This is a genomic window from Gillisia sp. CAL575 (genome assembly GCF_000403785.1).
Taxonomy (GTDB): Bacteria; Bacteroidota; Bacteroidia; order Flavobacteriales; family Flavobacteriaceae; genus Gillisia.
Genome location: NZ_APHJ01000030.1, coordinates 1 through 83,934 on the forward strand (window position 1 = coordinate 1; position 83,934 = coordinate 83,934).

Below are 83,934 nucleotides of genomic sequence, written 5' to 3' on the forward strand. Positions count from 1 at the left end.
TTGTGGCAGCCACAATTTTAGGATTTTTAGTAAAAGAATTTTTTGGGAATGAACCTATTTACGCATTGTTAATAGGAGGTTTCTCAATGATCTTAGCGGGAATCTTAACCCTAAGAGTTCAAACACAACGAAAAATTAATATTAGTGAGCAAAATTAAAGGAGTAATATTCGATTTAGATGGAGTGATTGTAGATACTGCGAAATTCCACTTCTTAGCCTGGAAAAAATTGGCTAATGACTTAGGTTTCGATTTTACAGAACTTCAAAATGAAGAATTAAAAGGGGTTAGCCGAGTGCGATCTCTTGAGAAAATATTAAAATGGGGAAATACGAGTTTATCTGAAGATGAATTCAAGGAAAAAATGGCAGCAAAAAATGACCATTATCTTTCTTATATCACCAATCTTACCAGTAAGGATATCTTGCCTGGAGTTTCTAGAATTATAGATTTTCTTACTGAACAAAATATTCCAATCTCATTAGGATCTGCAAGTAAAAATGCAAGACCAATCTTGAAGAAAACAGGACTGATGGATAAATTCCATGCGATTGTGGATGGGAATGATGTAAGTAAAGCTAAGCCAGATCCTGAAGTTTTTATTATTGCTGCTGAAAAAATTGGAGTAGCTAAGGAAAATTGCTTGGTCTTCGAGGATTCTGTAGCCGGAGTACAAGCTGCAAATATTGCAGGAATGACAAGTATTGGAATTGGTGAGAAAGATGTTTTGCATGAAGCAGATCATATTTTCAACAGTTTTGAAGAAATTGAAATAGACTTTATAAAAAATTTATTGACTACGTAAGTATGAATCAAGATTATATAAAACCAGACAATTGGTCTATCATAGAAGAAGGTTTCGATAAGGATCGAGTAGAATCTTCAGAAAGTTTATTCAGTATTGGAAACGGGAAAATGGGCCAGCGCGCTAATTTTGAAGAACAATATTCAGGAGAGACATTTCAAGGGAGTTATATCGCAGGGGTTTATTACCCAGATAAAACTAAAGTTGGATGGTGGAAGAATGGCTATCCAGAATATTTTGCAAAAGTATTAAATGCTCCTAGCTGGATTGGGATCAATGTTTTTGTGAATGAAGAAGCTCTAGATCTAAATACCTGTACAAAGGTAATAGATTATCGCAGAGAGTTGAATATGAAGGAAGGTTGGTACCAACGTAGTTTCGTTGCCACCTTGCCCAATGATATTACAATAAAAGTTTGTGCTACCAGATTTTTGTCTTTAGAACTAGATGAAATTGGAGCTATAGATTATCAAATAGAATTAATTTCTGGAGACGCAAAGATCACTTTCCAACCCTACTTGGATAGTGGTGTTTCCAATATAGATGCTAACTGGGAAGAGAAGTTCTGGAAAACTTTGGAAGTTAGTTCTTCCGACAATCAAGGTTTTATAGTTTCAAAAACATTGAAGACAGAATTTCATGCTTGCACTTTTATGCAATCTGAAGTTTTAATGAATGGTGAAAAAGTTGAGTTAACTCATAAAGAAGAAAAAGAGCAGGATAAGATTGTCTTTACCTATGAGATTTCAGCAGAAAAAGGAGATGTAGTGAGCTTGCAAAAATTTGCAGGCTACGTTACAGATATGAATCATGATAGAAATGATTTAGTCGTTGCTGCCAAAAAGGTGTTATCTACAGCAGTTAGTACAGGATATAACGGCATGCTTCAGGATCAAAAAGATGCTTGGGCAAGGACTTGGGAAATGGCAGATATCTCTATTTCTGGAGATGTGAAAGCACAGCAAGGAATCCGTTTTAATATTTTTCAGTTAAATCAAACCTATTCAGGTAAAGATGAGCGATTGAATATTGGACCAAAAGGATTTACCGGTGAGAAATATGGAGGAAGCACCTATTGGGATACCGAGGCTTACTGTATTCCATTTTATATGGCTACTAAAGATCAGCAAGTTGCAAGAAATTTACTGACTTATAGATATAACCATTTAGATAAGGCTATAGAAAATGCTGAAAAGTTAGGTTTTACCAATGGAGCGGCTTTGTATCCTATGGTGACTATGAATGGTGAAGAAAGTCATAATGAATGGGAGATCACTTTTGAAGAGATCCACAGGAATGGAGCAATGATTTTTGCTATCTATAATTATGTGCGTTATACTGGAGATTTCGATTATATACCTGAAAAAGGACTAGAAGTAATGATCGCTATTGCACGTTTTTGGCAACAGAGAGCGACTTTTAGTAAGGATAAAAAAAAGTTTGTGATTCTTGGAGTTACAGGACCTAATGAATATGAGAACAATGTGAATAACAACTGGTACACTAATTATTTAGCTAAATGGTGTATTGAGTATTGTTTAGAAACATTAAACAAAGTTAAAGACGGACATGCAGAGGATTATGACCGAATTTACGGTCTAACCAATCTTTCTGAAGCTGAATTGATGAAATGGAAAGAAGTTGCAGAAAACATGTATTTCCCTTATTCAGAAGAGTTTGGCGTTTTTCTCCAACAGGATGGATTCCTGGATAAGGAATTAATTCCCGTTGAAGATTTAGCAAAAACCAGTAGACCGATTAATCAGAAATGGAGCTGGGATAGAATTTTAAGATCATGCTACATTAAGCAAGCAGATGTTTTACAAGGATTCTACTTTTTTGAAGACAGGTTTAATGATGAAGATCTTGCTAAGCACTTCGATTTTTATGAACCGCTAACAGTACATGAATCTTCGCTTTCTCCTTGTGTACACAGTATTCAAGCTGCCAAGTTAGGTAGAATGGAACAAGCCTATGAGTTTTACGTGAGAACTTCTAGATTGGACCTAGATGATTATAATAATGAGGTAAAAGAAGGCTGTCATATTACTAGTATGGCTGGTACTTGGATGAGTATTGTAGAAGGTTTTGGAGGAATGCGCGTGGTGAACGATCAATTATCTTTTGATACAAGAATTCCAGACCAATGGGATGCATATTCTTTTAAGGTGAACTTTAGAAACCAGATCTTAAAGGTTAATGTAACTAAAGAGAAAACTACTTTTAATTTAGAAGGAACAGAACCAATTAGTATTTTAGTAAAAGGAAAATCTATAGAAGTGCATCCAAATGATGCAGTAGAAGTTTAGTCACAGCCACACATTTTGTGGTGCATATTAAATTATAAAAATGAAGCAGTTAGTTTTTCTTATTCCGGTATTTTTTAGTCTTTCTACATTTGCACAAATAGATCGTGTGGAGCCCCCTTTTTGGTGGAGCGATATGCATGAGTCCAGTCTTCAGATCATGTTCTACGGAAAGGATATTGCTTTATACGAGGTGTCTGCTTCAAAAGAAGTGGTAGTAGAAAATGTACTTAGAACAGAAAATTCTAATTATGTATTTATAACCATCCAAACTAAAGATCTTTCTGCAGGTTCTTACACTTTTAATTTCAGTAAGAAAGGATCAAAAGGATTTACCAAGGCCTATGATTTGAAAGAAAGAAGAGCAGGTTCTGCTTTTAGAAAAGGTTTTGATGCCAGCGACGCGATGTATCTTATTATGCCGGATCGTTTTGCGAATGGAAATCCGGATAACGATTCTTCAGAAAAAATGGTGGAAAAAGCAGATCGCACAAATTTAGGTGGTCGCCATGGTGGAGATTTACAAGGAGTGATCAATAATTTAGATTATTTAGAAGATCTTGGAATTACAACGCTTTGGAGTACGCCGTTATTAGAAGATAACGACAAGGCTTATTCTTACCATACTTATGCACAAAGTGACGTTTATAATATAGATCCTAGATATGGATCTAACGAAGATTATAAAAGGTTGGCTGCAGAAATGCACTCGAGAGATATGAAATTGGTGATGGATTATGTTACCAATCATTGGGGAGCAGAGCATTGGATGATCAAGGATCTACCTACTTACGACTGGATCCACCAGTTTCCGGGTTATGCCAATTCAAATTACAGAATGACCACTCAGTACGATCCTAACAGGTCTCAAAGGGATTGGAAATACTGTGTAGAAGGATGGTTTGTGAGTACTATGCCAGATCTTAATCAGAGTAATCCTTTAGTATTGAATTATCTTACTCAAAATGCGATTTGGTGGATAGAATATGCCGATTTAGATGGATACCGTGTAGATACGTATTCTTATAATGATAAAGAGGGAATTGCCAAATGGACAAAATCTATCATGGACGAATACCCAAATTTCAATATTGTTGGTGAGGTTTGGATGCATGACCAATCACAGATATCTTATTGGCAAAAAGATAGTCCAATCGGGGCGATTCAAAGCTATAATTCCAATTTGCCATCTGTAATGGATTTCACCTTGCATGATGCTATTACCAGCATATTTAATGAAGACAATGCGAGCTGGGACAAGGGGATGGTGAAGGCTTACGAGAATTTTGTGAATGATTTCTTGTATGCAGATATCGATAATTTGTTGGTCTTTGCAGGAAATCATGATACAGATAGGATCAATCATATTTACAACGGAGATGTAGAAAAATATAAGATGGCTATGACACTTGTTCTTACCACGAGAGGGATTCCGCAGTTGTATTATGGAGATGAAATAGGAATGCAAGGCAATAAAGCTGAAAAAGGAGATGGCGATATTCGTAGAGATTTTCCGGGAGGCTGGAAAGGAGATGAGAATAATGCATTTACTGAAGCCGGAAGAACTCAAGATCAGGAAGCTTACCATTCTTTTACAAAGAAATTACTCAATTATAGAAAAGATAAGGAAGTACTTCACTTTGGGAAATTGCTTCAGTTTTTACCAGAAAATAACGTGTATGTTTATTTTAGATATAATGAGAATGAACGTGTGATGGTGGTGATCAATAATAATCCTGAAGCTCAGGAATTAGAACTCTCTCGTTTTTCTGAAGGTTTAGACGGAAGCACTTCAGGAAAAGATATTATAACAGGAGAGCAAGTTAATTTGAACAATAGCTTAAATATTAAGGGTAAATCCTCTTTAATTGTTGAATTAAAATAGGTTTTGTCACCTTGAGCGGAGTCGAAAGGTCAAACAAAAACGTCTCGACTTTAGCCTGTCTTGAGCGTAGACGAAAGGCTCGACGTGACAATTAAATGTATGTAAATTAAAACTGAAATAGCAATTATGAAGATCCTTCCAAATAATATAAAACGTCTTTTGCTTTTAATTTTCTTCGGAATGAATTCTTTCTTCATTTCAGCTCAAAACGCAAATAGAACTTTTAAAAGCTTCGTACAACAGGCTGGTATTGTTTCGGTATCTACCAACGATGGGAAATACCGTTTCCAAGCATTCACGCCCGAGATTATGGAAACCAGTTTTATTCCGACAGAGGAGACTTACAATGCAGAGTCTTATTCTGTAGTTCTAAAGCCTTCAGAAATAACACCAACAGTTACAGAAGATGCTAATTCATTAAAAATCGCTACTTCCGGAATTACGGTACTTATCACCAAAAAGCCATTTCAGGTGAAGTATTTCTATGAAGGAGAAGAAGTGATTTCAGAAAAAATGGGATATTCAAGATCTGAGACTCATGAAAAACTAGATTTCAATATCTCAGAATACGAAATGCTTATGGGTGGAGGAGCCCGTGCTTTAGGAATGAACAGAAGAGGAAATAGATTAGAATTATATAATCGTGCAGATTATGGGTATGGTACAAAATCCTCTTTATTGAATTATACTTTACCAATGGTCTTGTCTTCAGAAAAATATATGCTGCATTTCGATAATGCTCCTATTGGATTTTTAGATCTGGACAGTGACCATTCTAACACTTTAAGTTACGAGACAATTAGTGGAAGGAAGACCTATCAGCTAATTGTAGGGAAAACCTGGGAGAAGATTACAGAGAATTTCACACTTTTAACCGGGCGTCAACCATTACCTCCAAGATGGGCTTTCGGGAATTTCTCTAGTAGATTTGGATATCATTCACAAAAAGAAGTTGAAAACACCATTGCTAAATTCAAAAAGGACAGTATTCCGGTGGACGCTGTTATTCTTGATCTTTATTGGTTTGGACACGACATAAAAGGCACTATGGGAAATCTGGAATTTGTGAGAGATTCTTTCCCGGAGCCAAAACAAATGATTGCAAAACTGGCAGATCAAGGGGTGAAAACTGTTTTAGTTACAGAACCATTTATTCTTACTACTTCCAAAAAGTGGGATGATGCTGTGGAGCAAAAGGTTTTAGCAACAGATTCCTTAGGAAATCCATTCAAATTTGATTTTTACTTCGGAAACACAGGATTGGTAGATATTTTTGATCCAAAAGGAAAAGAGTGGTTTTGGAATATCTATAAAGATCTTAAGTCATTCGGTGTTGCAGGATGGTGGGGAGATCTTGGGGAACCAGAAGTGCATCCAACAAAATTGAAGCATAGTATTGGATCTGCAGATGAGGTTCATAATATATATGGACATTATTGGGCGAAAATGCTAAAAGAAGGATATGAATCTGATTTTCCTGAAGTGCGTCCTTTTATTTTAATGAGAGCGGGAGCAGCGGGATCCCAACGTTTTGGATTAATTCCTTGGTCTGGAGATGTTAATAGAGGTTGGAGCGGATTAAAACCACAACCCGAGATAAGTTTACAGATGGGATTACAAGGCCTGGCTTATATGCATTCCGATCTGGGTGGATTTGCTGGAGATCTGGAAGATGATGAGTTGTATACTAGATGGTTGCAATATGGAGTTTTTCAGCCAATATTCCGCCCACATGCGCAGGAGGATGTAGCATCGGAACCGGTATTTAAAAATGAAAAGACCAAAGGATTGGCTAAAAAAGCCATTGAATTGAGATATAAATTATTGCCATATAACTATAGCTTGGCCTTCGAAAATCATATTTCTGGGAATCCGTTAATGAGACCTTTATTTTTTGAAGAGCCAGACAATTATAAAATGTACGCAATTTCCAACACCTATTTATGGGGAGACAGTTTCTTGGTTTCACCAATATTAAATCCGGGAGTTATATCTAAAGAAGTGACATTTCCTTCTACAAGTAACTGGTTCGATTTCTACACCGGTAAGAAATATTCAAAAGGAACAGAAGCATTGGTAGAAGTGTTAGAAGATCACATTCCAGTATTTGTTAGAGGTGGTGCATTTATCCCAATGGCAAGACCAATGCAAACCACAGATAATTATGATGCTTCAGCTCTGGATGTATATTTCTATTTTGATGAGCAAGCAAAAAAGAGTATTTCAATTATTTACAATGATGACGGAAAAACTCCTAATGCTTTCGAAAAAGGAATGTTTGAAAAGGTGAAAATGGAATCTGAGGTAACCTTGGATTCAATAACTCTTACAATTTCTAAGGAAGTTGGGGAGAATGCAAATTCAGAAATAAAGCTAATAGACTTACATATTGAGAATCTTAAGAAGGAAGTAAAGTTTGTATGGGTGAAGGGAATAAAGTTTACAGGTAAGAATTATATGCACCAAGGGAAATTAAATATCCCAGTAAGATTCGATCAAAATGAAACGATTATAAAAATAGAATTCAATTAATTTAAACCTAATATCCTATGATTAAAAAAATGGCATTGTCATTTTGCATGGTAGCTGTAATGGCGTCTTGTAAAGATGAAAATAAAGAGAAAACCAATTCTGAAACTCCAAAGGAGGAGCAAAAAGTGAGTATTGAAGACAGCGACCTAGAAAATGCTGTGATCTATGAAGCTAATATCCGTCAGTATTCCCCAGAAGGAACTTTTAATGAATTTACTAAGGATATTCCTCAGTTAAAAGAATTAGGAGTAAAAGTGATCTGGGTAATGCCAGTATATCCTATTTCTATGAAGAATAGAAAAGCTACTGGTGGAAAAATGGTTAGTGAAATTGAAGATGAAAAAGAACGAGAAAAATATTTAGGAAGTTATTATGCGGTTGCAGATTATACTAAAGTGAATCCTGAGTTTGGAACTATCGAGGATTTTCAAAACATGGTAGACGTAGCCCATGAGAATGGAATGTTCGTGATCTTAGATTGGGTAGCAAACCATACAGGATGGGATCACCCATGGATTGCAGAGCACCCAGAATATTATACTCAAAATGAAGCAGGGGAAATTGTAGATCCATTAAACCCAGCAACCGGTGAATCTTGGGGATGGACAGACACTGCAGATCTTAATTATGAAAATAAAGAGCTTTGGACAGCAATGACCAATGATATGAAGTATTGGGTAGAGAATCATGATATAGATGGATTTAGAGCAGATGTTGCTGGAGAAGTTCCAACTGAATTTTGGAAACAAGCGGTATCTTCTATTAAGGGAGTAAAGCCAGTATTTATGTTGGCAGAATCTGAAGATAAGGATCTATTTCATGATGCTTTCGATATGGGATATAATTGGGAAGGTCATCATATCATGAATGAGATCTCACAAGGAAAAAAGGGAGTGAAGGCTTGGGATGAATATATGATTAAGATCGATACTTTATATCAAAAAGACGATTTCTTAATGAATTTTGTAACTAATCACGATGAAAATTCATGGAATGGTACCGTACAAGAAAGAATGGGTGATGCCGGAGAAGCTATGTTAGCCTTTACCTATACCTTACCTGGAATGCCATTGATATACAGTGGGCAGGAGTATGACATGGATCGCAGATTGTTATTCTTTGAGAAAGATAGTATTCCTAAAACCAAAGGAAAAGTTTGGCCAGTTTTAGTTAAGTTAGGAGAACTGAAAAATAATAAGAAAGCATTAGCAGGTGGTAAAAAAGCGGCTACTTATAATAGATTAAAAACTACAAAAGATAATCAAGTTTTAGCTTTCTCTAGAGGAAGTGGAGATGATATGCTTGTCTACGTTGCAAACCTTACAAAAGAACCAGTAAAATTCAAGATGGAATTAGATGGTAAATTTGAGGATTTTATGAACTCTGGAGAGGTGGATCTTAAAAAGGATATGGAGATGGAATTTAAGCCTTGGGAATACAAAATATTGATAAACAACTAAGTATTTTTCTAAATTCTTTAAAAAAGCCTCATTATTGAGGCTTTTTTTATGAGTTATTAACCGAAAACGTTTTAGTGAATGAAGCGATTAGGAAATAAGGAACAAATCAAATAGCTTTACAGTAATGCAAGTAAAAATTAACAAAATTGGAGTGCTTACTTCAGGGGGTGATGCTCCCGGAATGAATGCCGCAATCCGCGCGGTGGTGAGAGGTTGTGCCTTTCAAGAGATTGAATGCGTTGGGATTTATAGAGGATATCAAGGCTTAATAGAAAATGATTTTGAGGAACTCAATGCGAGATCTGTTAGAAATATTATAAGTCGGGGAGGTACCTTTTTAAAATCTGCGAGATCAAAGGAATTTCAAACCGTAGAAGGAAGAAAGAAGGCTTACGAGAATTTAATAAATGCTGATATTGATGCCTTGGTAGTTATTGGAGGAGATGGAACATTTACAGGTGCTCTTATTTTTAATGAAGAACACGATTTCCCAATAATAGGAATTCCTGCAACTATAGATAATGATATTAATGGTACAGATTTTACCATTGGGTACGACACTGCCCTGAACACGGTTGTAGAAGCAATAGACAAAATTAGAGATACTGCAAGCTCCCATAACAGGTTGTTCTTAGTAGAAGTAATGGGAAGAGATGCTGGAGATATTGCTTTAAATAGTGGTATTGGAGCAGGTGCAGAGGAAATATTAATTCCTGAGGAAGATCGAGGAATAGAGCGTTTAGTAGAATCGCTTAAGAAAAGTAGAAAGTCTGGAAAAACTTCAAGCATCATAGTTGTTGCTGAAGGAGACAAAAGTGGAAAGAATATTTTTGAACTAGCCGAATATATTGAAGAACATCTAGAAGATTATGAAATTAGAGTTTCTGTATTAGGACATATTCAACGCGGAGGGTCTCCAAGTTGTTATGATAGAGTTTTGGCAAGTAAACTAGGAATTGGTGCTGTAGATGCACTTATAAATGGAGAGCGAACCATTATGGTTGGAATCCATCATCAAAAAGTAGTTTCAGTTCCATTGGAGACGGCAATTAAAAATGGTGCTAAATACGATAAGAATTTAAGAAGAGTCGCTGATATTACTTCAGTATAATAATTGAAAATACATATTATGAGTACTAAAATTGGAATAAACGGCTTTGGCCGAATTGGACGAATAGCTTTTAGAAATGCTATTTTAAATGATGCAGTAGATGTAGTAGCTGTTAACGATCTTTTAGATGTAGATCAATTGGCTTACCTCTTAAAATACGATTCTGTTCATGGAAAATTTGACGGAACTGTTGAGGTTAAGGATGGTCATTTAATAGTTAATGGAAACACTATTAGAGTAACTGGAGAGCGTAACCCTGAAAATCTTAAATGGGATGAAGCAAAAGTAGATGTGGTTTTAGATTGTACTGGAATATTTACAACTAAAGAATCTGCTGGAGCTCATTTAAAAGCTGGAGCTAAAAAAGTAGTTATTTCTGCACCATCTAAAGATGCTCCAATGTTTGTAATGGGAGTAAACCATATGGATGTAAAAGCAGAAGATACTATTGTGTCTAATGCATCATGTACAACCAACTGTTTAGCACCCTTAGCTAAAATTATAGATGACGAGTTTGGTTTGGTAGAAGGTTTAATGACCACTGTTCATGCAACTACAGCATCAGAGTATACTGTAGATTCTCCAGATAAAAAGAATCATAGATTAGGAAGAAGTGCTTTAAATAACATTATTCCAACTTCTACAGGTGCTGCAGTAGCGGTAACTAAAGTGATCCCTTCATTAAAAGGAAAACTTACAGGTATGGCTTTTAGAGTACCAACTGTAGACGTTTCTGTTGTAGATCTTACAGTGAGAACTGAAAAAGCTGCTACCTATGAAGAAATAAAAGCAGTATTTAAAAAGGCTTCAGAAGGCGCATACAAAGGAGTGGTTTCTTACACTGAAGACATGGTAGTTTCTCAAGATTTTGTCTCTAACCCATATACTTGTAATTTTGATGCTGAAGCAGGAATAGCTTTAAACGATAATTTCTTTAAATTAATAGCTTGGTACGATAATGAATATGCATATTCTGCTAAATTAGTTGAGCTTGCAGCACACGTTGCTTCAATTTAAATTATAAATTGCCATTTATTTACGCGATAAGTTGAAAATAAATGGCGTATTTTATCTTATAAAGAAACTACAATGATATTAATTGCTGATGGTGGTTCCACCAAATGTGACTGGATTCTTCTAAATAGGAAAGGGGAACAGGTATTCCAAACTCGTACAAAAGGTTTGAATCCTGCAGTTTTTCCTGAAGCTATGCTGGAACAACGTATAGAAGAAAATTCCGACTTATTTGAGGTTAGGAATGAAATTGAAAAAGTTCATTTTTTTGGAGCAGGCTGCGGAACTGAAATTCCGCGAAAACTTTTAGAAGATATAATTGCAAATTTCTTTACGAATGCTTCAGAAGTTATGGTGAAGGAAGATATGGTTGCTGCTGCTTATGCCGCTACCACAGAACCTGGAATAGTATGTATTTTGGGTACTGGTTCTAATAGCTGTTATTTTGACGGTAAAGATGTTCACATGGCTGTAGAATCTTTAGGATATATTCTTATGGATGAAGCCAGTGGAAATTACTTCGGAAAGAGATTGATTAGAGATTATTACTATAAAAGAATGCCACCAGATATCGCAGCTAAATTTGAAAAAGATTTCAATTTGAATAGCGATGAGATTAAGAAGAATCTTTACAAGAAAGAAAATCCGAATACTTATTTAGCTTCTTTTGCTGAATTCATTTTTACAAATGAGAGAAATGGATATTTCTATAAATTAGTGCATGAGGGACTTAAAGAATTTATGCATACTCGCGTACTTTCTTTTAAACAAGCTCAAACTGTACCAATTCATTTCATAGGCAGCATCGCCTACTTTAGTCAGGATATTATTAGGGCGGTTGCGCAACCTTATAATCTTGAGATAGGTAATATTATTCGAAGACCCATAGATGCTCTTATTGAGCATTACAGGAAAAATGTGCTAAATAACTAACAGTCAATCTACCATAAATTTTTACTACATTTAATTAAAATGATAATTAGATGCTGGTAAAAGTTTATGGTAGCGCTGTTTTTGGAGTAGAAGCTACTACGATCACTGTAGAAGTAAATGTAGCAACCGGAATCGGTTACCATTTGGTAGGACTCCCAGACAATGCAATAAAGGAAAGCAGTTTTAGAATAGCTGCTGCTCTTCAAAACAATTCTTATAAATTTCCCGGCAAGAAGATCACTATTAATATGGCTCCAGCCGACCTTCGCAAAGAAGGTTCTGCTTACGATCTTACGTTAGCCATTGGAATCCTCGCAGCATCCAATCAAATTAAAGCAGAAGATATAGGAGATTTTCTTATCATGGGAGAACTTTCTTTAGATGGAAGTCTTCAACCTATTAGAGGAGCCTTGCCAATTGCCATAAAAGCAAAAGAAGAAGGCTACAAGGGATTTATTTTGCCAATTCAAAACGTGAAGGAAGCTGCAATTGTTAGCGGACTAGAAGTATATGGGGTTTCCAATATTTTGGAGGTGATCAATTATTTTGATAAAGGAACTCCGCTGGAAAGAACAATTATAGACACGAAGAAAGAATTTTATGATAACCTAGAACACTTAGAGCATGATTTTGCCGATGTGAAAGGTCAAGAAAGTATAAAACGCTGTATGGAGATCGCGGCCGCTGGAGGTCACAACATTATACTTATTGGCCCGCCAGGAGCAGGAAAAACTATGCTGGCTAAGAGATTGCCTAGTATTTTACCGCCTATGACGCTTCATGAGGCATTGGAAACCACAAAGATCCATAGTGTTGTTGGAAAGATTAACAATCACGTAGGATTAATGTCTCAGCGACCATTTAGAAGTCCTCATCATACCATTTCAGATGTTGCACTTGTTGGTGGTGGGGCATACCCGCAACCCGGTGAAATCTCCTTATCTCATAACGGAGTTTTATTTCTAGATGAATTACCAGAATTTAAAAGAGGTGTTCTGGAAGTTATGAGACAACCTTTGGAAGATAGGGAAGTGACAATTTCTAGAGCAAAATTTACTGTTACCTATCCTTCAAGCTTTATGCTGGTTGCGAGTATGAATCCTAGTCCTAGTGGATTTTTTAATGATCCAGATTCCCCCATGTCCTCTTCTCCGGGAGAAATGCAGCGCTATCTTAGTAAAATTAGCGGCCCATTGTTGGACAGAATAGACATCCATATTGAAGTAACACCCGTTCCCTTTGAAAAATTAAGTGAGGAGCGCACAGGAGAAAAAAGCGTAGATATAAGAAAAAGAGTTACAAATGCTAGACAGCTTCAAACAGAACGTTTCAAAGAGGATGAGAAGGTGCATTATAATGCCCAAATGAGCGTGAGGCAGATTTCAGAATTTTGTAAACTGGAGGATTCTTCAAAAGCTCTTCTGAAATCTGCAATGGAACGATTAAATCTTTCAGCAAGAGCTTATGATAGAATTCTTAAAGTTTCCCGCACCATTGCCGATCTTTCAGAATGTGAAAATATTCAAGGCAGCCATATTTCCGAAGCAATTCAATATAGAAGTTTGGATAGAGAAGGTTGGTTAGGTTAAAATTTTCTAACATAACTATCGCTTAAATAAGATTTTAATACATTTGAGAAATTTACTTAAAGACATACCTACTTGAAAACAAAAATATCATTGTTGAGTGTTTTGCTTATTTTTTTAATGGGCTGCAAAGGAGATGAACGAAATAAGACAAATTTGACCAAAGATGTGGATTCTGATACCATTTCTGAAAAGGATATTTCTATAGATACGATCTTAGGTACAGAGTACATCGAGTTGAATCTTGATCAGGCAAACAAACTTGCGGCTTTACCATTAGCCTGTATAAATACCGAGTATCCTAATAAGTTAGGTCAAACTTTAGGTGGAAAACAAGATCTTAAAGCGCCAATTGAATTACATCCTGCTTTTTATGGTTGTTTTGATTGGCATTCTTCCGTCCATGCTCAGTGGACCTTAGTAAAATTGTTGAAACAATTCCCAAAGCTGGAAAATGCAGAGGAGATTAAGGCGAAATTAGAAGACTTGCTCTCTAAAGAAAATATAGCTGCAGAAGTGGCCTATTTTAAAACTGAAAATAATAAAGATTACGAGCGAACCTACGGCTGGGCTTGGTTACTTAAATTAGCTCAAGAGCTTCAAACTTGGGATTCTGATCTAGGAGAAGAATTGGCGGCAAATTTGAAGCCATTATCAGATCTTATGGTTGCTAATTTTACTGAGTTTCTACCTAAATTAATTTACCCAATACGAGTTGGAGAACATACTAATACGGCATTCGCTTTAAGTTTTGCATATGATTATGCTGATGCTGTTGGGAACTCTGAATTTCAGGAATTAATAGAGGTTAGAGCAAAGCAATTTTACTTAAAAGATGATAATTGCCCTGTAAGTTATGAACCTAGCGGATTCGACTTTTTATCCCCTTGTTTACAAGAAGTTGATATTATGCGAAAAGTATTACCTAAGGCAGCATTCCCTTTGTGGATTCAGGATTTTATGCCAGAATTAATAAATAAAGAATTTGATATGGCTGTAGGAAAAGTTTCTGATAGAACTGATGGAAAGTTAGTCCACTTGGATGGACTTAATTTTAGCAGAGCTTGGGTTTTATACGGATTGGCCAATACATACCCAGATAAATATTCCCATTTAAGAGCTGTGGCAGATCGCCATGTCACAAAATCCTTCCCCAATTTAGTGGGAGATAGTTATGAAGGTGGTCATTGGTTAGGTAGTTTTGCATTATACGCCCTGCAGGAATCTAAGGTGCAAAAGTGAGAAACTGGTTTAAAAATGTAGGTCCGGGAATTTTAGTGTCGGCTGCATTTATTGGTCCGGGAACAGTGACAGTTTGTACTTTGGCTGGTGTGAATTTTCAATTCGCTTTATTATGGGCTTTATTATTATCGATCATCTCTTGTATAGTGCTCCAAGAAATGGCAGCAAGATTAGGGATTGTTTCTCAAACTGGTTTAAGCGAAAGTATTAGAAAAGAAATTAAGCACCCAGTTTTTCGAGGTTTAGCAATTATTTTAATCCTTTCTGCAATTGTAATTGGGAATGCGGCTTATGAAGCTGGAAATATTACCGGTGCGGTATTAGGTATTACGGCAGTGCTCTCCCCTTTAGAAGTTCAGCTTGGATCTTCATTTAATCTTAATATTTGGAGCGTTGTTATTGGAGCAATTGCTTTTTCCTTACTCTACATAGGTAATTACAAAGTTTTAGAACGAGTTTTTATTGGTTTGGTGGCCTTAATGAGTATTTCCTTCATAATTACTGCTTTTCTCACCAAGCCAGATTTCTCAGCTATTTTAGAAGGTATGTTTATACCAAAAATGGGATCCGATGGAGTTTTAACTGTGATCGCTCTAGTTGGAACTACTGTAGTGCCATATAACCTATTTTTACATGCATCTTTGGTCAGTGAGAAATGGAAAGATACTTCTAAGCTTAAAATAGCAAGAAGGGAACTTACAGCTGCAATAATTTTGGGAGGAACTGTTTCTATAGCAATTGTGATCTGTGCGGCGGCTCCAAATTTGGCAAATGTTTCCTCAGCAACAGATTTGGCGTTAGGCTTAAATCCTCTTTTTGGAAAATATGCCACTTGGTTTACAGCAGTAGGTTTATTAGCAGCCGGAATTACATCTGCCATTACTGCACCTTTAGCCTCCGCTTATGTGGTTAAAGGATGTTTTGGTTGGGAGAACGGAATGAAATCTTTTAAATTTAGAGCTGTTTGGATAACTATTTTAGGTTTGGGTGTGATTTTCTCCTCCCTGCGGTTTAGTCCTATAGAGATAATTCGGTTTGCGCAAATAGCTAATGGTTTATTATTACCTATAATTGCATTATTCCTTTTTTGGATAGTTAACAAAACTTCTGTAATGGGAAAATATAAGAACTCCTTAATTCAAAATGTTTTAGGACTTATAATTATTGTGATTTCTATATTCTTGGGTGCAAAGTCTATATATTCGGTGCTTCAAAACTTCTAAAATCAATTCTATGCAAATAATTCATCTTAACTGTGATCTAGGAGAGGGTGGAAAGTTCGATGCTCAATTAATGCCACATATCTCGGCATGTAATGTCGCCTGTGGAGGACACGCTGGAGATGCAGATACAATGCATAAAACAGTTATGATGGCTATGGAATATAATGTTGAAATTGGAGCGCATCCTTCTTATCCTGATATCGAAAATTTTGGAAGACAGTCTTTAGATATTTCAGAAAATGAACTTAAAAAATCCATCCAAGAACAGCTTTTTTCTCTTGATGCAATAGCAAAAAATCAAGGAGGAAAATTAACTCATTTCAAAGCGCACGGAGCACTTTATAATGATGCCGTAAAAGACCAAAAAATAGCAAAAATAATTTTAAATTCAATAGCTGAATCTAACTTAAATCTGAAGCTTTATGCACCTCAGAATTCTATTATTTCTGAACTTGCAAACGGTAAAATGGAAGTAGTTTTTGAAGCCTTTGCAGACCGTAATTACAACCCAGATCTTAGCCTCGTTTCTAGAACAAAAAACAATGCATTGATCATTCAAAAAGAAGATGTTTTTAAGCATCTTTTTTCCATGTTTTCAACAGGTAAAATTGTGTGTGAAAATGATATCAAAATACCCTCTGTAGCAGCTACCTATTGTCTTCATAGTGACACTCCAAATTCCGTAGAAATCATCAAATTTCTGGATCAGGAATTCAGTAAAATGAATATCAAAATAGCAAAGAGATGAGCCACGAATATCCACAAATAAAACCGATGGGGGACAAGGCTATTCTTATAGATTTTGAACCAAAGATCAATGAAAATCTGCTCGAAAAGCTTTTAAATATCAAAGAATTTATAGAAAACGAATTAGTTAAAGAAAAGGTTGAAATAATAAACACATATTGTTCATTACTAATTATTTACCCTAACACTATAGAAAACCTCTATAATGAAGTTTTAACAATTAAAGCACTTATTTCCAATCCTAATATAGGTAAAAATATCTCCCCAAATATTTTTAATATCCCGGTGTGTTATGATGAAGAATTCGGACTGGATTTGGTTCATATTTCCAAAGATAAAAACCTTAAAATTTCAGAGATCATTGAGATTCATACGATTCCTATATACACAGTTTATTTCATAGGATTTTTACCCGGTTTTTTATACTTAGGTGGCTTGGATAAAAAGTTGAAAATTTCGAGAAAAGAAACCCCTAGATTAAAGGTAGAAAAAGGGGCTGTTGGAATAGGTGAAAATCAGACTGGAATTTATCCAAAAACCAGTCCGGGTGGATGGCAAATTGTTGGAAATTCTCCACTCATTTTTTTCGATAAAAATAACGAACCTCCATCAGTTATTTTACCTGGAGATAAAGTGAAATTTTATTCGATTTCAAAAAAGGAATATTTAGATATTTCAGAAGAAATAAAGTGCGGTAATTTTCAATTAAAAAGCGAAAAATATCATGGCTGAGATTGAAGTTTTACATCCGGGATTATATTCTTCTATTCAAGACTTGGGAAGATTTAATTTTAGAAAATTTGGTGTACCTCTAAGTGGTGCTATGGATTCTTATTCTGCAAAAATTGCCAATCTCATTTTAGGTAATTCTATAGATAAACCTGTATTGGAAATCACTCAGCTGGGACCTAAATTAAAGTTTTTAGAAGCTAGTTTTATTTCTATATGCGGAGCACAATTAAGCCCAAAGATTAACGATCGTGTTGTGCTAAATAATAAGCTGCTTCAAATAAATAAAAATGATGTCTTATCTTTTGGGAAGAGAAATCTAGGTTGTAGAGGATATATTGGAATTGAGGGAGGATTTATTTCAGAAAAAAATATGGAGAGCTATAGTTGGTATAGGTATATAACTAATTTTGAAACTTTGCAGAAGGGAATGAGATTAGAATATTTTTCAACTAAAAGGCAATCTTTTTCTATCAATGCGAGTGCCAAAATTGATTCGGGATATCTTGAAGATCTAAGCATAGAGGTTTATGAAGGACCAGAATTGAATTTGCTTTCACTTTCCCAGCAAAAAAAAATACTAAGTATGCGTTTTAAGGTAGATAATAATAACAATAGAATGGCAATACAACTTCAGGAACCTCTCGTAAACTCACTTAAACCTATTATTACAGGGCCTGTGTTGCCGGGTACGGTACAGCTAACTCCTTCTGGCAAATTAATTGTTTTAATGAGAGACTGCCAAACAACAGGAGGCTATCCAAGAGTTTTGCAGCTTTCTGAGGAAGGAATAAATACGATGGCTCAAAAAGTTATTGGAGATGAAGTCTCATTTGCCTTAATTGAAATAAAATAACAAATATTACGTTTTAAAGTTAATACGAAAAAGTGTCGGTTAAAATGTTTTAAAGATTTAAAGCCCTACCTAAAAATCGATTTGCATTTCTAACGACACTTTTTTAACCTTAACATATAAAAGCTAATTAATTGAATACTCAAAAATAAGCTTGACTCTAATTTCTCGCAAGGGTATTTTTCCCCTTTTTATGTTCTAGAAATTAAGGTTTAATATCTAGAACATAAATTATCTTAAAATCTTCTTTCTTTTAATAAAAAGGTGTCGTCTTTTGTGTTATTAGATCTATTATTAGCCCCACCTAGTAATACATCACACATTAAACGACACTTCTTTTTTTGAAACATTCAACATTTATTTCAAACCAAAAATACGCTACACTTTAATCTACTACAAGGGGGTTTTTCCCTTTTTTTATTTTATTCGCTTTTCTGAGGTTATTCTTTTTCTGAAGAAATTACTATAAACGAAAAAGTGCCGGGAATGCATTTTTCAATAATTAGAAGCCCTACCTAATAATTATTCACACATTTCGACACTTTATTTTGTTTCATCCTAACTTTTATATCAAGTAGAATGATAAATCAAATTTATATAATAGGTTAATTGTAATAAAGGGGATTTTTCCCCTTTTTTCGGATTTAGAAAAATATGTTAAAGAAAAATTTTACTTTTAACAAAATTTGAATTATCAAGTATGGCAAAACCTAGTAAAAGCATATCAGTAGAAGCGGCGAAAGCACTTCAGAATAAATGGAAAGAATCACGAGCTTTAGAAATTGAACAAGCCCAAGGTTACCAAGACACACGTGAGTTTTGGTATAGTTTGGAAGAGTTACAAGATTACCTAGATTATGTAAAAGAACAATCTATCGCACAGGGAATAAGTAAACCTGGGATAAGGATATATTTTGGGGCTTATGCGAAAACTCCTACTAAAAAAAGTTATGCTACAATTTTTTTAGCTCCCACCAAAGAGAAATCTAATCCTATTTTAGAAGATGGAGAAGCTGTGAATAATGAAAATAATTATGATATAGATCCTATGAATATAGGCTCTAATGGTTATCCTCCAATAAATTATTAATGCAATTCTTATTTTTGTTTATTGCAATTTTTTTAGAAGGTTTTAGTGTTATTGCAGGGATTTATTATTTAAAAAAAATGCCAAATGATTTAAGTAACAAGCTGCTTACGTATTTTTTGCTTATTACTTTCACAGTAGAAATTACAGGGCTTATTCCTGCAATTATTTACCATAATGAAGCATTACATCATTTAAAAGACACTGTTTGGTACACCAATTTTTGGTTATTTAATCCTTATTTAGTTGTTAGTTTTGCATTTTACTGTTATTACTTCGGAAGGAGCCTTCAAAGCAGAATTCTAAAGAATATTTTAAACTATTCAGTAATTGTTTTTGTGATTTCAAGTTTCTTGATTCTTATTTTTTCTGATGTTTTGTTTGTTTCTCATTCTTACTTTACATTATTTTTTGGTGTTGCATTATTATTTTTAGCAATTAGTTTTTATTATTATGAGTTACTTCGAGATGAAAAATTATTGGATATAAAAAGAAGTGTTAAATTTTATGTCTCTGTAGCATTTCTTCTCTTTAATTTAATTTCGTTGCCACTCTGGATTTACTTTAAATATTTTAGCAATACTATAAGCCCGGAATTTGTGAAATTATACCAATCAATTTTTTATTTATCTAATGTGTTGCTATATAGCACCTATATTTTTGCTTTTATCTATTGTGCGCAGCAAAAACAATTTCCTGTGATAAATCAAAACAAGAGTGTTCCATAAAATGAGTGGAGAAGAGGAGTTACTTACTTTTTTCTGTTGCTAAAATTTAATGTAAATGGAGAAAGAATACGAAGATGTTGTAAATGATGATATAGAACCGTTTAATGGAACTGGCAGATTATGGCCTCCATTAGGATACTAATAGTGATAAAAGACATATGCTGGATTTTATAATAGAAAATAAAATTTATGTTACTTATATTTTTGAATTTATTGCAGCTATAAGTGGCAGTTACTATTTAAATAAAACTCCAAAAGTTCGAAAGGAAATTATATATTTCTCATGGTTTATATGGTTTGTGTTTTTGATAGATCTTAGTGGTTTATATTCTTTATGGGCTTTTTTTGATGATTATAAAACATTCCCTTTTTTAAAAGATTCATTATTTACTCGTAATGTCTGGTTATATAATTGGTTACATTTAATAAGTCTTTCTTTTTACAGCTTTTTATATATTAAACAGATTGAAAGAATTAAGTACAAAAGAATTTTAAATTATGCCTTACTTATTTTTATCGGATTCGGAATAATTAAATTATCAAGTACAAATCAGATTTTCTTTACTTATGATATGTCAATTCTTATTGCAGGAGTTGTATTGCTAATAATTGCTATTTCTACCTATTATTTTGAGCTAATACTTAGTGATAGAATTCTATACCTTAAAAATAATTTACTCTTTTATGTTTCTATAGGTCTTCTAATTTGGCATTTATGTGTACCTCCAATTCAAATATATAGTGCTTATTTTTCTATTGAAAATGTTGAATTTATTAACATGTATACAACTGTTTTGATGTATAGTAATATTTTCATGTATGGCATGTTTTCCCTTGCATTTATTTATTGCGCAAAAAGAAATTCCGATTTAGGTTTGAAAACTATTTCTCAGTAAAAATTATGCGAATCATCGGATTCTCTTTTTGTTAAAATTCTTAATTTCAATTAATTTCTCGTAAACTTGTGTTAAATTAATTGGATTGCATGCTAGCTAAGGAAGAACTTCTACTTATTGTTTATTTTATTGTGGTCATTCTATTATTGACCAGTTTTGCTATAATCTTCTTTATTACTTTCCACAAACGAAAGAACACACTACTTTATGAGAAATTTGAAGCTGAAAAACGTTTCGAAAATGAATTGGCACAGTCTAAAATTGAAATTCAAGAACAAACTTTAAAAAATGTTAGCTGGGAATTGCACGATAATATTGGGCAATTACTGTCGGTTGCTAATATGCAACTAAATATTCTAACAGGGACAGTGGACGAGGAGGTCAAACAATCTGTTAAAGATATTAAAGAAGTTGTTTCTAATTCCTTGCAAGAGGTACGTTCCCTTTCCAAATCCTTAAATAATGAAGTGATAAGTTACACCGGGATTGAGGCATCAATAAAAAATGAATTATCTAGATTTGAGAGACTTAATAATATAAAAACCGAAATTTTTACCGAAGGTGAAACTTTTGATATTATTGAAAAAGATTCTATAATTCTATTTAGAATAATTCAGGAATTTTTCTCTAACATTATAAAGCATGCAAGCGCTTCCAAGATAGAGGTGCATATTAAGTATCATATAGATGAGATGAATATCAGTATAAAAGACAATGGAAAAGGTTTTAATATTGATGAAGTTATCAAAAGTTCTGGTTTAATTAATATGGAAAGTCGCGCTGCGCTTATAAATACTAAAATAGAAATTCAGTCCATTCCAGATAAAGGAACTTCTTTGTCTTTAAATTATCCTAAAAAAGTCTCTTCCCTATGAAAAAGACGATAGTCATCGTTGACGATCACACATTGTTTGCACAATCTCTTCAAGGTCTTGTAAATTCTTTTCAAGAATATGAGGTATTAAAAGTCCTAAAGAACGGACAGGAATTACTAGATTATTTTAAAGCTAATCACAAACGTCCGGATATTATTTTGTTAGATATTAGAATGCCAATAATGGATGGGGTTTCCACAATGTCCTGGTTAAAAGAGCATTTTCCCGAGCAAAAAACATTGGCCCTTACTATGGAACATGACGAGGAAATCATTATTAAAATGATTAGAATGGGTAGTAGAGGTTATTTATTAAAAGATATAGAGCCAGAAGAATTTCTATATGCATTAGAATCTGTTAATTCCAGTGGCTATTATTTTAGCGAAGAAATTGTAGAAGTAATGGATCTGCATACTTCAAAAAACTATGGTGATCTTACCAATAGAGAAATGGAATTTTTAAACCATGCTTGTTCAGAAAAGACATATAAAGAGGTTGCGGAAGAAATGCATTTAAGTCCAAAAACTATAGATGGCTATCGTGAAAGCTTGTTCTCTAAACTACAAGTTAAAAGTAGAGTTGGAATGGTGCTCTTTGCAGTAAAGAATAATATTGTCAGGATTTAAGTTTTTTATTATTTCGACCCCGATTACTATTTGAACAAAATGCAATTTAACTTTTTTGTCATTCCGACGGAGGAGAAATCTCTAATATAAGAATCTTTCTTTGCAGAGATTCTTCAATCCACTATGCTTCTTTCAGAATGACAGATACATTTTTGTCATTCCGACGGTAGGAGGAATCTCTTATTAATGAGATTCTGTTTCATTGAGATTTTTCACTTCGCTGCTCTCCGTTCAAAATGACAGTCTTTTATTTCCTTATTGTTTGTCATTCCGACGGTAGGAGGAATCTTTTATTAATGAGATTCTGCTTCATTGAAATTCTTCAATTCACTATGCTTCTTTCAGAATGACAGATACATTTTTGTCATTTCGACGGTAGGAGGAATCTCTTATTAATGAGATTCTGCTTCATTGAGATTTTTCACTTCGCTGCTCTCCGTTCAAAATGACAGATACGTTTTTGTCATTCCGGCGGAGGAGGAATCTCTAACATGAGAATCTTTCTTTGCAGAGATTCTTCCCTTTACCCTGAATGGCAGTAAATCTTCTTATTTTTTACTCACTGCTAAATTGATGTTATTCATTTTTGAATAAATGTAAACTACTGTATCTTCGTGTAAAATTAAATTTAGATCCTGTGTTAGATTCAGCTACAATAGAATTAAGAAATTTACGAGTTAAAGATTATGTAGAGTTTAAAAAATCCATGGTTCAGGTATATAGTGCATTATCCAATTCTTATTGGAGCAAAGCAGATATTTCTACTTTGGTAAGCAAGTTTCCCGACGGGCAATTTTGTATTGTTATAGATGGGAAAATTGCAGGTTGTGCCTTATCTATGATCGTAGATTATGATAAGTATGATGATGATCATAAGTACAATGATATAATTGGAGGTCATGAATTTGCCAATCATACGGAAGATGGGAATGTACTTTATGGGATAGATGTTTTTATTCTTCCAGATTATCGCGGAATGAGGCTTGGACGTAGATTATATGAAGCAAGAAAAGAACTCTGCGAACAACTTAATCTGAAATCTATCATCTTCGGTGGTAGAATTCCAAATTATGGGGAATATGCTGAAACTTTAACTCCAAAAAAATATATAGATAAAGTGAAGTTGAAGGAGATTCATGATCCTGTTCTTTCATTTCAGTTATCTAATGATTTTCACGTTAAAAAAGTGATTAAAGGATATTTGCCTGGTGATCATGAAAGTTTAGAATTTGCAACTCTAATGGAATGGCATAATATATATTACACTAAACCAGAGAAGTTAATTAATACTAAGAAGAAGGTAGTAAGGCTAGGTTTAGTGCAATGGCAAATGCGTTTATTCAAAGATTATGATTCCTTAGTAGAACAAATTGAATTCTTTGTAGATGCAGTAAGTGATTACCAAAGTGATTTCATATTGTTTCCAGAATTATTTAACGCCCCCCTGATGGCGCAATTCAATCATTTAAATGAAGCTGAAGCAATTCGAGGATTATCCAGTTATACCGATAGGTTGTTGGAAACGTTTAAAAAATTCGCGATAAATTATAACATCAATATCATCACCGGAAGTATGCCACAAGCTGTGGGAGAACACATGCATAATGTTGGCTTTTTATGCCGAAGAGATGGAAGTGTAGAACGATATGAGAAATTACATATCACTCCAGCTGAAGAATCTGCCTGGGGAATAAAAGGTGGGACACAACTTAAAACTTTTGATACTGATTGTGGTAAGATTGGAGTGCTTATTTGTTATGATGTAGAATTCCCGGAATTGCCTAGATTATTGGCAGAAGATGGAATGAAGATCCTTTTTGTTCCGTTTATGACCGATACCCAGAATGGATATTCCAGAGTGAGGATATGTGCTCAGGCCAGAGCCGTAGAAAATGAATGTTATGTTGCTGTTGCAGGTTCTGTTGGAAACTTACCTAAGGTAAATAACATGGATATTCAGTATTCACAGTCAGCGGTATTCACACCATCTGACTTTGCCTTTCCCGTTAACGGAATTAAAGCAGAGGCTACACCTAACACAGAAAGTACTTTATTAGTAGATGTAGATCTGGATCTGCTAAAAGAACTGCACAGTTTTGGAAGTGTAAGAAACATGAAGGATAGAAGATTGGATCTTTATTCTCTAAAAAGGAAGAATATTAAAATCTCTAATTAAAGATAGTAGTTAAATATACTTTAATCGGGGAGGGTATATAGGAAGGGGGATATCTAACGATGTTCCCTTTTTTTTGTTATATTTTTTTATGCGAGAAAGTATCAATTTAATGTTTGATACAATAACTTCAATTTCCACTTTTTCTAACTGCCTTAATAGGTGATTCTTTATTTTATAATTTCTTCAGAAGAAAAGCATAATCCCCAAAGAAACCTTCTTCATTTTTATTTCCAATATTTAATTATCTCTTTCAATAATATGGGCATTGCTCATTTTTAAGCTAATCACTAAAAAATATTAGCTGCTTTTTACAAACCGTGATTTTATTGTTTTGAAAATATAACCTCTTATAAAAAGGGAATATTCAGTTTTAGGACTAATAAATTAAGGATAATTAAAAAATTGTTGTCCAATCAAGTTGAGAGTCTTCAGTATGGTTGGTTTCGCAGAATTTTTGTGTTATAAAAACTTGATTCCTTCAGCTATCGTAACATGAACAATGATAAAGTATTGATAATCAGTATATTAAAATTTTAATTCTTCTTTTGGAATTAATTTTCATATAGAGCTATATATATGCTTCTACTACTAAGAAACTACTTTTAATTAATATTTTGATTGATAAATAACGATGGATAATAAATATAGTCAGATTTTAACACAAAACGATTCCAACCCTGCAGCCCAAGCCATGCTACATGCCATCGGCTTAACGAAGGAAGATTTTAAAAAGCCTTTTGTTGGTATTGCCAGTACAGGTTATGAGGGGAATCCATGTAATATGCATCTCAACGACCTGGCCAAATTGGTTAAAGAAGGTTGTAATTCCAATAAAATGGTGGGTCTTATCTTCAATACCATTGGGGTAAGTGATGGGATTTCTATGGGTACTCCGGGAATGAGATATTCCTTGCCTTCCCGAGATCTTATTGCCGACTCTATGGAAACTGTGGTACAAGCAATGTCTTATGACGCGATGATTACGGTGGTAGGATGTGATAAGAATATGCCAGGAGCCTTGATGGCGATGTTGAGAGTAAACCGTCCCGCAATTTTAGTATATGGCGGCACTATAGCTTCCGGATGTCATAAAGGTGAAAAACTGGATGTTGTCTCAGCTTTTGAAGCATGGGGAGCAAAGGTAGCTGGAGAAATTAGTGACGAGGATTATGATGGCGTTATAGAGAAAGCATGTCCGGGAGCTGGAGCTTGTGGAGGGATGTATACAGCAAATACAATGGCTTCTACTATTGAAGCTTTGGGAATGGCCCTGCCTTACAACTCATCTAACCCAGCTATTGGTAATGAAAAGAAAAGTGAGAGTATAGAGGCCGGAAAGGCAATCCGATTATTAATAGAAAAAGATATAAAACCAAAGGATATAGTAACTAGAAAATCGATGGAAAATGCCATAAGATTACTTACCGTACTTGGAGGTTCAACCAATGCCGTGCTGCATTATTTAGCAATAGCTAAAGCAGCTGAAGTAGAATTTGGAATGGACGATTTTGGAAAAATATGTGATTCCACTCCTTTTTTAGCCGATCTAAAACCAAGTGGGAAATATCTTATGGAAGATGTACACAGGGTTGGAGGAATTCCTGCCGTTCTTAAATATATGCTGAAAGAAGGAATGCTTCATGGGGATTGTTTAACGGTAACTGGAAAGACATTGGCAGAAAATCTTGAGGATGTTCCAGATCTAGAGGAGGGACAAGATGTAATCCACCCACTAAATAATCCTATTAAGAAAACAGGACACATCCGCATTCTATACGGGAATTTAGCAACAGAAGGTTCTGTAGCTAAGATCACAGGGAAAGAAGGTTTAAAATTTAAGGGGAAAGCAAAGGTTTATAATTCGGAATATGAAGCTAATGACGGAATTTCAGAAGGGAAAGTAAGCAAAGGAGATGTAATAGTGATACGATTTGAAGGCCCAAAGGGTGGACCTGGAATGCCTGAAATGCTGAAACCTACTGCTGCAATTATGGGAGCTAAATTAGGTAAAGACGTTGCCCTTATTACCGATGGGAGATTTTCCGGAGGAACTCATGGGTTTGTGGTAGGCCACATTACTCCTGAAGCTCAAGAAGGTGGTTTAATCGCATTCCTAAAGGATGGAGATGAGATCACTATAAATGCCGAAAACAATACTATAAGTGTTGCCTTAAGTGATTCAGAAATAGAGGGCCGAAGAAAAAATTGGGTGGCACCACCACTTAAATTCAATAAAGGAGTGCTTTATAAATATGCAAAAACAGTTTCCTCTGCCTCGCAGGGATGTGTTACAGATGAATTTTAATTAGTTGAATTATGGAAGTTAAAACAGCCAAAAAGGAGAAGATTATCAAACAAGCTCCAACAACGGTTTCAGGAGCAGAAGCTGTGATAAAATGTTTGTTGGAAGAAGGGATAGATACTATTTATGGGTATCCTGGAGGGGCCATCATGCCTGTCTATGACGAATTGTATAAGTATCAGGATAAACTTCATCACGTCCTTACAAGACATGAACAAGGTGCTACCCATGCCGCACAAGGTTATGCTAGAGTAACTGGTAAAGTAGGTGTATGTATCGCCACTTCTGGTCCTGGAGCTACAAATTTGGTAACAGGGATCGCCGATGCGCAGATAGATTCTACACCTATGGTATGTATTACTGGGCAGGTAGGTTCACATTTATTAGGAAGTGATGCTTTTCAAGAGACGGATATCGTAGGAATCTCGACCCCGGTAACTAAATGGAATTATCAAGTAACAAAAGCAGAAGAGATTCCTGAAGTATTGGCAAAAGCCTTTTACATTGCCAGATCTGGACGTCCCGGCCCTGTATTAATTGATATTACAAAAGATGCTCAGTTTGCAAGTTTGGAATTCAATTATAAAAAATGTACCGGAATAAGAAGCTACAAGCCTTTTCCGAAAGTAAATCTTTCAGAAATAGAACGGGCAGCAGACTTAATTAATTCTGCTAAGAAACCGATGATCGTTTTTGGTCAGGGAGTTATTTTAGGAGGGGCAGAAGCCTTATTACAACAAGTGGTGGAAAAAGCTGGAATTCCTTCGGCATGGACTATTCTTGGTCTGTCCGCGATGGCAACAGATCATCCTTTAAATGTGGGGATGGTTGGTATGCATGGAAATTATGGACCAAATGTTCTTACCAACGATTGCGATGTCCTAATAGCAATTGGGATGCGTTTTGACGATAGGGTTACAGGAAATCTTGAGCATTATGCCAAACAAGCAAAGGTGATCCATTTTGAAATAGATCCGGCCGAGATCGATAAAAATGTAAAAGCAGAGGTTGCCGTATTGGGAGATGTAAAAGAAACCTTGCAATTGTTACTAGGATTTTTAAAGTCGAAGAATCATGATGCCTGGCATCAGAAATTCAAAGATCTATACAAAATTGAATATGACAAGATCATTAATAATGAACTGAACGGGAAAGAAGGGAAACTGGGAATGGCAGAGGTAATAGATGAAATAAATACTTCTTCTAAAGGGGATGCTATTATAGTTTCAGACGTTGGCCAACACCAAATGGTAGCTTGCAGATATGCGAAGTTCAATAAAACCAGAAGTAATGTTACATCTGGGGGCTTAGGCACTATGGGATTTGCCTTGCCAGCAGCAATAGGTGCGAAAATGGGAATGCCAGAGAGAGAAGTTGTAGCAATAATTGGTGATGGTGGATATCAAATGACCATCCAGGAATTAGGAACCATCTTTCAAACAAAAGTTCCTGTAAAAATTGTAGTACTTAACAACGGATTTCTAGGTATGGTTAGGCAATGGCAACAAATGTTTTTTGATAAACGCTATGCCAGTACCGAGTTGATAAATCCTGATTTTGTGGCGATAGCCAAAGGATATTTCATAAAAGCTAAAAAAGTTACTGAACGTAGCGAGTTAAAAGATGCTATTAAAGAAATGATGGATTCTCCGGAGGCATATTTCTTAGAGGTAAAAGTAGAACAGGAAGAAAATGTGTTCCCAATGATTCCAACGGGAGCGTCAGTTTCAGACATAAGATTAGAATAATGGAAAAGAAAAATTATACAATTTCCATATATACGGAAAACAACATAGGATTATTGAGCAGAATCGCAGCGATCTTTCTGAAGAGACACTTCAATATAGAAAGTATCACAGCTTCGAAAAGCGAGGTAAATGAGGTAATGCGGTTTATAATCGTGGTGGAAATTACCGAAGAGCAAGTGAAGAAGATCATCGGTCAAATTGAGAAACAAATTGAAGTTATTCGCGCTTATTATCATACAGATGAAGAGCTGATCTTTCAGGAAACAGCACTTTATAAGGTGAATTCGGCCGAATTTGTTGAAGACCTCACTATTCAGGATTTCATAAAAGAGACCAATGCACGAATAGTTACGGTGACTCCAAAATTCTTTGTTATTGAGAAAACTGGTAAACGCCACGAAATAGATAATTTATACGATAAACTAAAACCCTATGGATTAATGCAGTTTGTTCGATCCGGAAAAATAGCAGTATCCAAAAATGAAATGCCAATCTCAAGTATTCTTGAAGATTTTAATACCATAAATATAAACTCATGACAAATTATTTTAATAGCCTTTCCTTAAGAGATCAATTAGCCCAATTGGGGACTTGCAGATTTATGCTAAGTGAAGAATTTAGCGAAGGAATTAATGCTTTAAAAGATAAAAAAATAGTAATAGTAGGTTGTGGTGCTCAAGGTTTAAATCAAGGTTTGAACATGCGCGACAGCGGACTTGATATCACCTATGCTTTAAGAGAAGATGCTATCAAAGATCAAAGGCAATCTTTTAAAAATGCTTCTTCAAACAATTTTAAAGTTGGTACTTATGAAGAGTTTATCCCTTCTGCAGACCTAGTAATAAATTTAACTCCAGATAAACAACATACTTCAGTTATAAAGAAAATAGTGCCGCTTATTAAAAAAGGTGCTGCTTTGTCTTATTCTCATGGTTTCAATATTGTGGAAGAAGGAATGAAGATCCGGGAAGATATTACAGTAATAATGGTGGCTCCTAAATGTCCAGGATCTGAGGTTAGAGAGGAATATAAGAGAGGCTTTGGTGTTCCTACCCTAATAGCCGTTCATCCGGAGAACGATCCAGAAGGAAAAGGATACGATTGGGCAAAAGCATATGCATTTGCAACAGGAGGACATAGGGCTGGTGTATTGGATTCATCTTTTGTGGCCGAAGTAAAATCGGACCTAATGGGTGAACAAACTATTTTATGTGGTGTGCTCCAAACCGGATCTATTTTAAGTTTTGATAAAATGGTAGCCGAAGGAGTGGAACCTGCATATGCGGCAAAATTAATTCAGTATGGTTGGGAAACTATTACCGAAGCTTTGAAACATGGAGGGATCACTAATATGATGGATAGACTTTCCAATCCGGCGAAAATCAAAGCTGCGGAAATATCAGAGGAATTAAAAACGATCATGCGTCCTCTTTTTCAAAAACATATGGACGACATTATTTCTGGGGCCTTTAGTACCCGAATGATGGAAGATTGGGACAAAGACGATAAGGAATTATTAGAATGGCGAGCAGCTACAGAAAATACCGCTTTTGAAAAAACAGCTGCGACCACGGAAGAAATCTCTGAGCAGGAATATTTTGATAAGGGGCTCTTATTGGTTGCTTTTGTAAAATCTGGAGTTGAGTTGGCTTTTGAAACTATGGTAGAAGCCGGAATCATTGCAGAATCTGCATATTATGAATCCTTACATGAAACTCCATTAATTGCAAACACAATAGCTCGTAAAAAACTTTATGAGATGAACAGAATTATTTCTGATACTGCTGAATATGGGTGTTATCTTTTTGATCATTCCTGTAAGCCATTGATTAAAGATTATATCAACAATCTGGAATCGGGATTAATAGGAAAAGCCTATGGCACAAAGGATTCCGGAGTAGATAATAAAAAATTGATCAAAGTGAATGCCTCTATTAGAAATCATCCAGTAGAAATTATAGGGGAACAGCTTAGAGAGGCCATGACCGAAATGAAAATAATACACGCATAATGAGCAATTCCTTGGTTAAAAAAGACATATATATTCCACAAATTGAGGCCGTGAAGCAAGCTGCAGAACGAATCTCAAAGGTTGCGATCAAAACTCCATTAGCTCCATCTTTTACCTACAGTAAGAGGTACGAAGCCAATGTTATGTTTAAAAGGGAAGATCTGCAGCAGGTTAGATCCTATAAGATACGTGGAGCATATAATAAGATCTCGAGTTTACCAAAGGATCAATTAGGCCAAGGCGTGATTTGTGCCAGTGCCGGGAATCATGCCCAAGGAGTGGCTTTTGCATGTAATAAGCTAGAGGTTAAAGGCGTGATCTATATGCCTATAACTACTCCCAAACAAAAGGTGGAGCAAACAAGAATGTTTGGCGGAGAATGGGTAGAGGTAGTCTTGAAGGGCGACACTTTTGATGATTCTTATAAAAGTGCAATAAAATATGGGGATAAGAACGAGATGGTCTTTATTCATCCTTTCGATGATGAAAAAGTAATAGAAGGCCAAGCTACAATTGGTTTGGAAATATTGAATCAAGCCGACGGGCCAATAGATTATATTTTCGCACCTCTTGGAGGTGGAGGTTTACTTGCCGGACTATCTTCGGTGTTTAAGCAACTATCTCCCAATACTAAGATTATTGGGGTGGAACCTGAAGGAGCACCCTCTATGAGTACCTCCCTAAAAATGGGGAAACTTATAGAACTTACGGAGATTGATAGGTTTGTAGATGGAGCTGCTGTACAGAAAGTAGGGGTTAGAAATTTCGAATTATGCAAGAATTTTCTGGATGATATGATCACGGTGCCAGAAGGTAAAATATGTCAGACCATCCTGGATTTGTATAATCAGGATGCGATAGTAGTAGAACCGGCGGGAGCAATGTCTATTACTGCTCTAGATACTTTTGCCGATGAGATCAAAGGGAAAAATGTGGTTTGTGTTGTAAGTGGAAGTAATAACGATATTACCCGAACTGCGGAAATAAAAGAAAAAGCATTGCTGTATGCCGGCCTTAAACATTATTTCATAGTGCCTTTTCCACAACGCGCAGGAGCATTAAAGCAATTTGTTGCAAAAGTTCTTGGGCCAGACGACGATATTACTCATTTTGAATATTCTAAAAAACACCACAGAGAAAATGGTCCTGCGGTTGTGGGAATAGAACTTAAAGATCCAAAAGACTTTGCCCCTTTAGTACAGCGGATGAAAGAGTATAAATTTTATGGACAATATTTAAACGATAATCCGGACTTATTTCAATTTTTAATATAATTAAGTATGCCCTTTTAAAAAATTGTTTAAATTTACCACGTGATTTCAACTATAAAGATAATATTACCCATTTTGCGCTTTAGGCCCCGCTTAAGTCGGTAAGCTGCGCATTCTCTTTTTTTAATATTATTTTACTTTTTACAATCTTGAAAAACACAATTTCCATATATATTTTAAATAATTTCAGAAACATTTCTGCAAATTCTCCCGTACGCAGTTTTCCGCGCCGCCTTGTGCGTATATAACTTTATGGAACTTAGGTGAGTCCGGTTCTTCCTTCAGAAATATCAAAAATTTTTTAATTCAAACTTTAATCTTTTAGCAGATGAAAATACTCATTGCTAATAAATCTCATGCAAAATATGCAGAGATCATTTGCGAAACTATAGCAGAATCAGCTAAAGTAAGGGGTACGGGTATCGCCCGAAGAACTCCAGAATATGTTATCACCAAAATGGAGAATGGCAACGCTATTATTGCATTAGATGGAGATAATTTTGCAGGATTCTGTTACATAGAAGTCTGGGGACACGATAAGTTTGTCGCCAACTCAGGGCTTATTGTAAGTCCGGAATATAGAAATCAGGGATTGGCGAAAGATATTAAAAAAGCCATTTTCGAACATTCCAAAAAGAAATTTCCCGGAGCTAAGATCTTTGGAATAACTACAGGTCTTGCGGTAATGAAGATCAATTATGAATTGGGTTACCAACCCGTTACATTTTCTGAACTAACCGATGATGAAAGTTTCTGGAAAGGATGTCAAACATGTAAAAACTACGATATTCTTACCCGTACAGAGCGTAAAATGTGCTTATGTACCGGCATGATGTACGATCCCAATAAGAAGAAAAGTGAAAAGCCAAGACATGAAACCTTCAATGAGAAAACTTATAGAAGGCTAAAGAATATTAAGCAAACGCTTTTCTATAAAAAGGAAAATGCTAAAAAGGAATAAAAATTATAAATAATTGTCATTCTGAGCCCCGGGATAAAAAGTTTTATCTATCGTAGGAAATTGACATAATTATTAGCATCTCTAATTAGATGCTGAAACAAGTTCAGCATGACGGGATTTCGAGGAACCAGCATCGTCACCCTGAACTTGTTTCAGTGTCTATAGTAATTAATTAAAAATATGTCAATGGTAGCTGGTTTCAGAATCTCAATTATGAGAGGTTTAAACAAGTCTGAAAATTTTCAGGATATTTTGACAAGAAAGTTTAAAAAATAAAATATGAAAAAAATAGTAATAGCATATAGTGGTGGTTTAGATACTTCCTATTGTGCAAAGTATTTATCTCAGAAAGAAAATACAGAGCTTCATGCGGTAAGTGTGAATACCGGCGGATTTTCTGAAGAAGAAATAAAAGAGATAGGTGAGAAAGCAGTTAAGATGGGAGCGAAATCCTATAAGAATATCAATGCGGTTTCAACATTCTACAACAAAGTAGTAAAGTATTTAATTTTCGGGAATGTTCTTAAAAATAACACCTACCCTTTATCTGTAAGTGCTGAACGGATTATACAAGCCATTGAGATCGTGAATTATGCGAAGAAAATGGGAGCCGATGCTATTGCGCACGGAAGTACAGGTGCGGGTAATGATCAGGTAAGATTTGATATGATCTTTCAAATATTAGCTCCAGACTTAGAAATAATTACCCCCATTAGAGACAAGCAATTAACCAGACAAGAGGAAATTGAATATCTTAAATCGCATGGGGTAGCAATGAACTGGGAAAAGGCAAAATACTCTGTAAACAAAGGACTTTGGGGTACAAGTGTTGGAGGTGCTGAAACGCTTACTTCAAATAAATCATTACCGGAAGCTGCCTACCCATCTCAACTTACAGAAACTGAGCTTAAACAAATTAGTCTTAGCTTTAAGAAAGGAGAATTAAGTGCGATCAATGGCAAAGAAGATACTCCGGAAAACATCATAGAAACCTTAGAAGTACTCGCTTCCAAATATGCAATTGGGCGGGATATTCACGTGGGAGATACTATTATTGGAATAAAAGGAAGAGTAGGCTTTGAGGCAGCATCGGCAACGATCATTTTAAAAGCACACCATTTATTAGAGAAACACACTTTAAGTAAATGGCAATTACAGCATAAAGATTATATAGCCAATTGGTATGGAACACATTTGCATGAAGGACAATATCTGGATCCTGTAATGAGAGATTTTGAAGCATTTTTACAAAGTTCTCAGGAACAAGTTACCGGGACTGTATCTATAAGTTTACATCCTTATAGATTTACCCTTAACGGAATAGAATCTAAGTTTGATCTTATGAACAACGGATTTGGGAAATACGGGGAAGAGAATACAGCCTGGACTGCAACCGATGCTAAAGGCTTTATAAAAATCCTGTCAAATTCAGGGAAGATCCATCAACACGTAAAAAATCAGGCATGATAACAGCAGGAATAATTGGAGGTGCCGGATACACGGCCGGAGAATTACTAAGAATCCTATTAAGGCATCCGGATGTCAACTTGGATTTCGTTTATAGTACTTCTCAGGCTGGTTCACAGATTTCAGCGATACATCAAGACTTGTTAGGAGAAACAGCTCTAAGGTTTAGTGGAAACATTAATCCTGAAGTAGATGTTGTTTTCTTGTGTTTAGGGCATGGAAATTCGATAGAATTTTTAAAAAACAATACATTTTCAAAACTAACTAAAGTCATAGATCTTAGTACAGATTATAGAATGCATTCCAACGATCATTCTTTTGTTTATGGTTTGCCTGAGTTTAAAAAAGAGGAAATTAAAAAGGCACAATTTATAGCTAATCCGGGATGTTTTGCCACCGCGATTAGTTTAGCAGTGCTTCCATTGGCAGCGGAGAAGTTGCTTAAGGATGAATTGCATATAAATGCTGTTACCGGGGCAACCGGTGCAGGGACTTCACTTTCTTCTACCTCGCATTTTACCTGGCGGGACAATAACTTTTCAGCATATAAGGAATTTGAACATCAACACTTAAATGAGATAGGTCAGAGCCTTAAAATGCTTCAGCCAAATTTTGCTTCTGAGGTAAATTTTATTCCGAATAGAGGGAATTTTTCCAGAGGAATTTTTGCAACTACTTACACCTATTTTGAAGGAAGCCTAGAAGATGCCAAAGCTCTATATGATACCTATTATAATGACGCAGCATTCACATTTGTGATAGAGGAAGAGGTTCACCTGAAACAAGTTGTGAACACTAATAAGTGTTTGATGAAACTTCAGAAATATAATAGTAAATTATTGATTACAAGTGTAATAGATAATTTATTGAAAGGTGCTTCCGGACAGGCAGTGCAAAACATGAATTTGATGTTTGGATTTCCTGAGAAGCAGGGACTTCAGTTAAAAGCCAGTTATTTTTAAATTAAAACACATAATAAAGTGTTGCTAAACAAATAAAATATGAAAGTAGCAATTATAGGAACAGGGAATCTGGGGAAATCTATAGCAAAAGGGCTGATCGTAAAAAATGCGATTACCACGCTGTATCTTTCAAAAAGAAAGCTTGAAAGCATTAAGGATCTTGAAGAGTATTCCGGGGTGAAATTGACTTCAGATAATTTGGAAGCAATTCAAAATTCAGATGTGATCATCTTCGCAGTACAGCCTCTTCAGCTGGAAGCTATTTTGCATGAAATAAAGAATTCATTGACGGAGAAGCACATATTGATCTCTACTGTGACGGGCTTTAATATCCCAAGGATCGAAGAAATTGTAGGAGAAGATCAATTCATAATTCGAGCCATGCCTAATACAGCAATTGCAGTAGGAAAATCCATGACTTGCCTTTGCAGTAATGTAAAAGGGGAGAAGCGAATTGCAATTGCCGAAGCTATATTTAATAGACTGGGAACAAGTGTAATTATTCCGGAATCTAAGATGCAGGCAGCAACTGTGATTTGTGCAAGTGGGATTGCATTTTGGATGCGTTTAATTCGAGCTACAACCCAAGGCGCTGTACAACTTGGTTTTGATGCTAAAGAGGCACAAGAGCTTTCTATGCAAACCTGTTTAGGTGCTGCCAGTCTCCTGATAGAATCGGGGAATCATCCGGAAGAAGAAATAGATAAGGTTACAACCCCTCGTGGTTGCACAATTGAGGGTTTGAATGAAATGGAGCATGGAGGTTTAAGTTCTTCGCTTATCAAAGGAATTCAGGCTTCATTTAAAAAAATTAATTCAATTACAAAACTTTAAATATGGAGTTATTTGACGTTTATCCCTTATATGATATTACTCCGGTTAAAGGGGAAGGCTGTTTTGTGTTTGATGAAAAGGGTACTAAGTATTTAGATCTATACGGAGGACATGCTGTGATCTCTATAGGTCATTCTCATCCACGTTATGTAGAAAAGCTTGGAGCGCAATTACAGAAATTGGGGTTTTACTCAAATTCTATAAAAAATCCTTTACAAGAAGAATTAGCTAAAAAGTTAGAAAAAGCAGCAAAAATCACAGAATATAGTCTGTTTTTGTGCAATTCGGGTGCAGAAGCGAATGAAAATGCCTTAAAACTGGCATCCTTCCATACCGGAAAAAGCAATGTAATCTATTTTAATAATGCTTTTCACGGAAGAACTTCGGCTGCGGTTGCAGTAACAGATAATGAAGGGATCAAAGCACCTTTAAATAAAGTACACAGCACCTGTAAAATAGCCTTCGAAGATATTTCAGGACTGGAAGAGGAGTTGAAAAAAGGAGAAACTGCTGCCGTGATTATCGAATTTATTCAGGGAGTTGGAGGATTGGATGAAGCAAGTACCGGATTCTATCAGCAAACAGCAGCATTATGTGAGCAATATGATGCGGTATTAATTGCCGATGAGGTTCAAGCCGGATATGGTAGAACAGGAGATTTCTTCGCCTATCAAAAACATAAGCTTCGTCCGGATATTATTTCTATAGCAAAAGGCATGGGAAATGGCTTTCCAATTGGAGGGATCTTAATAGATAGCTCTATTCCTGCAAAACATGGAATGTTAGGAACTACTTTTGGTGGGAATCATTTGGCCTGTGCTGCCGGAATTGCAGTATTGGAGGTGATTGAAAAAGAGCAGCTCATGAACAATGCAAAAAAAATGTTTGATTTTGTGCAGCAAGAGGTGGCAAAAATCCCGCAGATAAAGAAGCTGAAAGGAAGAGGGTTAATGCTAGGACTAGAGTTTGATTTTGAGATCGCAGCACTTAGAAAGTCACTGCTTTTTAACCATCACATATTTACAGGGGCTGCATCCAACAAGAAGTTACTTCGAATTTTACCACCATTGAATATCGAGCAAAAACATTTTGAAATGTTCTTTAAAGCCCTGAAAATTGAATTGAAAAACTATTAATTTGAAACTGATTGTTTGGTTCAACCCTATTAATCACTTTTAACTGGCTAGATTCATGTTTTTCGTCATGCTGAACTTGTTTCAGCATCTAAGTGAATCCAGAGAGACCCTGAAACGAGTTCAGGGTGACGATGGTGGACGAAAAGTAGAAATACACATTAAAGATTATCCTAACTAGTTAGCACTTAGGATCATTGTATAAAGAAATTATATTAAAATGAAGAATTACATCGATTTAACCGATATAGAGGATCTTCCGGCCTTGCTGGAGGAAGCTCGACAACTTAAAAAAAATAATTCGGATCCCGAACTGGGAAAAGGAAAGACCTTGGGAATGCTGTTTTTTAATCCGAGTTTAAGAACCCGACTCAGCACAGAAAAAGCTGCTAAATTATTGGGAATGGAAGTCATGGTAATGAATATTAATAGCGACGCTTGGGCTTTGGAATTTGAGGACGGCCAAATAATGGATTCTAATAAAGCGGAACATATTAAAGAGGGTGCCGCAGTACTTTCACAGTATTGCGATATCATTGCGGTACGTGCATTTCCAGAATTAAAAGATAAAGCAAGAGATAATGCGGAACTAGTGATGAATGGTTTTAAAAAATATGCTTTTGTGCCTATTTTAAATATGGAAAGTGCTACAGGCCATCCTTTGCAGGCACTTACAGATGCACTCACAATTACGGAACTTAAGAAAGTGAAACGCCCTAAGGTGGTTCTAACTTGGGCTCCTCATCCAAAAGCCTTACCACATGCAGTACCTAATTCGTTTGTACAGATGATGCAGAAAATGGATGTTGAGCTATGCATTGCGAATCCGGAAGGTTATAATTTGAATTCTGAAATTACTAAAAACACAAGGGTATTTCATGATCAGGAGGAAGCATTAAAAAATGCGGATTTTGTTTATGTGAAGAACTGGAGTAGTTATGAAAATTATGGGAAAGTACTTAAAACGGATCGAGATTGGACATTTAATCAGGAAAAATTACGAGTTACAAACAATGCGAAAGTGATGCATTGTTTACCGGTAAGAAGAAATGTAGTAATTGCAGATGACGTGCTGGACAGTGAAAATTCTGTGGTGATCCATCAGGCAAATAACCGAACTTTTGCTGCCCAGGCGGTATTGAAAAAATTATTGAAGGGCTAAGAATTATCAGAATGAAAAAACAAATTTTAAAAATTGTAAAAATAGGAGGGAAGCTCATTGAAAATGAGGCGAGTTTAAGTGCTTTTCTTCATGATTTTTCTCAATTGGAAGGGCCTAAAATATTAGTTCATGGTGGCGGTAAGATGGCAACCGAATTGTCCGATAGGTTAGGATTCAAGACGAATATGATCGATGGGAGAAGAATAACAGATGCCAATGCAATGGATGTGATCACCATGGTGTATGCAGGACTAATTAATAAGAAAATTGTAGCCAAATTGCAGGGCATAAAAAGTAATGCCGTAGGGCTTTGTGGCGCAGATGGAAAAAGTATTATCTCCAAGCGACGTGTTAATAAAGAGATTGATTTTGGATTTGTTGGGGATGTAGAAGAAATTAATACCAAGTTTATTTCTTCACTTCTGGGAAATGATATTATCCCGGTATTTTCAGCTATTTCATGTAGTAATGAAGGGGAGCTTTTTAATACGAATGCCGACTCGGTAGCTGCGGAAATAGCTATTGCTTTTTCTGAAACCTATCAAACCGAATTGTTTTTTTGTTTTGAAAAAAATGGGGTTTTGAAAGATCCTTTGGATGATAACTCGGTGATAGAGCTATTAGATACCCGGACTTATCAGAATTTATTGAATAAGAATATAATTAGTGAAGGGATGCTTCCAAAATTGCACAATTGTTTTTATGCCCTGGAGCATGCAGTTTCTGAGGTTTATTTAGGAGGGCCAAATTTGCTTCAAAAAGGAACTCAACATACAAAAATTATAAAATAATGGAAATTTCAAGGCTTCAAAAGAAAGCTATAAAGTTGTTGCAAGATCTTATAGAGACACAATCATTTTCTTCTGAAGAGGAAGGTACAGCAGCATTGTTGGAAAATTGGCTACAAGAATTTGAAATTCCATTTCAGCGGAGTGGTAATAACGTGTGGGCCGTGAACAAGCATTTCGATCATGGGAAACCAACCTTGTTATTAAATTCTCATCACGATACCGTTAAACCTAATTCTGCCTATACTCGTGATCCTTTCGCAGCAACTATTGAAGATGGAAAATTATATGGCTTAGGAAGCAATGATGCCGGAGGATGTTTGGTCTCCTTACTGGCTACTTTCACCTATTTCTTTGAAGCACAAGATCTGAATTTTAATTTGCTTTTTGCAGGAACTGCAGAGGAGGAAATAAATGGCAAAAATGGGGTAGCAAGTTTATTACCATTAATTCCAAAAATCGATGTTGCTATTGTGGGAGAACCAACGCTAATGCTAATGGCTGTTGCAGAAAAAGGATTGGTGGTTTTTGATGCCAAAGTGAAAGGAACCCCATCTCATGCAGCGCACCCTAATAATGATAGTGCCATTTATAAATGTATCTCTGTACTGGATTGGTTTAAGAATTTTAAATTTGAAAAAGTTTCAGAATCTTTGGGGGAAGTAAAACTTACGGTATCACAAATAAATGCAGGGAGCCAGCATAATGTAGTGCCGGCATCTGTAGATCTTGTGATAGATGTACGAGTGAACGACCGATATAGCAATGCAGAGGTTGCCGAAATTTTAGAAAAAAATGCACCAGTAGATGAAATTATTCCTCGTTCTCTGCGGTTGAATTCTTCTTCGATCTCTATGGAACATCCATTGGTCGTGGCCGGAACTGGATTGGGAATGTCAACATATGGCTCACCAACTTTATCCGATCAGGCAATGTTATCTTGTCCTTCTTTAAAACTTGGGCCTGGTGATTCTACCAGATCACATTCCGCAGATGAATTCATTTACGTGAAAGAGATAGAGGAAGGGATTGAAATGTATATAAGTCTGCTTCAGCGGGCATTAAAGAAATAAGTATAAGGTTTGACTGAAACAGATTCAGTTAGACAAATTTAAATGTAAAGATTATGAAACTCTGGGATAAAGGTATTTCTATAGATAAGAAGATTGAAAAATTTACCGTTGGGAACGATCGGGAATTGGATCTTTTTCTAGCTGAATATGATATTACAGCCTCCAAAGCACATGCTAAAATGCTTGGAAAAATTGAAATTTTAACCTCAGATGAGGTGGAGGATATTTTAGTAGAACTCAACAAACTTCAAACTCAGGTAGCCGATGGCAGTTTTGTGATCGAGGAGGATTTTGAAGATGTGCATTCTAAGATTGAATTTGAACTCACAAAAACTCTGGGAGATACCGGAAAGAAGATTCATACTGCCCGATCCAGGAACGATCAGGTTTTAGTGGCTATGCAGCTTTATTTTAAAGCGAATTTATCAGAGATTTATTCGAAAACTGAAAATCTTATTGATGTACTTTTAGGACTTGCTAAGGAGCATCAGAATAAATTACTTCCGGGTTATACACATCTACAAGTCGCGATGCCATCCTCCTTTGGTTTATGGTTTTCAGCTTATGCCGAAATAATGATAGATGATCTGTATTTGTTGCAGGCAGGACTGAAGATTGTAGATCAAAATCCATTAGGATCTGCGGCTGGTTATGGTTCTTCGTTTCCTATAGACCGGGAATTCACAACAAAGGAATTAGGTTTTAAAACATTAAAATATAATGTGGTTGCAGCTCAAATGAGCCGGGGAAAATGTGAGCGAACGGTAACTTCCAATATTGCTTCACTTGCCAATACGCTTTCAAGATTTTCTATGGACATCTGTTTGTATATGAGTCAGAATTTTGATTTCATCAGCTTTCCGGATGAACTCACCACGGGATCCAGCATTATGCCTCACAAAAAGAATCCGGATGTATTTGAATTGATTAGAGGGAAATGTAACAAACTTCAGGCTATTGCTAATGAAATGATCTTGATCACCAATAATCTTCCTAGTGGTTACCATAGAGATTTTCAGTTAATTAAAGAGAATAGCATTTATGCTGTTGAAAATATCAAAGAAATTTTAGATGTATTCATCCACTCGATCGCACTTATCAAGGTTAAAGATATAGATATGCAGGATGAGAAGTATAAATATCTCTTTACAGTAGATAGTATTAATGATCTGGTAATACAAGGAAAGTCTTTTCGAGAAGCATATAAAGATATAGGAGGGCAGGTTGAAAATGGAACTTATATTCCCGCACATATTAAAAAACATACACATATTGGAAGTAAGGATAATCTGGCACTGGAAGAAATAGCAAAAAAGAAAGGTTTATAATAATTCTAGTAAAAAAGTTATGTAAATCTATTTTTATTTCATGATAGTTATCTCGTCACCCTGAGACGAGTGATAAAATAAATTAACTAGAGTAAGTAATTGACGCATGATGGTTCCTGGCAGATTTATCTTCTTAAGAACTTCTTTTTTGCAAGTGTAGTGCTTCCGCGGCGTAAAATTTTTGAAGCCTTGGAGAAAATTTAGCCGTGGAAGTACGGTTCTAATTATGCGGGAGCATAATTGGAAACACCTACAAAAAAGTGTCCTTTTTTTGGTTCGTTTTTTTGGACACGCAAAAAAATGAACAATCTTTAATAATTGAACAGATCTTTATCGACTGAAAGAAGTGTTCTCCGACTTCTTGGAATTTGTGAATGGTGATTTATTTAAGGGTCTCAATTATTTGTATTGATTTACTTTGTTATGAGATTCTGAAACAAGTTCAGAATGATGTCCTTTATCAGTTTATGATATTTTTCGGACATTCTCAAAAATAAAAACCTCCAAAGACTAACCAAGACAATGGAGGTTTTGCAATCTAGCTAAAAACAAATTATTAAATAATAGTCATCTGACCTAGGTTTAAATTTTCATTATTGATATGATAATTGTCCACCTCGCTTATAAGGCCATCTAAAAAATCTCCTACCTTTTCAGTAGAGTAGTGGTATTCATTATTGATATCCTGCGTACAAATATTAAGCTTAATACTAATTTCTACTGCATCTCTAATAGCTTTTGCTTCTTCGGTTAAGTGGAAATGATCAAGTAACATAGCTGCCGAAAGAATGGCAGCCAATGGATTAGCTATTCCTTTACCGGTTGCTTCTGGATATGATCCATGTATAGGTTCGAATAAGGCATTTTTATTACCAACAGAGGCCGAGGCTAATAATCCAATGCTTCCGGAAATTACACTGGCTTCGTCAGATAAAATATCACCGAATAAATTCTCGGTAAGGATTACATCAAATTGTTTTGGATTTAAAATCAATTGCATGGCTGCGTTATCTACAAACAGAAAATCTAGTTTTATGTCTGGATACTCTTTAGCAATGGCAGTTACTGTTTTTCTCCAAAGTCTGGAAGTTTCTAACACATTTGCTTTATCTACTAAGGTTAGTTTTTTACGGCGTTTTTGAGCTGCTTGAAATGCCAAGTGAGCAATTCTCTCTATTTCCATTACAGAATAGGTGCAAACATCGGTAGCACTTGTACCTGCTTCATTTAAACTTTTCTCACCAAAATAAATCCCCCCGGTTAACTCGCGGTAGATTACCATATCTACTCCCTCAATCCGCTCGCGACGTAATGGGGACATATCTATTAATTTTGAATAGGTGGTTACAGGACGGATATTTGCAAATAACCCCAGTTCCTTTCTCAACCTAAGTAAGCCTTGTTCGGGCCTTATTTTAGCGCTGGGATCATTGTCATATTTTGGATGCCCTATTGCCCCAAATAACACAGCATCAGATGCCTTGCATAAATCTAAGGTGGCTTCCGGTAATGGGTTTTTAAATTGATCTATGGCTGTTGCTCCAACAGCGGCTTCTTCAAAGTGAAAATCATGATCAAATCGATCTGCTATAGATTTTAATATTTTAACTGCTTGCTCTGTTATTTCAGGGCCTATCCCATCTCCGGGTAATACTGCTATTTTTAGTTTCATCTTAAGCTAGTTTTTTCGGGAAATATATTTTTCTTCTCCCAGTTAATTTTAATTCTGATTGTCTCCCGTTAAGACTTTTAGAACTGGAATGTTTTTTCTTCAAATTTTTGAATGGCTTCTTTTCGGCTTACCAAAAAGTCAATATCATCAAAGCCATTTATCAGACAATTTTTCTTATATGGATCTATTTCAAAATTTTCAGCTTCTCCTGTACTTGTAATTTTTATGAGTTGATTTTCCAGATTTACATGAAGTTCTTCTGAAGAATCTGTGTAGATGGCTTTAAAGATTTTTTTAAGAAATCCCGGGCTTACCTGTAAAGGGAGCAACCCATTATTTAATGAATTTCCTTTAAAAATATCGGCGAAATAACTGGAAACAATTACCTTAAACCCATAAGCTTTTAAAGCCCAGGCGGCATGTTCTCTACTAGATCCACATCCAAAATTATTTCCTGCAACCAAAATGGAACCTTTATATTTTTTATTATTTAAATTGAATTTTGAGTTGGGATTTCCATCCTTATCAAACCTCCAATCCCGAAATAAATTCTCTCCAAACCCTTCCCTGTCTGTCGCCTTTAAAAATCTGGCAGGAATAATCTGGTCGGTATCTATATTTTCGATCTCTAATGGAACGGCAGTGTCTGTAAGACTTATAAATTTTTCCATCTAGTTAAAATTTTGAGTGAAATTGGTAATTTTCCCTGCTATAGCTGTTGCAGCCGCTGTAAGTGGACTGGCTAATAGCGTTCTGGAACCTTGGCCTTGCCGGCCTTCAAAATTCCGATTACTTGTGGAAACACAATATTCCCCGGCAGGGATCTTATCGTCGTTCATAGCCAAGCATGCAGAACATCCTGGTTGGCGTAAAGAAAATCCTGCTTCTTCGAAAATATGCTGTAAGCCTTCTGCCTTTATTTGTTCAGCCACTTGCCTGGAACCAGGTACTATAAGTGCATTTACATTTGCTGCTTTTTGTTTTCCTTTAATGTAGTTTGCCACAGTTCGAAAATCTTCAATTCTAGAATTGGTGCAGCTACCAATAAATATATAATTAATAGGTTTGTCGATTAAGAACTCTCCTTCTTTGAATCCCATGTATTCCAATGCTTTTTCATCACTTTTACCTGTATTTTTCGGAATTGAATCACTTAGTTTAATACCCATTCCTGGATTTGTACCATATGTGATCATAGGTTCTATATCGGAGGCATCGATAGAGTATTCTTGATCAAATTCAGCATCATCCTCAGTTTTTAAGGATTTCCAGTAAACTTTCATCATCTCAAAATCTTCTCCTTTAGGAGCAAATTCCTTTCCTTCCAAATAATTAAAGGTAGTTTCGTCTGGGGCTATTAGTCCGCCTCGGGCTCCCATTTCAATACTCATATTACAAACTGTCATTCTGCCTTCCATAGACATCTCCTCAAAAACATTTCCCGCATACTCACAGAAATATCCTGTCCCCGAATTGGTTCCTAATTTGCTGATAATGTATAAAATAACATCTTTGGGAAGCACTCCATCTCGTAATTTTCCATTAACATTTACTCTAAGTTTTTTTGGCTTATCCACTAACAAGCACTGACTCGCAAAAACTTGTGCGACCTGACTGGTTCCTATACCAAAAGCAATGGTTCCAAATGCTCCATGAGTAGAGGTATGGCTATCTCCACAAACAAGGGTCATTCCAGGTTGGGTAATTCCCAACTCCGGTGCCATTACATGTACTATCCCATTATATGGATGCCCTAAGCCGTAAAGTGTTATGTTATTATCTTCACAGTTTTTAGTAAGCTGTTTTAGTTGATTTCTTGACAGAAGATCCTTTATTGGTAAATGCTGATTTTCTGTTGGCGTATTATGATCGGCTGTGGCAACAATTTGCTTAGGCCTTAATATGGAAATACCTCTTTCTTTTAACTCGTTAAATGCCTGAGGACTGGTTACCTCATGGATAAGATGTTTATCTATATATAAAATATCCGGGCCTGCGGGTATAGATTCTACCACGTGCGCATCCCAGATTTTATCAAAAAGTGTTTTTTTCATTAGGCAATAGCTCTGTTTCTTTTTCTGGATAAATCCATTATAATATGAATGTCATTATCTTCGACTTCTTTTGTATGGTCGGCAAAGTTTAAAAACTCAATATAGACGGTGTCTAATTCAAGTTTGGTTAATTCATAGCCCATTTTCTTCGCTCTATACGCCAATGCAGCTCTACCGCTTCTTGCAGTAAGTATAATAGCCGATTCTGTTACACCAACATCTGATGGATTTATAATTTCATAGGTTTCTTTATTCTTTATCATCCCGTCTTGATGAATTCCTGAACTATGCGCAAATGCATTAGCTCCAACAATTGCTTTGTTTGGTTGTACATACATTCCCATTTCCTGAGAAACCATTTTACTGGTACCATATAACAATTTTGAATTAATATTGGTAGTAAGATTTAAACTAGGATGTTGTTTTAAGATCATAACTACTTCCTCTAGGGCTGTATTTCCTGCACGTTCTCCAATCCCGTTGATGGTACATTCAATTTGTCTTGCTCCGTTAACAACACCTGCAATAGCATTTGCAGTAGCCATCCCCAAGTCGTTATGGCAGTGACAAGAAAGTCTTACCCTATGAATCCCTGTTACATTCTCTTTTAAGTATTTAATTTTTTGACCATACTCTTCAGGAAGACAGTATCCTGTAGTGTCTGGAATATTTAAAACTGTAGCTCCGGCTTTAATTGCGGCGGTACAAACTTTTGCAAGAAATTCGTTATCTGTTCTCCCGGCATCTTCAGCATAGAATTCAACATCCTCTACAAAGGTTTTGGAATAGGATACGGCCATAATGGCTCTTTCAATAATCTCCTCTCGTGTAGAATTGAACTTGTATTTTATATGAGAATCTGAAGTTCCGATCCCAGTATGAATTCTTGGGTATTTAGCATATTTTAATGCTTCAGCAGCAACTTCTATATCATTTTTTACAGCACGGGTAAGTCCACAAACTGCAGCATTTTTAATTAATTTTGATATCTCGGTAACCGATTTAAAATCTCCTGGACTGGAAACAGGAAAACCAGCTTCAATCACATCCACTCCAAGTTCATCGAGGCGTGCGGCTATTTTTAATTTTTGAGCTGTATTCAGTTTACAACCAGGCACTTGTTCTCCATCTCTTAATGTTGTGTCAAAAATTTCTACCTTTTCCGTACTCATATCAGATTTATTTTGCTTTATCTTTAACTAATGTAGCAGATACATCTTCAGCTTATAAATTGATATTTCGAGGAATTACGATCATTGATTTAAAATAAGGAAGGCAATTTACTGATAATCAATACATTGAAAACATAATCGTTACAATGACCAACGACTTAACCGACAATCTTTTTACCCTTATTAAGTCCCTTTCCTCCTCCGAAAAAAGGCAGTTTTCATTATATGTTGGGAGAATAGGAGTGAATGCAGATAGTAAATTCCTTAATTTATTTAAGGTTATGGCGAAGCAATCTCAATATAACGAGAAGTTAATCCTTGACCATACCAACATTAGTAAACAACAATTATCTAATGTTAAAGCACACCTGTATAAGCAAATACTTGTTAGTCTTCGATTGAATCCTGCTCATCAAAGTATCCCCGTTCAAATTAGAGAGCAACTGGATTTTGCGCTGATTTTATATAGAAAAGGCTTATATAATCAAAGTTTGAAATTGCTTGATAAAGTAAAGTCGATAGCTTTATATAATGAAGAAAAAAATGTCGCCTATGAAATCCTGGAATGGGAAAAAATAATTGAATCTCAATATATCACCCGCAGTATTCAAAACAGGGCGGAGAGTTTAATAAAACAAACCGAACAACTTAGTAGGTTGAATGTTTTGGCAAGTAGATTGTCCAATCTATCACTACAATTATATGGGATATTATTGAAAATGGGTTATGCTCGTACTGAAGAGGAGACTACTGGTATCAGGGAAATTTTTCAAAAAAACATGCCGGAATATAGATATGATGAAATGGGGTTTCGAGAAAAACTCTTGCTTTACAAAGCATTTTTGTGGTATAGTTTTTTAACCCAGAATTTTTTATCAAGTTATCGTTACTCCTTAAAATGGATAGACTTATTCAATGAAAATCCACATATGGTATCTCTTCATCCGGTATCTTATCTTAAAGGTAATCATTACTTATTGGAATCATTGTTTTTTCTGAACCATGTGGAAATTTTTGAAAAAGTTCTTTTAAACTTGGAGGCTACAATAAAAGACCCTAAGATTCCAGATGATGATAATATCGCGGCACTTTCCTTTTTATATATCTACTCAAATAAATTGAATTTAAAGTTTATGAAGGGTGATTTTGGAGGAGGGGAATTATTGATAGATAAAATTCAGAAGAAAATAAAGAAATATGAGGATAGGTTGGATGGGCATCATATCATGGTATTTTATTATAAAATAGCAAGTTTGCATTTTGGGAATGGGGAAAATAAAAAATGTATTGAATTTTTGAAGAAAATTATAAATAATACCTCTCTCGAAATGCGAGAAGATTTAATGTGCTTTTCAAGAATATTAAACCTTGTAGCACATTATGAAGCTGGATTGGATTATCATTTGGAAAGATTAATACGCTCTACGTATAAATTTTTAATTCGCATGAATGATATGCATGAAGTGCAGAAAGAGATGATTAAATTTTTAAGAAAGCTGCCAGATGTTTCTCCTTTAAATATTAAAGAGGAATTTAGGAATCTCCATACTATATTAAAACAATATGAAAACCACCCCTATGAAAGAAGGGCCTTTTTATACCTAGACATTCTGTCGTGGCTGGAAAGTAAGATTGAAAACAGGGCAGTAGCAGATATTATAGAAGAAAAAACCTCCTTGCGCCCTCGTAATATTTAAAGAATTTGAACGCTTGAGTACGTTTATTCTATAAAAAGAAGAATATTAAAACTTCTTCATAATCTTACCTATTAAACTGACTTTATCACCGTAAGGTGCATATCTAAGAGGAACATCTAACCATGTCCCTCTTTTTGTTATACTCTTTTTATGAGAAAATGTATCGAAAGAATGTTTGCCATGATAAGCTCCGTTTCCACTACTTCCAACACCTCCGAATGGCAGATTTTTATTAACCACCTGTATCACCACATCGTTAATTGCACCGCCACCAAAACTGTAAGATTTTAATATTTTTTCTGAAAAACTCTTATCTTCAGAAAACACATATAAGGCAAGAGGCTTGGAATAGTTGTCTATAATATTTGCCATATTCTCTTCGGAAGAAAAACTTAAAACTGGAAGAATAGGTCCAAAAATTTCATCTTCCATCACCTTGCTAGTTAGGGCAGGTTCATCTATTAAAGTAGGAGCTATATATAATTGTTCCTTATCTAGCTCTCCTCCAATTGGACACTTTTCACCCTCGAGCATTGCTGCTAATCTATAAAAGTTCTTTTCGTTGATTATTCGTGCATAATCAGGCGAATCTTTAGGATTAGCTCCGTAAGCTGCTACGATCTCCTTTTGAATTGCATCTATAAATTCCTTTTTTATAGATGAATCGACAAGGATATAATCTGGCGCAATGCAGGTTTGGCCTCCGTTTAAAAATTTCCCCCAAACAATTCGCTTTGCTGCAAGTTGCACTTTTGCCGATTTATGTATAATACATGGGTTTTTACCACCTAACTCTAAGGTGGAAGGAGTGAGGTGAGGCGCAATTGCTTTTGCTACTATTTTCCCAACAGGAACACTTCCTGTAAAGAATACATAATCCCATTTTTCTTCTAATAAGGCTTCAGAAACAGGGACTCCTCCTTGTACTACAGCGAGCATTTCTTTAGGAAATACTATTTCTAAAATATCTGCTAATATTTGAGAGGTGTTTAATGCTAATTCACTGGGTTTTAAGACTACGGTGTTTCCTGCAGCAACGGCCCCCATTATTGGGGAGATCGCCAACTGAAAAGGATAATTCCACGGAGCAATAATTAAACAAGCACCATAAGGTTCAGAATAAATATAATCTGAAGAAGGGAAATTTATTAAAGAGCTTGAAACTTTTTTAGGTTTAGACCAACTTTTCAGATTTTTAATTACATGATCAAGTTCGCTAATGATAAAAGCAGTTTCGCTTAAAACACTTTCAAACTTAGGTTTTTTGAAATCCTGAAAGAGGGCATCGCATATTTCAGTTTCGTGCTCTTCAATAACCGATCTAAGCAATTTTAATTTTTCAATTCTTAAAGCAACTTCTTTAGTCTTCCCTTCTTTAAAGAAAAATTTTTGGGAGGCTAATAAATCACTGATTTTGTTATGCATTTTAATATTAATTAAGGAAATGACCAATAAGGACAAATACAATGGAATATAAGTATTCTATTCAAATTTTCACTTTGTTTTTTTAATATTAATCCTGTACAATTAAAGAAAGTTCCTCTAGAATTTGCAATTTGCTCCATATTTAAAAAATTTGGCTGAAAAGAACTTACAATACTCGAAAATACTAGAACTTAATCTCGCTGTGCTTTTTATTAGCACCTCGGGAGTTTTGGGAAGATATATAACCTTAAACCCCTTCGTAACTATATTTTATAGAACGTTATTAGCGGCAATACTATTTTATATTTTTTGCAGATTTAAAAAATTAGATCTAAGGATTTCCAATAAAAGGGATGTACTAAAAACAGTGTTATCCGGGTTATTGATGGCTGGTCATTGGGTAGCTTACTTTTTTGCACTTAAATATTCTAATGTTGCAATTGGGATCCTTTCGCTTTTTACATATCCGGTAATTACTGTTTTTTTGGAGCCTTTACTATTAAAAACCAAATTTAGTAAAAGTCATTTGGCATTAGGCTTATTAGTGTTGTTCGGAATTTATTTTTTGGTGCCGGAGATCAGCTTTCAAAATAATTATACCATCGCTGTACTGCTGGGGATATTATCCGGAGTATTTTATGCGCTCCGAAATATTTTAATGAAACAGGAAATTGAAAAATATAATGGTTCTGTATTGATGATGTATCAGATTGTGGTTGTGGCGGTGGTGTTATCACCAGTATTATTTTTCAGCGATTTTAATGATGTGATTTTACAATGGGCGCCTCTTTTAACCCTTGCCATTGTAACAACCTGCATAGGTCATACACTTTTCTTGCTAAGTCTAAGAAATTTTTCAACTACCGCGGCCAGCATAATGAGCAGCGCACAACCTTTATATGCTATAATTTTAGGGATATTATTTCTTCAAGAATATCCTTCATTAAAAACGATTATTGGTGGTACGCTAATTATTAGCGCCGTAATTATAGAGAGTATCAGATCCCTTCGGAAAAATTCAGCAGTCGAAGGGATCGATTAAATTATATGTAGATTAATTAAGTCTGCCATTAAAAGTATCACCCTGTCTGATATCCCCAGAGTTATAGCCTCTCATAAACCAATCCATTCGTTGTTTAGACGTTCCGTGGGTAAAAGCATCTGGAACCACCCTCCCAGAAGTACGCTTTTGGATAGCATCGTCTCCTACAGCACTTGCAGCACTCATAGCTTCTTGAATATCACCTTGTTCTAAGTATTTCTTATTATGATTAGCCCAAACACCTGCATAAAAATCGGCTTGTAATTCCAATGCTACAGACAATTCATTAGCTGCAGCTTGACTTCTACCTTGTTGCAACTGCCTAACTTTTCCAGAAGTTCCTAAAACTGTCTGAACATGATGTCCTACCTCATGTGCGATCACATAGGCAATGGCGAAATCTCCTCCTTGAGCTCCAAAACGTGTTTTTAATTCATCGAAAAAAGATAAGTCCATATAGACCTTTTGATCTGCAGGACAATAGAATGGTCCAGATGCTGCTGAAGCTCCACCGCATGCAGTTCTTACCCCATCTGTAAAAAGGACCAAACCTGGTTCTTGATAGTTCATATTGTTTTCAGAAAATATTTCATTCCAAATATCTTCGGTATCAACTAGAACCGCATTAATAAATTTTCTGGATTCTATTTCTTCTGCAGTTAACTCTCTACTTTCTCCAGAAGATGTTTGTGTTTGAGATTCTAATTGCTGTAAGGTTTCTGAAATATCGCCGCCAGAGAAGAGCTGGATTGCAAGAAAAATTAATCCAATTATTCCTCCACCAACAGCTACTTTCCCTCCTGTAGAGGAGCCTCTACGATCCTCTAAATTGCCACTCTGACGTCTACCTTGCCATTTCATACTTTTTTATTTTAAAAGTAATAATTTTAATGTTAAGCTATTTATAAAATATTCACAGCATTCCAAATTGGATCGTTCGGTAATGGGGCAACTAGGTTTAATTCCAGATCTTTCACTGGATGTTTAAAAGATAATTTACGGGCATGCAGGGATATGCTAGCGTCTTTATTACTCCTGTCAAATCCATATTTAAGGTCTCCTTTAATTGGAGACCCTATAGCAGATAATTGACTTCTAATTTGATGATGTCTTCCTGTATGCAATGCAATTTCTAAAAGAAAATAATTGTCTAATTTCTGGATGATTTTATAATCTAAAATGGCTTTTTTGCTCTCTGGCACTTCTTTAATATGAGCGTAAGATTTATTTTGTTTTGGATTTCTCTTTAGATAATGTGTAAGTGTATCTTCTACCTTTGGAGGCATAATTTTCACAAGTGCCCAATAGGTTTTTTGTGCATCTCTATCCTTAAAAAGTTGATTTAGCCTAGGCAAGGCTTTAGATGTCCTTGCAAAAACAACAATCCCACTGGTAGGTCTGTCTATTCGATGTACAACTCCTAAATAGACATTTCCCGGTTTGTTATACTTGTCTTTCAAATAATCCTTTACAACTTCGCTAAGAGGAATGTCCCCCGTTTTATCTCCTTGAACAATATCTCCTGGTCTTTTATTAATTGCTATAAGATGATTATCTTCATACAAGACTTGCAGGTTATGCTTGTTGGAAAGAATTTTTTCTGAATTCAAATTCTGATAATTATAGTTTATTATTGAGCTTTGCGATAAAAACTAAGTACATCTTTTACTTTAAGAAATTATATCTTGAAATAAGATTTAATACTGCTCTTCATCTGTTGGGAAGCTTTTGCTCTTTACATCGTTTTTATAGCTTTCAAAAGCTTTAGTCATTTCTCCATGAAGATCTGCATAACGACGTAAAAATCTAGGATTGAATTCGTGGTTCATTCCTAGCATATCATGAGTCACTAAAACCTGTCCATCTACACCATTTCCTGCACCTATACCAATAACTGGAATGCTCACACTTTCTGCCACTTCTTTAGCTAGTTTTGCCGGCACTTTTTCTAGCACCATTGCAAAACAACCTAATTTCTCTAATAAAAGGGCATCTTCTTTTAATTTTTCAGCTTCCAGATCTTCCTTTGCACGTACTGTATACGTTCCAAATTTATATATAGATTGTGGAGTAAGTCCTAAATGACCCATTACCGGAATTCCTGCATTTAATATTTTTTTAATAGATTCCTTTATTTCTTTTCCACCTTCCATCTTCACTGCGTGTCCACCACTTTCTTTCATAATTCTAATAGAAGATCTAAGAGCTTCTTTTGGATCACTTTGGTAACTACCAAAAGGAAGATCTACAACTACTAAAGAGCGTTCTATCCCTCTTATCACACTAGCAGCATGGTAGATCATTTGATCTAAAGTAATAGGAAGTGTAGTTTCATGACCTGCCATTACATTACTGGCAGAATCTCCAACTAATATCACATCTATTCCTGCTCCGTCTACAATTTGAGCCATGGTATAATCATATGCCGTAAGCATAGCGATCTTTTCTCCATTGGCTTTCATTTCCACCAACGATTTAACTGTAATCCTTTTGTATTGTTTCTTGGCAACTGACATTAGCTCATTTTTTTAGATGAGTAAAAGTAGTAAATTAGTAGACCACATTCAAAACTTAGAATTATGAAGGTTGATTTATGTATTCTGTTATTTTTAGTTGGAATTGTAAGCCATTCTCAAGAAACGATAGATGAAGTTTCTGTAAAGACCTCTGTAGAAGATTTTTTTAAAGCTTTTCATAAACAAGATACTACTGCTCTTAGAATTATGGTTCATCCAACCATACAAATGCAATCAATAAGTATAAAGGTAGATGCAGAGCCGAAATTGATTACCGAGGAATATGGAAACTTTTTAAAAGCCATTTATGCAATCCCTAAGACAACAAAATTTAAGGAGGAGATCCATTCTTTTAAAATCCAAGTAGATGGTCCAATGGCAAATGTTTCTACACCGTATTCCTTTTATGTAAATGATGAACTAAGCCATTGTGGAGTAAATACCTTCCAATTGTTTAAGGAAAAAGGGATCTGGAAGATTATTTATATTATAGATACTAGAACTAAGAAAGGCTGTGAGCCAATATAGTTTCTAGAATAACTTAGGAAGGAGAAACACCAGTACGGTTGCATTATTCATAGCATGCATAGCAATAGGCCAGGCCATACTTTTATTTTCAATCTTTACTTTTCCAAAATAAAATCCGGCAATAATTCTTGGAACTATCATTAAGAATAATAGAAAATTGATGTGAAAACCATCCACATAATTGGAAATATGTACCAAACCAAAAATAATAGAGGTGATCACCCAAATGGATATATAATTTCTACGCAAAAAACTACATGCTTTAAATTGTATTTCTCTTGGGATTAATTCTTTCAGAAAAAAATAGATCAAGGTAATAAAGAGTAATAGGAAACCAAATTTTATTGCCCAGTGCACATCTATTGGAATAAAGATAGCAGTCAACATGAGAATCCAGCTGCAAAGAAAAAAGATAAACTCATTTGGAGAAGGTTTTATAAGTGTTCTAAACATTCCCTCCTCCATAACTGGCGCTATAATAACAGCCAAAAGCACAAATTTCCATGGGTTTTTATCCATCAATTCATTGAGATCTGATTGCTGATATTTTAAAATATCTAGATCTGGAAAAACAACTTGAAGTATTCCTAAAAGAGTAAAAAACACGAAGTAAGAGCCCAACATCCAGCCATAATTCCGGAGCAAATTTTTAATTTTGAATAAGGTGATATGGCTTGGTTTAAACAATATTATAGTAGCTAGTTGAATTTAAAGTTAAGATAATTTAGCAATAGTCGCTTTGTAACCTAGCAATCGCTTAAACTCACTCTTACTGCCAATCCTCCTTCTGAGGTTTCTTTATATTTAGAATTCATGTCTTTCGCGGTATCCCACATGGTTTCTATCACTTTATCTAGCGGTACTTTTGCTTTTGAAGCATCACTGTCCATAGCAATTTCTGCTGCATTAATGGCTTTAATTGCTCCCATTGCATTACGTTCTATACAAGGTATTTGTACCAATCCACCAATTGGATCGCAGGTAAGACCAAGATGATGTTCCATTGCTATTTCACTGGCCATTAGAACTTGGGCAGGTGTTCCTCCCATAGCCTCTGTTAAGGCGCCAGCCGCCATTGCAGAAGACACTCCAATTTCTGCCTGACAGCCACCCATAGCGGCAGATATGGTGGCTCCCTTTTTAAATAAACTTCCAATTTCTCCGGCGACCAACATAAAGCGTTTTACATCTTCAAAAGTGGCATTATGGTTTTCTATTACCATATAATACATGAGCACGGCAGGAACAGTTCCTGCGCTCCCATTGGTAGGAGCTGTTACAACTCGTCCTAAAGAAGCATTTACCTCATTCACACTAATTGCAAAACAACTTACCCACTTAAGGATCTGTCTAAATTTAACCTCAGTATTTCGGATGGTTTCCAGCCATTCTTGTGGAGAATTATATGTTGCTTCTCCTAACAAACCTTTGTTCATATCGAAAGCACGGCGATGCACATTGAGTCCGCCGGGTAAAGTGCCTTCTGTATGACAACCTATATACATAGATTCCAGCATTACATCCCAAATCTCTTTTAATCCCTGATGAATTTCTTCTGGAGATCGCAGGGATTTCTCATTTTCCATTACAATTTCTGAAATGCATTTATTTTCTGCATTACAGTAAGCAAGAAGCTCTGTAGCTTTTTCTATTTGAAAAGGAAATTCTTGAAAACTCTTCATTTTTTTTGAAGCATTTTTTCGTTCTTCTTTCACTACAAAACCTCCACCTATAGAATAGTATGAAGTGGAGATTTTTTTTCCATTTCTTAAGATTGCTCTAAAAGTAAGACCGTTAGGATGAAAAGGCAGGAATTTTTTGTTGAATTTTATTTGAGTCTCCGGGTCAAAATGAATAGCGTTTTCACCATTTAATATTATAGACTTAGTAGTTCTAATGCTAAAGATTTCTGGATCTATTTGTTCTATTTCCATTTTAACAGGATCTAATCCTGCCAGACCTAACATAACTGCAAGATCTGTAGCATGTCCTTTTCCTGTAAGCGAAAGCGAACCATATAGATCTATATGAACCGAATCTACCTCATCAAAGCACTTTTTCTCCTTGAGTTCCTGGATCCATCTTTGTGCTGCACGCCATGGTCCTAAGGTGTGAGAACTTGAAGGGCCAACTCCAATCTTCAACATATCAAACACACTAATACATTCTATTTTTCGCATTCTAGTCCAAAATTTACACGCAAAAATAGGGATTTGTTAGTCTAAGGCTTCATTTTTCTGAATTTGTTATTAAGAATTAGTTAGTATTTGTTTTTGCATTAGGGATTGCAGCGATATCCTTTTGATTATTGTTTGGAAATTAAAAGATTTAGCGGAAAGCCCGACAGCTTTATTACGCTTGTTTGAGGCGTAATGAAGGTGGAATGCCAATAGTATAATTAATTATGACAACCTGTCAGAACTAAACCGCTGGCATAATGATTGACTATTTGTGTTTGTGAAATTGAATATATAAAATTTAAATACGTATACTGTTATGAGTAAAATAATTGGAATTGACTTAGGTACTACTAACTCCTGTGTATCTGTAATGGAAGGTAGCGAGCCTGTGGTAATCCCTAACGCTGAGGGAAAAAGAACAACTCCTTCTGTAATTGCATTTGTAGAAGGTGGTGAGATTAAAGTTGGAGATCCTGCAAAACGTCAGGCTGTTACAAACCCAACAAAAACTATATCTTCTATAAAGAGATTTATGGGGAACAAATATTCTGAATCTTCTAAGGAAGCAGGAAGAGTTCCTTACAAAGTAATTAAAGGAGATAATGATACTGCAAGAGTAGATATTGATGGAAGAATGTATACTCCTCAAGAATTATCTGCAATGATTTTGCAAAAAATGAAGAAAACAGCTGAAGACTACCTTGGACACGAGGTGACTGAAGCGGTTATTACTGTTCCTGCATATTTTAACGATTCTCAACGTCATGCAACTAAAGAAGCTGGTGAGATCGCAGGACTTAAAGTGAGAAGAATTATAAACGAGCCTACTGCTGCGGCATTGGCTTACGGATTAGACAAAAAATCTATCGACCAAAAGATCGCTGTTTATGATCTTGGGGGTGGTACTTTTGATATCTCTATCCTTGAATTAGGTGATGGTGTTTTTGAAGTATTGTCTACAAATGGTGATACTCACTTAGGTGGGGATGATTTTGACCAGGTGATCATTGATTTCCTTGCAGAATCTTTTATAAAAGCGGAAGACATCGATCTTAGAAAAGATCCTATGGCTTTACAACGTTTAAAAGAAGCTGCTGAAAAAGCGAAGATCGAATTATCTTCTTCTACACAAACAGAGATCAATTTACCATATGTTACTGCTACTGCAAGTGGACCAAAACACCTGGTTGAGACTTTAACAAGATCTAAGTTTGAGCAATTAGCTCATGAGCTTGTAACTCGTTCTATGGATCCTGTGAAGAAAGCATTAAGTGATGCAGGTCTTTCTGTAAGTGATATCGACGAAGTTATTTTAGTAGGTGGTTCTACTCGTATTCCTAAAATTCAGGAAGAAGTTGAAGCATTTTTCAAAAAGAAACCTTCTAAAGGAGTTAACCCAGATGAGGTTGTTGCAATTGGAGCAGCTATTCAAGGTGGTGTATTAACAGGAGATGTAAAAGATGTATTGTTACTAGATGTAACTCCTCTTTCTCTTGGTATTGAAACTATGGGTGGTGTATTGACTAAATTAATCGAGTCTAACACAACTATTCCAACTAAGAAATCTCAGGTATTCTCTACAGCATCAGATAATCAACCATCGGTTGAGATCCATGTATTGCAAGGAGAACGTCCTATGGCGACAGATAATAAAACCATTGGTAGATTCCATTTAGATGGAATTCCACCAGCACAAAGAGGAACTCCACAAATTGAAGTGACTTTTGATATTGATGCGAATGGTATTATTAAAGTAAGTGCTACAGATAAAGCAACTAACAAAACTCAGGATATTAGAATTGAAGCTTCTTCTGGATTAACAGAAGAGGAGATCCAAAAGATGAAGCAGGATGCTGAAGCAAATGCTGAATCTGATAAGAAGACTAAAGAGAGAGTAGACAAGTTGAATGAGGCTGATGGAATGATTTTTCAAACTGAAAAGCAATTGAAAGAATTTGGTGATAAAATATCTGAGGATAAGAAGAAGCCAGTTGAAGATGCTTTAGAAGAATTGAAGAAAGCTTACGAGACTCAAGAGATTGAAACTATTACTCCAGCATTGGACAAATTGAATGAAGCATGGAAAACAGCTTCAGAAGAAATGTACAAAGCACAAGCTGAAGGTCAAGGTGCAAACGGAGCTCCAGGAGCAGATGATGCTAAGGATTCTAAGGAAGCAGATGATGTTGAAGATGTAGACTTCGAAGAAGTAAAATAAGCATCTAAATTATAGATCTTGTTTATAAGATCAAACTAAAAGATCCCGATGAAAATCGGGATCTTTTTTTGTTTTGGTTTTTATTACAATAGTAATTAATAAAAATAATTTTAGGGTTGAAATATTTCATACGCTCATCCCCTCCTAAATCCCTGCCGTCCAGCAGGCGGGCTCCCCATAAGGGAGGACTTTAAAACAATGTTTGCTCCCTTCCCTTCGGGAAGGGCTGGGGATGGGATGAGTTTAAAAAATTATTCCTCAAGAATTACATAAATATTATATAATAGAGATATACAAAAGTGAAGATCACTAAAATACCAAAGCAGAACAGGCTAAATATTCTATAAGCCTTGCTTGGTTGATCTTCCTTTTTTAGATGATTTCCTGTAACTAGTTTATAATTGAACCAAGCCAAGAATGGAGCTGATAGAAAGGAGAGTCCGGTTGCGAAATCGATTAGAAATATAAAGGACCGTGATAAGAAGAAAAGGATACATAAAGAGAGAATTGGTATCACAAAAATTCCAATTTTATAATCTTTCCATTTTTTCTTTTCGTTTTGAATCTTCTTAGTTTCCGGATTTAATAATTCTGATATCACCCTTGGGTATGCATCTGTAACTGTTAAAGTAGTACTTAATAAGGCAATAAAAGCTGCAATGGAGATAATTGGAGTGCTCCATGATCCTAATGTTTTTCCGTACAGAGCTACAAGTTGAGAAGAGAATTCAACTGAATTTGAGGAAAAGGATGTGCCACTACCAAACATGACTAATGCACCTAGAGTTAGGAATAATAAACCAATAAAAGATGCCGCAAGATACCCAATATTAAAGTCGGTAAAAGCTTCCTTTATACTTGGCTTATGATTGGTTTGCTTTGCTTTTTCTCGTGTCCAGATAGAATGCCAAATGGATGCATCTATTGGAATCGGCATCCAACCCATAAACGCAATTATAAACCCTACACTTGCAGTAGTCCATAAAGAGGGAATTGGCGTATTTAGGGTTTTAGTGATTGTTCCAGCACTTAAGGCCATTATTACTGCAGCTAATGTTGCTATAGTAAGGAAGCTAACAATGATTTTCATGCTTTTATCCAATCCGGGATATTTCCCAATGAGTAATAGCGATATGCAAAATATGGTGATTATTAAACTCCAAATAAAAGGAGACCATCCTATATTGAAAAGACGCTCGGCTAATCCTGCAGTTACTATTGTTACTGCTGCTTGAATTATAAACATAGTACCTACAGTAAAGACAATAAATGCCCAATGCGGGAATATGCCCAATTTTTTGTATCCAGTGATCAGGTGATTTCCGGTGGCAGCTGCATATCGTGGCCCGAATTCCATAAAAGGATATTTGGTGACACATGCCAATACCAATGCCCAAACAAGAATAAATCCATAATCGGCACCAGCGCGTGTAGATTGTACTAAATGAGAGACTCCAATGGCGGCACCCGCAAGCAAAAATCCTGGGCCAAGACTTTTTAATAAGGAGCTTTTAGATTTTTTTTCGCTTGTCTTTTTTGCTTTCATTAAAAAAATATTAGGGGTAAATCTAAACTAAAGATTCTAGTATAGACGGTTTCATTTCATGAACCCCATCAAAAGGAAAAATGTTCAGATTTTCTGGGAAGAGTTCTTTTAATTTAATTTTCTCACTTTCTAGACGCTCTTTGTCCAAATATGGATCTTTGGTACCATAGATCAAAGCGAACTTGGTTTCATTTAAATGTAAAAAGTCCTTAGACTCTAATTCCTTTGGAAGTCCACCTGAACATAAGATCAATTGGCTAGGATTAATTCCCTTTCTGGCTACCCATCGTGTAGCTACGGAAACCCCTTGAGAATAGCCTAAAACAATAAGATTTGTTACAGATTTTAAGTTTTCTGCCTGAAATACTTCATCTAAATAATTCATAGCATTTTCTACTTCTTGTTGCGTATTATCTTTAGTAAACCAGGAAGCACCTACATGCGTATACTTTCCATTTAGATAATATTTAGAAGCTGCTTGGGGAGCTATTATATAATTTTCTTCAGAATTTAAGCCTTTAAAATATTTCAAGAAGTACTTAGATAGGTATCCAATTCCATGGAAAACCACCCAAACATTCTTCGTTTTTGAAGTCCGTTCATTTAAGGTGTTATAGGTATTTGTGATTTTATAAGAAACCTGTTTTTCGGTTGGAATCATCCTTTATCGTTTTGTATTTTTACAAAGTAAAACATTCTTTATGGATAATATACAGAAAGAGGAAATCCTCAAAAGTTGTCGTCATATGTTCAAAAACACCTTAATGGAAACTTTGGATATTGAAGTTATAGATATTACCGAAGATTACGTACTAGGAAAAATGCCGGTAACTTCAAAAGTGCATCAGCCGGATGGTGTTTTACATGGAGGTGCTTCTGTAGCACTGGCAGAAACAATTGGGAGCATGGCTTCGTTTTTACTATGCAATACTACAGATTTTGTGGTAAGAGGAATAGAGATCTCTGCAAACCATTTAAAAAGTATTCGGGAAGGATTTGTGTATGCAAAAGCTTCAGCCATTCATAAGGGTAAAACTACACAGCTTTGGGAAATAAAGATCACAGATGAAGAGGATAATCTTATTTCTTTAGTAAAATTAACGACCATCGCATTGCCTAAAAAAAGTTAATGAGTTCAGAAAAAATTTTTCAAATTATTAGACAATAAGATCAAAACCGGGAAAGCTAAGATTAGTTATAGACTTCTGGGAAAGGAATCTGGAAAGCGGATTCATCTTTACACCTTTTGAAAATTGCCAAAATCTTCTCTTCATTCCTTAAAACGAAAGTTTAAAAACTGTTACCTTTTTCTAAAAACACACAAGTTCTAATAAGTCCTTCAGGAGAAACTGAATCGGGATTAAATTTTGAGGCAAAATCAAGTCATATTAATTTAGTTAGGATTGGCTTAGAAACAATTCAAAAGAACGAATAAATACAAGTGTACTCTGCAATTAAATAATCGTTTAATTGTCAATAACACGTATTTTTTTCTGATCGAGATGCTTGAAATATTCTTTGGATATCTCCACAAGTAATTAGCTTTTATATTATATAACCGAACGACTTCAATATAATTAATAATTTTAAACTGTCTAAAAGCAGTTGCAATTAGAAAATGCAAGTTGGTACTCAATCTTACTTTGCTTATTGTAAAAGCAATGATACTAAAATCAGGGAAAACCCTTATAAATTATTTTCACAAGTTCTGGTAATTTTGTTTAAGAGCTCAGCTTTAATCTATTGTATAACTGGTATATAGTTTTCTTATTTCTGTTCGGCTACAAAATCCCATCAATTCCCATCCCATCCCCACCTTCAAATCAATCTATGCGGATACACGTATTGAATGATTTTTAAGAGTTTTGTTAGTAACCAATTAATTATAATAATCATGAAAAATTTAAATTACTGTTGGAGTTTAGTAGTAATTATGGCTATACTCTTTACATCGTGTAGCAAAGAGGAGAGCGATGTCTCTGGGCCAGATGTTCAAGATACAGTCCAATTACAATTCGGAACTTTGTTAAACGATTTTAATTCACAAAACAGAGAACATTTATCTGATGATCCTGTAGAATGTCGAGATGCAGACCCTTCCTATGTACTTGTTGCATTGACTGATGATGATGGGGATTGGGTTGCAGGAATGGATCCAACGACTGAGGGTGCTACTACTGCTGATTTTATTAGAGTAAACCTTGTTAACAATTCTGGAAGTTGGGAAACTAAATATTCTGAAATGTTAGGCCTGCCAGCAGGAACCTATTTATTGCAATACTTCATTGTATATAGTAGTGATGATGAAGTACTGTGGGTTGCACCTAGAGAAGGAGGAGCATTTGCTAGTAGTGTGAGTGATGCACTACCTCAAGAGATTGTTTTAGTAGCAGGAACCAAACCATATATAAATGTGGATGTACTGTGTTTCATTGAGCGTGAAGAAGAAGCCTATGGGTATATTTTCTTCGACATAAATGCCATAGCAATTGAGAATAACTATTGCATATTTGTAAACTATTGTGATGAGCAAACAGGTAGAGAATATCCAGCATACTTCCAAGTAGAAATCTGGGGTGATGCCTTAGACGGATCAGAGGTAATAGTAGGAGGAGAGATGAATTCAGTATCTGGTGAGGGTAACGCTTTCGCAGCTACAGTATTGTGCTTTCCATTACCTCCATTGGCAGAAGATGAAATGTATTATGCAAGAGTAACTGTACTTACTGCCGGAGCCTACACAGCAAATGCTTCGGACATTTATGAATTTGAGATTACACAATCAGATATTGATGAGCAGTTAAATGCCACACCAAAATATGAGCACATTAGAATTAACTGTGATGATGATGGCGGAGGTGTACCAGTTGATTCCGATCAAGATGGAATTATTGACAGTGAAGACAACTGTCCAAATATTGCAAATCCAGATCAGGAAGACGAAGATGATAATGGCGTTGGCGATGTATGTGAAACTGGATCTGATGATGATGGGGATGGCGTACCAAATGATGTAGATCAATGCCCAGATACAGATCCCGGAGTGGATGTAGATGATGTTGGGTGTGAAAGTATTCAAGTTCCGGGAAGAGATATTGTTGTCTTAAATGATATAAATATTTTTGATAATACCGCAATGGAAGATCCAGATAATGTAAGATTTGTTCAAAACCTTGTGACCTATACCACAACAGGGAATAGAAATAATGGTGATGTAGTTTGGATAGATCGAGGGCGTAATGCAAGATGTTATGGAACAACGGAATGTGACGAAACATTTTGGGGCAGCATGGAAACGGTAATGGAAAATGAAGGTTTTACCGTAGAAAGCATTTTTTCTACTGCGGGTTCGTTAACTAGCATTTCTTCCAATGTTAAAGTTATAATGCTTGTAATGCCTACTGTACAGTATACTATTGACGAGATAAATACACTCAAACTATTTTCTTCTGAAGGTGGAAGAATAATTTTTGTAGGAGAATATGAAAGTTATTATGGTGCTGGTATTGGGATAGAGAATCAATTTTTGGTAAATATGGGGGCTATCTTATTCAATAGTGGAGGTGCGCTTGATTGTACTAAAACTATACTACCGTCAACTTCAAATAGAGTACATCCAATAATGGAAGGTGTTGTAACTTTAACGATCGCCTGCGCTTCAGTAATTGAGCTAGGTGAAGGTGATTTCGCTCTTTTCTATGATACTACGAACACTTCTGTGCTAGGTGGGGTGGCAAAAATTGATACGGCTCCAATAAGTGAGTTAAAACAGGTAGCAAGGAATAATTTTAGACGATCTAATCCAAAATTACCAAATTCTTCCTCTTCTACTGGATATTAACATTTTTTAATACATAGATTTAAAAGAGCCATTTAATAGTGGCTCTTTATTTATGTAATATTTATATATAATATTGAAAGGTATCATTCATCCTATTATTGTTCTGTTTTGTATTTTTGCATCATTACCAATTTTTTTTTGGTAATGAATGATGACTTCAGCCTTTTGAGCAGAAATATGAGTGCGCATTTTTCTATTTTCATTTAAAATAATTAGAGATCTCTGCAAACCATTTAAAAAGTAATCGGGAAGGATTTGTGTATGCAGAAGCATCAGCCATACATTAAGGAAAAACAACACAGCTTTGGGAAATAAAGATCACAGATAAACAGGATAATCTTAATTCTTTAGTAAAATTAACGACCATCGCGTTGCTTAAAAAAAGTTAATGAGTTCAGAAGAATTTTTCAAATTATTAGACAATAGGATCGAAGCTGAAACTCCGCTGGTGTGTTATAGGCTTCCAGGAAAGGAGAGCATACAACTGTTGTCCCAAACTTCAAAAGAATCTTATAGAATTAAGGATTTTTCTGAAAGCGGATTCATCTTTGCACCTTTTGAAAATTGCCAAAATCCCCTCTTCATTCCTGAAAAGGGAAGTGATAAATCTGTTTTGCCTTTTTTTGATAGTATACTTACACATTTAGATTCTACTGAAAACCTTTCAACGGATTTAAATTTTAACGCGAAATCAGCTCATATAAAATTAGTAGAGCAAGGCATTGAAACAATTCAAAAAACAGAGCTGAAAAAAGTGGTGCTTTCCAGAAAAGAACTTCAGAATGTTAGTATTTCATCTCTTGAAATCTTTCAGAACCTTCTTTCACTATACCCAAATACCTTTGTTTATATATGGAGCCATCCAGAAACTGGAGTTTGGATTGGGGCAACTCCTGAAACTTTATTAAAAACTGAACGGACTAAGTTCAGCACCATGGCACTTGCGGGAACGAGAAAACTTCAGAATTTTCCTGAAGATAATTGGACTCAGAAAGAAGTAGTGGAGCAGCAAATTGTAACCGATTCTATTGTTTCAAAATTGAAAGAATTAGGATATACTGAAGAATTATTGAAGGTTTCAGATACTTATACTAGTGAGGCTGGAAGTTTACTTCATTTAAGAACGGATATTTCAGGTATTATTAAAAACACAACTGCTGAAATTGGAGATATTATAAAAGCCTTGCATCCAACTCCTGCAATTTGCGGATTGCCTAGCAAGAACGCTTATAATTTTATTATTGATTATGAAGACTACAATAGGGAGTTTTATACAGGATATTTAGGCTTATTAAATATGACAATCGAGGTAAAGCGAAGCAGTAGAACCCGAAATCAGGAAAATCAGGCGTATTCCAGTATTAGAAAAGACTCTTTCATATTTGTAAATTTGCGTTGCTTGAAATTCAAAGATGGAGAAGTAGCAATATATGTTGGTGGAGGAATAACAAAAGATTCAGACCCTACTTCTGAATGGGAGGAAACTGTAAATAAGACCCGCACCATGAAAGCTGCTTTATAAATAGCTAATTTGAAGGAATAGTAGTTAAAAATTGTAATTTTGAGTTTGATAGGATTACATAGTAAAGTTTTGATTATCCAATCATCTTGAACTTCATTTAAATTGTTATAGTGAAATACTCCAAAATACCAGTTGCTCAATCCATTGTAGCTTTATGTGTTGCAAAAAATATCAAACATGTGGTGATATCTCCTGGCTCCCGAAATGCACCTTTAACCATTGGTTTTACTAATCATCCAGAAATTGAAGCTTATAGTATTGTAGATGAGCGTTGTGCTGCATTTTTTGCGTTAGGTATTGCCCAGCAGATCAAGCAACCGGTTGCCGTTGTGTGTACTTCTGGTTCTGCCTTATTAAATTATTATCCTGCAATTTCCGAAGCTTTTTATAGTGATATTCCATTAGTAGTGATCTCTGCAGACAGACCTATAGAAAGAGTCGATATTGGGGACGGACAAACAATTCGTCAGAAGAATGTTTTCGAAAATCATATTTTGTATTCTGCCAATCTTTATTCTGAATTGGTTTTAGAAAATGAAGCTGTAGATAAAAAACTGCTTCAGAAACAATTTGAAAGCAGGCGCCATAATGAACGAGAGATCAATTTAGCTTTAAATAATGCTATAGAGAATAACGGACCGGTACACATAAACGTGCCATTTTATGAGCCATTGTATTCTGTAGAAAAGAATAAGATAACAGATCCAGTTCAAATTCTTCCAGATCTTAGCTTAAGGGAATATTCTAAATTGGAGATGCAGCCATATTTAGATTTTTGGAATAATGCGAAGCGTAAAATGATTATTGTAGGAGTGATGCCTCCAAATAGTGTAGAACAACAATATTTAGATCTATTAGCTAAAGATCCTACGGTTCTTATTTTTACTGAAACCACTTCTAATATTCAACATCCAGAATTCTTTACAAGAATAGATACCTTGATTGGTCCCATAGAGAAGTCTGAAGATGCTAATGAGCAATTTGTTGCATTACAGCCTGATATTCTACTGACTTTTGGAGGAATGATCGTTTCGAAAAAGATCAAATCATTCTTAAGAGACTATCAGCCACAACAACACTGGCATATAGATCCGAAAAAAGCATATAATACCTTCTTTTGTTTGAATAAACATTTTGAAACTTCTGTAAATTCTTTCTTTAAGAAATTCTTGCCAGAAACAGTTTCAGTAAAAAGTGATTATGCAACGCATTGGAAAAAGATAAATGAACACCGGGAACATCGCCATGAAGTCTATGTAAATAAAATCCCTTATTCGGACTTCAAAGCTATGCAATCTATAGTTCCAGCAGTTCCTGAGAATTATAATGTGCAGTTAGGTAATAGTTCCACCGTACGTTATGCTCAGCTTTTTAAATGGGACCCCTCGCAATCTATATTTTGTAATCGCGGTACCAGCGGAATAGATGGCAGTGTTTCTACAGCAGTGGGTGCTGCTTTGGTAAAAAATGAACCAACATTGCTTATCTGTGGAGACCTTAGTTTCATCTATGATAGTAATGGCCTTTGGAACAATTATATTCCTGTAAATTTCAGAATTATAGTTATTAATAATTCTGGTGGGGGGATCTTCAGGATACTTCCCGGGAATAAGAACACCGAAAATTTTGATACTTATTTTGAAACAATCCATGATCTTAATGCGAAAGCGCTATGTGAAATGTATAGTTTTGAATATGCTCGCGCTCAGAATTCAGATGAAGTGAATTCCGAATTAGAGGAATTCTTTGCGCCTTCGGATAAACCAAAATTATTGGAAATCATGACTCCAAGAGCTTTGAATGATGGGGTCTTGTTGGAATATTTCGATTTTATAAAATCTTAATTCCGAGGAAATTATTATTCAAAATTTGACGCCTCTCGGATCTAAATATTTAAGATTTCAAGGAGTTTATAAAGGAATAGGATTTTGAGTTTTCCCATAAAATATAAAGTATCTTTGCATTTTAAATTTCAGTTATGCTTAATATAGGACAATACCATACACTAATAATAGATCGTGATACCGAACCGGGATTATTTTTAACCGGATCTGGAGATGATGAGGTGTTATTACCAAATAAATACAAACCAGAATCTTTCAATATAGGTGATGAAATAGACGTTTTTGTTTATTTAGACCATTCTGAACGGCCGGTTGCAACCACGCTGCACCCATATGTGAAATTGGATGAATTTGCTTATTTGAAATGTGTAGAGGTATCTGATATTGGAGCATTTTTGGACTGGGGATTAGAAAAACATCTTTTTGTGCCTTATCGTGAAATGGCATCTAAAATGCGTAAAGACAGTTGGTATCTTGTTTTCTGTTATTTAGATGAAGATACAGGTAGGCTTGTTGCGTCCAGTAAGACCAATGCGTTCATGGACAATTCAGAGATCACCGTAGAGCCATATGAAGAAGTGGATATCATAGTAGTGAATCCCACAGATCTTGGTGTAAATGTGATTGTAAATGAATTACACCAAGGACTAATTTATAAAGATGATATCTTTCAGGATCTAAATCCTGGAGATCGTTTAAAAGCATGGATCAAGAAAACCAGACCAGATGGTAAATTGGATGTTACTCTTCAACGTCCAGGTTATAGAAGTATAGAACCTAATGCACAAAGTATCTTAAACGAGATCTCTTTAAAAGGTGGGCATTTAAAACTTACAGATAAATCTGATCCTACCGAAATTCAGCGTGTTTTACAAATGAGTAAAAAGAGTTTTAAAAAGGCTATCGGAACTTTGTATAAGCAACGAATGATCGAAATAAAAGATGACGGAATCTATCTTAAGGACGATTAATTAGATGATTCGATTATCGAGAGGGGATTTCTCATCCGATTGTTCTCAAGATATATTGAATTCTTGAAAATTGTTTTCACTTCCGAGTCTTTGGAAAATAACTCGTGAGCATGCCCAAGGATTCTTAATACCTTCTATAAAAGGGAGAATATCTACTGTAATAAATTGGCCTTGTAGTTTCTGAAGCATCTTTATAAACCGTATTGCGCGTTCCAGTTCTTGGGAAAGACGGATTGAAATTTTGGTTAAAATATCTGGCATCAGTTTCTCTTGGATTTGCCGAGAAACTAACTGAAGCCTTTTTTTGAGTGAGCTGAACAGGTGGAGCAAGTTCTACATAACTATTATATCTCATTTGTTCTTCCTCTCGCATTATTTCAGAAATATTTATCTGAATAGGCTCATCTTTAACATCAAAATTCACGGTTCGAATCCTGAATTTTCCAACATATGGATTTTCGGGAGCAAGTATAGATAAAGAAGGTGTAATCTCTGTGCGTTGTATTATAAAATCGTCGGGCGAATTTAATACAGGGATCTCTTGGGCAGTGCCATAAGCCGTAGAAATTAATAACATTATAAGTATTCCTAAGAATTTCATCATTTTCATTTAATCCCTCATCGAGGGTTTTATAATTATGGCTTGCATCGATTACTTAAATGTTTTTCAATTTATGCCTCGAAAACATGCCTACAGGTTATTGATTCTAAAGGTATCAAGAATTGTGCAATAGCTAAATTTTGAAGTAATTTCTTTATATATTTTTTTGGTGTGCTTAAATACTTCAGTTTATAATTTTATAACAGCTAAATAATTCTATTTTTGGATTTCAAAAAAAACTTAATTATGAAAAACACATTTTACGCATTCGTATTTTTATTAGTTGGATACTCAGGTTTTGCACAAGAATCAGCATACAAGGCTAAAGCCGTTCAGTTGATAGAAATAAATTCTGGTGCAACATTCGATGTAATGCTAAAGCCAATAGTTGGAATGGTTGCTGAAGAAAGCCGTGATGCTTTTAAAGCGGAAGTTAAAGAAAGTATGAAAGGTTTATTTGATAAGCTTGCCGTAGTTTATATGGAGAGTTTTACTGAAGCTGAATTAGAAGAAATTCTTGCTTTTTATGCAACTCCTGTAGGTCAAAAAATGACTGCAGAATTACCTGTAATTACTGAAAAGTCTATGCAAATTGGTCAACAATGGGGTATGCAATTACAACCATTAATGGCTAAGTACTCTAATTAGGGATTAGCTCACATTATAAAAAAGCCTGAGATGAAAATCTCGGGCTTTTTTATTTTCAAGGCTATTTAAAATTCTTCTTTGTCTAATATTATGTACAGTTTTGTAAAAGCTCTATTTTTATAAAAAATTAAAAAGATGAGCAAGATAGAGTGGAAGTCTGCTAAAACATACGAAGACATAACTTACAGAAAAGCAAATGGCGTTGCCAGAATAGCTTTTAATAGGCCAGACATACGCAATGCGTTCAGGCCAAAGACTACGAGTGAATTATACGATGCGTTTTACGATGCTCAAGAAGACACCTCTATTGGGGTGGTTTTACTTTCTGCAGAAGGACCTTCCTCTAAAGATGGCGTATATTCCTTTTGTAGTGGGGGAGATCAAAAAGCAAGAGGCCATCAAGGCTATGTAGGAGAAGATGGAATGCATAGACTTAATATTCTTGAAGTTCAACGTCTAATTCGATTTATGCCAAAAGTGGTGATTGCTGTTGTACCAGGTTGGGCAGTAGGAGGAGGTCATAGTTTACACGTGGTGTGCGATATGACTCTTGCTAGTAAAGAACATGCAATTTTCAAACAAACAGATGCAGACGTAACTAGTTTTGATGGTGGCTATGGGTCAGCATATCTAGCCAAGATGGTAGGACAAAAACGCGCCAGAGAGATCTTCTTTTTAGGTAGAAATTATTCGGCTCAAGAGGCTTTTGAAATGGGGATGGTAAATGCTGTTATTTCACATGCAGATCTCGAAAACACCGCTTACGAATGGGCACAAGAAATTTTGGAGAAATCTCCAACTTCTATTAAAATGTTGAAGTTTGCCATGAATCTTACAGATGATGGAATGGTTGGGCAGCAAGTTTTTGCTGGAGAAGCTACCAGACTTGCTTATATGACAGACGAAGCAAAAGAAGGAAGAGATGCTTTTTTAGAAAAACGTAAGCCTAATTTTGAGAAAAAATGGCTTCCGTAATGGAAAATTTCACCAATAATTCAATTGATATTGATACACTGCCGAAATATGAAGAAGTCTCATTCCAATCAATTTCAAAGGCATATCTTATTAAAGCCAGTATTCTAAACCTTGTGTTTTTATGTTTGGCTGTGATAGGTTGGGTTGTTTTGTTCTATTTCGAATTAAACCAGTTACAATTGAATCTATTTCTTGTTGGGGTTGTTTTATACTTCGGTTTCAAATTTTGGAACATTATACAATTACAGAAGAATTATGGATTTGCCTTAAGGGAAAAGGATATTTTATATAGAAGGGGTTATCTAGTGAATAAAACTACGGTAGTTCCCTTTAATAGAATTCAGCATGTCTCAATTACGCGTGATGTTCTGGACAAGATGTTTAAGATCTCTAGTCTTAAAATATATACTGCAGGCGGGAGTGGTGGTGATATTATAATTCCCGGACTAGCTCCAAACCTTGCTCAAAGGTTAAAAGAGGCTTTAGCCGCAAAGCTTACCACAAATGAAGTCTAATTTATTTGAAGTCCCGCAAAGACAATCGGAAATTGGAATACTTCTGATTTTTCTTACCAGGGTTTTTAATTTATTAAAAGGATTTTGGGCAATTATTGTATATTTTCTCTTTACCGGACCAAGTGTGCAAACCCTTATCTATATTGTTGTGGGCTTGGTTTTGATTTTAATTCTAATTCTTGTTTATAGTTTGGTTTATTATCGCAATTTCCTTTTTCATATAGATTATGGAAATCAGGAATTTGTGCTACAAGAAGGAGTCTTCAATACTGAAGACATCGCAATCCCTTTTGATAAAATTCAGCAGGTTTATATCAAGCGAAATATTCTTCAGCGTTTTTTAAATGTTAACAGTTTTGTTATTGAAACCGCGGGAAGCAAAAAGGAGGAAATAAGTATTAAAGCTATTTCTCATGAAAAGGCAAACCAGCTTTTAGCTATTCTAATTGAGGTAAAAGATAAATATTCTGAAAAAATATCAGATTCAGGAAGCACCGAAGATATTTCTAAAAATCAATTTTGGTCTCATGAATTGGGTTTTTTGACTTTGTTAAAAATAGGTATTAGCACAAATTATCTGCGAGGATTGGTTTTGATAATCGCTTTTTTCACTACGATCTACAACGAAGTAAGAACAGTTTCCGAAGAACATTCAGAAACCATTCAAAATTATTTGAGAGAATTGCCTGGCCCCATGGAATCGGTTTCTATTTTTATATTAATTGCTGTTGTTGTTTTACTCCTAAGTATCTTAATAACTATTGCTGAAGTTTTTATAAAATATTTCAATCTAAAATTAACTCAAACTAAGGATAGTCTTGAGTTGGAAATGGGATTAAATACCAATACTAAAATATCTTTACAGCCACGAAGAGTTCAATTATTACAGGTGATAACAAATCCTGTACAAAAATGGCTGAATTTATACGAAGTAAGAATTTCCCTTGCAAATAGTGAAGATGAACTAAAGAAGAGTAAAATTAAAATACCTGGATTGGATAAGGCTACTGTTTCAAAAGTCAATTCCTTTTTGTATACAGAGCAAACCAGCGATGTTAGTAATATCTTTTCGCCAGATAAGATATTGTTGATCAGACGTTTAATTATAGCATTTGTTCCTGTTTTGTTAAGTTATTTTGCTGCACTTTATGTAGAAACGATTTCTATTACAGTTTGGCTTTTTCTAGTCGGAATATATGTTGTCATTGCGGTGATTTGGCAAGTATTAATGTTTAAATCATTAAAATTGATTATTTCTAATGATTTTGTTTATAAGAAGCATGGAGTATGGAATGAAACAGAAAAGCGTTTTGAGATGTATAAAACTCAATCTATAAGCATATTTCAACCTTTATGGTATAAAAAGAAGGATCTTATAAATATCATTTTTCATACTGCTGGAGGAGATATTTCATTTAGAGCCGTTAGTAAAGATATCCTCCCTTATGTGAATTATATATTCTATAAAATCGAATCGGATCCAAGAAGTTGGATGTAAGTTTGAATTGACGGAATTATGTTTCTAATTATTTAAATTCGCTTTCTTTCCAATTGTTTTTAAAGGTCCCATCGAGCGCAGTCTAGATGTTTCTTTTTGACCCTTCCATCCTGAAAGTTTTATAAACGCTAAGGTTACAAAACTCGAAACCTCTTAAACATTAGTAATCCCCATTCTAAACTTTAGAACGGGGATTATTATATTATAAATTGTGATCCAGATTTTATTAAAGGATCTAACAATATTAATTAAAATGTAAAAAGAAGCTAAAACGATTCCGATAGCTATCGGAACGGCTTGACGAAACCAGTATAAGGTTTTTTAATTTCTACTGAAACTAATTATCTCAGTTTTGGAAACTTAGAAGGATTTGCTTCGTTCATGATCTCATATATCTTCTCGTAGATATCTTCCGTAGAAGGTTTAGAGAAGTAATCGCCATCGGTTCCGTATGCAGGTCTGTGTTCTTTAGCAGCCAAAGTCTGTGGTTTGCTATCTAAATGTACATATGCGTTTTGATTCTCAAGAATTTCCTGCATAATATAAGCAGAAGCTCCACCAGGAACATCTTCATCTATAACTAAAAGCCTGTTGGTTTTAGCAACACTTTTTACGATCTCTTTATTAATATCGAATGGTAAAAGCGATTGTACATCAATTACTTCGGCATTTATTCCCACCAATTCTAACTCATTAGCCGCTTCTTCTACCAATCTTAAAGTAGAACCGTAAGAAACCAAGGTGATATCCTTACCTTCTTTAATTGTTTCTACAACACCTAATGGAGTTCTAAACTCTCCAAAATTGTTGGGTAGCTTTTCTTTAAGTCGGTATCCATTTAAACACTCTATTACCAAAGCAGGTTCATCTGCTTCTAATAAAGTATTATAAAATCCTGCAGCTTTGGTCATGTTTCTAGGTACTAAAATATGAATACCTCTTAGTAAATGAACTAGAGCTCCCATTGGAGATCCACTATGCCAAATTCCCTCCAGTCTATGACCTCTGGTTCTAACTATTAATGGTGCCTTTTGTTTTCCTTTAGTTCTGTATTGAACAGTTGCCAAATCATCACTCATAATTTGCAATGCATAAAGAATGTAATCTAAATACTGAATTTCAGCAATTGGACGTAAACCTCTCATAGCCATTCCTAATCCCTGACCCAAAATAGTTGCTTCACGAATTCCAACATCAGCAACTCTAAGTTCTCCATATTTTTCTTGAAGTCCTTCTAGGCCTTGATTAACATCACCAATAGCTCCACTATCTTCCCCAAAGATCAATGTTTCAGGTTTGTTAGCGAAGATCTTATCAAAGTTATCTCTTAAAATTATTCTTGCATCTACATCTTTAGCATCGTCATCATAGGTTGCTTCAACTCCTTCAATAGAAAGAGCATTATTTACAGAAGCGCTATATAAGTGACTGCTATATTCTGGTTGTGAATTAGAAGTATAAGTTTCTATCCAGTTAATTAAATCTGACTTCGCACTATTTTCTAGCCCGATCATATATCGTAAACTCTTTCTAGCAACTACCAGAAGGTCTTTTTTAAGAGGATCTTTTATTTCTGAAAGTCCCTTAATCATAGAATCTATAGCATCTTTATTTTCGCTGTGGGAAGCTGCATTTTCTAGAATAGGCAACAAGTCTGAAAATTTATCTTTCATTGGTTGGCTATATGCCATCCATGCTACTTTCTTTCCGTCTCTAACTTGCTTCTTAATGTCTTTATCTATCGCATTTAATTCTTCTTCAGTAGCAAAATTATTCTCAAGAACCCACTCCTTAAATTTTACGTTACAATCGAACTCTCTTTCCCAGCTCAATCTATCTTCATTTTTATAACGCTCATGAGATCCAGAAGTAGAATGTCCTTGGGGCTGAGTAAGCTCAATAATATGTATAAGAACAGGGGAGTGAGTATCTCTTGCTATTTTTGAAGCTCTATCATAAGCCTCTACAAGTGCTACATAATTCCATCCATTTACAACAATAATTTCGTATCCTTTTTTCTCTTCATCTCTTTGAAAACCTTTAAGGATCTCTGAGATGTTCTCTTTAGTAGTTTGATGTTTAGCGTGAACAGAAATTCCGTATTCATCATCCCATACGCTCATTACCATTGGTACTTGTAAAACACCGGCTGCATTTATAGTTTCCCAAAAATGACCTTCACTGGTACTCGCATTTCCTATGGTTCCCCAAGCTATTTCGTTTCCATTATCGGAAAATTTCTCTGAGGCTATTCCTTCTACATTTCTATATATTTTAGAAGCCTGAGCCAATCCAAGAAGTCTTGGCATCTGTCCAGCGGTTGGAGAGATGTCTGCACTGGAATTCTTTTGTTGCATTAAATTTTTCCAGCTACCATCTGCTTTCAAACTGTGAGTTGCAAAATGTCCTCCCATTTGTCTGCCTCCAGACATAGGTTCATTTTCTATATTTGTATCGGCATATAAACCAGCAAAGAATTGCTCTATATTAAGTTGGCCAATAGCCATCATGAAGGTTTGATCTCTATAATATCCCGAGCGAAAATCTCCGTTTTTAAAAGCTTTGGCCATTGCCAACTGTGGAATTTCCTTCCCATCCCCAAAAATCCCAAATTTCGCTTTTCCCGTTAAAACTTCTCTTCTACCCAATAGACTACATTCTCTACTGGTAACGGCAATTTTATAATCTTCTAAAACCTGAGTTTTAAAATCTTCAAATGAAATGGACTCCTTAGATTGTATTTCGCTTTGCATAAAATAAAGTTTGAATTGTTACAAATATAGCTAAAACTAGTGTTAAATACAATTCAATAGAACTGGTATAAATTATATAAAAATGCAAAAAATATTGAAATAGTTAAACTATTGATAATTATTGAGATATAATTAAAGTATAATTATGAATCTAATAATGTGTGTTCTAATTATTCTTTAAACACTAATTGAAAATTTATTTTCAATAAATGGCTTAGTACCATTCTCTTGTAAATAATCTAATAAGGGTATTTATATCTAAAGTTACAATAAACCTTATTTTCTGATCATAATCTTTTTGACCTACTTCCCAGCCAAGGTTAGAATAAACTGGTAAGAATACTTCAAAATAATCTGCTACCAAGCTCAAACGAATTCCAGAGTCATATAAAAATTTTGGTTTAAAACTTTCATTTTTCACAAGTCCCAAATCTCCATAAGCATAGATCCATTTCCAAAGATTGGTACTTGCATTAGCGGTAGTGATCCACTGGTTAGCAAATTCAGGTTGTAGCTGAGATTTAAAACCCCCTTCAGCAACAATTATTTGCTGACTGAATAATCCACTATCTTGACTTCTTCCGTAGTAGTTATAATCAAATAAATAATCTGATGGTCTATCTAAAGCGAAACTAAAGTAATCGTTATCTGTTTCATCATTAAATAAAAAGGTTCCAGCAAACAACCTAAGATTAAGCTGCTGATTGTTTTTGAATAATTTTCTGTATTCCAGAGTTAAAGAAACCTTACTGAAATTTTTAGCTATTTGATAATCTACGCCTCCTCTAAAATAATCTATTAGATTGGTATCGCTAAAATTATAGCTCAAATTAACAACATTGTATTTTGGTTGTTCTACAGGATTAAGTGGATCCAGATCCTGCTTAACATTGACATTTCTAAAAGTTAAGGATTGACGCTGATTATCTCTTAAATAAGAATTTCTAAAATAAAGGCCGACGAAGGGAGTGAATTTTTCGTAGAATAAATTATAACCATAAGAATATCGATTTCCTCCAAACCCAAATTTCATGGCAAATAGATTTTCATCATCTAAGTAGCTCGTATAATTTGCTGAAACAGATCCAACAATCGTCTGACTGGTAAACCCATATTTAGGAGAAATCTTCCATTCAAAATCCTTATCTAAAAAGGTTTTATTATACAATTTAGGGCCAATTGAAATACCATCATACAGGTTGTAATTGAATTCTGGCATAAAGAAGAATTGGTTATATCTAGGATCTTCCATATCCTGAAACAATCTAAATTGCAAAGGTTTATTAAGTAATGTAGTTACCCTTCTATAATTATTTCTTTGATTAAGCTCAGGAACAACGCCTTCGTAATTTAACGCAAGCCTTTCTATACTATCTCTGGGGATGGTTACTTGCTTACTTTCGTTGATATTTCCTACCCAAGTTTTATAAACAATTTCCCCATCATTAAGACCGTAAAGAGAAATAGGCATATTATTATCCCTTTTATTTTTAATAGTAACTCTTAAAGAATCGGGAGTTTTCTTGAGCCTACTAATAGTATAATCTATTTTAGAATTAGACTTTACATAATCGTCTTTAAACCAAGAAATATCCTTTTGCGTATTCTTCTGAAGAATATTAAAGAAATCCTCTTCACTAGATGGTTTTAAGACAAATGTTTTATAATATTCTGACATGGATTTTTTTACCGCATCGGACTGAAGATATTCTTCCAAATATTTTAATCCAGCTCCAGCCTTATAAGCATTTCCAATATTCTTATTAAATTTCACAAGGGAATCTTGAGCAGTAGATAAGGACTGATCTATATTCTTCCTCGCCATATGCAAGTACATAAATGGATATTGATCGTTAAACTCAAGGTCTGCAGCGTGAAACCATTTTACAATTGGAAAATTACTTAAAGTTCCTAGTAAATGGGTATTAGGGTAATATTCATCTACGTAATCCATCATTAATGAGATTACTAAAGCATCATAAACCCATTGTTCATTTCTAGGGTTCACTAGAATTGTATTTTTTACAAACTGGTTGGTTATGGTTTTTAACTGCTTAACGTCATATTGAAATCCATCGGGAAAAGGCCTGATAAAATCTGGCAACTGATTAAGACCATAAACCGGGTTGTTTGAATATTCATCTTTAGTAACCATCAGGGAACTTTGAGGATATTCTCCTAATCTAGTTTCTAGAAACTGCATAATTCTGGAGAGAAGTGCTGCTTTAATTTCCTTGCTTAAACCTTCATCATCTAAATTCGAAACAATTTTAGTTCTATTAGCTAATATAGATTCAAATCTGTACGATTTGGTTAAATAAAGTTGAGAAGATACACTATTAGTGCCAGATAAATATGTGGTTTTATAGAGATCTTCTGTAACTAATTTGTCTATTTGTAAAGGAGAAGCTACATATAAATAAGGCCTAGTAGACAGTTTTATGGAAATGCTAACAGGAGGTGTATATTGATTTCCTAAATTTTTATCACTATATATCTGCCATCCCTTTTTGTAAACGGCAGGAGTTACATACCAATAATTTAATTTAAAGTTTCCTTCATCATCATAACCATATCTGGTAAATTTGTCTGAAGGTATTTTCACAGAATACAAAAGATTTATAGTTTGTGTATCTCCAGGTAATAATGGATTTTCTAAATCTATTCTTATAATATCTGCAGCATCAACAGGTCTCTCCCAATTATATGGCAGCTGATTAGCATCAGAAACGCTATACATTCTAGTGTTTCCTCGTTCTTCTGTTTTAGCAAAATGGAATCTTCTTAAATAATCTTCAGCAAAACGTTTTGCTAATGGAGTAGACTTATCCTTGTAGCTATTAGCCCAATCATTTAAGTAAATTGAATTTAAAGTGTCTGGGCTGGTGTTTTCATATTCAATTTTATGCTGAATGTTAAAGGTGCGGGTAGAATCGTTTAACACCGCAATAATATCCATACTGGTTTGCGCATAACTAATCTTAGTTAAGCCCAAACCAATAATAAGAAAGGAAATTAATTTAATTTTCAAGGGACAACATAAATTAAAAAATTAATAGAAGTATTACTATGTTTCCTAAATCTAGAAGTTAGGGCTCAGATTATATTCATCATAGAAATCATCCAGAATTGCTATTACTTCATCTTCTGTATCTACAACTTGAACCAAATCTATATCCCCATCACTAATATTTTGAAAACCATCTAATAAAGTAGACTTTATCCAGTCTATTAATCCACCCCAATATTCTGTTCCTACTAATATAATAGGGAATTTATCGATCTTATTGGTTTGTATTAGTGTAATTGCTTCAAAAAGCTCATCTAAAGTTCCAAAACCTCCAGGCATTACTACAAAACCTTGAGAATATTTTACGAACATTACTTTTCTAACAAAGAAATAATCGAAATCTAAACTTTTATCATGGTCTATATATGGATTGTCATGTTGTTCAAAAGGCAATTCGATATTTAAACCTACAGAAGTTCCTCCTGCAAGATGTGCCCCTTTATTTCCAGCTTCCATAATTCCAGGACCACCGCCTGTAATTACTCCATACCCATGATCCACAATTTTTTGAGCAATCCTTTCAGTTAATTTGTAATATTTTTGGTCTGGTTTTGTGCGTGCAGATCCAAAAATAGAAACGCAAGGTCCAATTTGACTAAGCTTTTCATATCCTTTTACAAATTCACCCATTATTTTAAAAATGGCCCAAGAATCGTTTGTTTTAATTCCGTTCCATGCTTTATTCCCTTGTTTAGCTCTCATTTCTGTATCGTTCAAAATCTTATTTAATTTTTAATTCTTTCTTTAAATAGTGTGCAGTATAACTCGTCTTATGTTTTGCAACTACTTCTGGGGTTCCCGTAACTATAACTTCACCACCATTTTTTCCACCTTCGTAGCCTATATCTATAATATGGTCGGCTAATTTAATAACATCCAAATTGTGTTCAATGATAAGAACAGTATTTCCTTTATCTGCCAATTTATTTAGAACGTCCATTAAAACCCGAACATCTTCAAAATGCAATCCAGTGGTAGGCTCGTCTAATATATAAAAAGTATTCCCGGTATCGCGCTTAGAAAGTTCTGTAGATAGTTTAATTCTTTGTGCTTCCCCACCAGAAAGTGTAGTACTTTGTTGGCCTAGTGTAATGTAACCTAAACCTACATCTCTAAGAGTTTTTAGCTTTCTGTAAATCTTCGGAATTAGCTCAAAGAAATCTGTGGCTTCTTCAATAGTCATTTCCAAGACATCGGAGATGGATTTCCCCTTATATCGAATTTCTAATGTTTCTCTATTAAATCTTTTCCCCTGGCAAGTTTCGCATTCTACATAAACGTCTGGGAGAAAGTTCATCTCTATAACCCGAAGTCCTCCACCTCTACAAGTTTCACATCTTCCTCCTTTTACATTAAAGCTAAACCTACCTGGTTTATAACCTCTAATTAATGCTTCAGGAGTTTTGGCGAATAAATTTCTCACTTCAGAAAATAACCCAGTGTAAGTTGCGGGGTTAGATCGAGGTGTTCTTCCAATAGGAGATTGATTTATGTCTATTACTTTATCTATATGCTCTAAACCTTTGATGCTTTTATAAGGCATTGGAACCTTAACGCCATTAAAGTAAAAGGCATTCATAATTGGGTACAAGGTTTCATTTATCAAAGTAGATTTTCCACTTCCTGAGACCCCTGTTACTGCAATCATTTTACCAAGAGGAAGCTTTACAGTGACATCTTTTAAGTTGTTACCTGTAGCACCGCTAAGTATCAGGTTTTTCCCATTTCCTTTTCTTCGCTTTTTGGGAACCTCAATCTCCATAGTGCCATTGAGGTAGGAAGCGGTAATGGTGTTGTGTTCTTTTATTTGTGCAGGAGTTCCTTGGCTAATTATCTCTCCACCATGTTTTCCAGCCTTAGGGCCAATATCAATTACATGATCTGCTCTTTCTATCATATCCTTATCATGCTCTACAACAATTACAGAATTCCCAATATCTCTAATGGCTTCTAAGGAATTAATTAGTTTTTCATTATCTCTTTGGTGAAGGCCTATACTTGGTTCATCTAATATATAGAGCACTCCTACTAATTGTGATCCAATTTGAGTAGCCAATCTAATTCTTTGAGCTTCTCCTCCAGAAAGTGATTTGGAACTTCTGTTTAGTGATAAATATGTAAGTCCTACATCTACTAAGAACTGTAATCGAGTTCTTATCTCTTTTATAACTTCGGAAGCTATTTGTAATTGTTTTTCTGAAAGACTAGACTCTAAGTTTTCGAACCAACTGGCAAGATCTGTAATGTCTTTATTAGCTAATTCTGCAATATTCTTATTGTTGATTTTGAAATAAAGGGATTCTTGACGCAATCTACTGCCGTGACATACGGGACAGTCTATTTTATCCATATATTCCTTTGCCCAACGTTTTAAAGAGGTAGATTCATTATTATTATAAGTATTCTCTATAAATGTTGCAACTCCTTCAAAATCAATTTTAAAATCTCGCGTAATTCCTAAAGTATTGGATTGTTTAGAAAATTTTTCTTTTCCACCAAAAAGTATCATTTCCAAGGCCGCTTCAGGGATTTTCTCTACCGGATCACTTAATTTAAATTCAAATTTTTCAGCTATAAGTTCTAGTTGAGAGAAGATCCAATTCTTTTTCTGTGGACCATGTGGCACCAAAGCTCCATTTTTAATGGAAAGGTTTTTCTTAGGAATAACCTTATCAATGTTGATTTTATGCAGAGTTCCAATTCCGTTACAATTAGGACAAGCTCCTTTCGGGGAGTTGAAAGAAAAATTATTAGGTTCTGGATTAGGATAAGAAATCCCAGAAGTAGGACACATTAGGTTTCTACTAAAATATCTAATTTCATTAGAATCTTGTTCCAATACCATTAAAACATCTTCCCCATGATACATGGCAGTTTTAATACTTTCTTCCAGACGCTTATAGGATTCTGAATTTTCGTCTATTTGTAATCTGTCAATTACAATTTCTACTTCGTGGATCTTGTATCTATCCAGTTTCATTCCTTTAATAATATCCCGAACTTCTCCATCGGTTCTTACTTTTAAGAATCCTTGTTTTGCTATTTGCTCAAATAACTCTCTGTAGTGTCCTTTTCTGGAACGTACAACTGGCGCAAGAATACTTATTTTCTTACCGAGAAAGTTTTTAATAATTAGCTCTTTAATTTGCTCATCATTATAACTCACCATTTTTTCGCCGGTATTATAACTAAAGGCATCGCCAGTTCTAGCAAAGAGAAGCCTTAAGAAATCATATATTTCGGTGATTGTACCAACTGTACTTCGTGGATTTTTACTTGTGGTCTTTTGCTCTATAGCAATAACAGGAGATAAACCTTCTATTTTATCTACATCTGGGCGTTCCATCCCTCCAAGAAATTGTCTTGCGTAAGAGGAAAAGGTTTCAATATAACGGCGTTGTCCTTCAGCATAAATTGTATCGAATGCTAAGGATGATTTTCCAGATCCTGAAAGGCCGGTTATAACTACTAATTTTTCGCGGGGAATGCTAACATCTATGTTCTTTAAATTATGAACGCGAGCCCCTAATACTTCAATGTTTTCTTCAGCTTTAGCCATATTTTTAGTCAAGTCCGCAAAGGTACTTAAACGGTTGCTAATTAAAAAGTAAGCATCAATTAAGGCATGTTAATTTAAAGGTAAATAATCAAACTAAAGATTGATCAAAATTTGCCGACCAAAGCTTGTTTCTCTTCATTCTAATTTCCGGGATTGTCAGAAAATTTACGCTAAATGTAGGTTTAAATATATAAAATGCTTTTTGGACGCTGAAATCTATATGTAAATCGAGTATATAAATCACTGGTTGTCAGTATAATATTACCTAAATAATTTTTCTGGTATGGGTGTTTTCCCTTAATTTTAGCATAACAACATTCCCCACATGTAGAGTCATATTTCTTGACTTAATTATTAAACTATTTTTTTTCTCCCCACCAGCAAATCTTATTTCCTCCACGAAATAATTTTTATTTGCCCGAATCGTATGCTTATTACTTACTGCTTAAAAATGAAATTATGTTTAAAATTAATGGGATGAGAACGGATAAAAAACAATTATTGGTAATTAGTAAAAAGGGGAATTTGAGTGCAGAGCTCAATGAAAATTTGAGCGTTCACTGTGAAATAAGTTCGGTAAATTCAATTCACACTGGTTATAACTTAGCTTTAGATCTTTTACCAGACATTATTCTAATAGATCAAACGTCATTAAGCTCCAAGAGCTTAAAGAATATCCCCAATTTTAAATCTACACATTTCCTAAATAAGTGTTGGCTCGTATTATATACAGATGAAAGTTTTAGAGACATTACAGACTTGCATTATAAGAATGAGGTTAATGAAGTTATATATAGTTCTACTACCAAATTACATTTATATAGTAGATTATTACAACAAGTACATTCAAAATTTTCTATTACCAATTATTGGAAAGACTCGTTTCTTGGTCTATTTAACTTACTACTGAATCCTGTGTTACTGTTACAACAGGATAAAATAATAGCTATGAACGATTCATTTAAAGAATCATTTAAATTCGATGAGAAAGATGTAAATGATTTGAAGCTTACAGATTTTGTGAATTGTGAAAATAAAACAAAGGTAAGAGCAAGTTTAAGGAATTTTGCCCGGGGAAAGCATATGAAGGCAGTAACTAAAACCTCTTTAAAACTAAAAGATAATAAATCTAGAAACGCTAAAATTAGCTTTAGTAAATTAGATAAAATGATGCATGGCCAATTTATTATGATGATTCACTTTTTTGATGAAGATTCTCTATTAGATACTAAAGTGGGTAGTAATTCAGAAAATGTAGAGAATTGTTTCGAAGAAAATTCCAAAATGTCTGAATTCTGCTTTACTAAAAGAGAAAAAGAAATTATTCAATTACTGTGTAAGGGTTATAAAACGAGAGAAATTTCTGACGCCTTGTTTATCTCCCCGAAGACTATAGAAAAGCACAGAGCCAACATCGTTAAGCGTACTAATTCTGATACTATCCTAGAAAGCATCATATACGCTATAAAGCATAATTTAGTCGACATACAACACGCTTAGTATCATGAGTTTATAGTCAAAATATAGGGGAATTCCCCCATAGTTATAAAGCTCAATTCTCATATATCTTTACTTTAATCAAGACTGTCACCCCCAACTGCACCAGTCTTATTATTATAGTATTACCCTTTAAAATTCATATTCATATTATACAGTTAACTCTCTGTTAGAGTTTCGTGAAATTTTTTTATTAACCATTCTAAGTATTATTAATCTAAACTATTTAATTATGAAAAAGTTAAACTATTGTTGGAGTTTTGTGATTGTCCTCTCATTGCTCTTTACTTCTTGTAGTAAAGAAGAAACTGATGTTACTGGCCCTGCTGGTCAGGATACATTTCAATTACAATTTGGAACCTTATTAAATGATTTTGCTAAGCAAACGAAAGATCATTTATCGGGTGATCCAGTAGAATGTAGAGTTGCCGATCCTTCTTATGTATTAGTTGCTTTAACCAATAGCAGTGACGACTGGGTTGCTGGAATGAATCCAGAGGCAGATGCAAATGACTTCATTAAAATTAATGTTAAAAACAATAATGGAAGTTGGGAAACCCAATATTCTGATGTTTTAGGCTTGCCAGCAGGTACTTATAAATTACAGTATTTTATTGTTTATAGCGCAGATGATCAAGTATTATGGGTAGCTCCGCGTGAAGGAGGAGCCTATGCAGGTAGTGTAGCAGATGCATTGCCACAAACAATAGAATTAGGAGCAGGTACTAAGCCTTATG

Annotated in this window: 66 protein-coding genes and 2 pseudogenes; 51 read left to right on the top strand and 17 right to left on the bottom strand. The window is 35.0% G+C overall.

What is annotated here, in order from left to right:
• The 35 genes and pseudogenes from I130_RS16815 to argH form a co-directional block, all read left to right on the top strand.
• A pseudogene (locus I130_RS16815) lies at positions 1–158 on the top strand (MFS transporter); the annotation flags it as partial.
• The gene (gene pgmB / locus I130_RS10730; RefSeq protein ID WP_034923018.1) at positions 154–804 is read left to right on the top strand and encodes a beta-phosphoglucomutase; all 651 of its coding nucleotides are present in this window, start codon (positions 154–156) and stop codon (positions 802–804) included. The pseudogene I130_RS16815 and the gene pgmB, both read left to right, overlap by 5 nt.
• A gap of 2 nt (positions 805–806) precedes the next feature.
• Entirely contained in the window at positions 807–3,113 is a 2,307-nt protein-coding gene (locus I130_RS10735) for a glycoside hydrolase family 65 protein (RefSeq protein WP_034922885.1), read from the top strand.
• 40 nt (positions 3,114–3,153) lie between these two features.
• Complete coding sequence (locus I130_RS10740) at positions 3,154–4,995, top strand: glycoside hydrolase family 13 protein (RefSeq protein WP_034922888.1); 1,842 nt, start codon at positions 3,154–3,156, stop codon at positions 4,993–4,995.
• A 126-nt stretch (positions 4,996–5,121) separates the two neighbouring features.
• The gene (locus I130_RS10745) at positions 5,122–7,527 is read left to right on the top strand and encodes a TIM-barrel domain-containing protein (RefSeq protein WP_034922891.1); all 2,406 of its coding nucleotides are present in this window, start codon (positions 5,122–5,124) and stop codon (positions 7,525–7,527) included.
• A 17-nt stretch (positions 7,528–7,544) separates the two neighbouring features.
• Complete coding sequence (locus I130_RS10750; RefSeq protein ID WP_083932907.1) at positions 7,545–8,987, top strand: alpha-amylase family glycosyl hydrolase; 1,443 nt, start codon at positions 7,545–7,547, stop codon at positions 8,985–8,987.
• A gap of 124 nt (positions 8,988–9,111) precedes the next feature.
• The gene (gene pfkA, locus I130_RS10755) at positions 9,112–10,098 is read left to right on the top strand and encodes a 6-phosphofructokinase (RefSeq protein WP_034922894.1); all 987 of its coding nucleotides are present in this window, start codon (positions 9,112–9,114) and stop codon (positions 10,096–10,098) included.
• 18 nt (positions 10,099–10,116) lie between these two features.
• Positions 10,117–11,115, top strand: coding sequence for a type I glyceraldehyde-3-phosphate dehydrogenase (gene gap, locus I130_RS10760; RefSeq protein WP_034922897.1), 999 nt, complete (start codon positions 10,117–10,119; stop codon positions 11,113–11,115).
• A gap of 72 nt (positions 11,116–11,187) precedes the next feature.
• Positions 11,188–12,045 carry an N-acetylglucosamine kinase gene (locus tag I130_RS10765; protein ID WP_034922900.1) on the top strand — a complete coding sequence of 286 codons (858 nt, stop codon included), beginning with the start codon at positions 11,188–11,190 and terminating at the stop codon, positions 12,043–12,045.
• A 50-nt stretch (positions 12,046–12,095) separates the two neighbouring features.
• Positions 12,096–13,634 carry a YifB family Mg chelatase-like AAA ATPase gene (locus I130_RS10770; protein ID WP_034922903.1) on the top strand — a complete coding sequence of 513 codons (1,539 nt, stop codon included), beginning with the start codon at positions 12,096–12,098 and terminating at the stop codon, positions 13,632–13,634.
• A 117-nt stretch (positions 13,635–13,751) separates the two neighbouring features.
• A complete protein-coding gene (locus I130_RS10775; RefSeq protein ID WP_051119686.1) occupies positions 13,752–14,873 on the top strand; it encodes a DUF2891 domain-containing protein in 1,122 nt (373 codons plus the stop codon).
• Positions 14,870–16,096, top strand: coding sequence for an Nramp family divalent metal transporter (locus I130_RS10780; protein WP_034922909.1), 1,227 nt, complete (start codon positions 14,870–14,872; stop codon positions 16,094–16,096). Before I130_RS10775 ends, I130_RS10780 begins: the two co-directional genes overlap by 4 nt.
• Positions 16,097–16,106: 10 nt before the next feature.
• Positions 16,107–16,844, top strand: a complete 738-nt coding sequence (gene pxpA / locus I130_RS10785) for a 5-oxoprolinase subunit PxpA (RefSeq protein WP_034922912.1) — start codon at positions 16,107–16,109, stop codon at positions 16,842–16,844.
• Positions 16,841–17,575, top strand: coding sequence for a 5-oxoprolinase subunit PxpB (pxpB, locus tag I130_RS10790; protein WP_034922915.1), 735 nt, complete (start codon positions 16,841–16,843; stop codon positions 17,573–17,575). Before pxpA ends, pxpB begins: the two co-directional genes overlap by 4 nt.
• Entirely contained in the window at positions 17,568–18,428 is an 861-nt protein-coding gene (locus I130_RS10795) for a biotin-dependent carboxyltransferase family protein (protein WP_034922917.1), read from the top strand. The genes pxpB and I130_RS10795 overlap by 8 nt, the downstream gene beginning before the upstream one ends.
• Before the next feature lie 697 nt (positions 18,429–19,125).
• Complete coding sequence (locus I130_RS10800; RefSeq protein ID WP_051119687.1) at positions 19,126–19,515, top strand: hypothetical protein; 390 nt, start codon at positions 19,126–19,128, stop codon at positions 19,513–19,515.
• On the top strand, positions 19,515–20,240 hold the full coding sequence (locus I130_RS10805) for a hypothetical protein (protein WP_034922919.1): 726 nt from the start codon (positions 19,515–19,517) through the stop codon (positions 20,238–20,240). The genes I130_RS10800 and I130_RS10805 overlap by 1 nt, the downstream gene beginning before the upstream one ends.
• Positions 20,241–20,398: 158 nt before the next feature.
• Positions 20,399–21,136, top strand: coding sequence for a hypothetical protein (locus tag I130_RS10810; protein WP_034922921.1), 738 nt, complete (start codon positions 20,399–20,401; stop codon positions 21,134–21,136).
• A gap of 89 nt (positions 21,137–21,225) precedes the next feature.
• Complete coding sequence (locus I130_RS10815) at positions 21,226–22,011, top strand: sensor histidine kinase (protein WP_034922923.1); 786 nt, start codon at positions 21,226–21,228, stop codon at positions 22,009–22,011.
• Positions 22,008–22,637, top strand: a complete 630-nt coding sequence (locus I130_RS10820; protein ID WP_034922925.1) for a response regulator transcription factor — start codon at positions 22,008–22,010, stop codon at positions 22,635–22,637. The genes I130_RS10815 and I130_RS10820 overlap by 4 nt, the downstream gene beginning before the upstream one ends.
• A gap of 637 nt (positions 22,638–23,274) precedes the next feature.
• A complete protein-coding gene (locus I130_RS10825; RefSeq protein ID WP_034923021.1) occupies positions 23,275–24,813 on the top strand; it encodes a carbon-nitrogen hydrolase family protein in 1,539 nt (512 codons plus the stop codon).
• 631 nt (positions 24,814–25,444) lie between these two features.
• Positions 25,445–27,118, top strand: coding sequence for a dihydroxy-acid dehydratase (ilvD, locus tag I130_RS10830; protein WP_034922928.1), 1,674 nt, complete (start codon positions 25,445–25,447; stop codon positions 27,116–27,118).
• 11 nt (positions 27,119–27,129) lie between these two features.
• Complete coding sequence (ilvB, locus tag I130_RS10835) at positions 27,130–28,863, top strand: biosynthetic-type acetolactate synthase large subunit (RefSeq protein ID WP_034922930.1); 1,734 nt, start codon at positions 27,130–27,132, stop codon at positions 28,861–28,863.
• Positions 28,863–29,402, top strand: coding sequence for an acetolactate synthase small subunit (ilvN, locus tag I130_RS10840; RefSeq protein ID WP_034922933.1), 540 nt, complete (start codon positions 28,863–28,865; stop codon positions 29,400–29,402). The genes ilvB and ilvN overlap by 1 nt, the downstream gene beginning before the upstream one ends.
• Complete coding sequence (gene ilvC / locus I130_RS10845) at positions 29,399–30,874, top strand: ketol-acid reductoisomerase (protein WP_034922935.1); 1,476 nt, start codon at positions 29,399–29,401, stop codon at positions 30,872–30,874. Before ilvN ends, ilvC begins: the two co-directional genes overlap by 4 nt.
• Positions 30,874–32,148 carry a threonine ammonia-lyase IlvA gene (gene ilvA, locus I130_RS10850; protein ID WP_034922938.1) on the top strand — a complete coding sequence of 425 codons (1,275 nt, stop codon included), beginning with the start codon at positions 30,874–30,876 and terminating at the stop codon, positions 32,146–32,148. The genes ilvC and ilvA overlap by 1 nt, the downstream gene beginning before the upstream one ends.
• Positions 32,149–32,473: 325 nt before the next feature.
• On the top strand, positions 32,474–33,106 hold the full coding sequence (locus I130_RS10855; RefSeq protein WP_034922941.1) for a GNAT family N-acetyltransferase: 633 nt from the start codon (positions 32,474–32,476) through the stop codon (positions 33,104–33,106).
• Between the two features lie 279 nt (positions 33,107–33,385).
• Positions 33,386–34,573 carry an argininosuccinate synthase gene (locus I130_RS10860; RefSeq protein WP_034922944.1) on the top strand — a complete coding sequence of 396 codons (1,188 nt, stop codon included), beginning with the start codon at positions 33,386–33,388 and terminating at the stop codon, positions 34,571–34,573.
• The gene (gene argC, locus I130_RS10865) at positions 34,570–35,535 is read left to right on the top strand and encodes an N-acetyl-gamma-glutamyl-phosphate reductase (protein ID WP_034922946.1); all 966 of its coding nucleotides are present in this window, start codon (positions 34,570–34,572) and stop codon (positions 35,533–35,535) included. The genes I130_RS10860 and argC overlap by 4 nt, the downstream gene beginning before the upstream one ends.
• A 39-nt stretch (positions 35,536–35,574) precedes the next feature.
• Positions 35,575–36,369, top strand: coding sequence for a pyrroline-5-carboxylate reductase (gene proC, locus I130_RS10870; protein WP_034922950.1), 795 nt, complete (start codon positions 35,575–35,577; stop codon positions 36,367–36,369).
• 2 nt (positions 36,370–36,371) lie between these two features.
• Positions 36,372–37,505, top strand: coding sequence for an aspartate aminotransferase family protein (locus tag I130_RS10875; RefSeq protein ID WP_034922952.1), 1,134 nt, complete (start codon positions 36,372–36,374; stop codon positions 37,503–37,505).
• Positions 37,506–37,722: 217 nt separating this feature from the next.
• Positions 37,723–38,664, top strand: a complete 942-nt coding sequence (locus I130_RS10880) for an N-acetylornithine carbamoyltransferase (RefSeq protein WP_034922954.1) — start codon at positions 37,723–37,725, stop codon at positions 38,662–38,664.
• A gap of 11 nt (positions 38,665–38,675) precedes the next feature.
• Positions 38,676–39,455, top strand: coding sequence for an acetylglutamate kinase (argB, locus tag I130_RS10885; RefSeq protein WP_034922956.1), 780 nt, complete (start codon positions 38,676–38,678; stop codon positions 39,453–39,455).
• Positions 39,455–40,525 carry a M20 family metallo-hydrolase gene (locus I130_RS10890; RefSeq protein WP_034922958.1) on the top strand — a complete coding sequence of 357 codons (1,071 nt, stop codon included), beginning with the start codon at positions 39,455–39,457 and terminating at the stop codon, positions 40,523–40,525. Before argB ends, I130_RS10890 begins: the two co-directional genes overlap by 1 nt.
• A 53-nt stretch (positions 40,526–40,578) precedes the next feature.
• Positions 40,579–41,853, top strand: coding sequence for an argininosuccinate lyase (gene argH, locus I130_RS10895; protein WP_034922960.1), 1,275 nt, complete (start codon positions 40,579–40,581; stop codon positions 41,851–41,853).
• Between the two features lie 556 nt (positions 41,854–42,409).
• Here the strand turns inward: argH and leuB are convergent.
• From leuB to I130_RS10915, 4 genes are all read right to left on the bottom strand, one after another.
• Positions 42,410–43,525, bottom strand: a complete 1,116-nt coding sequence (gene leuB / locus I130_RS10900) for a 3-isopropylmalate dehydrogenase (RefSeq protein WP_034922962.1) — start codon at positions 43,523–43,525, stop codon at positions 42,410–42,412.
• A gap of 77 nt (positions 43,526–43,602) precedes the next feature.
• Positions 43,603–44,196 (bottom strand): 3-isopropylmalate dehydratase small subunit, encoded by a 594-nt coding sequence (leuD, locus tag I130_RS10905; protein ID WP_034922964.1) that lies wholly within the window; start codon positions 44,194–44,196, stop codon positions 43,603–43,605.
• Positions 44,197–45,579: a 3-isopropylmalate dehydratase large subunit gene (gene leuC, locus I130_RS10910; protein WP_034922968.1), complete on the bottom strand. Its 1,383-nt coding sequence runs from the start codon at positions 45,577–45,579 to the stop codon at positions 44,197–44,199.
• A complete protein-coding gene (locus I130_RS10915; protein ID WP_051119688.1) occupies positions 45,579–46,751 on the bottom strand; it encodes a 2-isopropylmalate synthase in 1,173 nt (390 codons plus the stop codon). Before I130_RS10915 ends, leuC begins: the two co-directional genes overlap by 1 nt.
• Before the next feature lie 146 nt (positions 46,752–46,897).
• Here I130_RS10915 and I130_RS10920 point away from each other — a divergent pair, with 146 nt between their 5' ends.
• A complete protein-coding gene (locus I130_RS10920; RefSeq protein ID WP_034922971.1) occupies positions 46,898–48,448 on the top strand; it encodes a hypothetical protein in 1,551 nt (516 codons plus the stop codon).
• A gap of 45 nt (positions 48,449–48,493) precedes the next feature.
• Here I130_RS10920 and I130_RS10925 read toward each other — a convergent pair whose 3' ends face one another.
• Positions 48,494–49,873 (bottom strand): aldehyde dehydrogenase, encoded by a 1,380-nt coding sequence (locus I130_RS10925; RefSeq protein ID WP_034922974.1) that lies wholly within the window; start codon positions 49,871–49,873, stop codon positions 48,494–48,496.
• Positions 49,874–50,075: 202 nt separating this feature from the next.
• Between I130_RS10925 and I130_RS10930 the strand changes: the two genes are divergently transcribed.
• Positions 50,076–50,915 carry a DMT family transporter gene (locus I130_RS10930; protein ID WP_316928462.1) on the top strand — a complete coding sequence of 280 codons (840 nt, stop codon included), beginning with the start codon at positions 50,076–50,078 and terminating at the stop codon, positions 50,913–50,915.
• Positions 50,916–50,927: 12 nt separating this feature from the next.
• Here I130_RS10930 and I130_RS10935 read toward each other — a convergent pair whose 3' ends face one another.
• From I130_RS10935 to panB, 3 genes are all read right to left on the bottom strand, one after another.
• Positions 50,928–51,776, bottom strand: a complete 849-nt coding sequence (locus I130_RS10935) for a neutral zinc metallopeptidase (protein ID WP_034922980.1) — start codon at positions 51,774–51,776, stop codon at positions 50,928–50,930.
• Positions 51,777–51,817: 41 nt separating this feature from the next.
• Complete coding sequence (locus I130_RS10940) at positions 51,818–52,525, bottom strand: RluA family pseudouridine synthase (protein WP_034922983.1); 708 nt, start codon at positions 52,523–52,525, stop codon at positions 51,818–51,820.
• An 87-nt stretch (positions 52,526–52,612) separates the two neighbouring features.
• Positions 52,613–53,431: a 3-methyl-2-oxobutanoate hydroxymethyltransferase gene (gene panB, locus I130_RS10945; RefSeq protein ID WP_034922985.1), complete on the bottom strand. Its 819-nt coding sequence runs from the start codon at positions 53,429–53,431 to the stop codon at positions 52,613–52,615.
• A gap of 63 nt (positions 53,432–53,494) precedes the next feature.
• Here panB and I130_RS10950 point away from each other — a divergent pair, with 63 nt between their 5' ends.
• A complete protein-coding gene (locus I130_RS10950; protein ID WP_034922987.1) occupies positions 53,495–53,959 on the top strand; it encodes a 3-methyl-2-oxobutanoate hydroxymethyltransferase in 465 nt (154 codons plus the stop codon).
• Between the two features lie 3 nt (positions 53,960–53,962).
• Here I130_RS10950 and I130_RS10955 read toward each other — a convergent pair whose 3' ends face one another.
• Positions 53,963–54,604 carry a type II CAAX prenyl endopeptidase Rce1 family protein gene (locus I130_RS10955; RefSeq protein ID WP_232224055.1) on the bottom strand — a complete coding sequence of 214 codons (642 nt, stop codon included), beginning with the start codon at positions 54,602–54,604 and terminating at the stop codon, positions 53,963–53,965.
• 101 nt (positions 54,605–54,705) lie between these two features.
• On the bottom strand, positions 54,706–56,139 hold the full coding sequence (locus I130_RS10960; protein WP_034922990.1) for an L-serine ammonia-lyase: 1,434 nt from the start codon (positions 56,137–56,139) through the stop codon (positions 54,706–54,708).
• 316 nt (positions 56,140–56,455) lie between these two features.
• Between I130_RS10960 and dnaK the strand changes: the two genes are divergently transcribed.
• Positions 56,456–58,357 carry a molecular chaperone DnaK gene (gene dnaK, locus I130_RS10965; RefSeq protein ID WP_034922992.1) on the top strand — a complete coding sequence of 634 codons (1,902 nt, stop codon included), beginning with the start codon at positions 56,456–56,458 and terminating at the stop codon, positions 58,355–58,357.
• Positions 58,358–58,622: 265 nt separating this feature from the next.
• Here dnaK and I130_RS10970 read toward each other — a convergent pair whose 3' ends face one another.
• Positions 58,623–59,903, bottom strand: coding sequence for an Nramp family divalent metal transporter (locus tag I130_RS10970; protein WP_034922994.1), 1,281 nt, complete (start codon positions 59,901–59,903; stop codon positions 58,623–58,625).
• 22 nt (positions 59,904–59,925) lie between these two features.
• On the bottom strand, positions 59,926–60,564 hold the full coding sequence (locus tag I130_RS10975; protein WP_034922996.1) for an alpha/beta hydrolase: 639 nt from the start codon (positions 60,562–60,564) through the stop codon (positions 59,926–59,928).
• Between the two features lie 40 nt (positions 60,565–60,604).
• Between I130_RS10975 and I130_RS10980 the strand changes: the two genes are divergently transcribed.
• From I130_RS10980 to I130_RS11005, 6 genes and pseudogenes are all read left to right on the top strand, one after another.
• A complete protein-coding gene (locus tag I130_RS10980) occupies positions 60,605–61,033 on the top strand; it encodes a PaaI family thioesterase (RefSeq protein WP_034922998.1) in 429 nt (142 codons plus the stop codon).
• Between the two features lie 764 nt (positions 61,034–61,797).
• The gene (locus I130_RS16270; protein WP_051119689.1) at positions 61,798–63,744 is read left to right on the top strand and encodes a thrombospondin type 3 repeat-containing protein; all 1,947 of its coding nucleotides are present in this window, start codon (positions 61,798–61,800) and stop codon (positions 63,742–63,744) included.
• 212 nt (positions 63,745–63,956) lie between these two features.
• Positions 63,957–64,133, top strand: a pseudogene (locus tag I130_RS16820) (hotdog fold thioesterase); the annotation flags it as partial.
• The gene (locus I130_RS10995) at positions 64,133–65,266 is read left to right on the top strand and encodes a chorismate-binding protein (protein WP_034923001.1); all 1,134 of its coding nucleotides are present in this window, start codon (positions 64,133–64,135) and stop codon (positions 65,264–65,266) included. The pseudogene I130_RS16820 and the gene I130_RS10995, both read left to right, overlap by 1 nt.
• Positions 65,267–65,376: 110 nt before the next feature.
• A complete protein-coding gene (menD, locus tag I130_RS11000) occupies positions 65,377–67,110 on the top strand; it encodes a 2-succinyl-5-enolpyruvyl-6-hydroxy-3-cyclohexene-1-carboxylic-acid synthase (protein WP_034923003.1) in 1,734 nt (577 codons plus the stop codon).
• 134 nt (positions 67,111–67,244) lie between these two features.
• Positions 67,245–68,081: a S1 RNA-binding domain-containing protein gene (locus I130_RS11005; protein WP_034923005.1), complete on the top strand. Its 837-nt coding sequence runs from the start codon at positions 67,245–67,247 to the stop codon at positions 68,079–68,081.
• A 124-nt stretch (positions 68,082–68,205) separates the two neighbouring features.
• Here the strand turns inward: I130_RS11005 and I130_RS11010 are convergent, their stop codons facing one another.
• A complete protein-coding gene (locus I130_RS11010) occupies positions 68,206–68,682 on the bottom strand; it encodes a hypothetical protein (protein ID WP_198012050.1) in 477 nt (158 codons plus the stop codon).
• 246 nt (positions 68,683–68,928) lie between these two features.
• Between I130_RS11010 and I130_RS11015 the strand changes: the two genes are divergently transcribed.
• The 4 genes from I130_RS11015 to I130_RS11030 all read left to right on the top strand — a co-directional run bounded on the left by I130_RS11015 (position 68,929) and on the right by I130_RS11030 (position 72,318).
• Complete coding sequence (locus I130_RS11015) at positions 68,929–69,330, top strand: DUF2059 domain-containing protein (RefSeq protein ID WP_034923008.1); 402 nt, start codon at positions 68,929–68,931, stop codon at positions 69,328–69,330.
• A gap of 135 nt (positions 69,331–69,465) precedes the next feature.
• On the top strand, positions 69,466–70,305 hold the full coding sequence (locus I130_RS11020; RefSeq protein WP_034923010.1) for a 1,4-dihydroxy-2-naphthoyl-CoA synthase: 840 nt from the start codon (positions 69,466–69,468) through the stop codon (positions 70,303–70,305).
• The gene (locus tag I130_RS16275) at positions 70,305–70,820 is read left to right on the top strand and encodes a PH domain-containing protein (protein WP_051119690.1); all 516 of its coding nucleotides are present in this window, start codon (positions 70,305–70,307) and stop codon (positions 70,818–70,820) included. Before I130_RS11020 ends, I130_RS16275 begins: the two co-directional genes overlap by 1 nt.
• The gene (locus tag I130_RS11030) at positions 70,810–72,318 is read left to right on the top strand and encodes a PH domain-containing protein (RefSeq protein WP_034923012.1); all 1,509 of its coding nucleotides are present in this window, start codon (positions 70,810–70,812) and stop codon (positions 72,316–72,318) included. The genes I130_RS16275 and I130_RS11030 overlap by 11 nt, the downstream gene beginning before the upstream one ends.
• Before the next feature lie 341 nt (positions 72,319–72,659).
• Here the strand turns inward: I130_RS11030 and I130_RS11035 are convergent, their stop codons facing one another.
• The 4 genes from I130_RS11035 to uvrA all read right to left on the bottom strand — a co-directional run bounded on the left by I130_RS11035 (position 72,660) and on the right by uvrA (position 81,700).
• On the bottom strand, positions 72,660–75,071 hold the full coding sequence (locus I130_RS11035) for a thiamine pyrophosphate-dependent enzyme (RefSeq protein ID WP_034923013.1): 2,412 nt from the start codon (positions 75,069–75,071) through the stop codon (positions 72,660–72,662).
• Between the two features lie 214 nt (positions 75,072–75,285).
• Positions 75,286–78,102 (bottom strand): metalloprotease, encoded by a 2,817-nt coding sequence (locus I130_RS11040; RefSeq protein ID WP_034923014.1) that lies wholly within the window; start codon positions 78,100–78,102, stop codon positions 75,286–75,288.
• A gap of 51 nt (positions 78,103–78,153) precedes the next feature.
• A complete protein-coding gene (locus I130_RS11045; RefSeq protein ID WP_034923015.1) occupies positions 78,154–78,843 on the bottom strand; it encodes a TIGR00730 family Rossman fold protein in 690 nt (229 codons plus the stop codon).
• A 19-nt stretch (positions 78,844–78,862) separates the two neighbouring features.
• A complete protein-coding gene (gene uvrA, locus I130_RS11050; protein ID WP_034923016.1) occupies positions 78,863–81,700 on the bottom strand; it encodes an excinuclease ABC subunit UvrA in 2,838 nt (945 codons plus the stop codon).
• A gap of 477 nt (positions 81,701–82,177) precedes the next feature.
• Here uvrA and I130_RS11055 point away from each other — a divergent pair, with 477 nt between their 5' ends.
• Positions 82,178–83,200, top strand: a complete 1,023-nt coding sequence (locus I130_RS11055) for a response regulator transcription factor (RefSeq protein WP_034923025.1) — start codon at positions 82,178–82,180, stop codon at positions 83,198–83,200.
• A gap of 229 nt (positions 83,201–83,429) precedes the next feature.
• On the top strand, positions 83,430–83,934 hold a 505-nt coding region (locus tag I130_RS11060; RefSeq protein ID WP_157480572.1), incomplete at its 3' end, for a hypothetical protein.

Excerpts from the sequence above, each read along its gene's own strand:
- I130_RS10735 (WP_034922885.1), top strand. The coding sequence starts at position 807 with ATGAATCAAGATTATATAAAACCAGACAATTGGTCTATCATAGAAGAA.
- I130_RS10740 (WP_034922888.1), top strand. The coding sequence starts at position 3,154 with ATGAAGCAGTTAGTTTTTCTTATTCCGGTATTTTTTAGTCTTTCTACA.
- I130_RS10745 (WP_034922891.1), top strand. The coding sequence starts at position 5,122 with ATGAAGATCCTTCCAAATAATATAAAACGTCTTTTGCTTTTAATTTTC.
- I130_RS10750 (WP_083932907.1), top strand. The coding sequence starts at position 7,545 with ATGATTAAAAAAATGGCATTGTCATTTTGCATGGTAGCTGTAATGGCG.
- pfkA (WP_034922894.1), top strand. The coding sequence starts at position 9,112 with ATGCAAGTAAAAATTAACAAAATTGGAGTGCTTACTTCAGGGGGTGAT.
- gap (WP_034922897.1), top strand. The coding sequence starts at position 10,117 with ATGAGTACTAAAATTGGAATAAACGGCTTTGGCCGAATTGGACGAATA.
- I130_RS10765 (WP_034922900.1), top strand. The coding sequence starts at position 11,188 with ATGATATTAATTGCTGATGGTGGTTCCACCAAATGTGACTGGATTCTT.
- I130_RS10770 (WP_034922903.1), top strand. The coding sequence starts at position 12,096 with ATGCTGGTAAAAGTTTATGGTAGCGCTGTTTTTGGAGTAGAAGCTACT.
- I130_RS10775 (WP_051119686.1), top strand. The coding sequence starts at position 13,752 with ATGGGCTGCAAAGGAGATGAACGAAATAAGACAAATTTGACCAAAGAT.
- pxpA (WP_034922912.1), top strand. The coding sequence starts at position 16,107 with ATGCAAATAATTCATCTTAACTGTGATCTAGGAGAGGGTGGAAAGTTC.
- pxpB (WP_034922915.1), top strand. The coding sequence starts at position 16,841 with ATGAGCCACGAATATCCACAAATAAAACCGATGGGGGACAAGGCTATT.
- I130_RS10795 (WP_034922917.1), top strand. The coding sequence starts at position 17,568 with ATGGCTGAGATTGAAGTTTTACATCCGGGATTATATTCTTCTATTCAA.
- I130_RS10800 (WP_051119687.1), top strand. The coding sequence starts at position 19,126 with ATGGCAAAACCTAGTAAAAGCATATCAGTAGAAGCGGCGAAAGCACTT.
- I130_RS10805 (WP_034922919.1), top strand. The coding sequence starts at position 19,515 with ATGCAATTCTTATTTTTGTTTATTGCAATTTTTTTAGAAGGTTTTAGT.
- I130_RS10810 (WP_034922921.1), top strand. The coding sequence starts at position 20,399 with ATGCTGGATTTTATAATAGAAAATAAAATTTATGTTACTTATATTTTT.
- I130_RS10815 (WP_034922923.1), top strand. The coding sequence starts at position 21,226 with ATGCTAGCTAAGGAAGAACTTCTACTTATTGTTTATTTTATTGTGGTC.
- I130_RS10820 (WP_034922925.1), top strand. The coding sequence starts at position 22,008 with ATGAAAAAGACGATAGTCATCGTTGACGATCACACATTGTTTGCACAA.
- ilvD (WP_034922928.1), top strand. The coding sequence starts at position 25,445 with ATGGATAATAAATATAGTCAGATTTTAACACAAAACGATTCCAACCCT.
- ilvB (WP_034922930.1), top strand. The coding sequence starts at position 27,130 with ATGGAAGTTAAAACAGCCAAAAAGGAGAAGATTATCAAACAAGCTCCA.
- ilvN (WP_034922933.1), top strand. The coding sequence starts at position 28,863 with ATGGAAAAGAAAAATTATACAATTTCCATATATACGGAAAACAACATA.
- ilvC (WP_034922935.1), top strand. The coding sequence starts at position 29,399 with ATGACAAATTATTTTAATAGCCTTTCCTTAAGAGATCAATTAGCCCAA.
- ilvA (WP_034922938.1), top strand. The coding sequence starts at position 30,874 with ATGAGCAATTCCTTGGTTAAAAAAGACATATATATTCCACAAATTGAG.
- I130_RS10855 (WP_034922941.1), top strand. The coding sequence starts at position 32,474 with ATGAAAATACTCATTGCTAATAAATCTCATGCAAAATATGCAGAGATC.
- I130_RS10860 (WP_034922944.1), top strand. The coding sequence starts at position 33,386 with ATGAAAAAAATAGTAATAGCATATAGTGGTGGTTTAGATACTTCCTAT.
- argC (WP_034922946.1), top strand. The coding sequence starts at position 34,570 with ATGATAACAGCAGGAATAATTGGAGGTGCCGGATACACGGCCGGAGAA.
- proC (WP_034922950.1), top strand. The coding sequence starts at position 35,575 with ATGAAAGTAGCAATTATAGGAACAGGGAATCTGGGGAAATCTATAGCA.
- I130_RS10875 (WP_034922952.1), top strand. The coding sequence starts at position 36,372 with ATGGAGTTATTTGACGTTTATCCCTTATATGATATTACTCCGGTTAAA.
- I130_RS10880 (WP_034922954.1), top strand. The coding sequence starts at position 37,723 with ATGAAGAATTACATCGATTTAACCGATATAGAGGATCTTCCGGCCTTG.
- argB (WP_034922956.1), top strand. The coding sequence starts at position 38,676 with ATGAAAAAACAAATTTTAAAAATTGTAAAAATAGGAGGGAAGCTCATT.
- I130_RS10890 (WP_034922958.1), top strand. The coding sequence starts at position 39,455 with ATGGAAATTTCAAGGCTTCAAAAGAAAGCTATAAAGTTGTTGCAAGAT.
- argH (WP_034922960.1), top strand. The coding sequence starts at position 40,579 with ATGAAACTCTGGGATAAAGGTATTTCTATAGATAAGAAGATTGAAAAA.
- leuB (WP_034922962.1), bottom strand. The coding sequence starts at position 43,525 with ATGAAACTAAAAATAGCAGTATTACCCGGAGATGGGATAGGCCCTGAA.
- leuD (WP_034922964.1), bottom strand. The coding sequence starts at position 44,196 with ATGGAAAAATTTATAAGTCTTACAGACACTGCCGTTCCATTAGAGATC.
- leuC (WP_034922968.1), bottom strand. The coding sequence starts at position 45,579 with ATGAAAAAAACACTTTTTGATAAAATCTGGGATGCGCACGTGGTAGAA.
- I130_RS10915 (WP_051119688.1), bottom strand. The coding sequence starts at position 46,751 with ATGAGTACGGAAAAGGTAGAAATTTTTGACACAACATTAAGAGATGGA.
- I130_RS10920 (WP_034922971.1), top strand. The coding sequence starts at position 46,898 with ATGACCAACGACTTAACCGACAATCTTTTTACCCTTATTAAGTCCCTT.
- I130_RS10925 (WP_034922974.1), bottom strand. The coding sequence starts at position 49,873 with ATGCATAACAAAATCAGTGATTTATTAGCCTCCCAAAAATTTTTCTTT.
- I130_RS10935 (WP_034922980.1), bottom strand. The coding sequence starts at position 51,776 with ATGAAATGGCAAGGTAGACGTCAGAGTGGCAATTTAGAGGATCGTAGA.
- panB (WP_034922985.1), bottom strand. The coding sequence starts at position 53,431 with ATGTCAGTTGCCAAGAAACAATACAAAAGGATTACAGTTAAATCGTTG.
- I130_RS10950 (WP_034922987.1), top strand. The coding sequence starts at position 53,495 with ATGAAGGTTGATTTATGTATTCTGTTATTTTTAGTTGGAATTGTAAGC.
- I130_RS10960 (WP_034922990.1), bottom strand. The coding sequence starts at position 56,139 with ATGCGAAAAATAGAATGTATTAGTGTGTTTGATATGTTGAAGATTGGA.
- dnaK (WP_034922992.1), top strand. The coding sequence starts at position 56,456 with ATGAGTAAAATAATTGGAATTGACTTAGGTACTACTAACTCCTGTGTA.
- I130_RS10970 (WP_034922994.1), bottom strand. The coding sequence starts at position 59,903 with ATGAAAGCAAAAAAGACAAGCGAAAAAAAATCTAAAAGCTCCTTATTA.
- I130_RS10975 (WP_034922996.1), bottom strand. The coding sequence starts at position 60,564 with ATGATTCCAACCGAAAAACAGGTTTCTTATAAAATCACAAATACCTAT.
- I130_RS10980 (WP_034922998.1), top strand. The coding sequence starts at position 60,605 with ATGGATAATATACAGAAAGAGGAAATCCTCAAAAGTTGTCGTCATATG.
- I130_RS16270 (WP_051119689.1), top strand. The coding sequence starts at position 61,798 with ATGAAAAATTTAAATTACTGTTGGAGTTTAGTAGTAATTATGGCTATA.
- I130_RS10995 (WP_034923001.1), top strand. The coding sequence starts at position 64,133 with ATGAGTTCAGAAGAATTTTTCAAATTATTAGACAATAGGATCGAAGCT.
- I130_RS11005 (WP_034923005.1), top strand. The coding sequence starts at position 67,245 with ATGCTTAATATAGGACAATACCATACACTAATAATAGATCGTGATACC.
- I130_RS11010 (WP_198012050.1), bottom strand. The coding sequence starts at position 68,682 with ATGAAATTCTTAGGAATACTTATAATGTTATTAATTTCTACGGCTTAT.
- I130_RS11015 (WP_034923008.1), top strand. The coding sequence starts at position 68,929 with ATGAAAAACACATTTTACGCATTCGTATTTTTATTAGTTGGATACTCA.
- I130_RS11020 (WP_034923010.1), top strand. The coding sequence starts at position 69,466 with ATGAGCAAGATAGAGTGGAAGTCTGCTAAAACATACGAAGACATAACT.
- I130_RS16275 (WP_051119690.1), top strand. The coding sequence starts at position 70,305 with ATGGAAAATTTCACCAATAATTCAATTGATATTGATACACTGCCGAAA.
- I130_RS11030 (WP_034923012.1), top strand. The coding sequence starts at position 70,810 with ATGAAGTCTAATTTATTTGAAGTCCCGCAAAGACAATCGGAAATTGGA.
- I130_RS11035 (WP_034923013.1), bottom strand. The coding sequence starts at position 75,071 with ATGCAAAGCGAAATACAATCTAAGGAGTCCATTTCATTTGAAGATTTT.
- I130_RS11045 (WP_034923015.1), bottom strand. The coding sequence starts at position 78,843 with ATGAGAGCTAAACAAGGGAATAAAGCATGGAACGGAATTAAAACAAAC.
- uvrA (WP_034923016.1), bottom strand. The coding sequence starts at position 81,700 with ATGGCTAAAGCTGAAGAAAACATTGAAGTATTAGGGGCTCGCGTTCAT.
- I130_RS11055 (WP_034923025.1), top strand. The coding sequence starts at position 82,178 with ATGAGAACGGATAAAAAACAATTATTGGTAATTAGTAAAAAGGGGAAT.